The organism is Ruegeria sp. AM4 (assembly GCF_056540665.1).
Genome location: NZ_JBQFXD010000001.1, coordinates 167,048 through 278,543 on the forward strand (window position 1 = coordinate 167,048; position 111,496 = coordinate 278,543).

Genomic DNA, 111,496 nt, shown 5'->3' on the forward strand with positions numbered 1-111,496 from the left:
TTACCTGGGTGCGGCGCACCCGGATCGATGGCGACGACTGGAGCGGCCTGGACGTCCCGCTGGGCGAGGAAAGCGAAACTTACCTTGTTCGTGTTCGCGTAGGTGGCGACATTCAGCGTGAGGAGGTCACAGCGGTTCCAAACTGGACGTATTCTGCGGCCATGAAAACAGCGGATGGCGTTAGCGGGCCCTACACGATTGAGGTCGCTCAGGTCTCGGCAATCTATGGTCCCGGGGTGTTTGCCAACGTGGTCGTGGGCTAAACCGGGATGCGACCGGTTTTGCACGGCGATGTAAGTTCTGCGGCGCGCGCCTTACTGGCAGTGCCGCGGGCGGCAAGGCCATCCCTGTGCGCGCGGATGCTGGTCGAGGCCGAACTGGCGCATCAACATGTGTCCAGAACAGGCCTGCTGCACCCGGTGCACGGAAACGGCTCGTTGATGGCGACGGCGCGTAATCGCCCCTTGGTGAATGAGCCAAGTTTTGATGACATTCAATATTGCGAGTGTTTTGAAATGGTTCTGCATCAACTGACCCGATTTCAAGTCAGCCGGATGCGCAGCTAACGCATTTGGTGGCGGCCAGATCCAGCTTCAGTCGTCCCCGGGCGACCGGCTCGCCGCAATCTTCGCAATAGCCGTACTCGCCCTCGCTCATGCGGGCGAGCGCGGCACCAAGACGACGCGCTTCAAGATCCCGCCGTGCCTGCTGGGCCTTGGCCATCGCCTGATTTTGCAAAGCATCCATCCGGCTTAGCCGCCCAACGGATTGCTGGTCCAACTCGACCACCGATTGCGCCGCTTGCCCCGATGCCGAGGCGTCTTCGATAGCGGTCAGGCGTTCCCGGATCAAACGTTCAAAATATTGCAGATCAGCGTCGTTCATTTTTTGTTGCAATCTTCATCAAGGGTTTGCGTTTGGCCATTTTGGACTTAAGTGGCTATTCTAGGCGCAGCAAAGGATGAAAAGCCATGTTTGAAACGCGCAGCCAAGTGACACCTGTGGACCCGGTCTGGGATCGCATCACCTCTGAGGCCCACGCGGCCGTCGAGAAAGAGCCGCTGATGGGCGGGTTGGTGCATGCTTGTATCCTGCATCACCGCAGCCTTGAGAGGGCGCTGTCCTATCGTATCTCGGCCAAGCTGTGTTCGAACGAGATGTCGATGATGGTGCTGCGAGAGATCGTGGACGAGGCCTATGCCGACGACAAGGCGCTGCTCGAAGCCGCGCGCGCCGACCTGATGGCCGTCTATGAGCGCGATCCGGCGTGCCACCGTTTGTTACAGCCGATCCTGTATTTCAAGGGTTACCAAGCGATGCAGGCCTACCGTGTGGCCCATTGGCTTTGGAAGAAGGGACGGCATGATCTGGCCTATTTCTTCCAAATGCGGTCCTCCGAGATTTTCGGGATCGATATCCATCCCGCCGCCCGGATCGGCAAGGGTATCATGATCGACCATGCCCATTCCATCGTGATTGGTGAGACGGCTGTTGTGGGCGACAATGTCTCGATGCTGCATTCGGTAACGCTGGGCGGGACCGGCAAGGAAGAAGAGCAGCGCCATCCAACCATCGGAGATGGCGTTCTTATCGGTGCCGGTGCCAAGGTACTGGGCAATATCGAGGTTGGTCATTGCAGCCGCATCGCGGCGGGCTCGGTGGTTTTGCAGGAAGTGCCTGCTTGCACGACGGTTGCCGGTATTCCCGCCAAGATCGTTGGCGAAGCCGGGTGTGACCAACCATCAATCTCGATGGATCATATGCTGGGCAAAGACCAGTAAGTCGAATTGAATAAACAAAAAAGGCCGCCTTGTTCTTCAAGGCGGCCTTTTTTCGTGCAAGGTCAGAGTGGTTTAAGCCAACATGACCATTGGGTTCTCTAGATTGTCGACGATGGCTTGCAGAAGCTGCGCCCCAAGTGCCCCATCGATGACCCGGTGATCAACCGACATGGTGACAGACATCACTGTGGCGACCGTCAATTCTCCGTCGTCGCCGACAACTGGTTTTTTCAGACCCGTTCCAACGGCAAGAATACCGGCATGCGGTGGGTTCACAATGGCGTCGAAATTGTCGATGCCGAACATGCCGAGGTTTGAGACCGCAAAGGTGCCGCCCTGATATTCATGCGGAGCCAGCTTGCGGTCGCGGGCACGACCGGCGAGGTCTTTCATCTCGGTCGACAGTGCGGACAACGACTTGGTTTCTGCATCCTGCAGGACCGGCGTGAACAGGCCGCCTTCGATTGCGACCGCAACGGCCACGTCCGATGGTTTCAGTTGCAGCACCCGATCACCTGCCCAGACGGCATTGCATTCCGGAACCTGTTGCAGCGCATTGGCGACCGCCTTGATGATGAAGTCGTTGACGCTGAGCTTGACGCCACGGCCTTCCAACTGCTTGTTCAACTGGCTGCGGAACTTGAGCAGCGCGTCCAGTTTGATATCGCGGCGCAGATAGAAATGCGGGATGGTCTGCTTGGCTTCGCTGAGGCGTGCGGCAATGGTCTTGCGCATACCGTCGAGCTTGATCTCTTCGTAGGCGCGACCTTCGTACATTTTCGCCACGGCGTCCGCCGATGGACCGGCGGGCGCAGGTGCGGATGGTGCAGCGGCAGCGGCCGGAGCAGGCGCAGGTGCCGTTGCGGTTGCGCCTTCGACATCTGCCTTGACGATCCGACCGTGAGGGCCAGAGCCAGCGATCTGCGTCAGGTCCAGACCTTTTTGGGCTGCGATACGACGGGCCAGAGGCGAAGCAAAGATGCGACCGCCATCAGCCTTGGCCGGAGCTGCCGGGGCAGGGGCGGGCGCCTCGGGTGCCGCAGGCGCGGCAGCCTCGTTGCCCGCGGCGGCGGGCGCCGCCTCGGGAACTTTGGCTGGTGTTGCCGAGATGTCATCGGCGCTTTCGCCATCTTCCAGCAGAATCGCGATTGCGGTGTTGACCTTGACCCCTTCGGTGCCTTCCGGGATCAGAATTTTGCCAACGGTGCCTTCGTCGACGGCCTCGAATTCCATCGTGGCCTTGTCGGTTTCAATCTCAGCCAGCAGGTCGCCCGAGGCGACTGTGTCGCCCTCTTTGACCAGCCATTTTGCAAGTGTGCCTTCCTCCATCGTCGGGGACAGGGCGGGCATCAGGATTTCGGTGGGCATTTCAGCGCTCCTCAATCAGAGTAATTTGGTCAAAGGGCGCCTTGGGGCGCCCGGTGCCGCGTGCGAGTTTCGCAATCGCAGCCTCGATTTTCTCTTTGTTCTCAGCCAACCAAACATAGGCTGTCTGGTGAGAGGGCCGCGCGCCGATCAACCGCATATCCGCCGCCAGCCGCTCGGGCACAAGCGCCCGCACAGTACGATTATCGAGGTCAATCTCGACGCGGTAGCATTCGGTTGCTGGATCGCGGCCCCTGATCTCCATTACCGGTAGGTCACCTGTTTCACGGCCGCGATCACCTCATCGGTGGTGACAAGCGCCAGTTTTTCCAGGTTCGCGGCGTAGGGCATCGGAACATCCTTTCCGGTGCAGTTGATGACGGGCGCGTCGAGATAGTCGAACGCCTCCTGCATCACCACGGATGAGATGTAGCTGCCGACCGAGCCCTGCGGCCAGCCCTCTTCAACGGTCACCAGGCGGTTGGTTTTCATCACCGAGTTGATGATCGCGCCGGTGTCCATCGGGCGGATTGTGCGCAGGTCGATAACCTCGGCATTGATGCCGTCCTCGGCCAGCTTGTCGGCGGCTTCCAGCGCGAACTGCATGCCGATGCCAAAGCTGACAATTGTCACATCCGAGCCTTCGCGCCAGATGCGGGCTTTGCCCAGCGGGATGGTCAGATCATCCACCTGTGGCACGTCGAAGGAACGACCGTAGAGGATTTCGTTTTCCAGGAAGATCACCGGGTTGGGGTCGCGGATCGCCGATTTCAATAGGCCTTTGGCGTCGGCGGCCGAGTAGGGCATGACGACTTTCAGACCGGGGACCTGCATGTACCACGCGGCGTAATCCTGGCTGTGCTGCGCGGCCACGCGGGCGGCGGCACCGTTGGGGCCACGGAACACGATGGGACAGCCCATCTGACCGCCGGACATATAGAGCGTCTTGGCGGCCGAGTTGATGATCTGGTCAATCGCCTGCATGGCGAAGTTGAAGGTCATGAACTCGACAATCGGTCTCAGGCCGCCAAAAGCGGAACCAACCGCAATGCCGGCAAAGCCGTGTTCGGTGATAGGCGTATCGATCACGCGTTTGGCGCCGAATTCATCCAGCAAACCTTGCGAGATTTTATAGGCGCCCTGATACTCGGCGACTTCTTCGCCCATCAGATAGACGTCTTCATCACCGCGCATTTCTTCGGCCATGGCATCGCGCAGGGCTTCGCGGACGGTTTCGGATTTCATTTCCGCATCTGCGGGCCAATCGGGCGACAGGTCGACGACCGGAGCAGCCGGTGCAGCGGCAGAAGCGAGGGCCTCAACCGCCGCGGGGGCGGCCTCGGCCACCGCTGCGGCTGCGGGCGCAGCCGCGGGCAGGGCGGAGGCGTCTTCGCCTTCTTCGACCAGAATTGCGATGGGCGTGTTGACCTTAACCCCTTCGGTGCCTTCACCGATCAGGATCTTGCCGACGATGCCTTCGTCGACAGCTTCAAACTCCATCGTCGCCTTGTCGGTTTCGATTTCGGCCATGATGTCGCCGGAGCTTACGGTGTCGCCTTCCTTGACCAGCCATTTGGCCAGCGTGCCCTCTTCCATCGTGGGCGAAAGGGCGGGCATGAGAATTTCGGTTGCCATGTCTTAATCGTCCTCTCAGGCGTAAATGTCGGTCCAGAGCTCTTCGACGGAAGGCTCGGGGCTTTCTTTCGAGAATTCGGCGGCTTGGTTCACGATCTCTTTGATTTCCTTGTCGATCGCTTTCAGGTCATCTTCCGAGGCATGTTTGCCGCTGAGCAGCAGTTCGCGCACATGCTCGATCGGGTCGCTTTGTTCGCGAACCTTCTGAACCTCTTCGCGCGTACGGTATTTGGCCGGGTCAGACATCGAGTGACCGCGATACCGGTAGGTCTTGACCTCTAGGATGTAGGGACCCTTGCCCGCGCGGCAGTGGGCAACAGCCTTTTCTCCGGCTTCCTTGACCGCCAGCACATCCATGCCGTTGACGATCTCGCCTGGGATGCCGAAAGCTTCACCGCGATGGTAGATATCCTTGGTCGAGGTCGAGCGCGCCTGCGCGGTGCCCATGGCGTACTGGTTGTTTTCGATCACGAAGACCACCGGCAGGTTCCAGATAGCAGCCATATTGAAGGTCTCATAGACCTGACCCTGGTTGGCTGCGCCGTCACCAAAATAGGTAAATGTCACGCGGCCGTTTTCCTTGTACTTGTCGGCAAAGGCCAGCCCGGCACCCAGCGGCACCTGCGCGCCGACGATGCCGTGACCGCCGTAGAAGTGCTTTTCTTTCGAGAACATGTGCATCGAGCCGCCCTTACCTTTGGACAGCCCTCCGATCCGGCCCGTCAGTTCGGCCATCACACCGCCCGGGTCCATGCCGCAGGCCAGCATATGGCCGTGATCGCGATAGGAGGTTATCCGCTTGTCGCCGTCCTCGGCGGCTGCTTCGAGGCCCACAACAACAGCCTCCTGTCCGATATAGAGGTGGCAGAACCCGCCGATCAGACCCATGCCGTAAAGTTGGCCAGCCTTTTCTTCGAATCGGCGGATCAGCAGCATCTCGCGGTAATAGGTGGTAAGTTCTTCCGCAGAAACGTTTGGTTTCTTTGTGGTTTTTCGCGCAGCCATTGTGGCGACCTCCCCCTTTCGGCAAGATAGTTTAGCGTTAAACTATCTCTTAAAGCATTTCGCGCGATCTGGCGAGTGCTAATGTGACGCGGGGGCAGGGCACGCGGAAATTGATTGATTTGGGGATTGGTACCGCGAAACTGGGCGGTGTTTTGCGGATCGCAGATTTACTGAATGACGATCTCGTCCGCGCGGATCATACCCAGAACCGAGCGTGCCTGCTGATCCAGCAGGTCGAGATCCAGATAGGTATCGGAAAGGCGGCGCGTCAGGTTTTCCATTTTGGCGATTTCTGCGTCAAGCGCCGCCAGATCGCGTGACAGAGCATCCCGTTCCGCCGCGATCTCGACCCTGCGGAAAAGACCATAGTCGCCCTGCACGGCGGCAAAGGTGAAATAGACACCCAGCATGAACGCCACCATGAAGAAAGCAACTGAGCCCAGACCGGGCCGATGGGAACGGGACACTCTGTTTACCGCCGTATGAAACTTGCCTCAAAAACGTGCCCTTTTCGGGCATCTCACGGCACTATGTCACAGGTGATTCGGGATGTGAATCCCCTGATTCGCAAAATCGCCTTGGTGAGTCCGAAAAATTACAACGACTTACCGCAGGGGTTCTTACTGCTCTAACGCGGCAACGCCGGGCAGGGTTTTGCCTTCCATCCATTCAAGGAACGCACCTCCTGCGGTCGAGATATACGAGAAATCATGCGCCGCGCCCGAGGCATTCAACGCCGCAACCGTATCGCCACCGCCTGCGACAGAAATCAGTTGACCAGACCGCGTCAGAGCTGCCGCTTTCATCGCTGCAGCATTGGTTGCCGCGTCGAATGGTTCCAGTTCGAACGCGCCCAGCGGTCCGTTCCAGATCAAGGTCTGGCTTTTTGCAAAGACCTCCGAAATTGTGTCCACACTCTTGGGGCCGGCGTCCAGGATCATGGCGTTGTCGGGGCATTGATCCGAAGGCAGAACCTGGCTCGGTGCGCGCGCTTCAAACTTTTCGGCGACGACAATGTCGGTTGGCAGTACGATTTTGCAACCGGTGCCATCTGCCTTTGCAAGAATGTCCGAGGCGGTGTCCTTCATTTCACGTTCGGCCAGTGACTTGCCCACACCGATCCCTTTGGCCACCAGAAACGTGTTGGCCATTCCGCCGCCGATCACAAGGTAGTCGACTTTTTCGATCAGATTGCCCAACAGCTCGAGCTTGGTCGAAACCTTTGCGCCCCCGACCACTGCGGTCACCGGACGTTTCGGCGCGCCCAATGCGCCTTCCAGCGCCTCTAGTTCCGCCTGCATCAAGCGACCCGCGCAAGAGGGCAGCAATCGCGCGATCGCCTCGGTCGAGCTGTGGGCGCGGTGCGCTGCCGAAAACGCGTCGTTGCAATAGACCTCGCCCAGTTTCGCCATGCCGACTGCAAGGTCCGCGTCGTTCATGGTTTCGCCTGCGTGGAACCGTGTATTCTCAAGCAACAGAACCTGACCGGGCTGTAGTGTCTCCGCCGCCAGTTCAGCCTCGCTGCCGACGCAATCCGCGGCAAACAGAACTTCGGCGTCAAAAGCGGCTTCCAGTGTGGGGACCAATTGTTTCAGCGAAAGGTTCTCGCGGCGTTCACCACCCGGGCGACCGAAATGCGCGAGCAGGATGGGCTTGCCGCCTGCATCCAGGATATCGCGCACCGTGGGCGCAATCCGCTGAATGCGGGTGGCGTCGGTGACGACACCATCGACGACGGGCACGTTGATGTCGACGCGCACCAATACACGTTTTCCGTTCAGGTCCATGTCGTTCAGCGTTTTCCAGCCCATCGTGCGATCCTCTTAGCGTAAACTCGGTTTAGGCGGTTCTTTTCCTGCATTTTGCCCTCAGGTCAATGCGTCACTTGGCATTCGCGCGCCCGCGTCTTAGGTATTTGCGCAAGTTAACACGACAGGAGGGCCTCATGGCCGAAATCAAAGACCCAGAAAACACCATCATCATCGAGTTGAAGGACGGCAATGTCGTCATCGAACTGCTGCCCGATGTGGCCCCTCAGCACTCGGCCCGGATGAAGGATCTGGCGCGCGGTGGTGAATATGACAACGTGGCCTTTCACCGTGTGATCGACGGCTTCATGGCGCAGACCGGGGACGTGCAGCACGGCGATATGGAAGACGGGTTCAACCTGCGTATGGCGGGCACTGGCGGTTCGTCGCTGCCGAACGTTCCGGCCGAGTTTTCGAAATTGCCGCATGATCGTGGCACGCTGGGCGCGGCGCGGTCGGCGAACCCGGATTCGGCCAATTCGCAGTTCTTCATCAACTTCAAGGACAACCACTTCCTGAACGGCCAGTACACCGTGTATGGCCGCGTCATCGACGGGATGGAGCATGTGGACGCCATTGTTCGCGGTGAGCCGCCAGAAACCCCCGATCGCATGATCAGCGTCAAGGTGGCTGCCGATGCATAAGCTGGCTGCTGCATTCGTTTTGCTGGCAAGCCCTGCGCTTGCAACGGGCTTGGAGATCGAGATCGAAGGTGAGGGGGCGAATGGCACCGTCACCGTTGACTTGTTCGAAGATGTCGCCCCCAAGCATGTCGAGCAGATCACCGCTCTGGCTGCCGAGGGCAAATATGACGGCGTCGTGTTTCATCGTGTGATCGATGGCTTCATGGCGCAGACCGGCGATGTGGAACATGGCCGTCTGGGTGGAAACCTCGGTCGCGCCGGAACCGGTGGTTCGGATCGCCCCGACCTGCCTGCCGAGTTCTCGGACGTCAATTTTGACCGTGGGGTTGTCGGTATGGCGCGGGCTCAGGATCCCAACAGCGCAAACTCGCAGTTCTTCATCATGTTCGAGCCGGGTCCATTTCTGAATGGTCAGTACACCGTTGTCGGCCAGGTGACCGGCGGCATGGACGTCGTTGACGCGATCAAGCGCGGCGAGGGCCAGAATGGGGCCGTGATCGGTCAACCGGATGCGATGAAAAAGGTCACTGTGACCGAATAGGTTTATACCCGGCGCCGGTTTCGGCGCCGGGATCGTCCGACGGATCAGTCGTCGGGGCTTAGAACTTTCCAGATAATCGCACCGATGGCGCCACCGATCAGGGGTGCGACCCAGAACAGCCAAAGCTGCGCCAGCGCCGGACCATCCGCAAACAACGCAACGCCGGTCGAACGCGCCGGGTTGACCGAGGTGTTTGTCACCGGGATCGAAATCAGGTGGATCAGGGTCAGCGCAAGTCCGATTGCGATGGGGGCAAATCCGGCAGGGGCTCCATCAGAGGTGGCTCCAAGTATGATCAGGATGAAGAACGCGGTCAGGACAATTTCGATAATCAAGGCCGACATCAGCGAATAACCTTCGGGCGACGCCTCGCCATAGCCGTTCGAGGCGAACCCGCCGACGCCTTCAAATCCCGGCGCACCGCTGACGATCAGGTATAGCACCAGCGCTGCGGCAATCGCGCCAACAACCTGAGCGGCCCAATAGGGCAGCAGGTCTTTGGCCTCGAAACGCCCGCCGATCATCAGGCCCAGACTTACCGCCGGATTAAAATGCCCGCCCGAGATATGGCCGACCGTATAGGCCATGGTCAAAACGGTGAGGCCAAAGGCGAATGAGACACCCAGCCAGCCGATGCCCACGTCCGCGACGCCCGCTGCAAGAACGGCGCTGCCACATCCGCCCAGTACCAGCCAGAATGTACCGAAGAATTCGGCCATGAGTTTTGATGACATGAAAAGTCCTCCACAAAACAATGGTTTTTAGGTTAATTCAAAAAGTGCGTTTTGTGAAACTGTGGGCACGGGGAATTTTTTCGTCAGTGTATCTGCGCCCGGTAATGCGGTCGCGGTATAGGTGCGAACCCTGAATGGGACACCGAAATAAAGGGCAGAGATTTTACATACAGTACTCGGACAGCGGAGGGCATCAATGCCGTTGCCCTGACGACGCGGATCGGTTTTTTCTGGGTTTGATTGTACAAGTCGCGTTACCCGTCGCGCCCTGGCTCGTTCGGGTCGCTTGAAAACAGAGCGATCTTGTTGCCCTGCGGGTCGCGCAGGTAGCCGACATAGAATTTCGGTCCATATGCGGCGCGAAAACCGGGCTGACCTTCGTCAGAACCGCCCGCCGCAAGTGCGGCTGCATGCAGGTCGCGCACCTGCTGTTGGTTACGCGCCTCAAAGGCAACCATCGAGCCATTCCCGGCAGATGCCGGGCGACCATCAAAGGTTGGCTTGACGTAGAAATCGGGCAAAGCCACAGACAGACCCGTTTCCATCGGCAGCGCATAGCTCAGACCCTCAGGGCCCTCTTCAAGCCCGTAACCAAGGGCGGGCAGGAAGGCCGCGTAAAACCGCTTTGACCGCGCGATGTCGTCCGCACCAACAGTGACGTAGGCAATCATCCTATCAGTTTCCTTTCTGGCGCGTGGGCTTCACAGGGTTTGCACCCATTACATCGGCCCGATCCACAAACCGACCAAAATTAACCTCCGGTAAATCGGTCGCCGGCGCAAGTGTGGTGACAGCGGGTCGGGTCAAGTCGACAGCGATGCGACGACATCATCTGTTTCCGGTCGACGCCGCGATTGTCGGGGCAATTGGATCACGAGGGACCGACCTGTCGGGCAGGATTGCGCATGTGCGGTCTTTAGCGCGCCCGAGGTCAACGCCTCTTCGAGCAGACACAAATGCCCCATCAACACGCCTGCACCGGCTTTGGCCTCTTCCACGGCCAGACTGTAAAGCGAAAACTGAGGGCCATTCTTGTCGTCGGGCAAACGCGTTTCAGTCGCTTTGGACCACAAGGTCCAATCATCATTCCACACCTGATCGTGCAACAGCGGAACCGTTTGAAAGCCGCTTGTGCGCCGTACTTGCTGCAAAAGCATGGGCGCACAAACCGGGATAATTTCGTCCGCGCAGACGGCAACCTGATCCGGGGACCCGTTCGGAACGGCAAAGAAGACCGACAGATCGAACAGTTCTCGCGACAGGCTGGGCGGGGTCTCCATCGCGGTGACCGAGAAATTGATGTTCGGAAACTGCGCCCTGATCCGTCGCAGCCGTTGCGGCAGCCAAAGCTGGGCGATGGCGGGCAGGGCGGCGATATGGAAATCGGCATTGGGCCTGAGGTTGCGCAAGGCCCGGGCTGCGTCGGCCAACTGGTCAAAGGCCAAAGTGAACCCTGCAACAAGCGACCGGCCTTCGGGCGTGAGGTCTACCCCTTGAGCGTTCCGGCGAAACAGCGGCGCACCGGCCCAGCCTTCCAGTGCCTTGATATGCTGCGAAATCGCGCCGGGCGTGACGCTCAATTCTTCTGCCGCGGCGACAAAGCTGACATGTCGCGCCGCAGCCTCAAAGGCGCGCATCGCGTTCAGGGGCGGACCCTTGGGGCGTTTCGGGGCGACGCTCATTCTCTTAGCCTTAGTTTTTCTACGCCAAGAAATAGCAATTCTGCTTTGCGATGTCACGCCGCAGCGGTCACACTCGGCTCAAACAGGAGAATGTCAGATGACACTAGCACAAAGAGACTGGGTGCCAGCCCTCAGTGAAACCTTGGTTCAAAAGACCGCGCATCAGACCGCATCGGCGTCTTCGGACGATCTTTTGGCGCGGATCGAGCGCCTGGCTGAAGAAAACCGTCAGATTCACGAGAAAGAGTGTTTCAACCTCAACCCGGCCACAAACGTGATGAACCCCAGGGCCGAGGCGCTGTTGTCCTCGGGTATCGGGTCCAGACCGTCGCTGGGCTATCCGGGTGACAAATACGAAATGGGATTGGAGGCGATCGAACAGATCGAAATCATCGCCGCCGAACTGTGCGCGCAAGTGTTTGACGCCCGCTTCGCCGAGGTGCGGGTGCCATCGGGCGCAATCGCCAACCTGTATGGCTTTATGGCAACCTGCAAAGCGGGCGATACGATCATTGCACCGCCTGCGTCGATTGGTGGGCATGTGACGCATCATCTGGCTGGTTGCGCCGGGCTTTTTGGCCTTCGCACGCTCGAAGCGCTGGTGAACGCGGATGGGTACACCGTTGATCTCGACCAACTACGCGACTTGGCCAGGGCCGAGAACCCCAAGCTGATCACGATTGGCGGCAGTTTGAACCTGTTCGAACACCCAGTGGCCGAGGTGCGATCCATCGCGGATGAGGTCGGCGCAAAGGTCATGTTCGATGCCGCCCACCAATGCGGCATCATCGCAGGTCGTGCATGGTCCAATCCCTTGCAAGAGGGCGCGCATTTCATGACCATGAGCACCTATAAGAGCCTCGGAGGCCCGGCTGGAGGTTTGATCGTTTCCAACGACGCCGATATTGCGCAGGCGCTGGATGCCATTGCCTTTCCGGGAATGACGGCCAATTTCGACGCCGCCAAAACCGCCGCGCTTGCGGTTACAATGCTGGATTGGAAGGATCATGGGGCGGACTATGCGTCTGAGATGATTGCCATGTCCCAAGCCTTGGCAAAGGCTTTGGATGGCGGTGGCGTTCCGGTCTTTGCCGGTACAGACGGCTTTACCAACTCGCATCAGTTTGCCGTTCTTGCAGCCCCCTTTGGCGGCGGGCAGGCGGCCTCGAAACTGCTGCGTCAAAGCGGTTTCCTTGCCTGCGGAATTGGTTTGCCCGTTGATCCGGTCAAAGGCGATATGAACGGTCTTAGGATCGGCACACCGGAATTGGTTCGTTGGGGCATGACCTCTGATCACGCCGCGCGGTTGGCCGACCTGATCACGCGCGGTCTGAGCGGTGAACAAATTCTACCCGAGGTCTCGGCCTGGCGTGGTGAATTCGACCGCCTGCATTTTGTGAACTAAGCTAAGTTCCGCTCTGACGCCCGACCTACAACGAACAACGCCGCAGGAAGACCTGCGGCGTTCAAAGATATCCGTGCTGGATCGGCAGTGGTTACTGCTTGACCTCTGCCGCCGGGTTGGCACCCGACTTAGCGCTGCGGCCGGGGTTCAGCGGGTCGTCCTGACGCTGGACCGAGCCCTCGAAATGCGCACCGCTTTCGATCGCGATGGTCTTATGGATGATGTCCCCTTCGACGCGCGCGGTCGAGGTCAGGCGCACCTTCAGGCCCCGCACACGGCCAACGATTCGGCCATTGATCACGACGTCATCGGCAGTGACTTCACCCTTGATGGTGGCGGTTTCACCGATGGTCAGCAGATGCGCACGGATGTCACCTTCGACGGTGCCTTCAACCTGAATATCGCCCGAGGTCTTGAGGTTGCCTGTGATGTGCAGATCCGACGACAGAACCGATGCCGGCGGCTTGGGCTTGGGTGCCGTGCTTGCCTTGGTTTCAGTCGGTGCCGGGGATGCCGGAGTTGCCGGTGCAGCCGGCTTTGTTGCCTCAGCCTCTTTGGATCCGGGCTCGTTGATTTTGCTCTTAGAAAACATTTCTCGCAGCCTTGATATAGGTCATAGGGTTCACGGGTTTACCATTCACGCGTACTTCGTAGTGCAGATGCGTTCCGGTGGACCGTCCGGTGCTACCCATATCAGCAATATGATCCCCGCGCGAGACCCTTTGACCGACCTTTACGCGGATCTTCGTGTTATGAGCGTAAAGTGTCTCAATCCCGAAGGCGTGCTTGATTTTCACCAGCCGACCAAAGCCCGATTGCCAGCCCGCATGGGTCACGACTCCGTCCGCTGTGGCAAAGATGTCGGTGCCGGGGGCGCCAGCGAAATCGGCACCGTTATGCATGCGACGACCACCGGTTTTGGGGTCGCGACGCGTACCATATCCACTGGTATAGCGAACGGCGGCATTTACAGGGCTGGCGAAGGGGGCCTTTTCGGCCGCAATGCGATACAGGTTCAGCTGGTCCATCTGTTCCAGCAGGACATTGGCGCGGATCTGGTCGGGGGTCAGTTCCTCACCGCGCGTGCTGAAGGATAAAGGGGTCAGCGGACCGCCCATACCGCTATATCCGCGCCGAACCTCGTCGAGGATACGATCTGTGGGCATGCCCGCCTTGCGGAACATCTTGTCCAGCGGCTCGACCGAGATCACCATCGCTTCTTCAAGCTGACGGAAAATCTCGTCGCTGCGTTCCTGCATCAGGCGGATTTCCAGCTCAAGCTCGTCGCGCTGGTCCAGCGCGCCCTGTGCATCGGCGGCGATCTGATCGCGCTGTTGCGCTGTGCGGGTCAACGCATCGGTCATGAACGCCATTTGCGCCGGGTTGGCGGATGCCATCATGTAAGGGGCATCGCCGTCCGTGGTTGCCTGCAACTCTGCCAATTCGGTCTTGGCCGCCTCGCGTTGCTTCATGGTCGCGCGCAAAGTCGTCTGAATGACCTCGATCCCGGTTTCCAGCTCGTGTCGGCGGTTCTCGGATTTCAGCAGTTCCGATTGCATCGCCGAAACCTGTTCAAGCGCCGCATTGAACCGCTCATGGGCGGCCATCGCCTCTGCAGCGCGCGCGTCGCGTTCGGCGGACAGGATGTTCAGCCGTTCCTGATAGGTCGCCTGATCCCGTTTTGCCTGTTCGCGGAAGTTGCCTGACCCGATGCTGTCCATCAGCAGGATCGCCGTGGCAACGGCTGTCCAGCCGACCATGACGGCGACGCCAGCAACCGCTGCGACCTGAGTTTCGGAACTCAGTCGGATGTACCGTGTATCGGTGTCGGATTTCAAAAAGAGTCGGCGTTCCGGAAAGTGCCGCTCGAGTAGTGAGTGTAGTTTGATTGCCAGACGTGTTCGCACGCGCCGTACCTCAATTGTCCCCATAAGCGAGGCAGGTTGTGAGTGAGTAGCCGCCTCTTGGGGCGATTGCGTAAAGGAACATGACCTTTTGGGCAACATTCTTGACAATTGGCGTCACGTAACTGGGGAATTCCCGCAAGATATCGGCGGGAAGTTGCCGATGTGCACTGTGGTAGTCATCCTGCCGAGGTGCCCGGCGCAGGCAGATCTTCGGTCAGTGGCCAGTAGAAATCTGGTGGCAATCCGGCCTCAGCGCGCTTTTCCTCGTTGAAAGGGGGTTTGAGCACGCCGTGGAAATAGCGTCGCACGAGCGCATGAAACACATCCTTGGGGTCGGCGTTCTCGCGACCGCATAGGAAATGGAACCATTTCGAGCCATAGGCCACATGCCCGACTTCTTCGGCATAGATGACTTCCAGCGCAGCAATCGCCTGTTCGTCCTTCGCCTTGCGGAAAATGTCTATCATACCGGGGGTTACGTCCAATCCGCGCGCTTCAAGCACCATGGGGACGACCGCCAGACGGCCCATCAGGTCCTCAGCAGTGTCTTCGGCAGCGCGCCACATGCCAGCGTGGGCGGGCAAGGCGCCATAGTGGCTGCCCATCTGCTCCAGACAGTCGCACACCATTTCGAAATGGCGCGATTCCTCTTCGGCGCATTTGACCCAATCGTCATAGAACCCGATCGGCATCGGCACATGACCAAAGCGGGCGATGATGTCCCAGTGCAGATCAACCGCGTTCAGTTCGATATGTGCCACTGCATGTAGCAGAGCGATACGCCCGGCCTCGGTTCCAGGGCGGCGCTTTGGCACATCTCGCGGAGACAGCAACTCGGGCTTGTCCGGTCGCGCCGGGGAAAGCGGAGGTGTTGCGGTGCCGACCGGTATCTCGGGCGCGTCGCCCTTTCGTGCCGCAAACCAGTCGGCGGCATAGCGTTTGGACAGGGCGGTCTTGGCCCGCCCGTCCGCAGTTGTCAGAACCTCGGTTGCCATCTGGGTCAATGTCTTGGGCACGGGGGGACGCTCCGCCGGTATCAGGGTTTCGGCGGGGCATAGACCAGATGGCGGTGCAGGTCTACAGCGCGCGCACGGCCTCAAGCACCTCATCCACATGACCGGGGACTTTGACCTTGCGCCAGACGCGGGCGATCTTGCCTTCGGCATCGATCAGAAATGTTGACCGTTCGATCCCCATGGATTTGCGCCCGTACATGTTCTTTTCAACCCAGACGCCGTAATCCTCGCAAACACTCTGCTCTTCGTCCGACAACAGCGGCGTCGTCAACTGGTGCTTGGCGACAAACTTGTCATGTTTCGCCACGCTGTCGCGCGAGATACCAAAAACGTGAGCGCCCGCATCCGCGAAGTCCTTGAGTTGTTCCGAGAATCCGATGGATTCCTTGGTGCAGCCCGGCGTATCATCGCGGGGATAGAAGAACAGAACGACGGCCTGGCCACGCTGATCCGAAAGGCTCACCTCGCCACCTCCGTCGCGAGGCAGAGTGAAATCGGGGGCGATGTCTGAAACGTCGGGCATATGCAAACTCCGGCTTGGAAATTTCGGTTGCCCGTATCATAGGGCGCGCCGGGCAGGTTGAAAGACGTGGAACGCAAATTGGTGCAGCCAGAACAACAGGGTGATCAGCAGGCGGACAAGAAACCCCGTCGCCGGTCGCGCCGACGCACTGCCGGGTTGTGGGCCATGCGCGGTGTCGTGGTTCTGGTGCTGCTTGCCGTCATCACGGCGTTCATGGTGATCGGTCAGCGCATGCACGCGCCGGTCTGGCTGCGCGACCGGGTCGAGGCGCGCTTGGATCAGGCGCTGGGTGGCGTTCAGATCAGGTTCGGCGATGTCAGTTTCATCATTCACGAGGGGTGGCGCCCGCGTTTGCGCCTGACCGATGTGCAGATCAGCGATGCCGCAGGCCAACAGATCGCCGAAGTGTCGGATATGCGCGCCAGCCTCGCCATGCGCCCGTTGTTGCGTGGTCACGTGCGCCCCAAGCGTATCGTCCTGAATGGGGCGCAAATCGCGCTGACCCGAGGCAAGGACGGGGCGCTGACCTTGACCGTCGGCTCAGGCAGCGCGCCCGTTGGCGCGGCGCCAAACCTGGCTCAGTTGATCGAAACATCGGACGATGTCTTTAAATCGCCGATCTTGTCGGCGCTGACATCGGTCGAGCTGGACGCGATTACGCTGGACTACAGCGATCTGCGCCAGGGGCGGTCCTGGGTGCTGGACGGGGGCCGCATCCAGATGACCCGCAGCGCACGCGAGGTCCGGCTGGCGACCAGCTTTTCGATCCTTGCCGGTCGGGATTATGTCAGCGAGATCGAGGCGAACTATACCAGCACGCTGGACAGTGCGGCAGCACAGTTCGGCGTTTCAATTACCGACTTCCCGGCCGAGGATATCGGCGGGCATTCCCCGGCCTTGGCCTGGATGCAGGTGCTGACGAGTCCCATTTCGGGGGCGTTGCGCGGCAGCGTCAATGCGGACGGTGCGCTGGGTCCGCTTTTTGCCACGCTGAATCTGGGGGCGGGCGCAGTCCAGCCGACGCCAGAAACTCTGCCAGTCAAATTCGAGGCCGCGCGCACTTATTTCACATATGACCCTGCGCGGCAGGTGCTGGATTTCAACGAGGTGTCGATCGACTCGGCCTGGGGAACGGTTCGGGGCGATGGCAAAGCCTATTTGCAGGGTGGTCCCGCGGGCGGGCTGGAAAGCATGGATGTACAATTCCGACTCAGCGGAATCGAAATCAACCCCGCCGATCTGTTCCTTGATCCGCTGACCCTGACGCATGCAGATATCGACTTTCAGATGAAGCTGGCCCCGTTTCGGCTGAAGCTGGGGCAGATGCGGGTCGAAGATGGCGATCACCGGTTGCGCCTCAGCGGCGATCTGGCTGGTCTGGATGATGGCTGGAAGGCCAGCATCGACGGGCAGATCGACAGGATGAAGGTCGGTCAGGTGTTGGGCTATTGGCCACCCCGCTTGGCCGCCAAACCGCGCATTTGGGTCGATGAGAACATTTTTGAGGGCCAATTGTCGGACCTGGAATTTGCCCTTCGCCTCAAACCCGACACGCAGCCTGATGTTTTTGCGAGTTTCGAATTCGACGACGCAAAGGTCCAGTTTGCCAAGACGCTGCCTCCGGTCGAGCAGGCGCAGGGTCAAGTCAGCATGCTGAACGGCAGGTTTACCGTGACGGCGCAGAAGGGTGTCGTCAAAGCCGAACAGGGTGGCTTGGTCGATGCCTCGGGGACCTCGTTCATCATTCCCGATATCGGCATTCGCAAAAAGGCACCTGCGATTGCGCGTATCAAGGCGAACGGCAGCGTGACGGCGGCGTTGTCGCTTTTGGACCAACCACCGTTGCAGGTGATGACCAAGGCCAATCTGCCGGTAGATCTGGCGCAGGGTCAGGTCGCGTTGCAGGGCACATTGGCTTTGCCACTGGTCAAGGGATTGAAGCTTGAAGACACCGAGTTTCACTATACCGCCGCGCTTTCGGATATCGACAGCGACAAGCTTGTCCCCGATACCAACGTTCGCGCCGCTGGTCTGCGTCTGACTGGCGATCAGACTCAGGTATCGATAGACGGCGACGGGTACTTCGGAGATGTGCCCGTTAGCGCCGCGTGGACCCAGCCCATCGGGGGCAGCACGCCTCAGCGCAGCACGTTGACCGGGCGGATCGAGTTGTCTGATCTTTTGATGAAGCAGATCGGTGCGGGGCTGCCGTCCGGTATGGTGACGGGACAGGGTCTCGCCGATTTCACCTTGGATATCGGCGCAGGCGATCCGCCGTCGCTGACGGCGCAATCCGATCTGGTCGGGGTCGGGCTGGCCATCCCGGAACTGGGTTGGCGCAAAGCTGCGCGCACCGCGGGTACGCTGTCGCTTGAGGCGACGCTGGGCGCGCAACCCGCTGTTCAGTCTTTGCGCCTGAATGCCGCCGGGCTGCGCAGCCTTGCCTCGATTTCCTTTCGCAATGGTGACTTGGACCGGATGAGGTTCAGCAGTTTCGAACTGGGCGACTGGCTGGCGGTGCCCGCCGAGTTAGTCGGACGTGGCAGTGCAGTGCCGGACATTCGGGTGTTGGGTGGCGTGATGAATCTGGGCAATTCGACCTTCGGTAAAAGCGAGGGGTCGGGTTCGGGCGCGGGACCAAAACTGGATGTGGCGCTGGATCGCTTGCAGGTGACCGAATCCGTTGCGCTGACAGGTCTCAAAGGCGTGTTTCAGACGACCGGCGGCCTGTCCGGTGCGTTCACGGCTCTGGTCAATGGCGGGGCGGCGATCCGCGGTCAGGTTGCACCACAAGGTGGGCGAACTGCGGTCAGTCTGACATCGGATGATGCCGGGGCCGTGCTGCGCTCGGCTGGGGTGATCACACAGGCGCGTGGCGGATCTTTTGCCCTTCAGTTGGACCCGATCGCTGCCGAGGGCAACTATGATGTCGGTCTCAAGATCGGCAATACGCGAATCAAGGACGCGCCCGCAATGGCGGCCCTGCTGAACGCCATCAGCCTTGTTGGCCTGTTGGACGAAATGGCCGGGCAGGGCATATATTTCTCGTCAATCGAAAGCCAGATGCGCGTCACGCCGACCCAGATAAAGGTCCTCAGCGGCAGCGCGGTCGGACCGTCGATGGGCCTGTCCTTCGATGGCACCATTAACACGGTGGCCGGGATGTTGGACCTGCGGGGCGCAATCTCTCCGATCTATCTGCTGAACGCGGTCGGCAGCGTTCTGACGCGCAAGGGCGAGGGCGTTTTTGCCTTCAACTACACCCTCAAAGGGCCATTGACCGACCCGAAGGTTTCGGTGAACCCGCTGTCAGGACTTGCACCGCTGTTTTTGCGTAACCTGTTGCGGGCACCAGCGCCGACGGTCTCGGACGGCCCCAATGCCACGAGCAACAGACCGATCAAGAATCATCCGGCGGCGCAGACACGGGGCGAGGATCGCTGAGCGCAGCGGTGGCCGAATCTGTTTCGGCGATGTATGGCGCGGCCATGAAACTGAGCGACTTTGATTTTGACCTGCCCGAAGACCGGATCGCGACGCGACCTGCGCATCCGCGCTCGTCCGCGCGCATGCTGGTGGCGCAGGGTGACGTGTTGCATGATCAGCAGGTTTTCGATCTGCCGGATTGGCTGCGCCCCGGCGACCGTCTGGTTCTGAACGACACGAAGGTGATCCCCGCACGTCTCAACGGAAGGCGGCACCGCAATTCTGCGCAAGGCCCGGTCTCTGCCGCGATCGAGGCCACATTGCTGGACCCGCAGGCCGATGGCGGATGGTCGGCGCTGATAAAGCCGTTGAAAAAGGTTAAGCCAGGCGAAGAGATTGTGTTTTCCGATACACTGTCCGCCCGGTTTGAGCGGGTCGAAGGTGGCCACGCCTATCTGCGGTTCAACCTCAAGGGCGAAGATTTCGACCGCGCGCTCGATCAGGCGGGGTCAATGCCGCTTCCGCCTTATATCGCCGCCAAACGTCCGGCTGACGCGCAGGACAAGACCGACTATCAGACCGTTTGGGCCCGGAACTCGGGCGCTGTCGCGGCCCCCACCGCTTCGCTGCATTTTGATCAGCAATTGTTGCAGGCGCTGGCTGCAAAGGGTGTCGAAACCACCCATGTGACGCTACATGTCGGTGCTGGAACCTTTTTGCCGGTCAAGGTCGAGGACGTGACAACGCACAGAATGCATGCTGAGTGGGGGCAGGTCAGCGAACAGGCCGCCGCCGAGATCAGGGCCGCCAAAGCCGCCGGAGGGCGGGTCATACCAGTGGGAACGACCGCGCTTAGACTGATCGAAAGCGCTGCGCGCAGTGGTGAGATTCAGGATTGGGAAGGCGAGACCGATATCTTCATCTATCCGGGTTTCGAATTTCATGTAACCGATGCGCTGATGACCAATTTCCACCTGCCGAAATCCACGCTGCTGATGCTGGTGTCAGCCCTGATGGGGCAGGATCGGGTCAAGGCGGTGTATGACCATGCGATTGCGCAGAAATACCGGTTTTTCTCATACGGAGACGCGTCGCTATTGATCCCGTGATCGGTAGAAATTTCGGATCAATTCGACACAATGTCGTAGACAGGCGCGACCGGGGCGATATTTGATCGCACCAAGCGGCAAAACACTCGGGTGACTGCAAAGGGGGCCTTGGATGCTTCAGGTGATTTCAAGCGCATGGGCGCTTTTGCTTGGGATGGGCCTGTTGATGGTGGGCAACGGGTTGCAGGGCACGCTGCTGGGCGTCAGGGGTGAGATCGAGTCGTTTTCGACCTTGCAGATGTCCTTTGTCATGTCCGCTTACTTTCTGGGATTCCTGGGTGGTTCGAGACTGGCGCCGGAAATGATCCGGCGGGTCGGCCATGTGCGGGTCTTCGCCGCGCTGGCGTCTTTCATTTCGGCCGTCATGATCATGTACCCCCTGCTGACCGATCCAATCGCCTGGGCCCTTGGGCGTGTGCTGATCGGGTTCTGCTTTTCGGGTGTGTATGTGACGGCGGAAAGCTGGCTGAACAACGCCGCCAGCAATGAAAACCGCGGTCAGGCGCTGTCGCTCTATATGATTGTGCAGATGACCGGAGTCGTCAGCGCGCAGGCGTTGATGCTGGTCGGCGATCCGGCCGGGTACGAGACCTTTGTGATCGCCTCGATCCTCGTTTCCATCTCATTCGCGCCGATCCTGTTGTCGATTTCCCCAACACCGGCCTTCGACACAACCAAGCCAATGTCGTTGCGGCAACTATACAATACCTCGCCGCTGGGATGCGTGGGTATGTTCCTGCTGGGCGGCGTCTTTTCCGCGCAATTCGCAATGGCGGCCGTTTATGGCGCGCATGCGGGTCTGTCGCTGGTCGAAATCTCGACTTTTGTCGCAGCCTTTTATGTCGGTGCCTTGGTTCTGCAGTACCCTCTGGGTTGGTTATCTGACCGGATGGACCGCCGGTTGCTGATCCTTGTGGTTGCAGCGATCGGCGGGAGCGCCGCAATCGTGGGTATGATTTTCGGAGTAACCTTTCCGGTTCTTCTGACCTCGGCCTTCTGCATTGGGGGGATGTCGAACCCGCTTTATTCTCTGCTGATCGCCTATACCAACGACTACCTTGAATATGACGACATGGCTGCCGCCTCGGGCGGGCTGGTATTCATCAACGGACTTGGAGCGATCGCGGGCCCGCTGATAACCGGCTGGCTAATGGGCGAGGGTGTGTTCGGGCCGCAGGGCTTTTTCCTGTTCATCGCGGCCCTGCTGTTCGTGACAGTGGCTTATGCCGCATTCCGGATGACACAGCGCGCTTATGTCCCGGTTGACGAGACCGGTTCCATTGCGCCGATCTATCCAACCGCCTCGCCCGTTGCGCTTGAAGTGGCGCAGGAGGTCGTCATCGAGGCCGCGCAGGACGAATCGGACGGGCAAGAACCCGCTTAAGCTCAGGAAATGTGACGTCTGTGTTGCAATATGTTACTGTAACACTTCTGTAAAACGTCCTTATATGACCTTACGTCCCTGGGGAGGGCACAAACGGAGTTCAGGGCATGGTTGGTCCCGAAGAAGTATTGAGTTTTTGGTTGGATGAGATTGGCCCCGACGGTTGGTACGATCAGGATGAAACGCTTGATGCCACCATCCGTGACAGGTTTCTGGAAACATGGGCTGCTGCATGCGACGGGCGGTTTTCGCTGTGGCTGACTTATCCCAGTGGTTCGCTGGCCTACATCATCCTGATGGATCAGTTTCCCCGCAACATGTTCCGAGGCAGCAAGCGCGCCTTCTCAACGGATCGCGCCGCGTTGTCCGCAGCGAAATGTGCTATCGACAAAAGCTGGGACATGAAGATTGATGAGCCCGCCCGGCAATTCTTTTACCTGCCGTTGATGCATTCGGAAAACCTGTGCGATCAGGAACGCTGTGTGCGTTTGATGTGCGAGCGGATGCCGGAAAACCGTGACAGTAACCTTCTGCACGCACGGGCGCATCGCGAGGTGATCCGCCAGTTCGGCCGCTTCCCCTATCGGAACGAAGCGCTGGAACGGCCAATGACGCCTCATGAAGCGGCCTATGTCAGTGCTGGTGGTTACGGTTCGACTGTTCGGGCCTTGCAGGCCGCCGGTTAGGACGACGGCGCACATCCCCGGATAATCAAGACCTGATCGGTAATAGCTTCGGCTGATGTCGTGACTGCGTGGTTGATCAGGTCTTCGGGGTTCTCGGCCAGTCCAGCAAGCCGGGTCTGTGCATTTTCCAGCTTGGTCTCAATGTCGTTCAGCCGATTTAGCGTCCCGTTCAGTTTGGCGCGGGCGGCGGAATCAATCGCACCCCCCTGATCCCGGATCGCGGCCAGATCGCTGCGCAGCCCTGCCAATTCACCACGAATGCCCTGCGCTTCTTCACGCAGCGGTGCAACCACTTGCAGGCTCTCGGCGAATCCTTCGCGTACGGTTTGCGCTGATTGGAACAGCTTCCAGCCCAGAAACAAGCACAAGGCCAGCAGGATCAGCGTTGCGTTTAAGAGAGCGAACAATAGGTCCTTGAGCGTTTTAGCCATGATAAAACCTTCGACATTCAATCTGATTGGTAATTTAGAGGGCAGGGTTTCTCTTTATCTAGCGTCAGCTTTCATGCCGGTATAGGCTGAAACCGGCGCGATAGCGCTGAAATTACCCTGCGTCACATTTGTCGCGGACGCGACGATTGATGCCCTGTAAAAAATAGTTTAATGGTAAACTAGTTTTCAACTGACCCGCGCCGAGAGGTACACATGGCTGCACAATCCTTTGATCTGATCGTTATCGGGGCAGGCCCCGGAGGCTATGTCGCCGCCATCCGCGCCGCGCAACTGGGTCTCAAGACCGCCGTGGTCGAGCGCGAGCACCTGGGCGGTATCTGCCTGAACTGGGGCTGCATCCCGACCAAGGCACTGCTGCGCTCGTCCGAAGTGTTCCACTTGATGGAGCGCGCCAAGGATTTCGGACTGAAAGCCGACAAGGTTGGGTATGATCTGGATGCGGTCGTCAAACGCTCGCGTGGGGTTGCTGCGCAGCTATCCGGCGGTATCGGCCATCTGCTGAAAAAAAACAAAGTGACTGTTTTCATGGGCGCGGCGACGCTTCCAGCCAAGGGCAAGGTCAGCGTGAAAACGGACAAAGGCACCGAGGAGCTGACGGCCAAGAATATCGTTCTTGCCACCGGCGCCCGTGCCCGCGAACTGCCGGGTCTCGAAGCTGACGGCGATCTGGTCTGGACCTACAAGCACGCGCTGCAACCGCCGCAGATGCCCAAGAAACTGCTGGTCATCGGCTCGGGCGCGATCGGCATCGAATTCGCCAGCTTTTACAACACGCTTGGGGCCGATACGACCGTGGTCGAGGTGATGGATCGTGTACTGCCGGTCGAAGACGCCGAGATCAGCGCCTTTGCCAAGAAAGCCTTTACCAAACAAGGCATGACCATCATGGAAAAAGCGATGGTCAAGCAGCTTGATCGCGCCAAAGGCAAGGTCACCGCGCATATCGAAGTTAAGGGCAAAGTCGAAAAGCATGATTTCGACACCGTGATTTCGGCGGTCGGGATTGTCGGCAATGTCGAAAACCTCGGGCTCGAGGCATTGGGCGTCAAAATCGACCGCACCCATGTTGTCACCGACGAATTCTGCCGCACCGGGGTCGATGGGCTCTATGCCATCGGCGATATAGCAGGCGCGCCCTGGCTGGCGCATAAGGCCAGCCACGAAGGCGTTATGGTCGCCGAACTGATCGCTGGAAAGCACGCACACCCGGTGAAACCCGAGAGCATTGCCGGTTGTACCTATTGCCAGCCGCAGGTGGCTTCAGTTGGGTATTCCGAAGCCAAGGCGAAAGAGCTTGGCTATGACATCAAGGTCGGTCGCTTTCCATTCATCGGGAACGGCAAGGCCATCGCATTGGGTGAGCCCGAGGGTCTGATCAAGACGGTCTTTGACGCCAAGACGGGCGAATTGCTGGGCGCACACATGATTGGTGCCGAAGTGACGGAATTGATCCAAGGCTATGTCGTTGGACGCCAGTTGGAGACCACCGAAGAAGATCTGATGAACACCGTCTTCCCGCATCCGACTCTGTCCGAGATGATGCATGAAAGCGTCTTGGACGCCTATGGGCGCGTAATTCATATGTAAGTGAATGGGGCGTTGCCCCCGCCGCGGCAAACCGCAACTCACCTGAGATATTCGGCCAGATGAAGTAGGGAACCCTTACTTCATCTAGCTGAATATCCCGGCGCGCGAGGCAGCGCCTTGTAAAAGGTCCTATTTGGCCAAAGCGTCCAAAATGCGCGCCCAGGACCGGATGCCTTTGTGGAAGCTTTTCACATCATATTTTTCGTTGGGCGAATGGATCGCGTCATCGTCATTGGCGTAACCGACCAGCATCGAATCCAGTCCCAGGACGCTGTCGAAATAGCCAACCACCGGAATTGATCCGCCCATTCCGGTAAAGACGGCCTCGCGGTTCCATTCATCAGACAAGGCGCCGCGCGCAGCTTCGAACTCGGGGCGGTCGAGGTTCATGACGGATGCGGGTGACCCTTCAAGGTCATTGTCCCAGACAACTTTTGCATCCGTTGGCAAACGATCTTCAACGTGTTTGCGGATTTTGTCGCGCAGCGCGTCTGGATCCATGTCGCCGACCAGTCGGCAGGTGATCTTGCAATGCGCCTCGGATGGGATCACTGTTTTCGATCCGGCACCGTTATAGCCCCCCCAAAGGCCGTTGACCTCCAACGTTGGGCGCGCCCATTGCTGCTCTAGCGTGGAGTAACCCTTTTCCCCGTGCGGTTGCGTGTATCCGACCGAGTTCAGGTATTCAGCCTCGTCAAAGCCGCAGTTCTCCCATTGGCGCAGTTGTTCCGCAGGAACCTCTTGTACGCCTTCGTAAAATCCGTCGACGGCGATGCGACCGGACTCGTCATCATAGAAAGAGGCGACAATTTTCGACAATTCACGCAGCGGGTTCAGGCCAGGACCACCGTAATGGCCGGAATGGAGGTCGATGCGGGGGCCGATGATGGTGAACTCATCTTTGAGCATCCCTCGCAGTTGCGAGGCAATCGACGGCACACCGCGTGAGACCATCGACGTGTCACACACCAGCGCCAGATCAGCCTTCAACTCGTCTTTGTTGGCTTCGAGGAAAGGCACCAGCGACGGCGAGCCTGATTCCTCTTCGCCTTCGAAGAAGAAAGTGATGCGGCAGGGCAGGGTACCGTGAATGGATTTCCATGCCCGGCAGGCCTCGACAAAGGTCATCAGTTGGCCCTTGTCGTCCGAAGATCCGCGACCGCGAATGACCTGTCCGTTCTCGGTCTCTTCCAGCGCCGGATCGAACGGGTCGCGGGTCCACAATTCCAACGGGTCGACGGGCTGCACATCATAGTGGCCGTAGAACAGGACATGAGGGCCGTCGCTGTCTTCGCCGACGTGACCGACGACCATAGGGTGCCCGGTGGTTTCGCGTTTTTCGGCTGCGATACCGATGCTTTGCAGGTCCGCAACCAGCCAATCTGCCGCCTGATTGACCTGTTCCTGAAAGGCCGGGTCGGTCGAGATCGAGGGAATACGCAGAAACTCCATCAACCGGTCGATGGAGGTGGACAGGTCGGTGTCGATCCTGCTGAGAACGGCGTCAAGCGACATGGGATTCTCCTGGATGGTCTTGAAATCGGGGCGAGCCTAGCAGCGCGCGCCGCGCCGTCCAGTGCATATCCGCGTGAAAATCGGGTATACTCACGGAAACTGGCTTTGCGATTGCATCTGCCTGCGTCGTTTCCTCGCGTCTTAGGGGCGTAACTTTACTTGTCGGGAGGACGGATCGGGGATAATTGATGCAAATCAATGCTGCGACTCTGAAATCGCCATTAGTCATGGTATCAAAGGGACGCAAAACCTCGGGGGATGTCATCCGGGGAAGAACGGGTCCGGTGGCGGAAACGCAAAGCCGGGCGCAAAAGGAGAATTCGGTGGACTATACTGCTCAGCTCGATACTGCGATTGCCAGGCTGCACGACGAAGGACGGTACCGGACCTTCATTGATATCGAACGCCGCAACGGTCATTTCCCGCATGCGGTGCGCACCTGCCCAGACGGGTCGCAGCAGAATATCACTGTCTGGTGTGGCAATGACTATCTGGGCATGGGCCAGCACCCGGTCGTTCTGAACGCGATGCATGAGGCGGTTGATGCCGCCGGCGCCGGTTCCGGCGGTACGCGCAACATCTCGGGCACCACGGTTTACCACAAGCGGCTCGAGGCTGAGCTGGCTGATCTGCACGGCAAGGAAGCTGCTCTGCTGTTCACCAGCGCCTATATCGCCAACGATGCGACGCTTTCGACGCTGCCGAAACTGTTCCCTGGCCTGATCATCTATTCCGATGCGCTGAACCATGCCTCGATGATCGAGGGCGTGCGCCGCAATGGCGGGGCCAAGCGCATCTTCCGCCACAATGACGTCGCGCATCTGCGCGAGCTGCTTGAGGCTGACGACCCCAAAGCCCCAAAGCTGATCGCCTTTGAATCAGTCTATTCGATGGACGGCGATTTCGGTCCGATTGAAGAGATCTGCGATCTGGCCGATGAATTCGGCGCGCTGACCTATATCGACGAAGTCCATGCCGTGGGCATGTATGGCCCACGTGGCGGCGGCGTGACCGAGCGGGATCGTCTGGCGCATCGCATCGACATCATCAATGGCACCCTGGCCAAGGCGTTTGGTGTCATGGGTGGCTATATCGCGGCCAGCGAGAAAATGTGTGACGCGGTGCGGTCCTATGCGCCGGGCTTCATCTTTACGACCTCTCTGCCCCCTGCGGTTGCGGCTGGTGCGGCGGCGTCGGTTGCGTATCTTAAAGGCGCGTCTGAACTGCGCGAGCAGCATCAGGCGCAAGCCAAGGTACTCAAGCTGCGGTTGAAAGGGATGGGCCTGCCGCTGATCGATCACGGCAGCCATATCGTGCCCGTGATCGTCGGCAATCCGGTACACACCAAAATCCTCAGCGACCGGTTGCTGGATGACTATGGAATCTATGTGCAACCGATCAACTTCCCGACCGTGCCGCGTGGTACGGAACGCCTGCGCTTTACCCCGTCGCCGGTACATGGGCCGGGCGAGATGAACCGCCTGATCCACGCAATGGACGAACTTTGGTCACATTGTGCGCTAAATCGCGCCGAACTTGCCGGATAACCTAACGCCAAAGTGTGCATTACGTTTGACGCGTGTTAAGCTTACGCTAACAAAAGAAGTGGACGAATCGTTGTGGGGATGATTCGCCGCTGGCGTGTAACACGCAAAAGGCAGAATGGGGCAGCAGGAATGATTGGGCGCAGATCACAGCGCGATTCCGAAGAGGACACTGACGTCAGACCAAAGGGGTTTGACGATTACGAAGTACGGCTTGGCGATGTCATGCGCGGCGAACGCGCCACAATGGGCAAATCGCTATTGGACGTACAGCGCGAATTGCGCATCAAGGCCAACTATATCGCTGCCATCGAAAATGCGGACCCAGATGCTTTTGACACGCCCGGCTTCATCGCCGGGTATGTGCGTTCCTATGCGCGCTATCTGGGCATGAACCCGGACGAGACGTTTACGACCTTCTGCCAGGAAAGCGGCTTCGAGGTTGCTCATGGTATGTCGGCTCAGGCATCCGTGGTGCGCAAGTCGCCGGGCGATCTGCCCGCGCGCGGTCCGATGGGCCGCGATCCGTTCATTTCACCGAACACGCCGTATATCCCGGGCAAGCAATCCTTCGTCAGCCAGATCGAGCCGCGCGCCATCGGGTCGTCGCTTGTGCTGCTGGCGGTGATCGGCGGTATTGGCTATGGCGGCTGGTCGGTTCTGAACCGCATCCAGCAAGTTCAGGTCAGTCCGGTCGAACAAGCCCCGGTCGTGCTGACCGATCTCGACCCGCTCGAAGCTGCGCGCTCGCAGGCGGATACGACCGAAATTGCCAGCGTCGACGCACCAAACGCCGAAGCGTTGGATCGCCTCTATCGTCCGCAAGCGCTGGATGTGCCGGTTCTGGTCGCGCGGGATGCGCCGATCTCGACCCTTGATCCGCGTTCGGTTGGTACGTTCCGCGCCCCGGAACCGCCGCAGATCGAAGTGGCCGAGGTGCATACGGTGGAACGCCCCGCCTTGCCGCAGGTGGTGGAACAGGTTGATACGACACTGAAGATCGTGGCTGTGGATCCCGCCTGGATGCGGGTGACATCGGCAGATGGCAGCGTCATATTCGAAGGCACTCTGGGGACGGTCGAACAGGGCAACGTGTTCGAAGTACCTCTGACGGAAGAGCCGCCGCAACTGCGTGCGGGTGCCTCAGGCTCGGTGTTCTTCTCGATGAACGGACAGCATTTTGGCCCGGCCGGAGCGCCTGGAACAGTTGCCAAGGGCGTCGTGCTGTCCAAGGATGCGGTTGCCGAACGGTATGAGGTCGCTGACCTTGAGGCCGAACAGAACAGCGCGCTCAAACAGCTAGTGGCCGAGCTTCGGACACAGGCAGCAGAAGAGCCTGCCGAGTGATCTGACCATTGCGAAGCGCTGGTCGTCGGACTATCTAAAGCGCAAAGCAGGCTATCCCGGACCCGCCCTCATGTCCCTCAATCACGTGCGCCCGTGGCGCGACATTTATCGCCGCAAGTCCCGTCAGATCATGGTGGGGAACGTGCCGGTGGGTGGCGATGCACCGATTGCCGTGCAGACCATGACCAACACATTGACGACCGATGTGGCCGCAACCGTGGCGCAGGTTCAGGCAGCCGCCGAGGCAGGGGCCGACATCGTGCGGGTCTCGGTCCCGGATGAGGCATCGTCGAAAGCGCTGAAAGAGATTGTGCGCGAAAGCCCGGTGCCGATCGTTGCGGACATCCATTTTCACTACAAACGCGGGATTGAAGCCGCCGAAGCCGGGGCTGCTTGTCTGAGGATCAATCCCGGCAATATCGGCGATGAAAAGCGGGTGAAAGAGGTCATCAAGGCTGCGCGCGACCACAATTGCTCGATCCGTATCGGGGTGAACGCGGGCTCTCTGGAAAAGCACCTGCTTGAGAAATATGGCGAACCATGCCCCGAGGCGATGGTCGAAAGCGGGCTGGAACATATCCGTATCCTGCAAGACAACGATTTCCACGAATTCAAGATCAGTGTGAAGGCCAGCGACGTCTTCCTGTCCGCCGCCGCTTATCAGGGCATTGCCGAGGCGACGGACGCTCCGATCCATCTGGGCATCACCGAGGCCGGAGGCTTGGTTTCGGGCACCATCAAATCTGCCATCGGGCTTGGCAATTTGCTGTGGATGGGCATCGGCGATACGATCCGTGTGAGCTTGTCCGCCGATCCGGTGGAAGAGGTCAAAGTGGGCTTTGAAATCCTCAAATCACTGGGCCTGCGCCACCGTGGTGTGAACATCATCTCTTGCCCGTCCTGCGCCCGACAGGGGTTTGACGTCATCAAGACGGTCGAGGCGCTGGAGCATCGGCTTGAGCACATCAAAACTCCGATGAGCCTTTCAATCATCGGTTGCGTCGTGAACGGTCCCGGCGAGGCGTTGATGACCGATGTCGGTTTTACCGGCGGCGGGGCCGGGTCGGGCATGGTCTATCTGGCAGGCAAGGCCAGCCATAAAATGTCCAACGACCAGATGATCGACCATATCGTGGAAGAGGTCGAGAAAAAGGCGGCCGAGCTGGATGCGGCCGCCGAGGCAGCAGTGTAGGTTTTCGAGCAGATAATCATATGCCTTTGCAAAGCGCCATGATGTAGCCCGATTTGCCGCTATTAGTGGCGGCAATGGAATGCGATTCTGGAGCAGTAAACATTGCAATTCAAAGCAATTTGTGCGGGCGTTCTGGCCTCGACTTTGGCCGCATGCGGCAACCCTTCTAGCAACTACGATGATCGGCCGAGCTTCATAAATGTCCCGGTTCCGCCAACTCAGGGGACGCAGCTTGGCTACCTATCCGTTAATGTTTCGGGTTTGAATGAAAACGGTACTACCAAGCGCGCAGATGTGAGGATCAGCCCGGGTGGTAAGGGAAAACCTCGGGGAAAACTTACGCCGGTTATGACCGTTGATCCGCAGCTGACATCTCGGGTTGCGCTGTCGCTGCGCGACGGTCGGGATTCAAGCGCAGCTTTTGCGTTTGCCCAACAGATCGCGCGCGCGACCTATTGCCCGTCAGGACCAATTACAAAGAATACCGGGATCCGTAAATACTCCCGTCCCCAAGATTTGCAGGCCATTCTGTCAGAAAGTCAGCGGCAGGGCCGTGACGTCATCCCTGCTGGTGTCAAAGGCGAAGCAGTCTCTGCCACCGATTTTCGTACAAACGGTACCCCGACCTGGGTGGTGTCGATGAAATGTGATGCGCCCTATCCATACGGCTAGACAGTATAGGGCGGCAAGGCCGCCCTTTGTTCTTCAAACCGGTCGCTCAACCCTGTTCTGCGCGGACGCCGTTTGCAATCTGCTGCATCTGGTCGGCAGGCAGGAAGCCGCGCAGCATTTCGGTGCCCAAGACAAAAGATGGCGTGCCCGAGATGTTCAGCGCGCGTGCCAATGCGCGGGTTCTGTTGATCTCTTCGGTGACCTCATCGGTCTCCATCGCGGCGATGATGGCATCGCTGTCCAGCCCCAAACCGTCCGAGATGCGGCGCAGGGTGACCTCGTTTGGCTCGCCGCTGAATTCCAGCAGCGCGTCGTGGACCTGTTTATAGGCGTCGTCGCCCGCGACCTGCTTGGTGGCCACCGCAAAGCGTGAGGATTGGACCGAAGCGTCGCCCAGTATCGGCAGTTCCTTGATCACCAGCCGGATGTTGCCGTCGGACTCTAACAGGCTAGCCACTTCGGGCACGGCGCGGCGACAATAGCCGCAACGGTAGTCCATGAACTCGACCAGAGTGATGTCGCCATCTGGATTACCGCCGACCCAGCTGTAGCCATCATTGATCAGCTCTTCCAGATTGTCGGCCACCAACTGCTTGTCGGCCTCGGCCTCGGCTGCTGCGTTGCGCTCTTCCAGAATGTTGATCGCCTCGATGATCACCTCGGGGTTTTCCAGCAGGTATTCGCGAACCTGCGCGCCGAACTCGGCCTTTTCCGCGTCGCTAAGTGCGTTCAGGTCCAGTGCCTGCGCCGGGCCGGTGATCAGGGAAAGCCCCAGAAGGGCGGGTGCAGCATGTCTGAGGATCATTTCCGTCTCCTTTTCTTTTTCTCTGCGCGCTCCGCAGCAATCAGCACATCCTGCGCCCTTTGCCAACCCGGAGACCCCTCGGGCAACTGCCCGATTGCGCGTTTTGCATGGATGCCCGCATCGGCCAACCGGCCCTGCAAAGCATATCGTTCTGCGGTCACGGCCGAGGCCATGCCGTTATTTCCGACCTGAGCATAAGCAACACCCAGATCGCGCATCAGTCTGAGGTTTCGGTAATCTCTGGCGCGGGCTTTCTCAAGGATTTCCAGCGCCTTTTTCGTTTGCCCATCCGCCAGCAGTGCGCGCCCATACCCGGCCAGGATCAGCGAGTCGTTCGGTGCCATCTCGTTCGCCGATCGATACGCTTTAACAGATTCTGATACCTGTCTGTTTTCCAGTAATATTTGGCCTTTTAACTCGTAATAGTACGGGTCGTCCGGGCGCATCTCAAGCGCGGCGTTGATGGCGGCACGGGCTTGCCCAAGACTGCGGTTTTGGTGATGCGCCGATGCCTCGCGCATCAGGCGGATATCGCGATGGTCTTCTTCGGCGGCCCGGCGCAAGGTCCAGCCGGGCGCGCGCAGAAAGGCGGACAGTTTGCCTTTGACACGGGCAAACCAGTAATCGGCATTTGGGTTTCGCTTCGCCTGATCGCCGAATTCATCCAGAAAGGCCTCAGCAGCGCGCAGACGTTCGCGGCTTGTCGGATGCGAGCGCATATAGGGGTCCTGATTAACCTCGCTCAGCAACTCCTGCCCGGCAAACTTGCGATGCAGCGTGACCATACCACTGGGTGAGATGTCGGCCCATCGCAGATAGCTGGCGGCGCTGCGGTCGGCTGCCGCTTCTTCCGCACGGGTATGGCCCAGGAAACTGCGCAGAGCGGATGAGGATGTTCCGGCGGCGATCCCTGCCGCGGCCTCTCCACCCCCCGCCAGACCGACGATCAGCGCCAGTGCGGTGCCAAATTGCGCGTTGCGCTGGGCGGCGCGCAGATTTTCAACCCGGCGCGCCAGGTGGCCATTGGCGATGTGGGCAGCCTCGTGCGCGATCACCGCCTGCAACATCTCGGGGCTGTCAACCGACAGGATCAGGCCATAATTCAGGTAGATTGCGTTATAGTCGATGACAAAGGCGTTGAAGGTGGCGTCGTTGACGACGAATATTCGCACCCGGTTTGTGTTCAACCCGGCGGCGCGCAGCACCGGAAAGGCCAGCTCGCGCAGGCCGCGTTCGATATCGGGGTCGCGGATCAAACCTTTTGCATTGGCCTGCAATGCGCCTGCGATCCATGTCATTGCCACCAACAACAGGGCCGGGATTGACGCCAGCCTGGATACGCGTTCAAAAGCCATGGCTGCAACATGGGAGAAGGCCATGAGAAACTCAACCCGGTCCGGGGTCGATCCCTTTATCGTGATGGACGTGATGGAAGCCGCGCGCAAAGCAGAAGAGGCCGGACGCCACATCATCCACATGGAGGTCGGCCAGCCCGGAACAGGCGCCCCGAAAGCCGCGACCGAGGCACTGGCCAAGGCGGTGGAGCAGGGACCCTTGGGCTATACCGTCGCGCTTGGTCTGCCTGCGCTGCGCCGACGGATCGCGCAGCTTTACGGCGACTGGTACGACGTCGACCTGAACCCCGAGCGTGTGGTGATCACACCCGGTTCGTCGGGCGGTTTCCTGTTGGCCTTCACGGCGCTTTTTGACAGCGGTGACCGTGTTGGCATCGGCGCGCCCGGGTATCCATCTTACCGCCAGATTCTAAAGGCGCTGGGGCTGGTGCCGGTGAACCTTCCCACCGCGCCAGAGAACCGGTTGCAGCCAGTGGCACAGGATATCGCCGGGATGGATTTGCAGGGCCTGATGGTGGCATCTCCGGCGAATCCGACCGGGACAATGCTGGATCACTCTGCCATGAGCGCTTTGATTGAGGCGGCGCGGGGGCAGGGCGCATCGTTCATCAGCGACGAGATTTATCACGGGCTGGAATACGAGGCCAAAGCCGTTACAGCGCTGGAACTGACAGATGAGTGCTATGTGATCAATTCGTTTTCCAAGTATTTCTCGATGACCGGCTGGCGCGTTGGCTGGATGGTCGTACCCAAGGAACAAGTGCGCGTCGTTGAACGTATCGCGCAGAACATGTTCATTTGCGCCCCTCACGCCAGTCAGGTCGCAGCGCTGGCGGCGATGGAATGTGAGGACGAGTTGCAGGCCAATCTGGACGTCTACCGGGCGAACCGGACACTGATGCTGCAAGGGCTTCCGCAAGCAGGTTTTACGAACATCGCACCACCAGATGGTGCCTTTTACGTTTATGCCGACGTGTCGGATTTGACCGATGACAGCCGCGCCTTTGCTGCCGAGATTCTGGACAAGGCCGGTGTTGCGGTCACCCCGGGGCTGGATTTTGACCCCGAACGCGGTCACACAACGCTGCGGTTCTCCTACGCGCGCTCAACGGCTGACATCCAAGAGGGGCTCAACCGGTTGCGGGACTTCATGGCCGCGCGGGGTGCGGTCACAACCGTGGCTTAAGGCGTTCACAAAATCCGGCGGGTGCGCTAGGGTCTTGCGCAACAATCTCGGTAAAAAACTTGAGGCCATGAGCAGGATTATCTTCGCATTCGCGCTGATCTGGGCGCTGGGCAGTGCTGCGTTCGCGCAAAACTTCAGCGCGCTGGCACGCATATTGCCTGAACAGTCCCGCATCACCGATCAGGGGCGCGCGGGCGTACGGGTTGACCTTGCACTCAGCCAAGGGGTTCCGTACCGCATTTTCACCCTGCAAGACCCCTACCGAATGGTGCTGGATTTTCAAGAGGTTGACTGGGCCGGACTGGATCGGGAAGGGTTCCTGCAAAGCCGCCGCATCAGCGATGTGCAATACGGTGCCTATGTGCCCGGCTGGTCGCGGATGGTTCTTGAACTGGGCGCGCCGCTTGCCGTTGACACAGCTGATCTGCGCGTCGAGCCAGACAGCGGTAGCGCGCAACTGACGCTGAACCTCAAAGGCACGGATTTCAGCACCTTCGCCGCCAGCGCAGGCGCACCGCGTCAGCCGGGTTGGGATCTTCCCGCGCCGTCAATCGAACCAGCCAAACCCAGACAGAACGCAGCCCGGGCAGTGCGCGTTATGCTTGATCCCGGCCACGGTGGTATTGACCCCGGGGCCGAAGCGGCGGGAACCAACGAAAAGACGCTGATGCTGACCTTCGCGCGCGAGTTGCGCGAGGTGCTGCTGCGGTCGGGCGGTTTCGAAGTGGTGATGACCCGCGTTGACGATCATTTCGTCTCGCTGGAGCGGCGCATTGCATTGGCGCATCGGGCCGGAGCAGATGTCTTCATTTCGCTGCATGCGGATTCGCTGTCTGAAGGGCGCGCGCATGGGGCGGTTGTCTATACGCTGTCTGACGAAGCATCGGACGTTGCCAGCCAGAAACTGGCCGAACGCCACGACCGTGGCGATCTGATCGCGGGTGTCGATCTGAGCGGCTCGGATGATCAGGTGGCGGACATTCTGCTGGACATGGCGCGCCGCGAAACGCGCCCGCGTACCGATGCCCTGGCGCGGGCGTTGGCAGATGGGATGGGTCAGCAGGGCGGGCCGATGAACAGCAAACCGCTGCGAAGCGCGTCGTTCTCAGTGCTCAAGGCCGCCGACATCCCCTCGGTTCTGATCGAGCTTGGGTTCATGTCCAGCCCGCGCGATCTGAAAAACCTACAGAATCCGGAATGGCGGGCTGGAATGGCGCAAGGGATCGTTAACGGGTTAGAGCGTTGGCGGCAGGATGATCTGGTCAAGCGATCCCTGATTGGTCAGTGACCCTACGGCGTAAACCGGCTATTATTGGCCATCGTGTTTTGACCCCGCGCGGGGGCGACACTATATAGGCGGCACCGCGAGCAAAAGGCAGTAACGTGATCCGTTTCATTCTTTCGATTTTCGGGGCGATTTTCAGCCTCGTGACCCTGGGTATCTTTATGGCTGCGCTGGTGATCGGCGCGGTGTTCTGGATGTATGGCCGCGACCTGCCCAGCCATGAATCGCTGGCGCAGTACAAACCGCCGACGATCAGCCGTATCTATTCGGGCGAAGGCCAACTGATCGATGAATTCGCGCAGGAACGCCGCCTGTTCACACCATCCGAGGAAATTCCCGATCTGGTGAAACAGGCATTTATCTCGGCCGAAGACAAGAATTTCTACACCCATCAGGGATACGATCCGCGCGGTATCATCGCTGCGGGGGTCGAGGCGGTGCGCACCAAGGGTGAAACCGTCCGGGGGGCCTCGACCATAACCCAGCAGGTGATGAAGAACTTTCTGCTGTCCGGCGACCGCCGGGCCGAGCGCAAGATCAAAGAGATCATCCTCGCCACAAGGCTTGAAGATACGCTGGACAAGGAACAGATCCTCGAACTTTACATGAACGAGATCTTTCTGGGTCAGAACTCCTATGGTGTGACCGCTGCTGCGCAGACCTATTTCAACAAGACGCTGCAAGAGCTCGAACCGCATGAGGCCGCAATGCTGGCCGCGATGCCCAAAGCGCCGTCGGATTATCACCCAGTCCGCCAGAAAGAACGCCTGTTGAACCGTCGTAACTATGTGCTGCGTGAGATGCGGCAGAACGGGTATATCGACCAGGCGACGTATGATGCCGAGGTCGAGATGCCTCTGCGCTCGGTTCAGAACGGCGATTTTGAAAGCTTCCGCACCGCCTTGCCGCCGCGTGATTATTTTACCGACGAAATCCGCCGCCAGCTGAGCGAGGATTTCGGCGAGGGTGAGTTCTTTACCGGCGGTTTCACCGTGCGCGCGTCCGTGGACGAAGAAATGCAGGTCGAAGCCGCGCGGGCCTTGCGTGAGGCATTGCAGAAATACGACCTGTCCCGTGGCAAGTGGCGGGGTACTGGCGAGGTGATCGCCGAAGAAAAGTTGGCAGACGAAACCCAGTGGCGCGAGGCGTTGTCGATCATCGAAATCCCGCGCGACGTCGTGCTGCCGACCCAATGGTACCCGGCCGTTGTATTGAACGTGGCCGAGCAGTCCCTGACGGTTGGCATCGAAGATGGCCCCGCAGATGGCGTCATCCCGCGCTCGGATATCAAATGGATGCAGGGCGATTTTGCCGCCAATTTCAAACGCGGCGACGTCATTCTGGTGATGGCAGGGGAAGAGGGGCAATGGTCCGCCCGTCAGGTGCCCGAAGTGCAGGGCGGCTTTGTCGCGATGGATGTGAACTCGGGCCGTGTTCTGGCGATGCAGGGCGGGTTCTCGTATCAGGACACCGTCTTCAACCGCGCAACGCAAGCGCAGCGCCAGCCGGGATCCAGCTTTAAGCCCTTCGTCTACGCCGCCGCGCTGGATAGTGGCTATAGCCCCGCGACCATTGTCGTTGACGCGCCAATTGAGGTGAACACACCGCAGGGTCTGTGGCGTCCCAAGAACTCGTCGAACAAATTCTACGGACCAACGCCGCTGCGCACGGGAATTGAACAGTCGCGGAACCTGATGACGATCCGTCTGGCGCAGGAAATCACCATGCCTGTGGTTGCCGGTTATGCCGAGCGGTTCGGGGTTTATGACCGGATGGGCGCGTTCCTCGCCAACTCGCTGGGGTCCGAGGAAACCACGCTGTACAAGATGGTTGCCGCCTATGCGATGTTCGCCAATGGCGGCGAGCGGGTCGAGCCCACGCTGGTCGACCGAATTCAGGACCGGTTTGGCAAGACCATCTATCGCCATGACGACCGGCAATGCACGGATTGTAATTCAAGCTGGCTCGAACCGGATGAATCGCCCACGATCATCACGGATCGCAGTCAGGTCATGGATGCGATCACGGCCTATCAGCTGACCTCGATGATGAAGGGAGTGGTCGATCGCGGAACCGCGTCGCGCTATGTCAACCTGCCCGTGCCGACTGCGGGCAAGACCGGCACCACCAATGACTCCAAAGACGCATGGTTCATCGGCTTTACGTCCAACATCGTGGCCGGCTGCTATATCGGTTACGACCGTCCGCGCGCGATGGGGCGGGGCGCTTATGGCGGCACCATGTGCGGCCCGGTGTTCCAGAGCTTTATGGAGAAGGCGGTCGAGAAGTATGGCGGCGGACCGTTCGACGTTCCTCCGGGTGGTCATTTCATCAAAATCGATCGGTTCAGCGGCGCGCGTCTGCCGGACAATGCCAGTGGCGAATACGTGGTTGCCGAATATTTCCGTGATGGTGTCGACGGCTTTATCGACCGCGTGTTCGATGGTGGATTTGCAATGGGATCCGATCTGCCTCTGTTTGAAGAGGTGCGCGGAGGAGGACGGCAGGTCACAACCTCGACCGGGGATCAGATCCTCGTCGGGCCAAACGCGAGTCAGGGTGAGTTGCAGGGCGGCGGGCTTTACTGATCCACCGCGCGCAACAACAAGGCAAGCAAATCCGCTTCGCTGTCCTGTTCAACCACACCACCTGAGCGCCAGAAAATCGACAATGCGCATTTGGCTGCCGCCCACCGGGCAAGCCGGTTGCGCGAGACACCCATCGCCTGTGCAAAGAGGCGCAGGCAATGCTCAATCTGACGGTGGTCCCGCACCAACGTCGGCATACCTTTAGGATGGCGCAACGCATTTGCCAGCTCAAAGGCCGGGTCTCCGCAATACCCTTTTGCGTCAAAAACCCGCGCTCCATTCGGCGTCATGATCACGTTGTCAGGGTGTAGATCACCGTGCAAGGCGACGATCTGGTCCTGGCTGACCAAGAGATCACGACCGATGGCAATTGTGCGCTTCATATCGCGCTTCATCACCGCCGCGCAGGTATCAGAAAACCGGCACTCAAAGATGGGTGCGAACACATGTTCAAGCGGTTTCAGCCCAGCTGTTTCAACAAGCGGCGCCCGGTGAAGATGGTTCGCGACCTCTGCCAACGTTTGCACGGCTTCCACCGGTTGACCCGCGCGCGCGATGTCCCCGAGCGATGGCCCGTCGAGCCATACCGAAAGCACCGCGTTTGGCGCTTCTTCCAGAATGCCGACAGCCCCACGATCCTGCCAGCGCTTCATCAGCCGCGGACCGGATTCTTCGTTGCCACGGTCCTTGCGCTGATACACCTTAAGGGCGGCTGCTCGGCCTTCAGCCGTTTCAACCTTCCAAACGCGCGCCTGGCCAGTGTCCGCCACCGGATGTAGCAGCCGCAACTGCCATGCATTCAGAAACTTATCCGGCGCATCCCTCATTCGCGTCCCGCCTGCCTTGTGGTGCCTTCAAGCTCTTGCTATCACGCAAGCCTGATTGAGCAAGTTGGGACAAGACCATGCGCGCCGAAACCCAGAACACCGTGGCGGAGATCGAAAAGTCGCTGGAGCTGCTGGCGCAGCGTATGGACTATGAAACCGCCCCGCATCGTCTTGAGGAATTCAACGCGCGGGTCGAAGATCCCAACCTTTGGGACAGCCCCGAGAACGCCCAGAAACTGATGCGCGAGCGTCAGATGCTGGTCGATGCCATCGAAACTTATGAATCGATCAAGACCGACCTGAACGACAATATCGAGCTTATCGAACTGGGCGAGATGGAAGAGGACGAAGAGGTCGTCGCCGACGCGGAAACCGCGATCAGCCAATTGCAGAAAAAGGCCGCGAAAAAAGAGCTTGAAGCGCTGCTGGACGGCGAGGCCGATGGCAATGACACGTTCCTCGAGATCAACTCGGGCGCGGGCGGCACCGAAAGCTGCGATTGGGCCTCGATGCTGGCGCGGATGTATGTGCGCTGGGCTGAGAAAAAAGGCTATACGGTCGAGCTGCAATCCGAGACTTCGGGTGAAGAGGCGGGGATCAAATCCGCCGCTTACAAGATTTCCGGCCACAACGCTTATGGCTGGTTGAAGTCCGAAAGCGGCGTGCATCGACTGGTGCGCATTTCGCCCTTCGACTCGGCGGCGAAACGGCACACGTCGTTCAGCTCGGTATGGGTTTACCCGGTTGTGGACGACAATATCGAGATCGAGGTGAACCCTTCGGATATTCGCATCGATACCTATCGGTCCTCGGGTGCGGGCGGTCAGCACGTGAACACCACGGACTCGGCAGTGCGGATCACGCACATCCCGACCGGAATCGTGGTGACAAGTTCCGAAAAGTCGCAACACCAGAACCGCGATATTGCGATGAAGGCGCTGAAATCGCGCCTGTATCAGCAGGAACTCGACCGCCGCAACGCCGACATCAATGCCGCGCACGAGGCCAAGGGCGATGCGGGCTGGGGCAACCAGATCCGCTCTTACGTGTTGCAGCCCTATCAAATGGTCAAGGATCTGCGCACCAACCACGAAACCTCGGACACCAAGGGCGTGCTGGACGGTGATCTGGACGGGTTCATGGCCGCGACGCTGGCGATGAACGTATCGGGCAAAAGCCGGTCCGAGGCGCAGGGCGAGGGCTGATCGGGCAGTGGTCAACCTGATCAAGGGCCACTGGCAGCTGATCGCGATAGTCGCGCTGGTCTTTGTCTTCTGGGGCACACCCTTCGTGCTGCCGTTGAAGATACTGGTTGTTTTTCTGCACGAGCTGTCACACGCCATCATGATCATCGTGACCGGGGGCTCGGTTGAAAGCTTCTCGGTATCCCCGCAACAGGGTGGGCTGGTTGTGGGGCGCGGAGGCAACCGTTTTCTCAGCCTGTCCGCTGGCTATCTGGGGTCGTTGCTGCTGGGCATGGGTTTGTTGCTCATCGCCCTGCGTACCAATTGGGACAAGGCGGTGCTCGGCGGGTTTGGCGGTGTCATGCTGCTGGTCGCCGTTCTTTACGTCCGCGAGCCGTTTGCAATTGCGTTCTGCGCAGGTGTTGGTGTCGCGATGATCGCCATGGCGTGGTTCCTTGGTCGGCCGATCTGTGATCTTGTGCTGCGGATTATCGGCCTGACCAGTATGATCTACGTCCCCTACGACATCTTTGACGACACCATCAGGCGCTCGGGCATTCGCTCGGATGCCTACATGCTGGCCGAAGAATTCGGAGGTACCACGATGATATGGGGTGGATTGTGGTTGCTGCTGAGTCTGTTGGCGATTTTCTGGTGCCTCAGACACTGTCTTGGTCGAGACAGCAATTTGAGGTTTGACCTGAAAATTCGTTAAGTCACGTCGCTCTTGCCAGAAAAGATGTATTCAAACTGTGGGTTTAAATGAGGGTGGACCCTCGCTAGGCTAGGCCCGAATAGCTGCGAAAGCCCCGAGACCCTGATGGATATCACCCGATCATCTGCCGTTGACTTGCAGGCCGAACTGTCCTCTGGACGTCTGTCGTCGGAGGAATTGATGAAGGCAACGCTTGACCGCGTCAAAGCTGTGAATGGCACGGTGAATGCGATCGTTGCACTGCGCGACGCCGACGCATTACTGGCTGAGGCTCGTGCCAAGGATGGGGGCACAGCCAGCGGACCGCTGCACGGAATGCCCATAGCCGTAAAAGATTTGGTCGAAGTGGCCGGTATCGTTTCGACCCATGGTTCGACGATGTTTCGCGATCATGTGCCCGCGAAAGACGACCTGCTTGCCGCCAGGTTGCGGGCCGCGGGGGCGATCCTGATCGGCAAGACCAACGCGCCCGAGTTCGGATTGGGATCACACACGTTCAACCCGGTCTATGGGGCGACGCTGAACCCTTACGACCCAACGCTGTCCTGTGGAGGGTCATCGGGCGGTGCGGCGGTGGCTCTTGCAACAGGCATGGTCGCTCTGGCGGACGGATCGGACATGATGGGCAGTTTGCGAAACCCGGCGGCATGGAACAATGTCTATGGGTTCCGACCCAGTTGGGGGCGCATCCCGTCCGAGCCGATCGGCGATGGTTTTCTGCACCAGCTTTCCACCGCAGGTCCAATGGCGCGCAGCCCCGAGGATTTGGCCTTGTTGCTGGATGTGCTGTCCGGGCCGGACCCGAAGCAACCGCACAGCCGCCCCGTTGCACCGGTTACGCCACTGGAAAAGGTAGAACTCGCTGGGCTTCGGATTGGCTGGCTGGGCGATTGGGGTGGTGCCTTTCCCTGCGAAGAGGGGGTGCTGGAGACCTGCCAGAACACGCTGAGCGTCTTAGCGGATCTTGGCGCCGAGATACACGAGGTTGCACCACCCTTTGATGCGGATCGAATCTGGGACAGCTGGATCACACTGCGATCCTGGAGTGTCGCTGCTGGGTTGCTGCCGCTCACCGACCGCCGGGCACAGCTGAAGGACAGCGCGCAATGGGAGTTGTCGCGGGGGCTAGCCCTCAGCGCGATGGAGGTCCATCATGCTAGCGTGATCCGTTCGGAGTGGTTCAGGCAGGCCGTCGAGGTCTTTGAGGATTTCGATGTGCTGATCCTGCCGGCCGCCCAGATTTGGCCGTTTCCCGTCGAGTTGTCCTATCCGACCGAGATCGAAGGAACGGCGATGGACACCTACCATCGCTGGATGCAGGTCGTCACACCGGTCAGCCTGCTGGGTTTGCCCTGCCTGTCCGCTCCTGCAGGGTTTGGTGCGCAGGGTCTGCCCATGGGGGTACAGATGTTTGGCCCGCGCGGATCGGATGCTCGCCTTTTGTCGATCGGGGCGACCTATCACGCCGCGACGCAGTGGCCGCAGAACAAGCCAGCCATGTGACACCGGCAGGCAGGAGGAGAAACTGGGAATGGAAAGACCGTTTGGCGTGCCACCGCTAAAGCCTGTCGATACGGCAATGTTGCGGCAGGCCCTTGCGATGGCGTGGCAGGATTTCCGTCGTGCACCGGTGTTTGGGCTGCTGTTTGCCGGGTTCTACGTTCTTGCCGGTTGGTTGATGGCCTGGGTGACGCTGAAAACCGGCACGTCATTCTGGCTGGTGCTGGCCGCCATTGGCTTCCCGCTGATCGGCCCCTTTGCCGCCGTTGGTCTATACGAGGTTTCACGCCGTTTAGAACAAAGCGAGCCCTTGGATTTCGCAGGCGTGTTTGGCGTCGTTGTTCAGCAAGGCCGCCGTCAGTTGCCATCCATTTGTGCCATCATCGTGGTGATGTTTCTGTTCTGGTTCTTTCTTGGACACATGATTTTCGCCCTGTTTCTGGGGCTTTCGACGATGACCAATGTCTCGTCCTCGTTCGAGGTATTGCTGACCGCGAACGGTTTAACCATGCTCGCTTTCGGATCAGCTGTCGGGGCGGTATTTGCGCTGGTGCTGTATATGATCACAGTGCTGTCAATTCCGATGCTGCTGGACCGCGAGTTGGATTTCGTCACCGCCATGATCTCAAGCTATTCCTATGTCAGCACAAATTTTCGGGTGATGGTAATGTGGGGCGCATTCATCGCAATCGTGACCTTTGTTGCGATGGTACCCTGGTTTCTGGGACTGTTGGTTGTGCTGCCGGTGCTGGGACATGCCAGTTGGCACCTGTATCGGTTGATATCGGACGACGGCCGCTCGGTCACGCAAGACGGCTGATCCGGTGGCTACAATATGAGAGCGCTTACGAAAGTGCGGTGGTGAGGTCTGTTCTCGAGGGTGCTTCGGGTGCCGCGCGGCCTAGGTTGAGCGCGACTGGAAGGCTGTCGCCCAAATGGACCAGCGCAGTCGCCCGCGTGACCGGTTGTTTGCCGGACGCGCCTGCCAGATAGGTTACGTGCCCGGTCCAGATTGGCGCGCCATCGCTGAGGCTTTCAGATACAGACATCACCCGGTGATCTCTGCCACCGCGGCGCGACATCAGCACGAATACCCGCGACCCCGAGCGGCATACAATCCCTTGAACCTCGCGTGCGGCGGGTGGCTTTTCGGGCATCAGCGCGCGTGGTTCATATCCGCGCAACAACGTCGTCTGTCCGGTCTTGCGGACGTAGAACAGCCGGTTTTGAACGTAGTCGACATCATCGGGATCGGTTTCTGCCGAATGGAAGAATCCGACAGGTAGATTAGGTTGCCGGTGCGCCGTAAGAAACTGATCCAGAAATTCAACCGAAGGATGGCGCGGCTGGGTTTCAAATTCGCCCAATGGTTTTAGTAGAATACGGGCGTCCACATTGAAGAACCCGCAAATCCGATCCAAAACATCAGGCCGCGGAAAGCTCTCGCCCGAAAGATAGCGGTTGAACTGGGTCCGGTTGATGCCAAGCTGCCGGCACAGCTCTGAAACCGAAGGGTAGTTCTGGGCCAGAAGCCGCAGGTTTGCTCCGAACATGGTGCGCAGTTCTTCAGGGCTGCGAGAGCGATTGGTCATGTCCATCCCAGTATCTGCCGGTATTTCAGCAAAAAACACGACCCCGTCGGTCCGCGAGACCGATCTGCAGCCAAAATCACCAAAAAGACCCCATCGGACGGCGAACACCGTCACGTTGCGGCCCTTAAGCTAGCGGGGGATGTGGCAAACGCAACAGGCTTTTTCGCATTTTGCATGCTCTTTTGCTCGGTATTTCCCGATTAAGAACAATACACGCTACTAGGTTCTATTGGTTCCGATGGCGGATCGGAACGCGCGGGCTGCAAGGCTGACCGCAGGTGGGTCAGCCCGTCGGGCTGGGAATTGGTGCTCAGTCGCCGCGCAGCAGGGCCGCGACTCCGGTCCGGGCGACCTCGACCAGGCCCAGCGGGCGCATCAGGTCTGCGAAGGCATCGATCTTGTCGGGCACGCCTGTGATCTCGAAAATGAATGAGTTCAGCGTGCTGTCCACCACGTTGGCGCGGAAAATATCCGCCAGACGCAGCGCCTCGACCCGCTTTTCACCTTCGCCAACAACCTTGATGATCGCCAGTTCCCGCTCGACCGAAGGACCCTCGACCGTCAGGTCATGCACGTCATGCACAGGCACAATCCGGCCCAGTTGCGCCTTGATCTGCTCAATCACTTGCGGGGTGCCTGTAGTGACGATGGTGATGCGGCTGAGATGGCCGGTATGGTCGACCTCGGCCACTGTCAGGCTTTCGATGTTATATCCACGCCCCGAGAACAGTCCGATCACACGGGCCAGCACGCCGGGTTCGTTTTCGACCAGCAGCGCAATCGTATGGCGCTCCTGCTCGTCCGAGAAGGTGGGCCGCAGGTTATAGGCCGAGTGGCGGGTAGAGCCTTTGACGATGTTTAGCGGGGTCATGGTGTTTCCTATGAAGCGTAAGGAGCAGGAAGGGGAGAGCGAAGCCGACGAACAATGGCGGACACGCATACGATAACAGCGGCCAGCGCGACCGGAGCAAATGCGAACCGCATGCCCATGTTCGGCAGGTCGGTAAAGAACATGATCAAAAAGGCAGGTGTGATACCCAACCACATCAGACCGGCGAGTATAAGCCCGGCTGTGTTGCCACCCAGAACACCAGCGCGCAGCAGAAACAGTGCTGCAGGTGCAAGCAGGGCGGATTCGTAGAACCACAGATAGGGCGTCGAGGTAACAATGCCCAGCAATAGCGTTGCGGCCTTCAGGTCGAACCCGATCTTCGGGCTGCGCCAGGCAACGAAGACGATAACGGCTGCCAGCCCGGTCATGACCCACTGCAGCATCAGCGCCACCTGATCCGAAATTCCAAGACCGGAAAACGCCGAGAACGCACTGATCATAAGCGAGTTTTCGTTGCTGGCTCCGCGGACGTTGTCGAAATGATATTGCATCATTGCGACCATTTCTGGCCAATATTCAACGCCAACGATGAGCGTCGAAACCACGGTGATCACAATCGTCGTGACCGCTGCCGATACAAAGGTCGTCCAGGCCGCTGCGGCGATCAGCGCGATAGGGATAAGCAGCCCAAGTTGCGGTTTGAGCGTCAGCAATCCGATGACAATGCCCGCCAGAATAGGACGTTCGGCGCGCATCAGCGCCAATGCACCAACAATGCCTGCGGTCCACAGAACGCTGGTTTGCCCCATGGTCAGGTTGGGCATCATCGCCGGGGCCAGTGCAAATCCCAGCCACACGGGCGTGATGCCACCCGAGAACGGACGGAACGCAACCAGCGAGGCACCGATTGAGGCTAGGGTAAAGACCAGCCACGCGGCTGAGAACGACAAAAGGCCCAGTGGCATCAAGGCGACAAGAAATCCAGCCGGATAAGCCCAGGGCATCCACTCATCGTCGAAAACGCCATGAACGGTAGACAACTGATCGATGTTCAGCGCATCCAACGGAGCGCCGGAGGCGGCCAGAGTTGCAGCCGCCCAGAACACTCGGAAATCCACATTCAGCGACGCTTTGCCGTCCTCGAGCAGTTCAATCCAGCTCAACGAAATCCAGATCGCGCAAAACGCCAACAAAAGCGCGGGCATCAGGGTTCCGGCCTGCCAGCCCCTGCGCCCTTTGAAAATCGCCAACCGCGCTTCGGCGCGCTGGGTTTCCTGATCGCGATTTAGGTCCATCTGTTTCATTGAGCTGTTTGTTGTTTATTGCCTGAGTCTTGCACCAAGAAGTTAAACTAGAACCGACCCTTTCGAGTCGATCACGCCCTGTGTTTCAGCCTCACCCAGCAGCATCTCGTTATGGGCTTTGCCCGACGGGATCATGGGGAAGCAATTCTCGTGCTTTTCGACCAGACAATCAAAGATCACCGGACCGTCATAATTGATCATCTCGATGATCGCGTCGTCCAGGTCGGCCGGATCGCTGATCATGATGCCCTTGGCTCCGAATGCCTCGGCCAGCTTGACGAAATCGGGCAGGGCTTCGGACCAGGAATGCGAATACCGCTCGCCATGCAGCAGTTCCTGCCATTGGCGAACCATGCCAAGACGTTCGTTGTTGAGGATGAATTGCTTGACCGGCAGGCGATACTGTACCGCGGTGCCCATCTCTTGCATGTTCATCAGCCAGGATGCCTCACCCGCCACGTTGATCACCAGCGCGTCCGGGTGCGCCATCTGAACGCCGATCGAAGCAGGGAAGCCGTACCCCATGGTGCCCAGTCCGCCCGACGTCATCCAGCGGTTGGGGTCCTCGAACCCAAGATACTGGGCGGCCCACATCTGGTGCTGACCGACTTCGGTCGTGATATAGCGGTCGTGCTTTTTCGTCAGTTCTTCAAGACGTTGCATCGCGTATTGCGGTTTGATCGACTTTTCGCTGTTGGTGAAAGCAAGGCAGTTGACCTTGCGCCATTCGGCGATCTGCGCCTGCCACTGCTTCACATTTGCAGCATCGGTCTTGCGCCCGCGCGCTTTCCAGACCTTCAGAATGTCCTCAAGCACATGGGCAACGTCGCCGACAATCGGAATATCCACGCGGATGACCTTGTTGATCGAGGACGGATCGATGTCGATATGCGCCTTCTTCGAATTGGGCGAGAAGGCGTCGATGCGACCGGTGATCCGGTCGTCGAACCGGGCGCCGATATTGATCATCAGATCGCAGTCATGCATCGCCAGGTTGGCCTCATAGAGACCATGCATGCCCAGCATGCCCAACCAGTTCTCGCCCGAGGCAGGATAGGCACCCAATCCCATCAGGGTCGAGGTGATCGGAAAGCCCGTTGCGTCCACCAGCTCACGCAGAAGCTGGCTGGCGGCAGGGCCCGAATTGATGACGCCGCCACCGGTGTAGAAAACCGGTTTCTTGGCGGTTTCCATCGCTGCGACCAGTTCTGTGATCTCTTCCAGATCGCCTTTCAGCGTGGGCTGGTAATGCGAGGTCGACGGTTTGGGTGCCTTGTATTCACCATTCGCAAACTGCACGTCTTTGGGAATGTCGACCAAAACCGGACCCGGGCGGCCCGAAGTTGCGACATGGAACGCCTCATGCATGGTTTCAGACAGCGAATCCGTGTCCTTCACCAGCCAGTTGTGCTTGGTGCAGGGGCGGGTGATGCCAACGGTATCGGCCTCCTGAAAGGCGTCCGAACCGATCATGAAGGTTGGAACCTGGCCAGTCAGAACCACAATCGGGATCGAGTCGAGCAATGCGTCGGTCAGGCCGGTCACAGCGTTTGTCGCGCCGGGGCCAGAGGTCACAAGCGCAACACCGGGTTTGCCGGTCGACCGGGCATACCCTTCGGCAGCGTGAACTGCGCCCTGTTCGTGCCGCACCAGAATGTGGCGAATGTCGTTTTGCAGAAAGATCTCATCATAGATCGGTAGGACGGCGCCGCCGGGATATCCGAATACCGTGTCCACACCCTGATCCTTGAGGGCCTGAACCACCATCTTTGCGCCGGTCATCTCACGTGTCATCTGCTTTGCTCCGTTCGCGACATGTGTCTTGCGTTCCGCATAAAAAAAGCCCCCGACTTTTCGGAGGCGCATGGGTTCGAGTATGGTTTTCCGTTACCGGCCCATGCGCGTTGTTCCCACGATTACGACTAGCGCTTTCATCGCCAGAGGCTCCTTTTTTGCGTTGCAGCGACATTATGAGCGGGGGAAAGGGGCGTCAACAGGCAATTGAACCAATTTCGTAACCGAGAAGACGTTTTTTTCGAAATTTTATTGCGCGAAATGCCGCATGGCGGGAATTTTCAGGAAATCTCTTCAAGGATGGCCGGGAAAGACGCGAATTTTCAGGTCAAAAAGCGTCAGGCCGATGTCTGAAACGGGCATGATCGGTGCCTTTGGCTGCGACAGGGTGGAGCTGATAGCGGTAAAAGGGAGGGTCGGATCATGTTGCACGATCTGATTGACGTTGGACGGTATCCGATTGATCGCCCGGATTCATGGGCCTACGCGCAACTGATCAGGGATCTTCAGCGCGACCTGAACGAAGAGGGCTGCGCGGTTCTGACCGGTTTTGTCCATGACAAGGGGATCGAGAAAATACTGGCCGAGGCTGACGCGGTCGCAGGCAACGCACATCGGTCGTTCAATCGCACCAACGCCTATTTCACAAAGGACGATCCGCGTTTCGGGATCGGTCACCCGATCCGCAGGTTCTATGACCGCTCGAACGCATTTGTTCCTGCCGACAATTTCAAAAGATCGGGACCGCTGCGCCGGATTTACGAAGACCCGTCATTCATGCCCTTCATTCGCGCAGCGCTGGGTGAACCGGCCGAGCGGTTCTTTCGCTACGATGACCCATTGGCGGACGTCATCATCAATGTCGTTGAGGAAGGGCAGGGGTTTCCCTGGCATTTCGATACCAACAATTACACCGTAACTCTGGCCATTCAGAACGGCGAGGACGGAGGAGCTTTTCAGTATGTTCCCAACCTGCGCACGCCTGAAGAGGAGAACTTTGGCGCGGTCGCCTCGATTTTGGACGGTGACATGAGCGATGTTCGGCAATTGGATTTGCAGCCGGGCGATCTGCAGATCTTCAAAGGGCGCTATGCCTTGCATCGGGTCGCCCCGGTAGAAGGCGCGCGCAAGCGCTATGTTGGCATATTCTCGTTCGTCGAGGCCGAAGGCATGTGCGGAGGGGTCGAGCGCACCCGCCAGCTGTATGGCCGGGTGCTGCCCCATCATTATGAGCGCGAAGGGAACCGGAAAGACCAACTGTTGGACTGAGGCAGGACGCGGTATGTTGGACCTCATTGAATTCAGGAGGTTCAGATGGCCAAAATATTGCAGCTCACACCTTTTGTTTTGTGCTCGTCCCTGCGGAATCAGATCGCGTTCTACTGTGACCGGTTGGGATTTACCTGCGGGTTCACGCAGGACAACTATGCCTATCTGTCCAACGGGCCGATTGCGATACGTCTGCTGGAATGCCCACCGCGCCCGGACGGGCGACCATTGGGTGACGATCAGTCGTTCTACGTCGATGTTCAGGACATTGATGACCTATTTGCGGCGTTGGCACCGCGCTTGTCGGATCTGCCCGAAGGGCGGGTGCGTCCGCCCTTTGATCAGCCCTACCAACAGCGTGAGTTCCACGTGATCGACGAGGATGGAACGCTGGTGTTTTTCGGCCAGGACATCAGCCCGCGCGCCAATGGGTGAGCACTCCCGCCCGTTGTCGACACGCCTTGCGGCGCATCTCCGCCGGTTGGGCCGGGCAGCGCGTGCCGCGCTGCGGTCAGGATTGGGTTTGTCGACTACGCGCTTTTGGAGACCGTGAATTCGATCAGGTCCCAGCGATTTCCAAACGGATCTCGCCATACCGCGACGGTTCCGTAGGGTTCGTGTCGGGGTGGTTCCTCGAATTCCACACCGGCAGACAGCATCGCCGCGTGGTCGCGATTGAAGTCGTCGGTCTCGAGAAAGAAGCCGACGCGTCCGCCGGTCTGGTTGCCGATCGCAGTGGATTGTTGCTCGCCGACCGCTTGTGCCAAGAGAAGCGAGCCGCCAGTGGACCCCGGCGGTGCAACGCGCACCCAGCGCTTGCCCGCGCCCAGATCGATGTCCTGAAGCAAATCAAAGCTTAGAACCTGAGTATAGAAAGAAATGGCCGCGTCATAGTCGGGAACGACCAGCGTCACCGCGTGAAGGGATTGCCGCATACCTTAGCCCTTGGTCGGGTGACGGTCAGGCAGTTGAATATTGGCGACCTGTTCGGCAATAGGCGGCGAAGACAGCGGGTGATGCCCGGCGTCACCAAACTTGCTTGGGTCTTTGACGGCTTGCCACGATCCCCCCAAATAGACTTGAAATCCCGAAAACTTGGCCTTGTAACCCATCTTGGGGCTGCCGGGGACCCAATAGCCCAGATAGACATAGGGCAGGCCAGCCTCACGCGCGATCTCGATATGATCAAGGATCATGTAGGTCCCCAGCGAGTCCTGCTGTTTGAGTGGGTCGTAGAACGAGTAGACCATGCTGAGTCCGTCATCCAGAACGTCTGTCAGGCTGACGGCAATCAGCGTGTCGGTTTCGGGATCGGCATATTCCACGACGCGGCTGCGGATCGGGGTTTCCTCGATCATCGCGGCGAATTCGAACACGTCCATGTCGGCCATGCCGCCATCCGCGTGGCGCGCGTCCAGATATTTGCGGAACAGATCGAACTGTTCGTCCGTGGCCCAGGGCGATGTGGCCCGGCGTTTGAGATAGCTGTTACGCCGCAACACGCGTTTCTGGCTTTTGCCCGGTCGAAACGCGGCGACGTCGATACGTGCCGACAGGCAGGCGGCGCAATCGGTGCAAGAGGGGCGATAAAGAACGTTTTGCGAGCGACGGAACCCCTGCTGGGACAGGCTGTTGTTTAGCTGATCTGCGCCTTCACCCTGCAAGGCGGTGAACAGCTTACGCTCCATCCTGCCCTCAAGATAAGGGCAGGGCTGGGGTGCCGTCACATAGAATTGTGGCGCGATAGGCAGCGTGTGTCGCATGAAGGTCCTGTGTTTCCCGTGGCGTGATGATAGCAACGGTTTCAGGACCCGCCAAGTGTTTCACGCGATCTTGGTGTCAGGCACGTCTGTTCATCATGACCGTGCCCAGAAAGGCGTCGGTCAGGCCCTGACACCGGGCGCTGGTCAGCATCATGACGACCGAGATGATCTGGAGAACCGGAAAGGCCATGCTGACAAAGTAACCGGCTGTGTGCGCCACGGCTTTGCCCATGTCCATGCGTTCGCCGAACGAATCCCGCAGCTCGATACCCATGAAGCGCATGCCCAGTGTCGCCGAGCCATTTGCGATGGTCACCACGCGATAAACAAAGCTGACGACGGCGTAGATCAGCGCGAGGATGAAGAAGCCCATGCCAAAGGTCAACAGAATGGCGACGGTGCAGAGCAGCGAGATGAAGGCGATGTCAAACAGCCACGCGACGAACCTTTTGGTTGCGACGGATTGATAGAATTCTGGCTGACTGTCTGGGTCGGGCAGGTGGGTCATTTTCAGGTTTTCCGGGTGGTAATCTTGGGAAGAACCCTGTCCCGAAATGCGGGACAGGGCAAGTCTGGATCAGGCGCGTTCGCCGTTTTCCGCATCGTCGTGGTTATCGCGGGCGCGTTCGTCCATGAACTGGTCGAACTCGGCCTTGTCCTTTGCATCACGCAGGCGGCGCAGGAAGGCTTCGAAGTCCTTCTGCTCACGCTCGAGCCGGGCCAGTGTATCGGCCTTGTAGGCGTCAAAGGCGCTGTTGCCCGACGGTTTCATTGCGCTCATGTGGCTGTTCCAGGATTTGCGGCGGCCGCAGGATTTGCTGAACATACATTTGCTCCAGATCATGTAGGCAAGAAAGGCCAGGCCGATGGGCCAGAAAAAGATAAAGCCAAGGACCATGGCAGCGATCCAGGCCCCTTTGCCCTTGCTGTCCAGCCAGGCTTCGGCGCGGTAAAGCCATCCCGGATTTTCGGGGACGGCGGGTTCGGATAATGCGGTCATGTTGTGGTCTCCGGGTTGATGTAAAAACTGTTTACATTCCCTAGATGGGGCGGGGAGAATGGGGTTGCAAGGGGTCAATGTGAAAAAGATTTACATTTTGTAGAAAGACCTGTCCGGTTGACGTTGCCAGGGTAACAGAGCAATTTGCCAAAATGTCTGTCACGGAACGAAAAACCGCCCCCTCACTTGCTGAAATCCTTGCGTTGGAAAAGAGGGTCTGGGCCGCTTTGGTCGATCGCGACGCGCAGGCGGATCGCGCATTGCTGAGCGCGGATTTTCTGGGTGTCTATCCCAGCGGGTTTGCCAATCGCGACGATCATGTGGGCCAGTTTGCCGATGCGCCGACCATGGCGCGGTTTGAACTGAGCGAAACCCAACTGCGTGTGCTGACGCCAGATATCGTGCTGCTGTCCTACCGGGCCGACTATCAGCGACCGAGCTCTGAGATGACAGAGACGATGTTGATTTCGTCGCTATGGGAGCGGCGACACGATGTCTGGGTGAACAGTTTCAGCCAGGATACTCCGTTGGATCGCCAATGACCGCGCCTCTGTCGATTCAGCGTTTGCCGCGCGCTTATGACACGGCGCTGGGCGAGGAAACCCGCGGACTGGTCGGTGATGTGACGCCCGAGCAGGCCGATCTGATTGCGGGCACGGCGGGGTCCAGCCCCTATCTGAAGGGGTTGATCGAGCGCGAGTCGGATTGGCTGCCAACGGCGCTGCACAACCCGGATCAGGCCCTTTTCGACATGATGGCCGCCGCGCGCGACCTGCCGCCGGATCAGTTGAAGCCGGGGCTTCGGGTGGCAAAGCGGCGCGTGGCGTTGTTGACTGCGCTCGCGGATCTGGCAGGCGCCTGGCCCCTGGAAAAGGTTACTGCGGCGTTGACCGATTTTGGCGCTTTGGCTGCGGATGTTGCGGCAAAGTCCGAAATTGCGGCCCTGATCCGGCGCGGCAAGTTGCCGGGAATGACGCCCGATGACGTCGAAACCGCCGCCGGTATGGTCATTCTGGCAATGGGTAAGATGGGCGCGCATGAGCTGAACTATAGCTCGGATATTGATCTGATCGTGCTGTTCGACGAAACCCGGTTCGATCCGGATGACTTCTATGATGCGCGGCATGGGATGGTACGGGCAACGCGGAACTTCTGCGCCACGCTCAGCGACAAGACGGCAGATGGTTATGTGTTTCGCACCGATCTGCGCCTGCGGCCTGATCCGGCGGTGACCCCGGTGTGCATGGCAATGGAAGCCGCCGAGCGATATTATGAAAGCCTTGGACGAACCTGGGAACGCGCGGCTTATATCAAGGCGCGCCCCTGCGCCGGCGATATGGCTGCGGGTGACAGGTTTCTGGAAACCCTGCGCCCGTTTGTCTGGCGTCGCCATCTGGATTTTGCCGCCATTCAGGATGCCCACGACATGCGTCTGCGCATTCGCGAAAACAAAGGTACCGGTGGCGCGCTGGTGATCCCCGGGCACGACATGAAGCTGGGGCAGGGTGGCATCCGAGAGATCGAGTTCTTCACCCAGACCCGGCAATTGATCGCGGGCGGTCGCGATCCTGATCTGCGCGTACGCGGAACTGTCCCGGGTCTTGCAGCGCTGGCCGCAAAAGGCTGGGTGCCGCAGGATGTGGCCGAAAAGCTGACCGATCATTACCGTGCGCACCGCGATGTCGAGCACCGCATCCAGATGGTGCACGATGCGCAGACCCACAAGGTTCCGAACTCCGACGACGGAATCGAGCGCGTCGCATGTCTGATGGGGATCAGCCGAGAAGAGCTGACCGCCGACCTGACCCATCGGCTGACCGAAGTCCATGAACTGACCGAGGGTTTCTTTGCGCCGGGTCAAAGCGCGCCGACACCTGCAACAGACGAGGTCGAATTTGACCAAAGCGTGCTGGCCCGCTGGCCCACCTATCCCGCGCTGCGCTCGCAGCGCGCCCGTCGCATTTTTGAACGCCTGCGACCAGAATTGCTGACCCGGCTGGCCAAGACAGCGCAACCCGCCGAGGCGCTTCTGGCCCTCGACGGTTTTCTGGCCGGGCTGCCTGCCGGTGTTCAGGTGTTTTCGCTGTTCGAGGCCAATCGCCAATTGATCGACCTGCTGATCGACATTGTCGGGACCTCGCACGCGCTGGCCTCGCATCTGTCGCGCAACGCTTCGGTGTTTGACGCGGTGATCGGTGGCAGTTTCTTTCTCGACTGGCCCGGCCAAGGGGCGTTGCAAGAAGAACTGACCGGGTTGCTGGCGGCTGAAAGAGACTATGAATCACAACTCGATCTGGCGCGGCGGTGGTGCAAGGAATGGCACTTTCGCGTTGGTGTTCACCACCTGCGCGGGCTGATCGACGGTGCGCAGGCAGGTCAGCAATACGCCGATCTGGCACGCGCGGTCATCGCCGCCATTCTGCCCATCGTCGCCGCGCAATTCGCCAACAAGCACGGGCCTGCACCCGGGCGCGGGGCGACTGTCCTTGGCATGGGCTCGCTTGGGGCCGCGCGGATAAACTCGCAATCCGATCTCGACATGATCGTGATCTATGACCCATTGGATCAGGACATGTCGGACGGGCCGCGCCCGCTGGCCACACGGACATATTATGCCCGCTTCACGCAGGCGCTGATCACGGCGTTGTCCGCGCCGATGTCGCAAGGGCGGCTGTACGAGGTCGACATGCGTCTGCGCCCATCCGGAAATCAGGGGCCCGTCGCCACAAGCTGGGCCAGCTTCGTCAATTATCAGCAGAACGAAGCATGGGTCTGGGAGCATCTGGCCCTTACCCGCGCGCATGTGGTTGCCGGTGATCCCGGGCTGGCCACGGATATTGAGAGCTTCCGTGCCGAGTTCCTGTCGCGCCCACGCGATCACCGCAAGGTCCTGCAAGAAGTGGCTGAAATGCGCGACAGGCTCGCCGCCGCCAAATCCCCTGCGGGCATCTGGGACGCCAAGAACGGACCGGGGCGGATGATGGATATCGAACTGATCGCCGAAACCGGTGCATTGCTGTCGGGAACAGCGCAGCGCGACGTCCATTCCGGTCTCGACGGTGCTGTCGCTGCTGGTCTGCTGGATGTCGCGCAAGGGCAGACTCTGAAAGAATGCTACGATCTATGCTGGTCGGTACAATGCGCGACGCGGCTGTTGTCCGGCAACGCGATCGAGTCGGACCGGATCGGCGAGGGGGGCGCGGCATTCTTGTGTCGCGCGACCGGGTTCGATCAGGTTCACGACCTTCAGGCCGCTTTGGCGGACACATACACAACCGCCGCCGCGCTGATCCAGGCGGTAGTCGAAGAGGGCAAAGATGGCGCGCAGTGATGATCCAAACGATCCCAAAGGGCTGATCCGCGAGGCCTATCGCATCGAGGGTATCGCCTTGCCCGAATGCCGCAGCATCTTTCTGGACTGGGCGCTTGGGTTTCCACCCGACCGCGATCAGCAAAAGGCACTTGCGGTATTGCACGCGTTATATGCGACCGAACATGCCGATCACCCGATGACGCAGGTGCTGCGCGAAGGGTTGGAAACTGCGCAGGCTCCGAAACGACGCGGCGGCTGGCGCGGCCGGGCGCGGTAGGGGGCTTTCCCCGGCGCGCGTTCGCGACTATGAGGGCGCAATGACCCAGACCGCCGACCGCCCCCGCATCCGCCTGAAACCCAAAGCCAATGCGCGCGGCCTGCGTCATGGTTTCCCGTGGGTCTACGCCAATGACATCGTCACCGACCGCCGCACGCGCAAGATTGAACCGGGCGCTCTGGCGGTGCTTGAGGATGACAAGCGCAGCCCGATAGCTTTGGTTGCGGTCAATCCGAATTCAAAAATCATGTGCCGGGTGCTGGACCGTGATCTGAACGCCGACTTGAACCCAGAATGGTTCGAAACACGTCTGCGCCGCGCGCTCGATATGCGCGCGCAACTGTTCGACGCGCCGTATTACCGCCTGATCCACGCCGAGGCCGACGGATTTCCCGGCGTCATCATTGATCGCTTTGGCGCGGTTTGCGTGATCCAGCCCAACGCGGCGTGGGCCGAACAACATCTTGAGACTCTGACCGATGCTCTGATCAAGGTGACCGGCGTGACGACAGTGTTGAAAAATGCCTCAGGCCGCACGCGCGGGCTGGAGGGGTTGGATGATGTCAGCCTGACTTTGCGCGGCACGACACCCGATGCACCGGTGCCGGTCCCCATGAATGGCGCAACTTACATGGCCGATCTGACCGGCGGTCAAAAGACCGGTCTGTTCTACGACCAACGTCCGAACCACGCCTTTGCCGCACGCTTGGTGCAACCGGGCGCGCAGGTTTTGGATGTGTTCAGTCATGTTGGCGGTTTCGGCCTGGCGATGCTGGCTGGTGGCGCAGGGCAAGCCCTTGCTGTGGATGGCTCTGCTGCCGCTCTGGATCTGGCGGCGCAAGGGGCGGTGGCGTCGGGGTCCGATGACCGCTTTCAAACCCGGCACGGCGATGCTTTCGAGGTGCTGACCCAACTGAACGACGAGGGCGCGCAGTTTGACGTGGTCATCTGCGATCCGCCTGCCTTTGCCCCATCGAAACAAGCACTCGATGCTGGTCTGCGCGCCTACGAACGTATTGCCCGTCTGGCCGCGCCTATGGTCAAACCAGGCGGCTATCTGGGTCTCTGCTCATGCTCGCACGCCGCTGATCTCGGCCGTTTTCGCGATGCATCTGCGCGCGGGATCGGACGGGCCGGGCGTCGCGCACAGATGATCCACACCGGAATCGCCGGGCCAGATCACCCACAACTGCCGCAATTGGCCGAAAGCGGTTACCTCAAAGCTGTGTTCTACCGGCTGTGAAGGCGGTTCTGGATACCTGCGTCATCTATCCCACCGTAATGCGGGAAATGCTGCTTGGCGCGGCGAAACTCGGCCATTTCACGCCCTTCTGGTCCCCACGCATCCTCGAGGAATGGGCGCGCGCCGCCCGCAAGCTTGGCCCCGCGGGCGAGGCGCAGGCGCGCGCCGAAATCGCCCTGACACAAGCTCAGTGGCCCGGTGCCGAGCGTCCAGCGCCGCCGGGGTTGGAACACCGCCTCTGGCTGCCCGATGCCGCGGATATCCACGTGCTCGCAACTGCCGTGGCGTGCTCGGCGGATGTGATCGTCACGGTCAACGCAAAAGACTTTCCAAGGAACATTCTGGCGGAAGAAGGGCTGGAACGACGCGATCCCGATACCTTGCTGCACGGGTTCTTTGTCGATGATTCAGACGGAATGACTCAACTAGCCGAAGGTGTTCTGTCTGAGGCCAACCGCCTGTCCGGCGACCAGTGGACCCTGCGCAGCCTGATGAAAAAAGCCCGTCTGCCACGCCTAGGCAAAGCCCTGAGCGTCTGACGGGTTCCATTTCGTCTGGCTATAATTTTCCGGAGAGCGTGCGAGGCTGACCTACGCTCACCCCTGCTTCCAACGCTGCTCGAGCGTTTCCAGCGCCGCAATACGCTCATCCGTCTTCGGGTGGCTCATCAACCAGGCGGGAACAACACCCGCGCGCTGTTGCGTCAGATCTTCCAGCTTGTGAAACAGGGATTTCTGCGGCCCGATGCCGATTCCGGCCTTGGTCAACAATGCAGCGGCGTATTCATCCGCCTCGTACTCATCGCCGCGTGACAGGCGCGAGGCCAGCAGGTGTGTCAGCATATTGGCGATCCAGGCGCCGATAAACGGAATGAACCGGTTCAGCAGCATCATCAGCGCCGCCCGCAGGGCATTCTGCCCCGAAAAATCGATCATTCGACGCCGCGCATGTCCAAGGGCCACATGCCCCAGCTCATGCGCAATGACACTGGCCATTTCCTCGGCCGAGACCTCTCCATTTGCAAACTTCCGGTAGAACCCGCGCGTAATGAAAATCCGCCCGTCTGGTGCGGCCAACCCGTTCACCGGGTCGATCTCGTAGATGTAGACCGGCACGCGGTCGATTTCCAGCGCTGCCGCCAGCCGGTCGGTCATGCGTTTTAGCGCCGGATCGGCCAGTTCGGTCGATTTGGCATCCAACTCGCGATGGGTGCGCCAGACCGAAATCCGGTACATCGCAATGGCATAGAGGACGGCCAGCAGGATCGGGGTGATGCGAAGCATATGTTAGATATGGTCGATTCCGCACAAATCGCAAGTCGGGTGGCAGCCGTTATTGCCACCCTCAATGTGCAGAGGACCGAATTGCTGGCGTCTGTTCATTCTGACCCGGTTGAGACCGGGATATTTCAGTCGGTCGAACAGATGCCCCGGTCGTTGGTTTGCGTGGTGCCCTTAACCATCATGTTGTATTTGAGGCTTTCGTAATTCATCACAAAAGTCACAACGGTCTGATCCTTGATCAGCACATATGTCATCGAGTCCCCGGCCGGATAGATATCCGCTTCGCCGTCGACGGTGGAGGTCGCAATGGTTCCTTTGTCCGCGCCGCCTGTCCGGGTCAGCGTTACCTCGCTGCCATCAATGTCCGAAACGCAATTGACGACGAAATCGTCCTGTCCCAGCGGTGTATTGGCAAGCGCTGCCTGCGGAGCAAATGTCAAAAGGGCAAGAGGAATGAGGCGGTGCAGCAGCATGGAACCTTCCGAAGTGTTTTATGTTGGGGATGTGGTCTGTCCGGTGCGCGAACAGGGTTGGTTATTCGTTCTTCGGATGGCGCGTATCGGGCAATTACGACCAGATTGGGGCCGGGATTGGGTCACTGCATGGCGGCAAGCCCGCGCACGTCAATCCCGGAATTGACGGGGAAACTTCCTCAATTCCTGTCATATATGCGGATTGGCTCATATGATCCGAGACCGGGGGTTGACAACGATAGTGTCTGAATGAAACCTCGGAAACGTTGGGAGACATTGGAAAAATCAAGTAACTGCACCTTCTGCAAGGCAAACCGTCGGGGGAAACCGGCGTATGGCCGGGGTTATGTGCAGATGACGTGAATCCATCTCCCCCAAAATAAAACTTGGGAGTTCTTAGATGAAAAACAGCAGCAAGCTCAGCCTCGGCGCATTTGTGACCGCGGCCATGATGGCGCCGGCAGCCTATGCCGAAGAGTTCATCACCATTGGCACCGGCGGTGTCACCGGCGTGTATTACCCGACCGGCGGTGCAATCTGCCGTCTGGTGAACAAGGGGCGCAAGGAACATGGCGTGCGCTGCTCGGTCGAATCGACCGGCGGATCTGTCTACAACATCAACACCATCCGCGAAGGCGAGCTGGAGTTCGGTGTGGCCCAGTCCGACTGGCAGTACCACGCCTATAACGGCAGCTCGAAATTCGAAGAGGCTGGTCCGTTCGAAAATCTGCGCGCCGTCTTCTCGGTTCACCCCGAACCGTTCACCGTTGTGGCTCGTGCCGATTCTGGCATCGCCAACTTCGAGGACCTGAAGGGCAAACGCGTAAACATCGGCAACCCCGGTTCCGGTCAGCGCGGCACCATGGAAGTTCTTCTGGGCGAAATGGGCTGGACCACCGATGATTTCGAACTGGCGACCGAGCTGAAAGCGGCAGAACAGTCCGCAGCTCTGTGCGACAACCAGATCGATGCGATGGTCTACACCGTTGGTCACCCTTCGGGCTCGATCCAGGAGGCCACAACCGCCTGTGACTCGGTTCTGGTGAATGTCAGCGGCGACGCGGTCAGCAAACTGGTCGACGACAACTCGTTCTACCGCACCGCGACCATTCCCGGCGGCATGTACCGTGGTTCGGATGGCGACACTGCAACCTTTGGTGTGGGCGCGACATTCGTGACCTCGTCGGACGTGTCGGAAGACGCGGTTTATGCGGTTGTCAGCTCGGTCTTCGAGAACTTCGACGACTTTAAAAAGCTGCACCCGGCCTTCGCCAACCTCAAGCCCGAGGAAATGATCGCCGACGGTCTGTCGGCCCCGCTGCATCCGGGTGCCGAGAAGTACTACAAAGAAAAAGGCTGGATTCAGTAAGCCAGACTTAAAGCAGGGTGCCCATTGGGCGCCCTGCCACCCAAACCCGAACAAATCGGGTGATCTAGAAGGCCAAAAAGGCCGCGACGGGGAGACTTTTCATGAGTTCCGAAACGCAATCCAATCGTCCGCTATCCGAAGAAGAGCTACAGGATCTGGTCGCCTCATCCGATGCGGGCGGGCGCAATCCGGTCGGCAATGTCGGAATTTTTCTGGCCGTCGTAGCGGCGATCTGGTCGATTTTCCAAGTGGTTCTGGCCTCGCCGCTGGCCAACTATGTGTTGCCGGGCAGCGTGGTGAACAACGCACGGCAATTCCATCTGGCCTTTGCCATGTTTCTGGCCTTTGCCGCCTATCCGGCGCTTAAATCCAGCCCGCGGGACTATATCCCGATCCAGGACTGGATCATGGGTCTGCTGGGCACCTTCGTCGCGCTTTATGGATACTTCTTCTACAACAAGATCGTCGACGCAGGCGGTTTGGCCGATGACACAGATAAGTGGGTCGCTCTGGTCGGATTGCTTCTGCTGTTTGAGGCCGCGCGTCGTGCGCTTGGCCCGGCGATGGCGATCATCGCGACAATCTTTCTGGCCTACGTGTTCTTCGGCTCGTCGGAATGGGTCCCCGAGGTTATCCGCTGGAAGGGCGCAAGTCTGAAAAAGGCCATGAGCCATATGTGGATCACGTCCGAGGGCGTGTTCGGCATCGCCTTGGGTGTTTCCACCAAATTCGTCTTCCTGTTCGTTCTGTTCGGGGCCTTGTTGGATAAGGCCGGGGCAGGGAACTACTTTATCAAAATGGCGTTCGGCGCGCTTGGCCATCTGCGTGGTGGCCCGGCCAAAGCGGCCGTTGTGGGTTCTGCGGCAACCGGCCTGATCTCGGGTTCCTCCATCGCCAATGTTGTGACGACCGGGACATTCACCATTCCGCTGATGAAACGCGTGGGCTTTTCCAGCGAACAGGCGGGCTCGGTCGAGGTTGCCTCATCCGTGAACGGTCAAATCATGCCACCCGTGATGGGGGCTGCGGCCTTCCTGATGGTGGAATATGTGGGCATCTCTTACGTCGAGGTGATCACCCACGCCTTCCTGCCTGCAGCGATTTCCTACATCGCGCTGGTCTATATCGTGCATCTTGAGGCGGTGAAGCGGAATATGCCGACGCTGGGCGACCGCGACGTGCATCTGGCGCGCACCGTTGTCGGGATGCTGTCTTTCTTCCTGGTTTTTGCCGGTCTGTGCTACGGCTCGCAATTCCCGGTCGATGCAGTGACCGCATGGGTGCCGTCTGCAGCGGGTCTGGTCCTTAGCCTGATCGTCTGCGCGGTTTACGTTGCTCTGCTCTATTTGGCCGCACAGGTGCCGGATCTGGAACCTGACGATCCAAACGCCAAAGAGGTGCAACTGCCGGTCATCGCCGATATCTACAAGGCAGGCCTGCATTACCTGCTGCCGATCATCGTGCTGGTCTACTTCCTGATGATCGAACAGAAGTCACCGGGCCTTTCGGCCTTCTGGGCCACGGCGCTGCTGTTTGTGATCCTGCTGACGCAGAAACCGCTCAAGGCGATGTTCCGGGGGCAGAGCAATCTGTACAACACCTTCATCGACGGCGTTGCTGATCTGTGGCAAGGCCTGATCGACGGCGCGCGCAACATGATCGGGATCGCTCTGGCCACGGCGACGGCGGGTGTGATCGTTGGCACCGTGACCCTGACCGGTGTTGGACAAGTGATGGCGGATCTTGTTGAGTTCCTGTCGGGCGGCAACCTGATCCTGATGCTGATAATGGTTGGCCTGCTCAGCCTGATCCTTGGCATGGGCCTTCCGACCACTGCGAACTACATCGTCGTCAGCTCGCTGATGGCTGGTGTGGTCGTGGAACTGGGCGCGCAAAGCGGGTTGATCGTGCCGCTGATCGCGGTGCACCTGTTCGTCTTCTATTTCGGCATCATGGCGGATGTGACACCTCCCGTGGGTCTGGCGAGTTTCGCCGCTGCGGCCGTGTCGGGCGGGGACGCAATCAAGACAGGGTTCACCGCGTTCTTCTACTCGTTGCGGACCGTTGCGCTGCCGTTTGTGTTCATCTTCAACACCGACCTTCTGCTCATCGACGTGACATGGGTCGAGGGGATAATCGTGGCCATATTCGCGACGATCGCCATCCTGGTCTTCACGGCGGGAACCATGGGCTATTTCCTGACCCACAGCCGCGTCTACGAAAGCATTGCGCTGATTCTGGTGGCCTTTGCCCTGTTCAGGCCCGATTACCTGATGGACCGCGTTTCTCCGCCGTTCACGTCGGTCGAGCCTGCGGCCTTTGTCGAAACGATTGGCGAGACGCCACCGGGAACCGAAGTGCGCATGGTCATCAGCGGGCCGGATTTCGACACGCTTGAAATGACGGACACCACGGTCGTCGTGCCGGTCGGCAGCGAGGAAGGCGGTGCCGCGCGTGTCGAGGCTATGGGTCTTCTGTTGCTCGAAGAAGATGGCCTGATCAAGCTGGAAGAACCGATGTTCGGTTCGCCGGTCGCGGATGATCTGGACATCTTTGACTATTATGGCGACGACGCCGTGCGCCTGACCTCGGTCAGCCTGCCGTCCAGCCAGCCGCCCAAACAGCTGATGTACATCCCGGCACTGATCCTTCTGGGTCTGATCGCCTTCCTGCAACGCGGCCGTGCCGCCAGACAAGAGGTGCCAGCATGACCAATTCCGTACTTTGTGCTGTCGATATCAGCAATGGTGATCTTGACGTCGGCGTACTTAAGCGCGCTGCGGCGCTGGCCGATCTGGACGGTGCGCGGCTGGATGTGGTGACGGTCACGCCCGACTTCGGAGAAGGATTTGTCAGCAGCTTCTTTGAACCGCATCACCACGAACAGGTGATGCAGGAGGCCCACGACAAGCTGGTTGCTTTGTGCGAGGCCACCTTGGGCGCGGACCGCAACGCCAGCGTCCGCCACGTTGTCGCCACCGGTACCGCTTATCAGGAGATCCTGAAAACGGCCGAGGGTGCAAGCAGCGATTTGATTGTCATCGGGGCGCATAAGCCGGACTTCAAGGACTACTTGCTGGGTCCGAATGCCGCCCGGGTGGTGCGGCATTCGACCGTGTCCGTCTATGTCGTGCGCTAGGTGCAGTTAGTAGCCGGTCATCTCAAGATAACCCTGTCCGGTGTGGCTGCCTGAGACGCGCACCGGACCCTCCCAATAGGCAAACCGGGTGCCCATCCAAGCACCGGGGTTCATGGCCGCGACCTCGATCTCGACGTCCCTGTCCGGCAGGGTTACGCGCCAGTGTGTCGGTATTTCGCGGCCCGCAACGCTATTTGTTGCCAGCGGCGTAAACTGAACCGAACCGTCCGGCAGCGCAACGCTCTGCCCGTCAGACTCGATCCATGTGGACGAGGTGAAATCGCCCCGCGCACCCCGTAGACGGAAGGCCATCAGTTTCTGCCCGCCCTCAAAGCTCAGCGAAAACCAATCCCAACCGGTCTGATCATCGGACAAGGGTTGCGATGACCATTCGCGATCCAGCCACCCCTGACCGGTGACCGGCACATCGCCGGTCGGCAGGTGCAGCACACCTTGGACTGTGTAGAACGGCTGTGAATAGTAGTGACTTGCCTGTCCATCCGCCGACTTGACCGAATAGCCCCGGTCGCCGTGAAAGACCAAAGGGCCGGTGGCGGTCAGGGACAGGTCGTAACTGAAGTCTGCACCGCTCGCGGCCAGGTCCAACCTGTCCATCCCTGTCCCCTGCATGTGCCAATCGTCGATCCATGCGGCAAACGGCTCTGCTCGGACGCCAGCCTGCCCAATCCCTCCCCGCGAGAGCCGCTCGGCAAAGTGGTGGCTGTCGGGCGTGGTCACGGCGGCATGGCCCATCCAGATTTGCGGGCTTTGCCAGCCTTCGGTTTCAAAGGGCTTGAGAGCGGATCGGAACAGGGTCCACTGGATGCCGTAATCCACGCCGTCGGCGTCTTGCAGGTTTGCGGTCAGATACCACCACTCGATCCGGAAGTCGGGATGCGGGCCATGGTCCTTCGGGAATTCAAGCGCATATCCGGGCTTTGGAACATTGAACCCTTCGGCGCTGGTCCCAAGCCCGGCATAGCCCTGTGCGAAAGCACCGACTGGCAATAGCAATACTATCAAGAGGGCCCTAACGTTCATTTGCAAACACCCTTAGCAGGTCGGCAGGTGGCAGACGCATCAGTCGCAGCGCAGGCAAGGCGGCGGCGATGGCCGCCGCCACAAGCGTCAGCGCGAACAGACGCAGCCAATCGGCTGGAAACAGGTACATTGGCAGTCGCCAACCGAAAGCCTGCACGTTGATCACGGCCAACAGGACCCACGCCAAAACAAGCCCCAGCGGCAGTGCAAGGCAAGCAGTAAGCGCCGCCAGCAAGACGCTGCGCAGCAGCTCCAGCCGGGCTAGCCTTGCACGGGTCAGCCCCAATGCCCAAACCGGTGCGACCTGAGGCAAACGCTGGGTCCAGAGAGTCAGAAGGCTGGTCAGGATGGCGAACCCGGCCACGCCCAGTGTCAGAATGTTCAGCGCCGAAGTCACGACGAAGGTCTTGTCGAATATCGCCATCGACTGCGCCTTCATGGCACCTTGCTGAACAACGGCCGAAGCGGGCAGGTCGAACTGTTTTCGCAACGCCTGCGCCAAATCCGTTGCGCCCGCTGGGTCTGTCCGGATGCCAAAACGACGGGTCGGTGTTTCCGGAACAATCTGGTCCAGCACAGGCATCGCAACGATGGCTTGCCCGGTCGGATTGCCATAGTCGGAATAGACACCGGCGATCGTCAGTATGTGATCTGTTCCAAGGGTCAGTTCATCGCCCGGCCAGAGATCCGCGCGCCGGGCCAATTGTTCATTGATCAGAATGGCGCTGTCCGTGTGCACTTTTGCCCAGGCTTCGGGCGCGCGGGCGATCAGCGGCCAGTGTTCACGATAAGTCGGGTCGTCGACGACTCCGTACAGGAACAATGGCCCGGTCTCATGCGACAGTTCAACGCTGCGGATCGGCAGAACCGCATCAACTTTCGGTGCCAACCAGGCGGCGATCTGGCTACCTTGCGCGTCGTCCTTTGCGGTGACGTACAGCTCGGAGGTCAGGCGTTGGTCCAGCCAGCCGGTAAAGGTCAGCCTGAAACTGGACACCATTGTGCCGACACCGATATTTGCCGCCAGTGCCAGCATCAGAGCCATCAGCGCCAGCGAGAGCCCGGGCAATTGAGACCACATGTCCGCCCACACCCATTGCGCAACCGGGCTTTTGGCACGGCGCGACAGCACCGTCAGCACTCCTGATAGCATCAGCGGCAACAGCAGCGCTGCACCGGTCAGCACTCCGGCGAGCAATACAAATCCGGCAAACAAGTCCCCAATCAGCAAAAACAACGCCACGCCACCACCGATCAGCGCAAATCCGGCGATTGCGATCATCCGCCCTGATGCGCCGCTGTGGCGCCATGCCTGCATTCCGGGACCGGCCAGCAAGGGCATTTTCGAGAGCCGCCAAAGCGCGTGAAGGCTGGCGGCCAGCGTACCGCCCACGGCCATGACAAGCCCGGTCAGAACCCAGGTAAGACGCAGGGCCAAGTGCCCCTCTACCGGCGCTCCATAAAGTCCGCGCAGAGAGGCTGCGACGTCCGGCAGAAGGGCTCCGGCAATGAAAAAGCCAAGAACCAGCCCAAGCGTGCCCCCGGCCAGTGCCAGCAGAACAAGCTCGGCCAGGATGATGCGAACAAGGCTGGGCATGGTAACCCCAAGCGCCCGAAGGGTGCGGATCATCCCGCGGCGTTGGGAAAAAGCCAGACCGACCGTGCCGTGAACGATGAACAGCCCAACAGCAAAGGACAGCAAACCAAAGGCCGACAGATTGAGGTGAAAGCTGTCTGTTAGTTGTGTCGTGTCCATCTGCGCGGCCGGGCTGGTGCGGGTCAGATCAGGGGCGATATCGTGCAACCGAGGCAGGCCCTTTGGCTGGTCAGGCAGAACCAGAAGTCTGGAAATCTGACCGGGCTTTTCCAGCAGTGCCTCGGCCACGCCGATATCGGTCAAGACAAAGCCCGGCGGCAATGCGGTGCTGACCAGGGCGGGTGGGTAACCATCCTGCCCGTCAAACACTGACGCCAGGTCCGGTGATATCAGCAGGAGCCCGGGCGCGGTCAGAATGTCCGCAGGCTCGGGCGGGGTCTCGCTTTGCTCAATTTGGGTGACAGCGGGCAGGGCGGGGGCTGCGACCATGTCTATGCCCATGACCCGAACCGAGCGTCCGCCGACCCTGATCGAACCATCCAGCACCGCAGCAACCTGCCAGCCCGCGCTTCGCAGGTCGACGTAACGGGACAATGGCATCGGGCCCGACGGGTCCCGAATTTCGTCAAACTGTCCAAGGGCCAACTGGTTGCTTGCGCGGGTATAGCTGGCGCGGGCCTCGGCGTTGATCGCCTGCACCGCCGACCAGAGCCCCGTTGCCAGTGCGATGCCGGTCAGCAAGGTCAGCAGTTGCATCCGGTGCGTGCGCCAGTGGGACAGCAGGACCAGAACAACTGTGCGGGTCATGTGATCCGACCACCCGTCAGATGCGCGCGGCGGTCCAGCCGGGCAGCGATGTCTGGCGAGTGTGTCACCAACAACAGCGCGGTGCCCGTGTCTGCAACCAGCGCCAGCATAAGATCCAGTACCACCGCGCTGGCGGTTTCGTCCAGATTTCCGGTCGGTTCGTCCGCCAACAGCAGCATCGGCCTGGAGGCCATGGCGCGACCGATGGCCACCCGTTGCTGCTGCCCGCCGGACAGATGCTCGGGGTATCGGTCCAGAACGTCGCGCAGCCCAAGCCGATCGGCCAAATGCGCAACCCAGTCCGGATCATGTCGGTCGGCAAGACGCGCGTGCAAAGACAGGTTTTGCGCCACGGTCAGCGAAGGAATCAGATTGAACTGCTGAAAGACCACCGAAAGACTGGTGCGCCGCAACTCAGCCAGTCCGGCATCGTCCAGCGCCGATAGGCGCGTGTTGTTCAGCGTGATCTCACCCCCATCGAACCCGTCCAGCGCCGCCGCCAAGTGCAGCAGAGTGCTTTTCCCGCTGCCGCTTTCGCCGGTCAGCGCCAAAGTCTGCCCGGCATCCAACGCCAGCGACACGTCGTTCAGAACCGGTCGCCCGCCGGGATAGGATTTCCGTACATGGTCAAGTGTCAGCAGCATTGTTGGCCTCATCCGGTGCCTGTCACAATGTGCAACCCGCGCTGCATCTGTCCAGAGCCCGCATAGGTGCCTTTCGCCGCAGGGTGCCGCCCGTTGCAGGGTTGTCCTGCGCTGCGTCAAAGCGCATTCTGACCCGGCGGCCCGGGCAAACAAAGGATTGATCTCATGTCATTATCGCAGCAGATTTTCTGGGGCAGCCTGTATCTGGGGATCTGCTTTCTGATCGAAATCCTGCTGCTGACCTGGAGCGTGGTGATCATCCGCAGGCTGCTGGAGAAATGGGAAAACCGCAGCGCCGTTCTGACCACTGCCGGTCCGATCTGTATCGCGCTGATGTTCATCGTGCTGACCCACACGGTACAGGTGTGGATCTGGGCCATCGTCTGGGTCACGCGCGATGTTCTGCCGGATTGGAACGAGGCGCTGTATTTCTCGCTGGTGACGTTCACGACGCTTGGCTATGGCGACATCGTTCTGGGCGACGGGCTGCGCATTTTCGGGGCATTTGCAGCGGTGACCGGGCTGCTGGCATTCGGTCTGTCGACGGCGTTTCTGGTGGCCCTCATGACCCGCGTGTTTCAGGAAAAGTTCATATCCTAGAGAATAGGTGCGACGAGCCGCGCGAGTGGCGCGCCATACCGGACATAGACAGGCTGTTGCGGCAGACGACGCGTAAGCTCGTAGCTGTTTTCAAAATCGGTTTTCAGCATGTCAGCGACCGCCTTCGCCGCGCGATCATCAAAGAACAGGGCCATCGCTTCGAAATTCAATCGGAATGAGCGATTGTCCAGGTTGGTCGTGCCCACGGCGGCCAGCGTATCGTCAACCACAAACACCTTCTGGTGCAGGAACCCGTCGGTATAGCGCAGGACCTTAACGCCGCATTCTCGGATCTCATCAAAATAGGCAAAAGCGGCCAGCCAGGGCAGCCGGTGGTCGATGACTTCGGGCACCAGAATGCGAACATCGACACCGCGCAGGGCCGCGTGTTTCAGGGCGGACATAATGTCGATATCGGGCACGAAATAGGGCGAGGCAATCCAGACGCGCTTTTTGGCCCCGGCAATCGCGGAAAAGAACATCATCGAGCCGGTTTCGGTTTCGTCGCCCGGTCCTGTTGCGACCAATAGCGCATTCATGTCCTGATCGGACTCGCTGCCGGCCCAGTCCAGCTTGTCGATCAGATCCTCGTTGCGCGCCCAGTGCCAGTCTTCGGTGAAGATCAGTTGCAACTGACGCACGATATGGCCGGTCATCCGGGTATGGGTGTCGCGCCAGCGCCCGAAATGAGGGTTTTGTCCCAGATATTCGACGCCAATATTGTGACCGCCGATGAACCCGACCTCGCCATCGATAATCACTGTCTTGCGATGATTGCGATAGTTCAGCTGAAACCGGAAATTCGGCCCCCGCTGTTCGCGGGGCGAGGCGACGTCAATGCCTCCGGTGCGCATGTCCTCGATATAGCTTTCGGGCAGGCCATAGCTGCCGACACGGTCGGTCATGAACCGGACGTGAACACCCCTTTGCGCGGCAGCAATCAGCTTTTGTTGCATCTGCTGACCCAGCGCGTCATCTCTTACGATATAGAACTGAATCAGTATGTATTTCTCGGCGGCATCTATAGCTTCAAAGATCGAGGCAAAGGTCGCCTCGCCATCAATCAACAGCTCGGCCCCGTTCCCGCGTGACACAGGCAGATGGGCCAGCGCCTCGAACGGGCGTGGATTGATGCGCATCTTGTCCGGGTCCGGGCGCGAGAAATCTGCAAAGGACTTGATGCCTTCGACGACCCGCTCGCTTTCGCGCCGGGCAATGCGATATCCGCGAAACCTGTGATGGCCCAGAAACAGATAGGCCGGAACCCCGATCATCGGGGCGGACAACAGGAAGACGACCCATCCCACGGCCCCTTGCGGGGTACGCGCTGTCTGGGCGGCACGTACGGAAAAGAACAGGGCCGTGCAGTACAGGCCAAAGAGAAAAAGCGAAACAAGCAGGGCCCACATCAGGTCGACATCATCCGGGCAATTCAGTTCGCCCCAGTGTAGACGCGAGACCAGTCGTTCGCCATATCCACAATGACCCACCCCATGTCAGGACCCTTGTCGAGACCATCAACCAGCTTGCCAATCGGGCTTTCGCGGTCATAGGCCCATTCGCGTTCACCGTCGGTATGATGCACCAGAATACCCAAGCGCGGCCCGTCGCCTGCGGTTGTCCATTCGATCATCGCAAAATCGCCGTCAGAATTGCCCCCGGCCAGAATTGGGCGGCGCCCGATGGTGCGCTCGATATTGATTGGTTTGCCTTCCTTGTCATCGACAAAGGCAATGCCAGAGGCTTTGGCGATCACCGGCCTATCTCCGTCCGAGTCATAGGTCGTCTCGCCATAAGTGCCCAGTACCTGCTCGGGCGGGATGCCATAGGCCTCTTCGGCGAATACCCGCATGAAATGCAGCCCGCCGCCCGAGACGATATAGGTTTTGAAGCCTTCATCGCGCAGATAGCGCAAAAGCTCGACCATCGGCTGATAGGTCATCTGGTCATAGGGCAGCCCGGTATCCGCATGCCGGGCGGTGTCCAGCCAATCTGCGACCGATGCCTGAAACGCGTCGACGCTGACCCCGGAATGCGAAGCGTTCACCACCTCGATCAGTGCGTCATGCCCGCCTTGCAGCACGGTCGCCAGATCGCCCTCAGCGGCGGCTTGTAAAGTCGGAGTGCTCAGGATCGAAGAATCTTGTTCGGCCAGTTCCGCCAGGCGGTCCATCGCGAAGATGAATTGGAAATAGACCGGCTGTTCGGCCCAAAGCGTGCCGTCATTGTCGAAAACAGCGATCCGTTCAGCAGGGGTCACATAGTCCGGACCTTCGGCATCGGTGACGGCGGCGACAAAATCAATGATCCGCCCTTTTGCCTCTGATGTGGTCCAACTGGGCAGGGGGTCGGCCAAAGCGGACAGCGGGGCGCAGGCTAGAAGGGCGCTTAGAAGAATATGTCGCATGAAAAACTCTCGGATAGCTGGAAAGAGGGCCACCATGTCCATGGCGGCCCCCAGTTTGTTTTCAACCCAACCTAGTTGTTTGTCGGGGTTTGCAGCTTTTCCATCACCTGATCCAGGTTGAAGCTGGCGGCTTTCTGGCGTGGTGGGAACTCCTGGAATGTTTCCAAGAAGTTACCGACATATTGCTGCGCCGGAACCAGGAAATACGCGCGGTCCAGCAACCAGTCATAATAGGTGTTGGAGGTACGATAGGCGCGTTCGTACGGGTCGCGGCGCAGGTTGACGATCAGCGGAATGCGCAGCTCGGTCCAGGGTTCGATCCATGCGCGCAGCGTTGCCCATGCTTTCTGCTCAAGGAAGATCAGCTTCCAGTCATCATAGCGCAGGGCTGTCAGGTCACCGTCATCCGAGAAATAGAAGATCTCGGCGCGGGGGCTTTCAGTGGCCTCACCTGTCAACAGGGGCAAGATGTTATAGCCATCCAGATGCACCTTGTAGTCGCGGCCCATTCCCGACGAGCTATAGCCCGCCTTCAGCTTCTCCTTGATGTCCGGGTCACCCGCAACCGCAAGATATGTGGGCAGCCAGTCCATGTGATGCACGATTTCGTTGGTGACCGATCCGGCCTCGATCTGACCGGGCCAGCGCACCATCGACGGAACGCGCCATCCACCTTCCCAGTTGGTGTTCTTTTCACCCCAGAACGGCGTTGCGGCGGCATCCGGCCATGTGTTCATGTGCGGGCCGTTATCGGTCGAATAGTGCACGATGGTGTTGTCGGCGATGCCAAGCTCATCCAGCAGGTCCAGCAGCTGGCCCACATGCATGTCGTGTTCGATCATGCCTGCGGTATATTCATCCGCCACGCGTCCAGCGATCTCGTTCGCCTGCGCGCGCATCTCGTCCTTGACGTGGGTTCGGAAATGCATGCGCGTACCGTTCCACCAGACATAGAAGGGCTGGCCTTGTTCATGCGCGCGTTTGATAAAGTCGATCGCGGCTGCGACGGTTTCATCATCAACCGTTTCCATGCGCTTACGCGTCAGCGGGCCGGTGTCCTCGATGGTGCCGTCCGCCTTTGATTTGATCACACCGCGTGGGCCATAGGCCTCGCGGAAAGTGCGGCCATCGGCCAGAACCGCATCGCCGGGATAGTCCTCGTTTTCCGGCTCTTCCTCGGCGTTCAGGTGGTAGAGATTCCCGAAAAACTCATCAAATCCGTGGTTTGTCGGAAGATGCTCATCCTTGTCACCAAGGTGGTTCTTGCCAAACTGACCCGTGACATAGCCATGGTCTTTCAACAGGCCAGCGATCGTCGGATCCTCGACCTGCATCCCCAGATCGGCACCGGGAAGGCCGACCTTGGACAGACCCGTGCGAAACACCGATTGTCCCATAATGTACGAGGATCGACCCGCGGTGCAGGACTGCTCGCCATAGTAATCGGTAAAGATCATCCCTTCGTCAGCGACGCGGTCGATATTCGGGGTCTGATACCCCATCAACCCCATCGTATAGGCCGAGATGTTGGATTGACCGATGTCATCCCCCCAGATCACCAAAATATTGGGCTTTTGATCCTGTGCCCAGGCGGGCAGGGCCAGCATGACAGAGACCGAGGCCACGGCGAAGCGGCGCAGATTGCTGCGCCAAGTATCTGCAATCGAACGGGGTGGTGACATGATGTGCTCCTGAATTGAACGGGTCTTAATGACCCCTTGATTGAAAACTCATTGAAGGCGGCCCAGTTATTTGATCAGGCTGCCGACAAGTCGCTGATTCCCGTTAAGAAAAATTTGGATTTGACCGGGAATCGTACGGCTTTAGCTTAGGATATGATAATACCCAGAAACCTATCATATGATGAGATTGAAGAATACTAATGTTTGATAATGCGGGTGAAAAACAACGGTTACTAGACTCGGGCTGGTTGGCGGCGCGCGGTGCCCAGTTTCAAAAGGACCTGCTGGATTGCGGTGTCAAAAAATCGTTCAAGACTGGCGAGGCGCTCTATCACTATGGGGACCCTGCAAACGGGGTTTACGGGGTATTGGCCGGCGCAGTGCAGGTCACGGCGCCTGCGGATGACGGGCAGGAATTCGTCGTCCACCGTCAGGGTGGTGGATTCTGGGTCGGCGATCTTGCGCTGTTTGCCGATGCCCAGCGATTGGTCAGCGTGGTTGCAACGCAAGAAACACGAACATTGTTCCTGTCCGGCTCGCGCATTGACAGGTTGATCCAGGCTAACCCCGAATATGTCCGTGATTTCTATGCGTTATCGCATGAAAACATGCAGACCGCGTTGCGGATCATGGCCAACCTGGCGGTCACGGGAACCGAAAAGCGGCTGGTTCTACGCTTGCTGCATTTGGATGAGGGGTCGTCAAAATCTGACGGCTGGATCGTTGTGTCTCAGGACGAACTGGCCGAAATGGTCGCGGTGTCGCAGCCCACGTTGCATCGAACTCTGCATCGACTGGCCGATCTTGATCTGATCGAATTGGGCTATGGCCGGGTCCGTCTGAAAGATCGCCGCAAGCTGATCGCCAATTGTCAAAGCTGACGTGAGGGATTCAGCGGCGGAAGACTTTCCGCCTTGCGATGCGGGGTTTGCCTAAAGGACCCAAGGGCTGACAGCGCCGCCGACCAATCCTCGGCACGATCTATGCCCTGCGCCGCATACCGCGCCGTGCCGATCTGTGCCAGATGCTGTTCCAGATCCGCCGCAGCGGCGGGGGCATCCGTGCGCGACTTCCACAGGTCCAGGGCGCCATACGCCGCAGACAGGTCGCGGGCCTTAAGGGCGTCTGTCAGTTGCTTCAACGCAAATTCGGGAGAGGACCGATAACGCAATTGCCGGGCCTCTCGCCATGCGCTTACACGCGGCCTTAACCAACGCAGCGCTGCCCAGACAGCCAGACCCAAAAGCACCGCCCGGATCGCCAGTGACGCGATGGTTCGCGCGTCCGGCGGCTGCCAGGCAGGGGGTGCGAGTGTCAGGTCTATGGGGGCAATATCGATGGTTTCCACCTGATTGCTGCTCAGATTGTACCAGCGAACCGAAATGGGCGGCAGTTGCGTTTCTCCGCCATCTTGCGCGAGGTAGACCACCTCATCTACGCGTTGCCCTGACAAAACGCCCCGGTCTTCGGTCTCGGTAAAGCGTGGTTCTTTGGGGTAGGCGCGCAGCAATGGGTCTTGTTGGTCGGGGATCAGTTCGGGCACAAGCAGGGGCGTTGTGCCGGTGATCTTCGCGGTCAACCGGCGGGTGATGGCACCGCCGGATTGCATGTCGGTATTCCCTTCGATCTGTTGGTCCAACTCGAACCCGGTGGCGATGATCAACGGATCCAGATCGCGCGCCGCGTCGGGAACATTGGCGCTCAGAACGATCTTGGGCAGGGCGACGCTGACCTTGACCGGCGCGTTGCTGTCGGGATCGGCAAAGGTCACATCGATTTGTTGTGCCCCCAGATCCACCTCTCCGACCCGCAACGGATACAGGCGATAGCTACGCTGAACGCCAGACCAGGGTTCGCCATCGATGGTTTCGCTTATCGGGCCCGAGGCGCGCTCGGGCAGCCGGACGATCAGGTTTTCCTGCTCCAGTGACGGGAAGACCGGGGGCGCGGGCATGAAGGTTGGAACCAGCACCTTGATCCGAACGATGGCCGGTTGCCCAACCGTGATCGGATCGGTTGGCGCTTCGACCGCGACCTGTGGTTGCACTGGCGTCTGCGCGCGCAGTCCTGCGGGTAACAAAAGCATGAGCAAGAGAAGGTATCTCATTGCTTTTGCTCCTGATTTTCAAGAAGGAAGCGATTGCGCAGGAAATCCTGCATATCGGTGTCGATCGTACTGATCCATTGATCCGCCGACAGGGCCTGCGCCCCGTCAGCCGGGGCTTGAACAGTCGTGTCCTTGCCACGGCCAGAGTCGTTGTCGAACACCGTGTCGTCCGCTCCGATCCCGGCTTCTTCGCCGGTATCCGACTGCTCGCGGGCGGTTTCGACATAGTCCAGAACCGCCTTGGCAACTTCGAGGTTATGCTGCGCCTCGGGCCAGTCCGGTTGCCTTTCCAACGCGGTTTCAAAGGCGGTTATCGCGGGCCGGTATTCCCGGTTGCGGATACGGGCCATGCCTTCGGCAAAAGCGGCGTCGGGCGTATCCATGTCTGCAAAGATTGCAGCAGCTTCCGGGTATTGCCCGGCTTTCAGATGCGCATAGCCCTTTTGGTAGGGGTCCTGAAACAACTCTGCCGCGTCGGCAAAGCGCTTCTGGTTCATCGCGATCTGGCCTTGCTGATCAGCGGTCAGGAACCAATCCCGCCAGCCGTCAGCAAAAGCCGGGCCTGAAGGCGGCAGCAGAAACAGCGCCAAGAACGCCCAGCGGATAACCCAGCCCTTTCGGAACCATAGCAGTGACAACAGCGCCGCTGGCCAGGCCAGCAACCAGCCACGATCCTGCCAGTCCAGCCGATCATCATCGTCCAGCGCGTCGGAATAGGCCGAGTGAATCAGGCGTTGCAACCGAGCGATGTCCCGGTCGTCATCCGCGAAGGGGACAACAGTTGCCCCCTTCAGCCCGTCCAGTTGCGGCAAGCGGTCGCCGCCGGGCCGCATGGCCAGAAAAAGCACCGGAGATGTGGCAGCCTCAACCGCCGACAGTTGCGACGGATCGATATCGTCCAGCACGAACAGCACCGCGCCGGGGGTGTCGCTGTCGCTCAGAATCGTCTGGGCCAGCGTCAGAGCGTCGCCTGCGGCATCCCCCGGCTTTGGCATCACCGCGGGCGTGAGGCCCTCCAGCAAGGGCCGCAGGATGTTGGCGTCTTCGGTCAGAGGGGCGACGCGATGCGGCGTTCCAGCATAGGCGATCAACGCGGTGCGCGCGCCTGCGCGTGCGTTTATCATATCGGTTACCTTGAATTTGGCGCGTTCCAGTCGCGACGGGGCAAGATCAGCCTCTTCCATGCTGTCCGTGACTTTCAGGGCGATGACCAAGGGCGCCGTGTCCGCGACCAGCGGGTTGGGCGCCCGCGACCATGTTGGCCCTGCCGCCGCCAGCGCGATCAGGGTCGCTGCGATCATTGCAACATCGATCGGGTAAATCCGCCGCCTGTCAGACGCGCCAAGTTGAAGCGCCGCCGCCAGATGTGGTGCGATCCCAGTTTGTAGCTGCGAATGAACCGTTGGCTTGGGTCGGATCACCCACCACAGCACGCCGATGGGAATGAGAAACAGCAGCCAAGCCACTCGGGTAAAATGAAAATCCGACAGGACGTCTATCATGCAGCACCTCTGCGCCGTTGCGCCACATGCAGTCCGGTTGAAGCGATTAGTATGACCAGCAAGGCCAGAGCCAAGGGATAATGCGCCAGGCTTTCACGAGGACGGTAGCTTTGGGTTTCCACGATCCGGGGGTTCAACTCATCAATGCGCTGATAGGTCTGTGCCAGGACCTCCTGATCGTCTGCAAAGAAATATGCGCCGCCGGTGCGGTCGGCGATGTCTTGCAGCGCCGCCAGATCAACCCGATCCTCGCCCGAGGCATCGGGATCGCCGACACCGATGGTGTAGATGACAACACCTTTGTCGGCGGCAATGGCCGAAGCGTTAACGGGGGTCATGCGGCTGGAGGTATCCGCGCCGTCGCTGAGTACGATCATCAGACGTTGATCAACGTCGCTCGACTCGAATGTGCGAATGCCGAGACCAATCGCGTCGCCCAAAGCGGTGTTCGGACCCGCCATTCCAACCTGAGTTTGATCGAGGAAGCCATTCAAACTATTGAGGTCTTCGGTAAAGGGGGCCTGCACAAAGGCGCGGGTGCCGAAAATGATCAGCGCCATACGATCACCTTGCCGTTGGGCGATGAAGTCGCGCAGAACATCCTTGACGGCGGCCAGTCTCTGTTTCGGTGCCCCGTCTGCCGAGGTGAAATCGCGCTGGTCCATCGAGCCTGAGATATCAAGCGCCAGCACCACGTCCCGCGCCGATTTCTCGATCACCACAGGTTCACCCAACCGTTCTGGGCGGGCCAGTGCAATCACCAGCAGACTCCAGATCAGAGCGACCGTAGCGGTGGCAATTCTTGACCGCCTTGGGATCGTGGACCCTGATTGCGGCTCGACCCCGGCGGCTTGGGCGACATGGCGGAAGAATGGGATGCGGATGGCGCTGCTTTCCTCGCGATGGGGCGGCGCGAACAGGTGGACGAGCACCGGAAGCGGCAGCAATACGAACGCCCACGCTGCAGCGAACGAGATCATCGTGGCCGCCTTTCTGGTTTGTGGGTTTTGACCCAGTGTTTGGCCAGTGCGATCAGATCGGGGCTCGGGGCGGTTTCTCTATACGGAGCTTCGATCAGCTGATGGAATGCATCCTTGGAAAACGAATTGGAATCTGAGGTTTGCTGTATGAACGCCGTCCAATCTTCGCCGTATAGTCCGGCGACCTGCCTACGCGGATAGGCGACAAGGGCGGCGCGGCGCAGGGTTTCGGCGGCTTTCGCTGCACTCAGGTCCGGAGTTGACAGCTCGGCCAGCGCCGCGCGCCGATAGGCGTTCAAATGGCGATGCCTCAGAAGCGCGAAAACAACGGCGCCAAGGCAGCCTGCCAGAACAATCGCCAGCACCACCCATCCCCAGGTTTGAGGCACCATCGACACAGGCGTTGGCACCGGAGCGGGTTCCAGCATGTCCAGCAGATCGACCAGTGATTTGCCCTCGGTCTGTATCGCCATCAGCGGCCTCCTCGGTGGCCGAAGAGCCTGAGCATCTGATCCAATGCACCTTCTGCGGTGGTCAACGGTACAATTGGGAACCCATAACGGCGTGACCAGTGCTGTAGCTGCGCCAGGCGATCGTCGAGCGTGGACCGGATGCGCTGCGACAGGCCGGGTTCGGAGCTGTCGAGTTCGATCTGTTGGACGCCATCGGACACAGTGAGTTGCAGACCGGGTGAAAGTTCTTGTGCGCTGGGGTCGAATACTTGAAACAATATCAAGTCGTTCGCATGTGCTAGCCGTCGCAACAGGTTTTCGGATTCGTCATCGATCCCATCAAAATCGGAGAACACGCAGACCAGAGAATTGGTGTGCGCAATCGCGGCAGCCTGTTTCAGAACGTCGTTCAGGAACACTGTTGCATCGCCGCGCATCGCCGCATGAAGTCCGGAATTCAGCGCACCGACCGACGACAAAAACCGGCTGAGCGCGGCGGCGCGGCGTTGCGGGCGATGCTCGGCCAGATCGGCGTCTCCGAACACGATGCCACCGACCCGATCGCCTTGTTTCAGAACACTATGGGCCGCGATGGCCGCGGCCTCGGCCGCGATGACCGACTTCATGAACACCTGAGTTCCGAAGAACATCGAGACACGCTGATCCACCAGCAACAGGGCCGGGCGGTCGCGTTCTTCAGTATAGACCCTGACATGCGGTTTGCCGGTGCGCGCAGTGACTTTCCAGTCGATCGTGCGGATGTCGTCGCCGGGCAGATAGGTCCGCAATTCCTCAAAATTCAGACCACGACCGCGCAGACGCGATGCATGACGCCCGTTCAGGATCGAGCGGGCCGGTTGGCGCGGCAGAAGGCTCAGCGCGCGTGCGCGTGCACCGAGACGCAACAGGTGGCCCGCGTCCACATGGATGCGTGGATCGTTGGGATATGTTGCTGTTTGGCTCACGGTAACGCCACTAGGCGCAATATCTCGGCGATCACGTCATCGGCTGACTTCGCGGCCCCTTGCGCCTCGAAGCTGAGCGAAAGGCGGTGGCGGAAGACATCATGGGCAATTGCACGGATATCGGCCGGATCGACATAGTCGCGCTGGTTCATCCAAGCATGGGCGCGACCGCATTTGTCCAGCGCAAGTGAGGCGCGCGGGCTGGCACCGATCTCGATCCAACTGGCCAATTCGTCGCTCAGCGCGGCAGGCGTCCGAGTGGCTTGTACCAGATCAGCCATATAGCGATCCATCGCGTCTGACACATGGATTTGGCCAATCTCAGCCCGCGCGGCAAAAACCGCGTACTGCGGGATCGTTGGTGGGGCCTCAGCAGAGCCGCCTTTGGTTGCTGCGATCTCTTCACCGCGCACAAGGCGGATCACCTCGACCTCGTCCTCGACCGGGGGGTAAGTGATCTGCACATGCATCAGGAACCGGTCCATCTGAGCTTCGGGCAGGGGATATGTGCCTTCCTGTTCGATGGGGTTCTGGGTGGCCATCACGATGAACAGGGGCTCCATCTTGTGGGTTGTGCCGGATACCGTGACTTGCCGTTCCTCCATCGCTTCCAGCAGGGCGGCCTGCACCTTGGCCGGGGCGCGGTTGATCTCGTCCGCCAGAACGATGTTGGCAAAGATCGGGCCGGGCTCGAACCGGAAGGTGCCGCCGTCATCGGTCTGTTGAAACACCTCGGTGCCGGTCACGTCCGAGGGCAACAGGTCGGGGGTGAATTGGATCCGGCTGAAACTTGCATCCAGATTGCGCGCCATGGCTTTGACCGCGCGGGTCTTGGCCAGGCCGGGCAGGCCTTCGATCAGCAGGTTTCCGTTCGCCAACATCCCGATCAGCAGGCGGTCGATTACCTCAGTTTGCCCGATGATGGATTGCCCCATGCGGGTCTTAAGATCATTTATCTGATTAAGTGCATTCATTTTTCGATCCAATCGACGTCATTTGTACTGAAGCGACGTGGCTGTGTGTCAGGATAGGTGGTCAGGAAAAATGTACCGTAATGACCGAAAGTTAGCAGGGATTGCTATCCCGATCTACCGTGAAATCCGTGAGGCGAGGCGACGCAGGTCTGCCTTCAAATGCGCGCGAACGGGTCCCGTGTTCGGCGCGTCGCGTAGTGTGTTCAACAAGTGCTCTGGCGTCTGTTGCCCAGCGGCCCGGTTCCAGCTGAGGCTTCGCAAGATGGTCTGGGTTTGGGGGTCCAGCCAGTCGGGAATTTCAAATCCGTTCAACGTGGCCCAAACCCCGCTCCAGAGTCGCCCGACGGACCAGGGGTTATACCCGCCGCCGCCCAGAATCAGAAACCGGCGCGACAGCGGCCCAAGGGTGGCGACAGCGCGCCAATGGCAGTTGTTGGACAACGACAGGCGCGACAGGGGGTCTTCGGCGACGGCGTCAGCACCGCACTGCAAGACGATGGCTTGCGGTTTGAACGTCTCGGTTGCAGGCAGGATCAACTGGTCAAGGATGGCGGCGAATTCGTCGTCATTCAGGTTTCTTTGCACCGGCAGGTTCAGCGCCGCTCCGCCTGCATCATCCTGAAGCGCACCGGTAAAGGGCCACCGCCGGGTCTCGTGAACCGAGATCATCCGGACCTTGTCCGAGCCATGAAAGGCGGCCTCGACCCCGTCACAGTGGTGGGCGTCGATATCGACATAGACGATACGGTCCAGACCCATGGATAAAAGGGTCAATATCGCCAGCACTGGATCGTTAAGATAACAGAACCCGTTTGCCCGGTCCGGCAAGCCGTGATGGGTGCCGCCCGCCGGGTTGAAAACGACACCGCCATCGCGGATCAGTTCGGCCCCCAACATCGAGCCACCAGCTGCGGTTGCGGGGCGGCGATACATCTCGGGAAAAACTGGGTTGGAAAGGGTTCCAAGGCCGTACCGCGCGCGGGTGCTTTCGGATACGTACTGGGTCTCTTCTGCCTGCCGTAAGGCTGCTATGTAGTCCGGTGTGTGGAAGGCGGCCAAAGCGCTGGGTTTGGCGCGAGGGCTGACGCGGTAGTTTTCAGCGGTCAGCCACCCCAATGCGCGGCACAGGTCGATGACGGTAGATACCCGGGGAATGGCCAGAGGGTGTTTTGAGCCATAGGTCGAGTTCCGATAGATCTCGGACCCTATGAACAGCGGTGCTTGCATCCGTTAACGCGCGGTCTTTGGTCTGTTGTCGTCGCCCAGTCGCCCATCCAGTGACATCAGAATCGCAACCGGCTTAAGTGCCGGGATGTGGCTGAAAATGATCAGGATGCAGACTGTCAGCGGGACGCTGAGGAATGCGCCGATCAGGCCCCAGACCGTAGTCCAGAAGGTCAGGGCCAGGATCACCAGAAAGGTCGACATGTTCAGCGACCTGCCCAGCATCGCGGGGTCCAGAAAATTGCCGATCAGGAATTGTACCGTCCCGCAGCCCAAAACGATGATCAGGAAAGGACCAATGGTTTCGAACTGCACAAGGGCGATCATGGCGGGGAACAGCACCGCGATGATCGACCCGATCGAGGGGATGAAGTTCAGCGCAAAGGTCAGAACCGCCCAGGTCTCGGCATATTCCAGTCCCAGAACACGAAACACGGTATAGCTGATGCAGGCAGTGACCAGGCTGATGAAGGTCTTAACGCCAACATACCTTTGCAGACTGTAAGAGATCGCGTCCAGCACCGATGCCAGTTCGGTCCCAAGCTGCGGGTTGCCTGCGGCCAGTTGTATCTTTTTGCGAAAGGCCAGACGCTCGGCCATCAGAAAGGCGACGTAAAGGCTGATCAGAAAGAACTGATTGAGCAGCGACGTGGCGCTGCCCAGCAGCACGCGTGCAACATAGGACATGTCGATGCTGACAAGATTGTCCCGGATAAAGGTGGTAACATCATTGCCCACCAGCCCGGTGATGCGATTTACCGCTCCGTCAAACTGGTTTTCATAGGTGTTGATCGAGCGTGCGAACTGCGTCGCCTGACTGCCAAGGATGTACATGATCATGAACAACCCGGCCAAAACCACAGTGACCCCGGCCAGATTGGCCAGCCAGACCGGCATGCGGGTCAATGACATCACCCGATCACTAAGCGCGATGATCAGAACATTGACCAGCAGTGCCATGGTTAACGGGATCAGGAATTGCGACCCGGCATATAACCCAAGCACCGCGAGCGTGGCGACAATGGTAATATCGCGAAGAACCGACAGTTTCAGGCGCGGTTTGACCTGAGTGTCTTGTGGGTCGGTCGGCATGGGCAGCCTCTGGCAAATTTCACCGGGTCGGACCTGTCCGGCGTTCCTGGTCGCGATCCTGCACGGGTTGACCGGATTGTGCAATCCGCTCAGCCGGTTACCAAGGGAAATTGATGACTTGATCAGGATTGGCAGTTCTGTCCGATGCAAAGGCCGGATAGGGTCAGGGCATGAGACACGGCGCGATTCTGATCAACAATCGATATCTCAGCGGCTTGTGGTTGGCCCTGCGCAGGTTCAACGGTAAGAACGGCTTTGTCATGAGCAGCCATGTCGCCATGTCGCTGATGATGGCGCTGTTTCCCTTTGTGCTGTTTACCGTCGCGCTGGCGGGTGCGCTGTCGCAGGGCTATGTAACGGATGAATTGATCGAGCTTATCTTTGGCGCGTGGCCCAAGGACGTCGCTGATCCGATCGTGCAGGAGCTTCGCGCCGTACTGGATGGCGCAGGGTCGGGGGTGATCACGCTGGGTGGTTTGCTGGCGATCTACTTTGCTTCGAACGGGGTTGCGGCAGTGCGCAAGGCGATGACTCAGGCCTATCATGACAAGGATACCTGGCCGTTCTGGAAAGCGCGCCTGTTGTGTTTCGGGCTGGTGATCGGTGGCGGTGCTGCCATTCTGGCGATTGCCGCGGTCGAGGTTGTGCTGCCCGTTTACACCCGCTTGGTGTCCGAGAAAACGGCCGTTGACGTTGGCGGTTGGCTGTCGGTGGACCGGTTGCGATGGACCTTCACGGTGGCGGTTCCGGCGGGAACCGTGATCATTGCCCATCTGGTTTTGCCCACGCGGCGGCACAGGTTGTCGCAAATTCTGCCAGGCGTCCTTCTGACGTTGGGCTTGTGGGCTGCGGGCGGCTGGGGGTTCTCGGTCTATATCGCGCAGTTCGCGACCTACAGCGCCACCTATGCCGGTCTAGCTGGGGCCATGGCTGCTTTGATTTTCCTGTACCTGTGTTCGGCGATGCTGATCCTTGGGGCCGAGTATAACGGCGCGCTGATCGATCTGTCGGACCAACCCATCCCGGACGCAGACGCATGATGCGGGGCTGGGCTGGCGCTTTGTTCCTTCTATCCCTTGCCTTTGGGCAGGTAGCTGGGGCCCAGCACTATGTCGGGTCGGATGCCTGCGTCGCCTGCCATCAGGAGGAGGCCGACGCATGGGCCACCTCGCATCATGCGCTGGCGTGGACCGAGGTTGCCGACGGGCATGTTCTGGCAGATTTCGATAACACACGGTTTGAACACGACGGAATGTCGGTGGATTTTCGCAAGCAGGGCGCATCCCTGCTGGCCGATGTGACCGAGAAAGACGGTGCCACAACCCAATACCCGGTGCATTCCGTCGTCGGGATTTCTCCGCTTCAGCAATACCTGTTTGAAACCGAACCGGGCAGGTTACAAAGCTTCGATGTGGTTTGGGACACCGAGGCCGACCGGTGGTACCACCTCTACCCCAATCAGGACCTGCCGCCGGATGACGGGCTGCACTGGACCGGGCCTTACAAGAACTGGAATGCCCGCTGCGCGGAATGCCACGCGACGGGGTTCGAGAAGAAATATGACCCGATTACGCGAAGCTACGGCTCGACCCAGTCCGAGATCGGTGTCGGCTGTGAGGCGTGCCATGGCCCGGGCTCGGCGCATATCGAATGGACCACCGGCAAGGCGCTGGACGATGGGCTAGGCGAGTTTGGCTTTTCAATGGAATGGGGCAGGGGCGAAACCGAGGCCGAGATTCAACAATGTGCCGGATGCCATTCCCGGCGCGAGGCGCTGGGCGATGGCAATCCGCTGCCGGGCACTCCGTTTCACGACGCCTACAATCTGGCGGTGCTGCGACCCGGTCTCTACCACCCGGATGGCCAGATCCTGGATGAGGTCTATGTTTACGGCTCGTTCCTGCAATCGCGGATGTACGAAAAGGGCGTGGGATGCATGAACTGCCATGACCCGCACCGGGCTGAATTGCGAGCCGAGGGGAATGGGATCTGCACGCAGTGCCATTCGCCAGCGGGCAATCCCGATTTTCCGACGCTAGCGCTCAAAGACTATGACAGCGCAGAGCATCATCATCATCCCGATGGTTCGGACGGGGCGCAGTGCAAAAGCTGCCATATGATCGAGCGGGTCTATATGGGCACCGACGGTCGCCGCGACCACAGTTTCCGCGTTCCGCGCCCCGATCTTGGGTTGGGCGCGGATGCCTGCACCGATTGCCATGCCGATCAGGATCAGGATTGGGCCGCGCGCGCGATCGAAGGGTGGTTTCCGGAACCCACCCACCGGGGTCCGCATTTCAGCGCGGCCTTTGCGGCGGTGTCGGAGGGGCGATTACAGGACCCGGGTGTTCTGATGGACGTTGCCAACAACACCGGGCTGGCGGGGATCGTTCGGGCCACCGCGCTCTATCTGTTGCAAAATTTCCAATCACCGGACGTGGCCGCTGCGATGGTTGATAGCCTTTCAGATCCCGATCCGCTGATCCGGGCCAATGCGATTGCCTTGCAGCGCGCCGCGCCAATCGCGGACCGCATTGCCCGGCTTGAGCCATTGCTCTCGGACCCGATGCGCAATGTCCGTCTGACTGCTGCGAAAGAGTTTCTGCTGATCCCGCCAGATGCGCTGACACAAGCGCAAAGGCCCGTGGTCCAGCAGGCGGTCAACGATTGGCAGCGCAGCACGTCGTTGCGGTTGGATTTCCCGGAAATGCACATGGTGCTAGGCGGTTTGGCCCTGTCGCTGCGCAACGCCCAAGCGGCCGAGCGCGCGTTTCGCGAGGTGGTCACACTTGACCGGCAGCGGGCCGAAGCCTGGCCGATGCTGGTTCAACTGGCACATATCAATCGCGGCCCGCAAGCCGCGATTGACGTGCTGAACGAGGGTCTGTCAGTCCTGCCGGACGACCCGAACCTTGGACAATTGGCGCAACAATACGGCCGCTGAATCGGCATCGATCAGACCGATTTGCGCCACGTTCCGGGCGAATTTCACCGGTACGCTGTTGGCATCCATTGCCTCAACAGGTGCCACATGCCCGAACGCCTCGCAACTATGGTTCAAGCCTTGGTCGGTCCGCGCAAAGACCGCCTGGATCAACGCATTGCGGAACTGCGTGACAGAAAACCTGTTGATCTCAACCATGGGGATGGGCTGATGCTGCAAGGGATGGCGTCGTCGTCGCTGCGCGAACAGCGCATCACCGGGCAAAAACTCAGCCTAGACTAACCGCTACCCACGGAACCCGGTGGCGACGACGAATTTCTCGGAACTGTCCGACCGGGATGCAGGCGGTTTCACATTCGCGACCTTTTCGAACTTCTGCTTTAGCAGCTTTTGCAGATCGCCTTCAGCGCCCCCGGCCAGAACCTTGGCAACGAATGTGCCGCCTTCTTCCAGAACGTCAAAGGCAAAATAGGCGGCAGTTTCGCACAAGGCCATGATGCGCAGATGGTCGGTCTGTTTGTGCCCCGACGAAGCTGCGGCCATGTCAGACATCACCACGTCGGCCTTGCCACCCAGCCACTCTTTGACCTTCTGGTCGGCATCGTCTTCCATGAAGTCCAGCACGTGGGCCGTTGCGCCTGCGACCGGTTCGACCTCTTGCAAATCGACCCCCAGAACGGTGCCGATGCGTTTACCGCTTTTCTCACCCAGCGCGTTGACCCGCTTGACTGCAACCTGCAACCAGCCACCCGGTGCGCAGCCCAGATCAACAACACGTGCACCGGGGACAAGAAACCGAAATTTCTCGTCCAGTTCCAATATCTTGAACGCCGCGCGCCCGCGATAGCCTTCGGCCTGCGCGCGTTTGACATACGGGTCATTCAACTGCCGTTCCAGCCAGCGGGTCGAGCTGAGCTTACGCCCGCGCGCGGTCTTGACCTTGACCTTCAGGTCACGCTGCCCGCGACCCGAGGAGTTTTTTCCAGTTGGTGTCTTCGCCATCAGAACGGTCCGTCTTCCAATACGCCGTCCGCGCTCATCTGCGCATAAAGCAGGCCTTCGCGCAGCCCCCGATCCGCCACGGAAAGGCGGTCGGTGGGCCAGCATCTGAGCAGCGCCTGCAAAATGGCCGAGCCGGACATGATCAGGGCCTGCCGGTCGTCCCCGATCCGAGGATCACGACGGCGCCCGTGAGGGCCGAGTTCTAGATAACCTCGTATGACCTTGTCAATCTGATCGCTGGTCATACGCAACCCGTCCACTTTGGTCCGGTCATAGCGTTTGAGCCCGAGATGAGAGGCGGCAACCGTGGTGACGGTTCCGCTGGTGCCAACGATCTGGAACCCTTCGCGGGCCTGTTCGTCCTTGTAGGGCGCGAAATCGGCCAGGTTTTCCTCGAAAAACCAGCTCATAAGCGCAAAACGGGCCGAGTCGTCCTCGACGTCGTGGAACTGATCCCGCAGTGTGGCAACGCCCAGCGGAACGCTGATCCAGTCCACTACCTTGGCAGCGGGAAAGGGGCTGTCGGCGGTGTGGAAGCCGTTATGCAGGCGCATGATCGCGGCGGGACGGTCGCGGCGCGGCACCGACGAGATGTCGATCCAGACCAGCTCGGTCGAGCCGCCGCCAATATCGACGACCAACAATTGCTCGGTCTTGGTGGACACCAGAGGCGCGCATGAGATCACGGCCAGCCGTGCCTCTTCCTCGGGCTGGATGATCTCCAGCGTCAATCCGGTTTCGCGTTTGACCTGTCGGATGAAATCGCGGGAATTCTTGGCGCGCCTGCAGGCCTCGGTCGCGACCAGACGCATCCGTCTGACTCTGTTCCGCTTGAGCTTTTGCTGACAAATCCGCAGCGCCTGTACCGTACGCGCCATCGAGGCCCGCGACAGCCGTCCGGTCCGTTCCAGCCCGGCCCCTAGCTGCACGGACTTGGAAAAACTGTCTACCACATGGAACCCGCTGCCCTTGGGCTGGGCTATCAACATGCGGCAACTATTTGTCCCCAGATCCAGCGCCGCATACAACGCATCTGGATCGGGTCTTGCCGGCGCGGGGCTTTCGACCGCTTTCGGGAACGCGCCCGCACCTTTGGGACGCTTGGGCGCCATCTTCAACGCCCTCCGATTTTCGAGTTACCCCGACCATAGGTCGCGCAATTCGATCACGCAAGATACTCATTATCACCATGAGGATTTTGGTGTTCGGATTCGGGGAAGGGGGCGTTAAAAGCTGCGGTATCCCATCGTGGGCAAAAACGTCGCTGTGAATGCGCCGTGTGTCGAAAATCGACCGACTTGCCCCCACATTGACGTTTAGAACCGCCCCATCGGGTTAGGAGGAATCACAACAATGCCTGACGTCACCATCGTATACTGGCGCGATATTCCTGCGCAGGTCATCGTCGGCAAAGGCCGTCGTGGCGCCAAGCGGCAGTTGGAAGAACGGTTTGAACAAGCCATCGACCGCGCCGCGATGAAGGTGAACGCCAAGGACAGTGATGCCTATCTGGCCGAATGGCGCAAGGCCGACCCTTTTGCAGTTGACGGCGACCCGTCCGAGATTGCCGAGGCCGAAGCCGTGCGTCTGGAAACGGAATATGATCAGGACCGGATCAAGGCTCTGATCGCGAATGACGGTTGGGCATGAGCCCGCGACAGCTATGGGAGGCCGCAATGGCTTTGCTGAACTTCAAGAAACGTGATGCCGCCGAAAACGGACCGGTGAATCCGACCGTCGAAGCCTTTTTGCAGGGCTATTCGATCGAGGTGATGCCGCGCACCGCCGAAAAGGTCGAGGATTTCCGCGCGCTGCTGCCCGAAGGTACACGCGTCTACATCGCCCATATCGAAGGCACCCCGATCGAGGACATGGTCAAGACCGCCAGGCGGATCGCGGCCGAGGGCTATCCGGTCATGCCGCATTTCCCGGCACGGATCATCAAGGACGCGGCCACGCTGGAAAACTGGATCTCGATGTATCAGGGCGAAGCAGGCGTCGAACAGGCGCTGCTGCTGGCCGGTGGTGTGACCAACCCGCATGGCGATTTTGACAGCTCGATGCAGCTGCTGGAAAGCGGACTGTTCGACAAGGCAGGCTTCAAGCGTCTGCACGTGGCTGGCCACCCCGAGGGCAACAAAGACATTGACCCTGATGGTTCGACCAAGAACGTGGACGAAGCACTGCGCTGGAAGCAGAAGTTCAGCGAAACCACCGATGCCGAAATGGCGCTGGCGACTCAGTTCGCGTTTGACGCCAAGCCGATCATCGCATGGGCGGACAGTCTGAAAGAGGCGGGGATCGACATCCCGGTCCACATCGGTATCGCTGGTCCGGCGAAACTGCAGACGCTGATCAAATTCGCCATCGCCTGCGGTGTCGGTCCTTCGCTGAAGGTTCTGCAAAAGCGCGCAATGGATGTGTCAAAGCTGCTGCTGCCATACGAGCCGACCGACGTGATCACCGAACTGGCCAACCACAAGGCGGCCAACCCGGATTTCAATATCACAAACGTGCACTTCTTCCCGCTTGGCGGCATCAAGACCAACGCCAATTGGGCAATCAACAATGGCGGCGCTTCGGCAAAGCCAGCAAATGCTTAAGGAACGGACATGACCCGTACAGTCGTAGAATCAAAAACAAAAACCGCCGTTCTGGGCTTTGACGAACCGTTCTGCGTCATCGGTGAGCGGATCAACCCGACCGGCCGCAAGAAGCTGGCCGCTGAACTGGAAGCTGGCGATTTCTCGACCGTCGAGAAAGACGCGCTGGCACAGGTCGCGGCAGGTGCGACCGTTCTGGATATCAACGCGGGCGTTGTCTACAACTCGAACCCCAACCCGAACGAGACCGAGCCGCCGCTGATGCGCAAGATCGTCGAGCTGGTGCAGGGTTTGGTCGACGTACCGCTTTGCGTCGACTCGTCGGTTCCGGGTGCTTTGGAAGCAGGTCTTGAGGCGGCTGAGGGCCGCCCGTTGCTAAACTCGGTTACCGGTGAAGAAGAGCGTCTGGAGCTGGTTCTACCGCTGGTCAAGAAATACAACGTTCCGGTTGTTGCCATTTCCAACGATGATACCGGAATTTCCGAAGACCCCGATGTCCGTTTTGCTGTCGCAAAGACCATTGTAGAACGCGCCGCCGATTACGGCATTCCAGCGCATGACATCGTGGTCGACCCGCTGGTGATGCCCATCGGCGCGATGGCAACCGCGGGCCAGCAGGTGTTTGCTCTGGTCCGTCGCCTGCGCGAAGAGCTTGGCGTGAACACCACCTGCGGTGCGTCCAACATCTCGTTTGGTCTGCCCAACCGTCATGGCATCAACAACGCCTTCCTGCCGATGGCTATGGGGGCTGGCATGACCTCGGCGATCATGAACCCGGTTGCCCTGCCGGTAACGCAGAAGAAGATTGCCGAGAAGAAAGCGCAGGTCACTGCCGCTGGCATCATTCTGCCCGAAGGCATGGACGATGAGGCATTTGTTCAGATGTTCGGTCTGGGCTCGACCAAGCCGCGCGCCGGCAAGGAGATGGAGGCCATCCGCGCCGCCAACCTGCTGACCAACAACGACGCCCATGGTGGCGAGTGGATCAGATTTAACAAATCCCCGGACGAGGCAGGTGCCGCCGGTGCGGCCGGTGGCCGCCGTGGCGGTGGTCGCCGCCGCCGCGCCTGATTTTCTGGCCACAGGAATAGTGAAAGGTCGGGCGATCGCCCGGCCTTTTTTTGTCAAAACGGGCGGGGGCGATCTAGCTGCGCAGATCGATGGCCCGATTGACCAGAAGCCCGGCATTGACGGCGCGATAAGTCGGGAATGGCCTGCGGTCGGACAGTTCGATATCGCGTTGAATCCACTGCTGATCCTCAAGTCGGTGTAGCGAGGCTGACAACGCCCTGTCTGTGATCGACCCAAGGGACGATTTCACGCCTGAAAAGCGCTGCGGCGTCCCGGTCAAAGCCAAAACCGGTACGGACCAGCTTTTTCTGAGCACAGCAAACTCGCATTCGTTGGGGATTGCTTCAACAATCCACCGTGCGGTCATTGCGTATTGCGCCCCGGTCCGGGTCAGCCTGAATTCGGGCCGCAACGGGTGTCCATGCCCGGGATTGCGCTCGAGCAGGTTTAATTGAAACAGGTGTTCAAGGCTTGCGGCAAAGGACGTGCGGCTTGCGCTGGTGGCTGCAAGTAACGGAGCCTGGCGACCGGGCGTTCCCGTGGCCATCAGGGCCAGTATGTTCAGGCACCAGGCCCGGGACGTCAGGTTGACAAGAGATTTTATGTCCATAAAGTATATTTACTATATTTTAGGTAAAAAGGGAAGTTCAATGGCTCTTGTTTCTCTGGAGAACACCATAACGCTCGCGATTTCGGTCCGGGATCGTCACGCCAGCGCCGACTGGTATCGTGACAAGCTGGGATTTGAATTGATCCACCATATCGACGAAGCGGGTTGGAGCGAGTTGAACACCAAAACGCAGGGGGTCACATTGGGGCTGGGTGAGCAGGTCGAACCAACACCCGGCAACACCGTGCCCGTGTTCGGCGTGGCCGATATCGTGCCCGCAAGAAAAGCGTTAGAAGACGCAGGTGTGCAGTTCGACGGCGCAACCGAAACCATCGAGGGCATGGTGAGCACGGCCACGTTCTATGACCCGGACGGCAATGCCATGATGTTGGCTCAGGACCTGACGGTGAACGGCTGACGCGCGGCGCTGGTTCAATGCCTCTTGCAGCAGGTTTATTGAACCGGAATATCCTGCTTCAGCTTCCCGGTCGTTTTGTCGAAGATCAGGATGCGATTGTCATTCGTCACGACTGCGTACCAGTTGTTGCCAATGGTCAGCGCCTGTGCCTTCGCACCGTCCGGCAGCTCGATCTGGTCGGGCAGTTTCGGCGTGCGATCCGATAAGCGGATGACAATCAGCGCGAAGGTTACTAGAACCCCGCCAATCATCACCGCGGTCAACAGCATGACCATGCGCCGCAGCAGTCGCAGTTGCGGCGTTTCCTGCGGTTCCTGAGGATCGGAAGGGACAGTCATGGGCACCCGCCTGATAGAGTTTCACATCGCGGCCGCGCCGCCACCTCGCCTTGATAAGGCGCTTTCGCGTGATGTGCCAGATGCGGAAAGCCTGTCGCGCACGCGACTGGCACGGCTGATTCAGGAGGGCGCGGTTGCCGTCGATGGCCACGTCCAGACGGACCCGAAGGCCAAGGTTGCCGAAGGGGCGCAAATCTCGATCACCGTTGCCGAGGCTGAAGACAGCCATATCGGCCCCGAGAATATCCCGCTGGAAATCGTCCATGAAGATGACGACCTGATCGTTGTCAACAAACCGGCGGGCATGGTGGTGCATCCGGCGCCGGGCTCGCCCAGCGGAACATTGGTGAACGCGTTGCTGCACCATTGCGGCGATGCCCTTTCGGGTGTTGGCGGGGTCAAACGGCCCGGTATCGTGCATCGCATCGACAAAGAAACCAGCGGCTTATTGGTGGTAGCGAAATCCGACGCAGCCCACCAGGGTCTGGCTGCGCAGTTCGAGGCACATACCGTCGAGCGTTACTACCGCGCTATCTGCTACGGAGTGCCGGACGCCAACGACCCGCGCCTGCGCGGCGTCAAGGGGGTCAGTTTCGAGCCTGGCAATATCATGCGCTTGACGACCCAGCTGGCCCGTCACAAGACCGATCGCCAAAAGCAAGCAGTTCTGTTCCACGGCGGCAAACACGCGGTCACCCGGGCGCGGGTTGTAGAAACTTTCGGCGACCCTGCGGCACTGGCCTTGGTCGAGTGCTGGCTGGAAACGGGCCGGACACACCAGATCAGGGTGCATATGGCGCATGCCGGTCACGGGCTTGTGGGCGACCCGGTCTATGGCGGCAAGCGCAAACTGGCCGCACGCGCCTTTGATGCGGTTGCCGCAGACGCTGTGCGCGACTTTCCGCGTCAGGCTCTGCATGCGACAGTTTTGGGCTTTGAGCATCCGCTGAGCGGTGAGTTTTTGCGCTTTGAGGCTGCCTTGCCCGAGGATATGAAGGTTCTTCTGGACGGGCTGCGCGGGCGGATGTCATAATTCGCAAAGACGCGTGATTATGGACTTATCAGCTTTTCTTTATCAACGGTTAATACCAGACTGTTAACGGTCCCTCTTGAATAATACTGGTTGCGTTACCATATCCCATGTTAAGGGCTTAAACATTTGTCCAAGGGGCAGAAATAAATGGCAAATTACTCAAATCTTCCCGCACCGACACCTGAGGGTGGTCTGAACCGCTATATGCAGGAAATCCGCAAGTTTCCTTTGCTGGAGCCGGAAGAAGAATACATGCTGGCAAAGCGCTGGGTCGAGGAACAGGATACCGAGGCCGCGCATAAAATGGTCACGTCGCACCTGCGTCTGGCGGCCAAGATTGCCATGGGCTACCGCGGCTATGGCTTGCCGCAGGCCGAAGTGATCTCTGAGGCCAATGTGGGCCTGATGCAGGCGGTCAAAAAGTTTGACCCGGAAAAGGGATTCCGGTTGGCAACCTATGCCATGTGGTGGATTCGCGCCTCGATCCAGGAATATGTCCTGCGGTCGTGGTCGATGGTCAAGCTGGGCACGACGTCCGCGCAGAAAAAGCTGTTTTTCAATCTGCGCAAAGCCAAGGCACGCATCGGTGCGTTGGAAGAGGGCGATCTGCGACCCGAAAACGTCAAGCAAATTGCCGAAGACCTCGGCGTGACCGAAGAGGAAGTGATCAGCATGAACCGCCGTATGTCCGGCGGCGATGCCTCGCTGAACGCGACGGTCGGGTCCGAAGGTGAAGGCAGCATGCAGTGGCAGGACTGGCTGGAGGACGAAGATGCCGACCAGGCCGGCGACTATGAGGCGCGGGACGAGCTTGAGGCCCGTCGCGAATTGCTGACCGCCGCTTTGGAAGTGTTGAATGATCGCGAAAAGGACATTCTGACCCAGCGGCGTCTGATGGATCAGCCTGTGACTCTGGAAGAGCTGAGTACGCAGTACAATGTCAGCCGCGAACGCATTCGCCAGATCGAGGTGCGCGCGTTCGAGAAATTGCAGAAAAAGATGCGTGAACTGGCACGCGAAAAAGGAATGCTGAAATCGAACTGATTTCGGACAAGGTCAGCCCGCTGAGAAAGCGGGCTGACGTTTTTCTTCAGACGAAAACAAAATCCGACTCGGACAGGTGGCTGGCCCAGACGCCCGACAGATAGATGCTGTCGCCGTCATCGAGCTCGATCTCGGTGCCGAAGAAACCACCATCGATATCGTCTTCGATGTCCTCAAAGCTTGTGATGCCGTCGTATCCGGACAGATCGATCTTGTCCTTGCCAACGCGGAAATCGACGATCCAGTCATCTCCATCGCCGTTTTCAAAGACGAACGTGTCCTTGCCGCGACCGCCAATTAGCTTGTCGTTATCCGCGCCGCCGTCGATGATATCTTGCCCGCGGCCGCCAAAGATCTTGTCATGACCTTCGTCGCCACGAAGAATATCCTTGCCGCGACCGCCGAAGATGATGTCATTTCCGGCGCCACCTAGCGCGACATCCTTGCCGGACCCGGTATTGATCACGTCATTGCCGTCGTCGCCAAAGACGAAGTCCTGCCCTCGGCCTGTGAAGATGAACTCGTCACTGCTGTCGCCCAGGATAAAGTCGGTGTTCTTCTTGCCAAGAATGCCGGAAACGGAAACCGGCAGCAAAACGCCGTCCAGGATGTGAATTATTCCGTTCGATGCGTCCACATCAAACCCGATCAGCCCGGGATCGTCGATTGCGGGATCCGCATCGCCCAGGCTGGGGGGATCACTTTCAAGGTTCAGCGTGACCGAAGACCCCAGAAGCGTTTCGATCTCAGCACCGTTGCCAAGGCCAACGACTGCGGTGCTGTCAAACTCACCATCGACAACATGATACTGCAGGATGTTGGTGAGCAGGGGGATCGGGTCGCCTCCACCAAGCAAGGTCAACGCCTTGACGATGTGACCCAGCGCGCCAGCCTCGTCAGACCCTTCGAAACCCAGCGTTTGCGCCAGCGTGATGAACGCAGCGTCGTTCGGGGCGAATACGGTCAGATCGACATTCGGGTCGTTTAGCACGCCCGCCAGACCGGCCGCGATGACGGCCTCTCGGAGAATGTCAAAGTCCTGATTGTCGCTGTCAAAGGTTCCGGGGGCACCGCTTTTCAGTACCGTTTCCGTTATCGTATGTGTTGCTGGCATTTCAGAAAGCCTCCCACCCTGTATGCCTTGAAGACGGATCACCCGCTCGGACAGAGCTTGCCTCCGTGAATGTATTTGCTACGGGTGTGGCCACCGAGTGGATCACGAAAACTACCAGCAAGATCGGTCAGTACCTTGTCCGCGTCCCTCCGGATGCGCGATTTATTCTTGCTTCAAAAGTGTTTGCGCGTGTTCGCTCGGCTGTGGAAAAAATCCGAAAGAATAACCCAATTCAGCCCGGCTGGTACGGGCTTTGACGTGTCAGTTCCCGGACGTTGGCCGGTTGAAACGGGATAGGATTTCGAGTTTTGTCTGGTATGAGCCACTAAGTTAGACGAGGGAAACGATGCAGCAGCCGGTCCAGTGGGGCGTTCTTGGGGCCTCGAAATTCGCAAGACAACATATGGCTCCTGCCATACATTCTGCCCATGGTGCGCGACTGGCCGGGTTGGCGACTTCGGACCCCGCCAAGGCCGAGCCGTTTCAGCAATTTTGCCCGGACCTGTCAGTTTACGGCAGCTACGATGCGCTGTTGGCCGACCCGGCGATTGATGCGGTCTACATCCCGTTGCCCAACCATTTGCACGTCGAATGGAGCCTGAAGGCAATGGATGCAGGCAAGCATGTGCTGTGCGAGAAACCAATGACCATGCAGGCCGGCGAATTCGACCAGCTTATCGCAAAGCGGGACGAGACCGGAGTTTTGGCGGCCGAGGCCTATATGATCGTACACCACCCGCAGTGGAAGCTGGCCCGCCAGCTTGTTTCAGACGGCGCGATTGGCAAGCTGGTGCATGTTTCGGGTGTTTTCACCTACGACAATCGCGCCGACACCGAAAATATCCGCAACCGACCCGAAACCGGCGGCGGCGGGTTGCGCGACATCGGTGTCTATACGATCGGGAGCGCCCGCTTTGTGACTGGGCAGGAACCAGTTGATGTCAGAGCGTCGATCAGGTGGGAAAACGATGTGGATGTGTTCACCGAAATCAACGCGCGTTTTCAGGACTTTACCTATTCGACCTATGTCTCGACCCGTATGCATCCCAATCAGGCGATGGAGTTTCACGGCGAAGGCGGTGTCATCCGGCTAACCGCGCCATTCAATGCGCGCGTCTTTGGCGAAGCGCGTGTTGAACTGCATCGGCCTGGCCTTGAGGTACAGGTCACCCGCTTTCCGGCGGATGACCACTATAAGCTGCAGGTTGAAGCCTTCTGCCGATCGGTGCGAGAGGGCGATAACTATCCTTGTCCGCTGGAATTTTCACGCGGGACACAGGCTATGATCGATCGGGTATTCGATGCGGCTGACACTTTGTGATGTGCCTCTTGCCAGATCTGCACCTGCACATCTAATCTGTTTGTCACCACTTGAGGAGGCAGATCATGGCAGGTGGCTGGGCGCGCGACGGCGCGGTAAGCGAACAGATCGAAGCGTCAATATCGGATGAGCTGGCTCGGATGCAGGCGCAAAAACGGCCCGTGGGCGAAAGCTTGACCCATTGCGCCGAATGTGAAGAACCGATCCCGGAAAAACGCCGCCTGGCATTGCCCGGCGTCAAGCTGTGTCTTGAGTGTCAACAAGAGCGTGACGGTGCATCCAAGGCACGCGGCGGTATAAATCGGCGCGGATCCAAAGACAGCCAATTGAAATGATCCGCTAGGCCATGACGGACGCCCCCCAAAGGACGCCTTCGTGGCTGCAAAGTGGTTTGGTTCTGGGGTTTCTGGCAGCCTTTTTGTGGGGAACGCACAGTGTCATTGTCCGGTACCTGACCTCCGATCTGGGCGGGTTGCAGATTGCCGTGATGCGTTTATTTATCGCTGCGCTGGCGATTTACCTGATTTTGAAGGCGTTGCGCGCTTCTGTCTCGATCCGGTATTCGGATTGGAATTTTCGACTTGCCGTCTTGTCCACTGTCGTGAACTACATCCTGTTTCACATCGGTCTCGAGCACACCGGCGCCGCCAACGCGATGGTTCTTGAAAACACAGCGCCATTCTTCGTTTTGATTTTCCTGTACTTTTTTGCTGACACAAGGATCGGTCGGATCGAATTTCTGGCGACCGTATTGGCGATATTCGGCGTGTTCCTCACCGTCTTTCAAGATTTTCAAGGTGGTGGAGAGCCATTGACCGGAGATATCATGGAAATCGGCGCAGGGTTAAGCTGGGCGGTGTTCCTGATCTCCAGCAGTCGCGCGATGCAATCATCCCAGAGAACGCCAGAGCGTCTGAACTTTCTCTTCGGGATATTCCTCTGCTCGGCGGTATTGCTGACACCATTGGCCGCATTCTCAATCCAAGTGCCGAGCGCCAAGGATGTGTTCTTTCTGGTATTACTCGGCGTGTTGCCAACGGCGTTGGCCTACTACCTGTGGTATGAGGCCGCCGCGCGTCTTTCAACATTGACTGCCACGCTGTTATTCGCGGCTTCGGTGGTCTTCACGTTCATCAACGCGGCAGTATTTCTGGGCGCGTCGATCACTGTCCCCGCAGTTCTGGGTGCTGCATTAATTGTGTTTTCTATCTTTTTGACAATGCTCAAGAAAACGAGCGAGTGATTTTGGGCTGCCCTAGGGGGCAACCCTTCAGAGTTCAGCTTTCCATCGCTTCCAGCTCATCGATGAAGCCCGAAATCATCGACAGGCCTTTGTCCCAGAACTTCGGGTCGCTGGCGTCCAGTCCAAACGGGGCCAGAAGCTCTTTATGGTGTTTGGACCCACCCGCGCGCAGCATTTCGAAATACTTTTCCTCGAACCCGTCGGCGCCGCTTGCATAAACGGAATAAAGCGCGTTCACCAGACCGTCGCCAAATGCGTAGGCGTAGACATAGAAGGGCGAATGCACAAAGTGCGGGATGTAGGCCCAGAAGGTCTTATACCCCTCCATGAACTCGAATGCCGGGCCAAGGCTTTCGGCCTGAACGCTCATCCACAGAGCATTGATGTCGTCGGGGGTCAGTTCGCCCTCGCGACGTGCCGCGTGCAGTTTGCATTCAAAGTCGTAGAAGGCGATCTGGCGGACCACCGTGTTGATCATATCCTCGACCTTACCCGCCAGCAGCACCTTGCGCTGTTCCGGTGTTTCGGCCTGATCCAGCATTTTGCGGAAGGTCAGCATCTCACCAAAGACGCTTGCGGTTTCGGCCAGCGTCAGCGGCGTCGAGGACAGCATCTCACCCTGATCGGCGGCCAGCACTTGATGGACGCCGTGGCCCAGTTCATGCGCCAAGGTCATCACGTCACGCGGTTTGCCGAGATAGTTCAGCATCACATAGGGATGAACGTCGGTGACCGTCGGATGCGCGAAGGCTCCGGGTGCTTTGCCTGGCTTCACCGCCGCATCGATCCAGCCTTTGGAAAAGAAGGGCGACGCAATTTCGCCCATGCGCGGGTCGAACGCGTTGTAGGCGTCCATCACTGTTTTCTCGGCCTCTTCCCAGCCAACAATGCGCGTGTCTTCCATCGGCAGCGGGGCGTTGCGGTCCCAGACCTGCATGACGTCCAGGCCCAGCCATTTGCGTTTCAACTCGTAATAGCGATGGCTGAGCTTGGGGTAGGCGGCCACAACGGCCTCACGCAGAGCTTCGACCACCTCGGGCTCAACGTCGTTCGACAGATGGCGTCCGGTCTGCGCGGTCGGCATGTTGCGCCAGCGGTCAACGATTTCCTTTTCCTTGGCCTGCGTGTTGTGAACGCGGGCGAAGGTCTTGATGTTGTCCTGAAACACACTTGCCAACTCGCGCGAGGCGGCTTCGCGTTTGGCACGATCCTGTTCAGTCAACAGGTTCAAGGTGCCTTCGATATTCAGCTCTTCGCCGTCGACGGTGAAGGTCAGCCCGGCAATGGTTTCGTCGAACAGACGCTCCCAAGCGTCACCGACTACGCCCAGATCGTGCAGGAATTTTTCCAGTTCGTCAGACAGTTGATAGGGCTTCATCGCGCGGATCCGGCGGAAGACAGGTTCGTACCGCGCAAGGTCGGCATTGGCCGCGAACCGTGCCGCCAGCGCGTCATCGTCTATGCGGTTGATTTCCAGCGTGAAAAACACTAACGGCGTGGTGAAGATGGTTATCTTTTCCTGCATATCCGACAGGAACTTGGCGCGGTCTGCATCGGTGGTCAGTTGATAATACCGGAGCCCGGCAAAAGACATGATGCGCCCGGCAATCCCGTTGATCCTTTCATTGCGCTGAACGCAGGTCAGCAGAGCCTCAGCATCCAGATCGGCCAGTTTGCCTTCATAGTCGGCAGCGAAGGACGCGCATTCGCCCTCCAACCAGTCCAGATCGCGGGACAGTTCCTGTGCATCTTCGGAAGAGTACAGATCGGTCAGGTCCCATTCCGGCAGTTTACCCAGATTGTCGGCACCTCCGATTGCATTTGCATCTCGGACGGGAAAGGGAAGGTCGCGCATGGAACACCTCGAACAGCTTTGTTTTGCCAACATTTAGGCGCAGGCACCCGGGATCACAAGCGGCCTGATCGTCAAGGGATCACTGCGACAAGGCCGGTTGGCGCAGGGCGTCAGGGCAGGCGGCCATGAAATGCGCCGCGAGCCGGTCCAGAACCGGGGCGCGCACCTCGGGTGCTTCCATCAGCACCTCATGTTCGCCATCGGGGATTTCGATCAGTGTCCCACTGGGCCAGTTTGCCATTCGGGCGCGTATCGCTTTGCGGTCCACAATCTGTTCGTGGCTACCTAGATAGGTCAGGCACGGAGTGTTTGGCGCGGTCTGTTCCATCAGCCAGGCGCATTCATCCAGCGCTTCGCGCAGCCAGATGGTGGATGGCGCGCCAAGCGCCAGTTCGGGATGCGCTGCCAGTTGGTCCTGCATCATCTTGTACATCGCCGGATCGCGCGTCAGCACGTTGCCGTCAAACGGCTGCGAGACCACGTAGCTTTCCAATGAGGTGGTTGGGGGTGTTTTCTCGCCAAGACCGACACGAGGTCCCCAATAGGCGGTCAGACGGCTGAGCGGTTTCATAATCGGCGTAAAGAAAATGCCCCACATCGGCCCGGTAAAGGCGCAGGCGGCGAAATCGTGACCTTCCAACACGGCGCGCAGCCCGATCGCACCACCCATCGAATGCCCGATCACATACCAGGGTTTGGGCAGGCCCAATTCAGCCGCAAGATCCAGCGTGGATTGCACATCCGTTTGATAATCGGGGAAATGGTCCACATGTCCGACCCTGGGGTCATCAAGCAATCGGTCAGCCAGGCCCTGGCCGCGCCAATCAACGGCAAGACAGGCAAAGCCCCGGTCAACGAACTCGGCCGCCGTGCTGCCATATTTCTCGATATATTCGGTGCGACCGGGAAACAGCATAACGGTGCCGTTCGGTGCGCTTTTCGGGGACCAATGACCAACGCGAATGCGTTTTCCATCAGATGTCACGACCCAGTGGGCCTGACCACCGGCGGGACCGCCGGCCACGTCTTCAAAAAGGGGGGCCGGCGAAAATTCCATCAGGCCAGCACCGAGGCGAGTTTCATGGCAATACCCATGTCTCCGTCAACGCTCAGCTTGCCGGACATGAACGCACCGGTGGGGTTCAGGTCGCCGCTGAGGATCTGTTCGAAAGTGTCCGCGTCCGCACTCAGGGTTACATCCGCATCTTCATCGCTAACCCGCGCACCGTTCTCATCCAGAATGATAGCGCCCAGATCGGCAATGGCAAACTTGGCCGAGGCGTCAAACGCGCCATCTGCAAGTTTCTCATTCAGCGCGGCTGCGGCTTTTTCCAAAGTGTCGCTCATGGTGTTCCTCATTTTGATTGTGCGCCGTGAATGGACATCCCCGGTCGCAACGCTACACTGAACATTGTTATGAGCATTGCAATCACCAATCTCAAAGGTACCGTCGCGGCACTTTTCGCGATAGTCACGTTTTCCACCATGTCTTCCGCCCAACAGGCGGATTTACGCGACGAATCCGCTCTGCTGGAGCAGTTGTCGCAGGCAACCCCGGAGCAGGCCGTCGGCCTGGACCGGCAATTGCAGGCGCTTTGGTCGCAATCCGGCTCGGCCTCGGCGGATCTGCTACTGGAACGGGGGCGCGAGGCGCTGGATGACGGCGATATCTCAGCCGCTCTCGAACATCTGACGGCGCTGACCGACCACGCGCCGGATTTTGCCGAAGGCTGGCATGTTCGGGCGTCTGCGTTTTTTGGTATTGAACGCTTTGGGATGGCGGCCGCCGATCTGGAACATGCGTTGACGCTGAACCCAAATAACTATGACGCCATATATGGCTTGGGCCTGATCTTCGAAGTTCTGGAACAGCCCCAAAGGGCCTATGACGCCTATACGCGCGCGCTGGCTATACATCCCCATCACGAAGAAGTAACCAATGCCGTGAATCGGCTGAAGCCTCAGATTGAAGGCAAGGCACTGTAGAACTCGGGGCGCAGGGGACAAAGGTGAGCGGGTCATCCCGAATCGTGGCCGTACTGGGCCCGACAAACACAGGAAAAACCCATTACGCGATTGAACGTATGCTGGGGCACCGCACCGGTGTGATCGGCCTGCCGTTGCGCCTGCTGGCGCGCGAGGTCTATGACAAGATCGTCGCCATTCGCGGCCCGTCGGTCGTGGCGCTGGTTACGGGCGAAGAGCGGATCGTACCGCCGCGCACCCAATACTGGGTCTGCACAGTCGAGGCGATGCCCGAGGGGATGGGCGCAGACTTTGTCGCCATCGACGAAATTCAACTCTGCGCCGATCCTGAGCGCGGCCATGTATTCACAGACCGCCTGCTGCGCGCGCGGGGGACGCATGAAACGCTGTTCCTTGGATCAGACACGATGCGTGGCCCTATCGCGGCACTGGTGCCCGAGGCCCAATTTGTCCGGCGCGAGCGGATGTCTCAACTGGTCTATTCCGGATCAAAAAAGATCAGCCGGATGCCGGCCCGCAGCGCCATTGTCGGGTTTTCGGTCGAAAACGTCTATGCCATCGCCGAGCTGCTGCGCCGTCAAAAGGGCGGGGCGGCTGTGGTCATGGGTGCGCTCAGCCCGCGTACACGCAACGCGCAGGTGGACCTATATCAGAATGGCGAGGTCGATTATCTGGTTGCCACTGACGCCATCGGTATGGGTCTGAATCTCGACGTGAACCATGTTGCGTTTTCTTCCCTGACCAAATTCGACGGTCGACGGATGCGCCCGCTTGCGCCAAACGAGTTGGCACAGATCGCTGGCCGGGCCGGGCGCGGCATGTCGGATGGCACGTTTGGCGTAACGGGTGAAGCCCCGCCACTGGACGATGGTGTGGCGCAGGCGATCATGTACAGCCGTTTCACGCCGATGAAAAAGCTGAACTGGCGGAATGCCGCCCTTAGGTTCGGCTCGGTCGATGCGCTGATCGACGCGCTTGAGGTTGGCACCGACAGCGAACATCTGACCAAAGCGCGGCCCGCGGATGACCTGAATGCGCTGAAATCTCTGTCGCAGGTGCCCGAAGTTGCGGCTCGTGCCAGCGACGGTCAGTCGGTCCGATTGCTGTGGGATGTGTGTAGAATCCCCGATTTTCGCGGCATCAGCCATGCTGAACATGCCAGTTTGCTCGAAGTGATCTATGGGCACCTGCACGAACGTGGTGCGATTCCGGACGATTTCATGGCGCGGCAAATTCGCCGCATCGACCGCACGGACGGAGATATTGATGCGCTGTCCAAAAGGTTGGCATATATTCGCACTTGGACATATGTTGCGCAACGAAACGGTTGGGTGCGTGACGAATCCCATTGGCGTGAGGAAACGCGCACTGTAGAAGACAGGCTGTCGGACGCTCTGCATGACCGACTGACTCAGCGATTTGTGGACCGGCGCACATCCGTTTTGCTGCGCCGGCTCAAACAGAAGGAGGCCCTTTTGGCCGAAGTAAATGACAAGGGTGAAGTGACTGTCGAAGGCGAATTCGTCGGTCGTCTGGAAGGGTTCCGGTTTTCGCCGGACAAAAGCGCGCAAGGAACCGAGGCGAAGGCCCTGAAATCGGCGTCCCTGCAAGCTCTCGCGCCGCAATTCCATCTGCGCGCCGACCGCTTCTACAATGCGCCCGATACCGAGATTGATTTTACCGATCAGGGCGGCCTGATGTGGGGCGAATATGCTGTTGGCAAGCTGGTTGCCGGGGCCGAGCCGCTCAAGCCCGTGGTCGAGGTGTTTGTTGACGAAGCCGCTGGCCCGGATGTCGAGCAGAAAGTGCAACGCCGGTTGCAGCACTTCATCGACCGCAAGGTCGCGGCGCTATTCGAGCCGCTGCTGAATCTGTCGCGGGACGAGGAACTGTCGGGTCTGGCCAAAGGGTTCGCCTTCCGCATGGTCGAGGCGCTGGGCGTTCTGCCCCGCGCTGGCGTTGCGCAAGAGGTCAAGGATCTGGATCAGGACGCCCGTGGTGCGCTGCGCAAGCACGGTATCCGGTTTGGCCAGTTCACCATCTTCATGCCGTTGCTGCTGAAACCCGCGCCAACGCGACTGCGTCTGGTTCTGTGGGCGCTCGCCGGCGGTCTTCAGGAATTCCCCGAGGCGCCGCCTCCCGGCCTGGTTACTGTGCCGGTCGCCAAGGATGCGCCACAGGGCTACGACACCATGTGCGGCTACCGCGATGCGGGCGAGCGGTCTATCCGCATCGACATGCTGGAACGTCTGGCCGACATGCTGCGGTCCGAGGACAGCAGGGGCGGGTTCGAGGCCAAGCCCGACATGCTGTCGATCACCGGTATGACGCTGGAGCAATTTGCCGATCTGATGCAGGGGCTGGGCTACAAGGCCGAGCGCGGTGAGCGGGAAAAGATCAAGGCAGCGCCAATTGAACAGCCTGCAGCGGAAGCGGTGGAGCAACCGGCCGCCGAAGAGATACCCGTGTCCGAAGCCGCAACGGATGAGGTCGCGACACCCGCCGAGGCGCCAGCCGAGGCCACCGACAGCACCGAGGTGGCAGCCGAGGCTCCGGCCACCGAAACCGCATCGGATGAGCCCGAAGTCGAGGTGTTCTATACCTTCACCTGGGGCCGTCAGCGCCTGCAGAACCGCGGCCCGCGCCGGGACCAGCGCCCGGGCCAAGGCAAAGGCAAACCGCGTGGCAAGCCTCAGGACGGCCGTGGCAAGCCGCAGGGCAAGAAGGGCGGCAAACCGCAAGGGGCCAAATCCTTCTCGTCGCGGCCTCCGAAAAAGGAAAAGGCCATTGACCCGGACAACCCGTTTGCCGCTGCGCTGATGGGCTTGAAGGACGGCAACTGATCCGCGATGGATCAGGCCAAACTGCGGATCGACAAATGGCTGTGGCAGGCGCGGTTCTTCAAGACCCGCAGCCTGGCCGCCAAGCAGGTCAGCGGTGGCCATGTCCGGCTGAATGGAGACCGGGTCCTGAAACCGGCGCAAGCCGTTGGACCCGGAGACGTTCTGACCTTTGCGCAGGGCCGGATCGTGCGGGTTGTCCGGGTGGAAAAGCTCGGTGAACGCCGTGGCCCGGCCCCCGAGGCGCAGACATTGTACTTCGATATGACGGAAAAGCAGGACAAACCGCCCGCAAACCCGGGATTCGAGGGAAAAGGTCGTCCAACCAAGAAAGATCGCCGCGCTCTTGATCTTTCTCGCAGGCAAGATGGCTGATCCCATCTTGAAGAGCAGGCCAGACTGAATTAGCTAGACGCCCAAACCGCAAACGGGAATTCCAGCCATGACCTATGTCGTCACTGAAAACTGCATCGCCTGCAAATACACCGACTGTGTCGAGGTTTGCCCGGTGGACTGTTTCTACGAAGGTGAGAACACGCTGGTCATTCACCCTGACGAATGCATCGACTGCGGTGTGTGCGAACCGGAATGCCCTGCCGATGCCATCCGGCCCGACACCGAGCCGGGTATGGAGCAATGGGTGGAATTTAACCGCAAATTCTCGGAACAATGGCCGGTGATCGTGACCAAGAAAGACCCACTGCCGGATGCCGAAGAACGCGACGGTGAAGAGGGCAAGATGGAGAAGTATTTCTCGGAAGCGCCTGGCGAAGGTGGCTGAGCGATTCGCGCAGTGAACCGTATGGTTCAAAACTTCGAAATCCGTGCAAGCGGCTGATATTCAAGGGGCTTCACGGCCCATCTGCAGCGCGGACTTTCAGGTGTCGCATTTTTGTGATATACTCTGTAGCTGAATGATGAATGAGATGGGGATGTACTCCGTAAGTATGTGTGCTTTGGAGTTCTGAATTTTTGACAAACTGACTGCCTGACCGGGCCAGAATGGCGCGGATCGGTGTGTTTTGTTGTCTGTTCTCCGCTCTGTAACCAAGGATGAACCTGAATGTCTAAGTCGAAAAAGCTTGAGTTCCGCCCGAACGATTATGTTGTCTACCCCGCGCATGGCGTGGGCCAGATCATTTCGATCGAAGAGCAGGACGTCGCCGGTTTCACGCTCGAGCTGTTTGTCATTTCCTTCGAGAAAGACAAGATGACGCTGCGCGTCCCAACCAACAAGGTGACCGAGTCGGGCCTGCGCTCGCTTAGCTCGCCGGATGTGATCAGCCAGGCGATGAAGACGCTGAAGGGCAAAGCCAAGGTGAAACGCGCCATGTGGTCGCGCCGGGCGCAGGAATATGAACAAAAGATCAATTCGGGCGATCTGATTTCGATTGCCGAGGTCGTGCGCGACCTGCATCGTACCGATGATCAGCGCGAACAAAGCTATTCGGAGCGTCAGCTTTACGAAGCCGCGTTGGAGCGTCTGACCCGCGAAGTCGCCGCCGTATCCGGTGCCGATGAGATTTCAGCCGCCAAGCAGGTGGATGAGGTTCTGACTTCGCGCGCGGCCTGATCGCGGTCTGCACCCATTAAAGGGCCGTCCCGGCGTCGGGGCGGCCTTTTTGAGTCTGCGCGCTTGGTCCAGACGCCGGTGTCGGCTATTTTGCAGTCAATGCAAGATGATACGGGGTCATGATGAAGCAGGCTGTGAAGTTTCTCTACATCAGCCACGAGCCGGTTTCGGTCTGGTTTCGCTATGGACTGATCCTGTTCGACATCTGCTCGATCATATTTTTTGTTGCCACTGCGAATGTTCCCCATGGGCCGGGGTTGACCACCGCAAGTCTGGCGGTGGGGCTAATCATCCTGCTGGATTTCTCGGCCCGCATGTGGATTGCCAAAGACCGGTGGAAATTGCTGCGCCATATCTACACATTGGCGGATATTGTGGTGATCGTATCGCTGCTGCTGGATCCGTTTCTGACTGGAAATCTCGCATTCGTTCGGATCTTGCGCGCCCTGCGGCTTATCCACTCTTATCACTTGCTGAGGGATCTGCGCCGGGACAGCCCGTTCTTTCGCACACATGAGGACGCAGTTATCGCGGCGATTAATCTTTTGGTCTTTGTCTTTGCCACATCGACCGCCGTTCTGGTCTTTTTTGTTCCCGAGAACTCTCAGACCCCCTATATCGACGCGCTGTATTTCACGATGGCGACGCTGACCACGACCGGGTTTGGCGACATCACCTTGTCGACGCCCGCAGGAAAGTTGTTCTCGGTGTTCATTATGGTCGTTGGCGTGGCGCTTTTTGTTCGTCTGGCGCAGGCGATATTCATGCCGCAGAAAGTGCGCCATAAATGTCCAAGCTGCGGTCTCTATCGTCATGACCCGGATGCAGTGCATTGCAAACACTGTGGGGGAACCCTGCGGATCAAAACGGGCGGGTCGACCTAGATCAACGCGGTGAGCGCCAGAAGAAAGGCAATCTCGGACAGGGCTTGCGTGGCCCCCAGAATGTCGCCGGTCTGTCCGCCGATGCGCGCCTTGGCAAGTGCGGCAACTGCAAATGCGACAACCAGTGCGCAGACCATGGGGATCAGGGCTTGTGTGCCTGAAACCAAAAGCGACAGGCCAATTGCCAGCGTAAGCCCCAGCAAGACTGCCGCGACCGAGGGCCTGCCGACCGATTGGCTGAGCCCCGATTTGCGGGCGTTCGGCAGCGATCGCATCAATACCGGCATCAACGCGCGTGAAAATACGCTTGCGGCCGCCAACCCGGCCAGTCCTCCGACAGGAATCAACGCCGCAATCGCCAGAACCCGCAGCAATTGCGAGATGGCCAGCCCCAGAACCCCATAGGTGCCGATATGGCTGTCCTTCATGATCTCCAGCCGGCGTTCAGCGGTGAAACCGCCCCAAAGGCCGTCACAGGTGTCGGCTAGCCCGTCTTCGTGCATGGCTCCGGTTGCTGTGATCAAGACGGCCAGCCCTAAAACGGCGCTGATCATCGGCGGCATGCCCGTTTGCGAGGCCGCCCAGATCACCGCACAAGCCAGCCCACCGACAACAGCGCCAACGATTGGGAAGGCCCAAACCGCCTGCGCCTGCCGCGCAAAGACACGGTCGGGCAGGGTAGGCACCGGCAATCGCGTCAGCAGCACCAGAGCAAGTGGAATATCCAAGGCAGAAACCACTTTGGTGTCGTTTTTGTTCACTCTCGGGCCTTTCCCGGTCTTGTTGCTGTGCCAGCTTTGGTTAAACACACAGGACCACTCTGATGCAACGAGGCTTTCCATGCTGCCCGAACTCTCCGATCTGAACAGTTTCCGCAAGGCATTGACCGAGGCTCCGGGCCCGGATGCCGACGCCAGTCAGGCCGCGCAGGACCGTAACGGTCAACTGACCAAGCCGCCCGGCGCGTTGGGGCGGCTTGAGGATATTGCGATCTGGTATGCGGCTTGGCGCGGGGATGCGCGACCGCAGATCAAGCAACCGCAGGTCATCGTGTTTGCCGGCAACCACGGCGTGACGGCGCAGGGCGTTTCGGCTTTTCCGCCCGAAGTGACTGTGCAGATGGTCATGAACTTTGAACATGGCGGCGCAGCGATCAATCAGTTGGCAAAGGCCGCTGGCGCAAAGATGAATGTACACGCGCTTGACCTGGACCGCCCCACCGCAGATTTCACCCAAGGCCCGGCGATGAGCGAAGAGGATTTGCTGACCGCATTGCGGACCGGATGGCAGGCTGTTGACCCGCAGGCTGATCTGCTGGTTGTGGGCGAAATGGGGATCGGCAACACCACCCCGGCAGCTGCCATCGCCTGTGCCCTGTTCGGGGGCGAGGCCGCCGACTGGACTGGGCGCGGCACGGGCGTTGACGACGCGGGCCTTGCCAACAAAACCCGCGTTGTGGCCGAAGGCGTCGCCGTTCATGGCCAGTCGAAAGATGGGCTTGAGATTCTGCGCCGTCTGGGCGGTCGCGAGATCGCAGCGATGGCCGGGGCGATTGCCGCAGCGCGCGTTTTGCGCATTCCCGTCCTTCTCGACGGGTTCATCTGCACGTCCGCGGCGGCCTGTCTGGCGCAGGCGTCGGCCTCGGCACTGGACCACGCGGTTGCTGGACACCAAAGCGCCGAAGGGGCGCATGGCAAGATGCTGGCGGAACTGGGCAAAGCGCCGCTTCTGAGCCTTGGCCTGCGATTGGGCGAGGGGTCGGGCGGAGCATTGGCGATCAACATCCTGAAAAGCGCCGTCGCCTGCCATTCCGGCATGGCGACGTTTGCCGAGGCAGGCGTTTCCGACGGCTGATGCCGATGCCTGACCGTCGTTAGACGCAGGTCAGGCCGATTCCTTGGCGTGTTCTTCGGCCAATTCAAGCAGAGCGGTCTCCAGATCCTTTTCCAGCTTCTGGGCCCGCTCGATGTATTTTTTGTTATCGGCGGTTGGCATGCCGGGTATCCACAGCTCGGCCAATTCGCGCACGGACGTGCGGTCATGATGGTAAAAGGTCTGCTCGGCCTGCGCCGCTTCGTATTCCGAAAGACCAATATTCTCCAACACATAGCGACCCGCGCGCAACGATCCGTCGAACATCTCGCGAACGATGTCGTTGGCACCGGCCTGATACAGCTCGTAAACATGGGTGCGGTCGCGGGCGCGGGCTATGATGTGCAGATCGGGCCGTTGACGGCGCGCGTATCCAACAAGACGCGTGACCTGTTTGCGATCATCCATCGCCGCGACCAGAACCGAGGCTTTCTCGATACCCGCAGCCCTCAGCAGCTCGGGGCGGGTAGGATCGCCCAGAAACCCTTTGACGCCGAACCGGCGCATCAACTGGATGGTCTCGATATCGTGGTCCAGAACCACGGTTTTGAAACCGCTGGCCTGCACCAGACGGTTCACGATCTGACCAAAGCGACCAATGCCCGCGATGATGACAGGACCTTTTTCGTCAATCTCGTCCGGTTCGACCGCTGGACCCGCATCGCCGATATACCGGGTGATCTGGTCATAGGTGATGAACAAAAGCGGCGTGATCAGCATCGTCAATGCGATGATCATCAGCAGTTTCTGCGACAGATCGGGTGGGATGACATTCTGTTGCGTTGAAAAAGCCAACAGAACAAAGCCGAATTCCCCCGCCTGAGCCAGACCCAGCGTGAACAACCAATGGTCGCGCCCGCGCAGCTTGAAGGCCCGCCCGACGATGAACAGGATGATCCCCTTTGCGAGAATGACAAGCAGCGCCAGACCGATCAGATCCAGCGGGTCGTCGAAGAAATACGCCAGATCGATGCCGGCGCCGACAGTGATGAAGAACAGACCCAGAAACAGCCCTTTGAAGGGCTCGAGATCGCTCTCCATCTCGTGCCGGAATTCAGAGCTGGCCAGAACCACGCCTGCAAGAAAGGCGCCTAACGCGGGCGAAAGGCCAACCAGCGTCATCAGGAACGAGATGCCGACCACGATCATCAGGGCCAACGCCGTATACATCTCGCGCAAGCGGGTGGTGTGGATAAAGCGGAACAGCGGGCGCGCCAGATACACGCCTGCCAGAACGACAAAGGCGATCGCGCCGAGTGTAACAAGCGTTACCGCCCAGCCCGGCAGCCCCTCGACCAGCGAAAGCGTATGATGGGCGTGCGCATCGTTATGAGCGATGCCGCGGTCAATCGAACCGTCCTGTTCGATATGAACCATGGCCGGAAGCGCCAGTAGGGGCAGGAATGCAAGGATCGGGATGACGGCGATGTCTTGCGTCAGAAGCACGGAAAAGGTCGCGCGCCCGCCATTCGTTTGCATCAGGCCCTTTTCCGACAAGGTCTGCAACACGATTGCAGTCGAGGATAGCGACAGTGTCAGCCCGACCGCCAAAGACACCGACCACGGGTGATTTGCGTAAAACGCGACCGCAGCAATAGCCAGCGTAGACAAGCCCACTTGCAGACCGCCCAGACCCAGCAGCTTGTCCCGCATGTCCCACAACGCGCGCGGCTCAAGTTCAAGCCCGATCAGGAACAGCATCATCACGACGCCGAATTCCGCCACATGCTGAAGGTTCTCGGTCTCGGCCCCGACCAAGCCGAGAATAGGACCGATTGCAATGCCCGCCGCCAGATAGCCCAGCACTGATCCCAACCCCAGCCGCGCAGACAGCGGCACGGCAATCACTGCCGCCGCCAGATAGATCGAAGCTTGGTAAAGGAATTCGTTCATCGTTGTCCTTCCTGCAAGGTCATGTCGGCAACGGAGCGTCGCGTTTCAGTTGGTCCATCACGATCTGGCTTTGCACACGGGCAACCGCAGGATGCGGCAGGATCACCTCGTGAAGCAAGCTGTTGAGGGCGGAAAGGTCGTCGCAATACACGTGAAGCAGGTAATCTGCCTCACCCGTCATCGTCCAGGCGCTGCTGATCTCGGGGCGGGTGTTGACCATGCGGGCAAAGCTGGCGGATTGTTCCGGCCCATGCGTCCCCAGATGGACCTGAATGAAACCCTGAACCTGCAACCCCAGTTTCACAGGATCCAGCCGGGCGGTGTATCCGGTAATGTAACCTTCGGCTTCAAGCCGCTGTCGGCGACGACCCGCCTGAGAGGCCGACAGATTCAGCGCGTCGCCCAATTGCTGCGCCGTCAGATGCGCGTCGCGCTGTAACGCAGCTAGCATTCCAATGTCGATCCGATCCAGCACGTGCGGCATTTCCTCAAAATTCGATCAATCAATGCGGGGTTCGCGCGTATATAGCGAGTTTACACGAAAACAATGCGCAGAAACAGCATCGATTAAGGCGTATTTTTGAATCAGCAAAGAATTTCCTGTCTGTAAGGAGGCACACCATGGGTCCTTTCCCGCATAACGCTCCGAAATCTGTCATCAGCGAAGAGAACCCGGCAGGGACCGACGGGTTCGAATTTGTCGAATTCGCCCATCCCGAACCGCAAGAACTGCGCGAGCTGTTCGCGCGGATGGGGTACGATTATGTCGGTCATCATCGCAAGTCGCCCAAGGTCGAGCTGTGGCAGCAGGGCGATGTGACATATATCCTGAACGCGGACCCTGACAGCTTTGCTGCCAAATTCGTCACCGATCACGGCCCCTGTGCCCCGTCAATGGGTTGGCGCGTGGTCGATGCGCAAAAGGCGTATGAGCATGCTGTCGCAAAGGGGGCCGAACCTTATGACGCCGATGACAAGACCATGAATGTCCCGGCGATCAAGGGCATTGGCGGATCGCTGATCTATTTCATCGACCAGTATCACGACACGTCGCCTTACAACGAGGAATTCGAGTGGGTGAAACAATCCAAGCCGCGCGGTGACGGGTTCTTTTACCTCGATCACCTGACCCACAACGTGTTCAAGGGCAACATGGACAAGTGGTTCAAGTTCTACGGCGATCTGTTCAACTTCCGCGAAATCCGATTCTTTGACATTCAGGGCAAGCATACGGGTCTTTTCAGCCGTGCATTGACCTCGCCCTGCGGCCGCATCCGTATTCCGATCAACGAAGACCGGGGCGAGACCGGGCAGATCGTATCCTACCTCAAAAAGTACAAGGGAGAAGGCATTCAGCACATCGCGGTCGGCAGTGATGACATCTACAGTTCGACCGACGCGATCGCCGAAAAAGGGCTGAAGTTCATGCCCGGCCCGAATGAGACGTATTACGATATGTCCTATGACCGGGTTAGCGGTCATGATGAGCCGAAGCACCGGATGATGAAACACGGCATCCTGATCGACGGCGAGGGCGTTCTGGATGGCGGCGAGACCAAGATCCTGTTGCAGATCTTCTCGAAGACCGTGATTGGACCGATCTTTTTCGAGTTCATACAGCGCAAAGGCGATGATGGGTTTGGCGAGGGGAACTTCAAAGCCCTGTTCGAATCCATCGAACGTGAGCAGATCGAATCCGGTGAAATTTCGGCGGCTTGATCGTAAAAAACTGATGAGTGAGAGAGCGCCGCGCAGTCCGGCGCTCTTTTTTTTGTCGAACTTACCCGCGCGGCATTTTCAACGTCACGTTCTTGCCGCGCTTTTGGTAACGCAACTCGCTGTCACCAATTGCAACAACCTTGCCGCCGTCGATCCGGTCTCCGACCTTCAGTTTTTTGTACCGGCCACTGGGCAGCCGGACGAGGGCGCGGCGGTTTGCGGGGGTGCCGTAGACCCCGATCAGGTTCAATCGACGCAGATTGATGGCGTTGTCGATCGTCGCCTGCCGCGCCACCGAGGCAGTGGTCGGTATCTTGGGTGACACGGTTTTGGGCGCAAACGAACCGGGCTCGGTTGTCGTCGAAGCCACATTTGCGGTCGATCCCAGGTTGGCCGTGCCTGCGCTTGCGGTGCGCGGGGCCAGATTGGCCGGGCGAGGTTTTGGTCGGGGCACACGAACAACCGCCAAAGCCGTTGGGGTGTAGTCGATCTCGGGTTCAACCTTCAGCGATTCCGGGCGCAGCTTGGGCCGCACGACGGCCAATTCTGCCAGCGACCGACCGCCCAACTGCGAGCGTTCGAACTGATCCACCAGATTGTCGGGCCGCACCCGCGGTCGGAAACCGGCCAACCGTTCGTCGGGTTCCGTTGGTTCGGGCTCTGCTTCGAACCGGACCGGAGGTTCGGGCGGGACCGAGGACGGGCGCCCAAGATAGACCACGACACCATCGGGGTTCAGCGTGCCCTCGGGCGTCGCGGTGACAAGACCGCGATCGTCCAAATCAAACTGCTGATCCTGTCCGCCGGGCAGAGTGGGCAGGTCCGGCGGCAGGTCGGTCAGAAGACTTTCAACCTGCGGCAAGGCCAATGCATCCAGCGACAGGTCCGACTTGTCGACCGAGACCAGATACATCTCGTCCGTCTGATCCGGCTGCGGGGCCGACAAGGGCGGCGGCGCCGTCGGCGCGGTGCCGGTGAAATCCTTGAGCACAGTCTGAGGGTC

109 protein-coding genes (2 of these 109 cut by a window edge) are annotated in these 111,496 nt (G+C 59.4%); 54 read left to right on the forward strand and 55 right to left on the reverse strand.

What is annotated here, in order from left to right:
- Both ACR0JA_RS00840 and ACR0JA_RS00845 read left to right on the forward strand, forming a co-directional pair.
- Positions 1-263 carry the 3' end of a baseplate multidomain protein megatron gene (locus ACR0JA_RS00840; RefSeq protein ID WP_480568612.1) on the forward strand. Its footprint begins 3,703 nt before the window's first position, so the window shows 263 of its 3,966 coding nt (coding positions 3,704-3,966); its start codon lies beyond the left edge, outside the window; it ends in the stop codon at positions 261-263.
- A 6-nt stretch (positions 264-269) separates the two neighbouring features.
- Entirely contained in the window at positions 270-566 is a 297-nt protein-coding gene (locus tag ACR0JA_RS00845) for a DUF7742 family protein (RefSeq protein ID WP_480568615.1), read from the forward strand.
- Here the strand turns inward: ACR0JA_RS00845 and ACR0JA_RS00850 are convergent.
- Positions 547-885, reverse strand: coding sequence for a TraR/DksA family transcriptional regulator (locus tag ACR0JA_RS00850; RefSeq protein ID WP_480568618.1), 339 nt, complete (start codon positions 883-885; stop codon positions 547-549). The genes ACR0JA_RS00845 and ACR0JA_RS00850 overlap by 20 nt on opposite strands.
- A gap of 86 nt (positions 886-971) precedes the next feature.
- Here ACR0JA_RS00850 and cysE point away from each other — a divergent pair, with 86 nt between their 5' ends.
- Positions 972-1,781, forward strand: a complete 810-nt coding sequence (gene cysE, locus ACR0JA_RS00855) for a serine O-acetyltransferase (protein WP_480568620.1) — start codon at positions 972-974, stop codon at positions 1,779-1,781.
- 72 nt (positions 1,782-1,853) lie between these two features.
- Here cysE and ACR0JA_RS00860 read toward each other — a convergent pair whose 3' ends face one another.
- From ACR0JA_RS00860 to ACR0JA_RS00885, 6 genes are all read right to left on the reverse strand, one after another.
- A complete protein-coding gene (locus tag ACR0JA_RS00860; protein ID WP_480568622.1) occupies positions 1,854-3,149 on the reverse strand; it encodes a pyruvate dehydrogenase complex dihydrolipoamide acetyltransferase in 1,296 nt (431 codons plus the stop codon).
- A 1-nt stretch (position 3,150) separates the two neighbouring features.
- A complete protein-coding gene (locus ACR0JA_RS00865; RefSeq protein ID WP_480568624.1) occupies positions 3,151-3,411 on the reverse strand; it encodes a hypothetical protein in 261 nt (86 codons plus the stop codon).
- Positions 3,411-4,781: a pyruvate dehydrogenase complex E1 component subunit beta gene (locus ACR0JA_RS00870; protein WP_480568626.1), complete on the reverse strand. Its 1,371-nt coding sequence runs from the start codon at positions 4,779-4,781 to the stop codon at positions 3,411-3,413. Before ACR0JA_RS00870 ends, ACR0JA_RS00865 begins: the two co-directional genes overlap by 1 nt.
- 15 nt (positions 4,782-4,796) lie before the next feature.
- Positions 4,797-5,786, reverse strand: coding sequence for a pyruvate dehydrogenase (acetyl-transferring) E1 component subunit alpha (pdhA, locus tag ACR0JA_RS00875; protein WP_480568629.1), 990 nt, complete (start codon positions 5,784-5,786; stop codon positions 4,797-4,799).
- Positions 5,787-5,953: 167 nt separating this feature from the next.
- Positions 5,954-6,253, reverse strand: a complete 300-nt coding sequence (locus ACR0JA_RS00880) for an FtsB family cell division protein (RefSeq protein ID WP_480568631.1) — start codon at positions 6,251-6,253, stop codon at positions 5,954-5,956.
- A gap of 153 nt (positions 6,254-6,406) precedes the next feature.
- On the reverse strand, positions 6,407-7,597 hold the full coding sequence (locus tag ACR0JA_RS00885; protein ID WP_480568633.1) for a phosphoglycerate kinase: 1,191 nt from the start codon (positions 7,595-7,597) through the stop codon (positions 6,407-6,409).
- 134 nt (positions 7,598-7,731) lie between these two features.
- Here ACR0JA_RS00885 and ACR0JA_RS00890 point away from each other — a divergent pair, with 134 nt between their 5' ends.
- Together ACR0JA_RS00890 and ACR0JA_RS00895 are read left to right on the forward strand one after the other, a co-directional pair.
- A complete protein-coding gene (locus ACR0JA_RS00890) occupies positions 7,732-8,238 on the forward strand; it encodes a peptidylprolyl isomerase (protein ID WP_480568636.1) in 507 nt (168 codons plus the stop codon).
- The gene (locus ACR0JA_RS00895) at positions 8,231-8,779 is read left to right on the forward strand and encodes a peptidylprolyl isomerase (protein ID WP_480568639.1); all 549 of its coding nucleotides are present in this window, start codon (positions 8,231-8,233) and stop codon (positions 8,777-8,779) included. Before ACR0JA_RS00890 ends, ACR0JA_RS00895 begins: the two co-directional genes overlap by 8 nt.
- Positions 8,780-8,823: 44 nt before the next feature.
- Here the strand turns inward: ACR0JA_RS00895 and aqpZ are convergent, their stop codons facing one another.
- The 3 genes from aqpZ to ACR0JA_RS00910 all read right to left on the reverse strand — a co-directional run bounded on the left by aqpZ (position 8,824) and on the right by ACR0JA_RS00910 (position 11,195).
- A complete protein-coding gene (gene aqpZ, locus ACR0JA_RS00900; RefSeq protein ID WP_480568642.1) occupies positions 8,824-9,513 on the reverse strand; it encodes an aquaporin Z in 690 nt (229 codons plus the stop codon).
- Positions 9,514-9,767: 254 nt separating this feature from the next.
- Entirely contained in the window at positions 9,768-10,184 is a 417-nt protein-coding gene (locus tag ACR0JA_RS00905) for a VOC family protein (protein WP_480568645.1), read from the reverse strand.
- Positions 10,185-10,316: 132 nt separating this feature from the next.
- Entirely contained in the window at positions 10,317-11,195 is an 879-nt protein-coding gene (locus tag ACR0JA_RS00910; protein WP_480568648.1) for a LysR family transcriptional regulator, read from the reverse strand.
- A gap of 97 nt (positions 11,196-11,292) precedes the next feature.
- Between ACR0JA_RS00910 and ACR0JA_RS00915 the strand changes: the two genes are divergently transcribed.
- Positions 11,293-12,600 (forward strand): aminotransferase class I/II-fold pyridoxal phosphate-dependent enzyme, encoded by a 1,308-nt coding sequence (locus tag ACR0JA_RS00915; RefSeq protein ID WP_480568651.1) that lies wholly within the window; start codon positions 11,293-11,295, stop codon positions 12,598-12,600.
- Positions 12,601-12,691: 91 nt separating this feature from the next.
- Here ACR0JA_RS00915 and ACR0JA_RS00920 read toward each other — a convergent pair whose 3' ends face one another.
- The 4 genes from ACR0JA_RS00920 to ACR0JA_RS00935 form a co-directional block, all read right to left on the reverse strand.
- Positions 12,692-13,192 carry a bactofilin family protein gene (locus ACR0JA_RS00920; protein ID WP_480568654.1) on the reverse strand — a complete coding sequence of 167 codons (501 nt, stop codon included), beginning with the start codon at positions 13,190-13,192 and terminating at the stop codon, positions 12,692-12,694.
- Positions 13,182-14,507, reverse strand: coding sequence for a DUF5930 domain-containing protein (locus ACR0JA_RS00925; RefSeq protein WP_480568656.1), 1,326 nt, complete (start codon positions 14,505-14,507; stop codon positions 13,182-13,184). The genes ACR0JA_RS00920 and ACR0JA_RS00925 overlap by 11 nt, the downstream gene beginning before the upstream one ends.
- 176 nt (positions 14,508-14,683) lie before the next feature.
- Positions 14,684-15,502 carry a ferritin-like domain-containing protein gene (locus tag ACR0JA_RS00930; RefSeq protein WP_480571096.1) on the reverse strand — a complete coding sequence of 273 codons (819 nt, stop codon included), beginning with the start codon at positions 15,500-15,502 and terminating at the stop codon, positions 14,684-14,686.
- Positions 15,503-15,584: 82 nt separating this feature from the next.
- Complete coding sequence (locus tag ACR0JA_RS00935) at positions 15,585-16,046, reverse strand: peroxiredoxin (protein ID WP_480568658.1); 462 nt, start codon at positions 16,044-16,046, stop codon at positions 15,585-15,587.
- 66 nt (positions 16,047-16,112) lie between these two features.
- Between ACR0JA_RS00935 and ACR0JA_RS00940 the strand changes: the two genes are divergently transcribed.
- The 4 genes from ACR0JA_RS00940 (at position 16,113) to ACR0JA_RS00955 (ending at position 22,651) form a co-directional block, all read left to right on the forward strand.
- On the forward strand, positions 16,113-19,490 hold the full coding sequence (locus ACR0JA_RS00940) for a YhdP family protein (protein ID WP_480568661.1): 3,378 nt from the start codon (positions 16,113-16,115) through the stop codon (positions 19,488-19,490).
- A 44-nt stretch (positions 19,491-19,534) separates the two neighbouring features.
- Positions 19,535-20,581, forward strand: coding sequence for a tRNA preQ1(34) S-adenosylmethionine ribosyltransferase-isomerase QueA (queA, locus tag ACR0JA_RS00945; protein WP_480571099.1), 1,047 nt, complete (start codon positions 19,535-19,537; stop codon positions 20,579-20,581).
- 112 nt (positions 20,582-20,693) lie between these two features.
- Positions 20,694-21,965 (forward strand): MFS transporter, encoded by a 1,272-nt coding sequence (locus ACR0JA_RS00950; RefSeq protein WP_480568664.1) that lies wholly within the window; start codon positions 20,694-20,696, stop codon positions 21,963-21,965.
- A gap of 107 nt (positions 21,966-22,072) precedes the next feature.
- Entirely contained in the window at positions 22,073-22,651 is a 579-nt protein-coding gene (locus ACR0JA_RS00955) for a DUF924 family protein (RefSeq protein ID WP_480568667.1), read from the forward strand.
- On the opposite strand, the gene ACR0JA_RS00960 is transcribed toward ACR0JA_RS00955, so the two are convergent.
- Positions 22,648-23,082, reverse strand: coding sequence for a hypothetical protein (locus ACR0JA_RS00960; RefSeq protein ID WP_480568670.1), 435 nt, complete (start codon positions 23,080-23,082; stop codon positions 22,648-22,650). The genes ACR0JA_RS00955 and ACR0JA_RS00960 overlap by 4 nt on opposite strands.
- Positions 23,083-23,295: 213 nt before the next feature.
- Between ACR0JA_RS00960 and lpdA the strand changes: the two genes are divergently transcribed.
- Positions 23,296-24,690: a dihydrolipoyl dehydrogenase gene (gene lpdA / locus ACR0JA_RS00965; RefSeq protein ID WP_480568673.1), complete on the forward strand. Its 1,395-nt coding sequence runs from the start codon at positions 23,296-23,298 to the stop codon at positions 24,688-24,690.
- Between the two features lie 129 nt (positions 24,691-24,819).
- Here lpdA and ACR0JA_RS00970 read toward each other — a convergent pair whose 3' ends face one another.
- A complete protein-coding gene (locus ACR0JA_RS00970; RefSeq protein WP_480568676.1) occupies positions 24,820-26,205 on the reverse strand; it encodes a dipeptidase in 1,386 nt (461 codons plus the stop codon).
- 323 nt (positions 26,206-26,528) lie between these two features.
- On the opposite strand from ACR0JA_RS00970, the gene hemA reads away from it, so the two are divergent.
- The 4 genes from hemA to ACR0JA_RS00990 all read left to right on the forward strand — a co-directional run bounded on the left by hemA (position 26,529) and on the right by ACR0JA_RS00990 (position 30,960).
- Entirely contained in the window at positions 26,529-27,752 is a 1,224-nt protein-coding gene (hemA, locus tag ACR0JA_RS00975) for a 5-aminolevulinate synthase (protein ID WP_480568678.1), read from the forward strand.
- Between the two features lie 129 nt (positions 27,753-27,881).
- On the forward strand, positions 27,882-29,096 hold the full coding sequence (locus ACR0JA_RS00980; RefSeq protein WP_480568681.1) for a helix-turn-helix domain-containing protein: 1,215 nt from the start codon (positions 27,882-27,884) through the stop codon (positions 29,094-29,096).
- Positions 29,097-29,166: 70 nt separating this feature from the next.
- Positions 29,167-30,288: a flavodoxin-dependent (E)-4-hydroxy-3-methylbut-2-enyl-diphosphate synthase gene (gene ispG / locus ACR0JA_RS00985; RefSeq protein WP_480568684.1), complete on the forward strand. Its 1,122-nt coding sequence runs from the start codon at positions 29,167-29,169 to the stop codon at positions 30,286-30,288.
- A 348-nt stretch (positions 30,289-30,636) separates the two neighbouring features.
- Positions 30,637-30,960 (forward strand): hypothetical protein, encoded by a 324-nt coding sequence (locus tag ACR0JA_RS00990; protein WP_480568687.1) that lies wholly within the window; start codon positions 30,637-30,639, stop codon positions 30,958-30,960.
- 46 nt (positions 30,961-31,006) lie between these two features.
- Here ACR0JA_RS00990 and ACR0JA_RS00995 read toward each other — a convergent pair whose 3' ends face one another.
- Both ACR0JA_RS00995 and ACR0JA_RS01000 read right to left on the reverse strand, forming a co-directional pair.
- On the reverse strand, positions 31,007-31,765 hold the full coding sequence (locus tag ACR0JA_RS00995) for a DsbA family protein (RefSeq protein ID WP_480568690.1): 759 nt from the start codon (positions 31,763-31,765) through the stop codon (positions 31,007-31,009).
- Positions 31,762-33,144: a M48 family metalloprotease gene (locus ACR0JA_RS01000; RefSeq protein ID WP_480568693.1), complete on the reverse strand. Its 1,383-nt coding sequence runs from the start codon at positions 33,142-33,144 to the stop codon at positions 31,762-31,764. The genes ACR0JA_RS00995 and ACR0JA_RS01000 overlap by 4 nt, the downstream gene beginning before the upstream one ends.
- Between ACR0JA_RS01000 and ACR0JA_RS01005 the strand changes: the two genes are divergently transcribed.
- The 3 genes from ACR0JA_RS01005 (at position 33,143) to ACR0JA_RS01015 (ending at position 38,179) form a co-directional block, all read left to right on the forward strand.
- Positions 33,143-34,306 (forward strand): pyridoxal phosphate-dependent aminotransferase, encoded by a 1,164-nt coding sequence (locus tag ACR0JA_RS01005; RefSeq protein ID WP_480568695.1) that lies wholly within the window; start codon positions 33,143-33,145, stop codon positions 34,304-34,306. The genes ACR0JA_RS01000 and ACR0JA_RS01005 overlap by 2 nt on opposite strands.
- A gap of 67 nt (positions 34,307-34,373) precedes the next feature.
- Complete coding sequence (locus ACR0JA_RS01010; RefSeq protein WP_480568698.1) at positions 34,374-35,594, forward strand: N-acetylmuramoyl-L-alanine amidase; 1,221 nt, start codon at positions 34,374-34,376, stop codon at positions 35,592-35,594.
- Between the two features lie 95 nt (positions 35,595-35,689).
- Entirely contained in the window at positions 35,690-38,179 is a 2,490-nt protein-coding gene (locus ACR0JA_RS01015) for a penicillin-binding protein 1A (protein ID WP_480568701.1), read from the forward strand.
- Here ACR0JA_RS01015 and ACR0JA_RS01020 read toward each other — a convergent pair.
- On the reverse strand, positions 38,173-39,006 hold the full coding sequence (locus ACR0JA_RS01020; protein ID WP_480568704.1) for an aminoglycoside phosphotransferase family protein: 834 nt from the start codon (positions 39,004-39,006) through the stop codon (positions 38,173-38,175). The two genes, ACR0JA_RS01015 and ACR0JA_RS01020, sit on opposite strands and share 7 nt — an antisense overlap.
- 77 nt (positions 39,007-39,083) lie before the next feature.
- Between ACR0JA_RS01020 and prfB the strand changes: the two genes are divergently transcribed.
- The 4 genes from prfB (at position 39,084) to ACR0JA_RS01040 (ending at position 43,225) form a co-directional block, all read left to right on the forward strand.
- Positions 39,084-40,211 carry a peptide chain release factor 2 gene (prfB, locus tag ACR0JA_RS01025; protein WP_480568707.1) on the forward strand — a complete coding sequence of 376 codons (1,128 nt, stop codon included), beginning with the start codon at positions 39,084-39,086 and terminating at the stop codon, positions 40,209-40,211.
- Between the two features lie 7 nt (positions 40,212-40,218).
- A complete protein-coding gene (locus tag ACR0JA_RS01030; RefSeq protein WP_480568710.1) occupies positions 40,219-40,905 on the forward strand; it encodes a M50 family metallopeptidase in 687 nt (228 codons plus the stop codon).
- A gap of 105 nt (positions 40,906-41,010) precedes the next feature.
- Positions 41,011-42,408 carry an amidase gene (locus tag ACR0JA_RS01035; protein WP_480568713.1) on the forward strand — a complete coding sequence of 466 codons (1,398 nt, stop codon included), beginning with the start codon at positions 41,011-41,013 and terminating at the stop codon, positions 42,406-42,408.
- 28 nt (positions 42,409-42,436) lie between these two features.
- Positions 42,437-43,225 carry a DUF2189 domain-containing protein gene (locus ACR0JA_RS01040; protein WP_480568716.1) on the forward strand — a complete coding sequence of 263 codons (789 nt, stop codon included), beginning with the start codon at positions 42,437-42,439 and terminating at the stop codon, positions 43,223-43,225.
- Between the two features lie 25 nt (positions 43,226-43,250).
- On the opposite strand, the gene ACR0JA_RS01045 is transcribed toward ACR0JA_RS01040, so the two are convergent.
- The 4 genes from ACR0JA_RS01045 to ACR0JA_RS01060 form a co-directional block, all read right to left on the reverse strand.
- Complete coding sequence (locus ACR0JA_RS01045) at positions 43,251-43,997, reverse strand: helix-turn-helix domain-containing protein (protein ID WP_480568719.1); 747 nt, start codon at positions 43,995-43,997, stop codon at positions 43,251-43,253.
- 310 nt (positions 43,998-44,307) lie between these two features.
- Positions 44,308-44,868, reverse strand: a complete 561-nt coding sequence (ilvN, locus tag ACR0JA_RS01050; protein ID WP_480568723.1) for an acetolactate synthase small subunit — start codon at positions 44,866-44,868, stop codon at positions 44,308-44,310.
- Between the two features lie 8 nt (positions 44,869-44,876).
- Positions 44,877-46,133 (reverse strand): glycosyltransferase family 87 protein, encoded by a 1,257-nt coding sequence (locus tag ACR0JA_RS01055; RefSeq protein WP_480568726.1) that lies wholly within the window; start codon positions 46,131-46,133, stop codon positions 44,877-44,879.
- 42 nt (positions 46,134-46,175) lie between these two features.
- A complete protein-coding gene (locus tag ACR0JA_RS01060; RefSeq protein ID WP_480568728.1) occupies positions 46,176-47,927 on the reverse strand; it encodes an acetolactate synthase 3 large subunit in 1,752 nt (583 codons plus the stop codon).
- 423 nt (positions 47,928-48,350) lie between these two features.
- Between ACR0JA_RS01060 and ACR0JA_RS01065 the strand changes: the two genes are divergently transcribed.
- Positions 48,351-49,196: a HalD/BesD family halogenase gene (locus ACR0JA_RS01065; protein ID WP_480568731.1), complete on the forward strand. Its 846-nt coding sequence runs from the start codon at positions 48,351-48,353 to the stop codon at positions 49,194-49,196.
- 45 nt (positions 49,197-49,241) lie between these two features.
- A complete protein-coding gene (locus ACR0JA_RS01070; protein ID WP_480568734.1) occupies positions 49,242-49,631 on the forward strand; it encodes a bleomycin resistance protein in 390 nt (129 codons plus the stop codon).
- Between the two features lie 95 nt (positions 49,632-49,726).
- Here the strand turns inward: ACR0JA_RS01070 and ACR0JA_RS01075 are convergent, their stop codons facing one another.
- The 4 genes from ACR0JA_RS01075 to ACR0JA_RS01090 all read right to left on the reverse strand — a co-directional run bounded on the left by ACR0JA_RS01075 (position 49,727) and on the right by ACR0JA_RS01090 (position 51,959).
- Complete coding sequence (locus ACR0JA_RS01075) at positions 49,727-50,131, reverse strand: VOC family protein (protein WP_480568737.1); 405 nt, start codon at positions 50,129-50,131, stop codon at positions 49,727-49,729.
- A gap of 3 nt (positions 50,132-50,134) precedes the next feature.
- The gene (locus ACR0JA_RS01080; RefSeq protein WP_480568739.1) at positions 50,135-50,959 is read right to left on the reverse strand and encodes an arginyltransferase; all 825 of its coding nucleotides are present in this window, start codon (positions 50,957-50,959) and stop codon (positions 50,135-50,137) included.
- Positions 50,960-51,035: 76 nt separating this feature from the next.
- Complete coding sequence (locus ACR0JA_RS01085) at positions 51,036-51,467, reverse strand: RDD family protein (protein ID WP_480568742.1); 432 nt, start codon at positions 51,465-51,467, stop codon at positions 51,036-51,038.
- Positions 51,468-51,536: 69 nt separating this feature from the next.
- Positions 51,537-51,959: a DUF2852 domain-containing protein gene (locus ACR0JA_RS01090; RefSeq protein ID WP_480568745.1), complete on the reverse strand. Its 423-nt coding sequence runs from the start codon at positions 51,957-51,959 to the stop codon at positions 51,537-51,539.
- Positions 51,960-52,111: 152 nt separating this feature from the next.
- On the opposite strand from ACR0JA_RS01090, the gene ACR0JA_RS01095 reads away from it, so the two are divergent.
- The 5 genes from ACR0JA_RS01095 to ACR0JA_RS01115 are packed head-to-tail and all read left to right on the forward strand — an operon-like array spanning position 52,112 to position 57,331.
- Complete coding sequence (locus tag ACR0JA_RS01095) at positions 52,112-52,501, forward strand: DUF4440 domain-containing protein (protein WP_480568748.1); 390 nt, start codon at positions 52,112-52,114, stop codon at positions 52,499-52,501.
- Positions 52,498-55,290: a [protein-PII] uridylyltransferase family protein gene (locus ACR0JA_RS01100; RefSeq protein WP_480568751.1), complete on the forward strand. Its 2,793-nt coding sequence runs from the start codon at positions 52,498-52,500 to the stop codon at positions 55,288-55,290. Before ACR0JA_RS01095 ends, ACR0JA_RS01100 begins: the two co-directional genes overlap by 4 nt.
- On the forward strand, positions 55,277-55,549 hold the full coding sequence (locus ACR0JA_RS01105; RefSeq protein WP_480568754.1) for a hypothetical protein: 273 nt from the start codon (positions 55,277-55,279) through the stop codon (positions 55,547-55,549). Before ACR0JA_RS01100 ends, ACR0JA_RS01105 begins: the two co-directional genes overlap by 14 nt.
- Positions 55,550-55,589: 40 nt before the next feature.
- Positions 55,590-56,792: an RSP_2647 family RNA methyltransferase gene (locus tag ACR0JA_RS01110; protein ID WP_480568757.1), complete on the forward strand. Its 1,203-nt coding sequence runs from the start codon at positions 55,590-55,592 to the stop codon at positions 56,790-56,792.
- Positions 56,789-57,331 carry an RSP_2648 family PIN domain-containing protein gene (locus tag ACR0JA_RS01115; RefSeq protein ID WP_480568760.1) on the forward strand — a complete coding sequence of 181 codons (543 nt, stop codon included), beginning with the start codon at positions 56,789-56,791 and terminating at the stop codon, positions 57,329-57,331. The genes ACR0JA_RS01110 and ACR0JA_RS01115 overlap by 4 nt, the downstream gene beginning before the upstream one ends.
- A 57-nt stretch (positions 57,332-57,388) precedes the next feature.
- Here the strand turns inward: ACR0JA_RS01115 and ACR0JA_RS01120 are convergent, their stop codons facing one another.
- Together ACR0JA_RS01120 and ACR0JA_RS01125 are read right to left on the reverse strand one after the other, a co-directional pair.
- Positions 57,389-58,075 carry a M48 family metallopeptidase gene (locus tag ACR0JA_RS01120; protein WP_480568762.1) on the reverse strand — a complete coding sequence of 229 codons (687 nt, stop codon included), beginning with the start codon at positions 58,073-58,075 and terminating at the stop codon, positions 57,389-57,391.
- A gap of 125 nt (positions 58,076-58,200) precedes the next feature.
- Positions 58,201-58,548 carry a hypothetical protein gene (locus ACR0JA_RS01125; protein WP_480568765.1) on the reverse strand — a complete coding sequence of 116 codons (348 nt, stop codon included), beginning with the start codon at positions 58,546-58,548 and terminating at the stop codon, positions 58,201-58,203.
- A 400-nt stretch (positions 58,549-58,948) separates the two neighbouring features.
- On the opposite strand from ACR0JA_RS01125, the gene ACR0JA_RS01130 reads away from it, so the two are divergent.
- The 3 genes from ACR0JA_RS01130 (at position 58,949) to ACR0JA_RS01140 (ending at position 63,056) form a co-directional block, all read left to right on the forward strand.
- Positions 58,949-59,917 (forward strand): TAXI family TRAP transporter solute-binding subunit, encoded by a 969-nt coding sequence (locus ACR0JA_RS01130; RefSeq protein WP_480568767.1) that lies wholly within the window; start codon positions 58,949-58,951, stop codon positions 59,915-59,917.
- A gap of 101 nt (positions 59,918-60,018) precedes the next feature.
- Entirely contained in the window at positions 60,019-62,628 is a 2,610-nt protein-coding gene (locus ACR0JA_RS01135; RefSeq protein ID WP_480568770.1) for a TRAP transporter permease, read from the forward strand.
- Positions 62,625-63,056, forward strand: coding sequence for a universal stress protein (locus ACR0JA_RS01140; RefSeq protein WP_480568773.1), 432 nt, complete (start codon positions 62,625-62,627; stop codon positions 63,054-63,056). The genes ACR0JA_RS01135 and ACR0JA_RS01140 overlap by 4 nt, the downstream gene beginning before the upstream one ends.
- A 6-nt stretch (positions 63,057-63,062) precedes the next feature.
- Here the strand turns inward: ACR0JA_RS01140 and ACR0JA_RS01145 are convergent, their stop codons facing one another.
- From ACR0JA_RS01145 to ACR0JA_RS01155, 3 genes are read right to left on the reverse strand one after another with little or no spacing between them, the layout of a single operon-like run.
- A complete protein-coding gene (locus ACR0JA_RS01145) occupies positions 63,063-64,097 on the reverse strand; it encodes a lipocalin-like domain-containing protein (RefSeq protein ID WP_480568776.1) in 1,035 nt (344 codons plus the stop codon).
- Positions 64,087-66,501 carry an ABC transporter permease gene (locus ACR0JA_RS01150; protein ID WP_480568779.1) on the reverse strand — a complete coding sequence of 805 codons (2,415 nt, stop codon included), beginning with the start codon at positions 66,499-66,501 and terminating at the stop codon, positions 64,087-64,089. Before ACR0JA_RS01150 ends, ACR0JA_RS01145 begins: the two co-directional genes overlap by 11 nt.
- The gene (locus tag ACR0JA_RS01155) at positions 66,498-67,145 is read right to left on the reverse strand and encodes an ABC transporter ATP-binding protein (protein ID WP_480568782.1); all 648 of its coding nucleotides are present in this window, start codon (positions 67,143-67,145) and stop codon (positions 66,498-66,500) included. The genes ACR0JA_RS01150 and ACR0JA_RS01155 overlap by 4 nt, the downstream gene beginning before the upstream one ends.
- A 165-nt stretch (positions 67,146-67,310) precedes the next feature.
- On the opposite strand from ACR0JA_RS01155, the gene ACR0JA_RS01160 reads away from it, so the two are divergent.
- Positions 67,311-67,745: a potassium channel family protein gene (locus tag ACR0JA_RS01160; protein WP_480568785.1), complete on the forward strand. Its 435-nt coding sequence runs from the start codon at positions 67,311-67,313 to the stop codon at positions 67,743-67,745.
- Here ACR0JA_RS01160 and cls read toward each other — a convergent pair.
- The 3 genes from cls to ACR0JA_RS01175 form a co-directional block, all read right to left on the reverse strand.
- Entirely contained in the window at positions 67,742-69,154 is a 1,413-nt protein-coding gene (gene cls / locus ACR0JA_RS01165; RefSeq protein ID WP_480568788.1) for a cardiolipin synthase, read from the reverse strand. The genes ACR0JA_RS01160 and cls overlap by 4 nt on opposite strands.
- Before the next feature lie 23 nt (positions 69,155-69,177).
- Complete coding sequence (locus tag ACR0JA_RS01170; RefSeq protein ID WP_480568791.1) at positions 69,178-70,152, reverse strand: HAD family hydrolase; 975 nt, start codon at positions 70,150-70,152, stop codon at positions 69,178-69,180.
- 71 nt (positions 70,153-70,223) lie between these two features.
- Positions 70,224-71,759 (reverse strand): arylsulfatase, encoded by a 1,536-nt coding sequence (locus tag ACR0JA_RS01175; RefSeq protein ID WP_480571102.1) that lies wholly within the window; start codon positions 71,757-71,759, stop codon positions 70,224-70,226.
- A 275-nt stretch (positions 71,760-72,034) separates the two neighbouring features.
- On the opposite strand from ACR0JA_RS01175, the gene ACR0JA_RS01180 reads away from it, so the two are divergent.
- Complete coding sequence (locus ACR0JA_RS01180) at positions 72,035-72,715, forward strand: Crp/Fnr family transcriptional regulator (protein ID WP_480568794.1); 681 nt, start codon at positions 72,035-72,037, stop codon at positions 72,713-72,715.
- On the opposite strand, the gene ACR0JA_RS01185 is transcribed toward ACR0JA_RS01180, so the two are convergent.
- From ACR0JA_RS01185 to ACR0JA_RS01220, 8 genes are all read right to left on the reverse strand, one after another.
- Positions 72,706-73,941, reverse strand: a complete 1,236-nt coding sequence (locus tag ACR0JA_RS01185; protein WP_480568797.1) for a hypothetical protein — start codon at positions 73,939-73,941, stop codon at positions 72,706-72,708. The genes ACR0JA_RS01180 and ACR0JA_RS01185 overlap by 10 nt on opposite strands.
- On the reverse strand, positions 73,938-75,443 hold the full coding sequence (locus ACR0JA_RS01190; protein WP_480568800.1) for a VWA domain-containing protein: 1,506 nt from the start codon (positions 75,441-75,443) through the stop codon (positions 73,938-73,940). The genes ACR0JA_RS01185 and ACR0JA_RS01190 overlap by 4 nt, the downstream gene beginning before the upstream one ends.
- Complete coding sequence (locus ACR0JA_RS01195) at positions 75,440-76,423, reverse strand: VWA domain-containing protein (protein WP_480568803.1); 984 nt, start codon at positions 76,421-76,423, stop codon at positions 75,440-75,442. Before ACR0JA_RS01195 ends, ACR0JA_RS01190 begins: the two co-directional genes overlap by 4 nt.
- Positions 76,420-76,896, reverse strand: coding sequence for a DUF4381 domain-containing protein (locus tag ACR0JA_RS01200; RefSeq protein WP_480568806.1), 477 nt, complete (start codon positions 76,894-76,896; stop codon positions 76,420-76,422). Before ACR0JA_RS01200 ends, ACR0JA_RS01195 begins: the two co-directional genes overlap by 4 nt.
- Positions 76,896-77,840 (reverse strand): DUF58 domain-containing protein, encoded by a 945-nt coding sequence (locus ACR0JA_RS01205; protein ID WP_480568809.1) that lies wholly within the window; start codon positions 77,838-77,840, stop codon positions 76,896-76,898. Before ACR0JA_RS01205 ends, ACR0JA_RS01200 begins: the two co-directional genes overlap by 1 nt.
- Entirely contained in the window at positions 77,837-78,814 is a 978-nt protein-coding gene (locus ACR0JA_RS01210) for an AAA family ATPase (RefSeq protein ID WP_480568812.1), read from the reverse strand. The genes ACR0JA_RS01205 and ACR0JA_RS01210 overlap by 4 nt, the downstream gene beginning before the upstream one ends.
- 114 nt (positions 78,815-78,928) lie before the next feature.
- The gene (locus ACR0JA_RS01215) at positions 78,929-80,041 is read right to left on the reverse strand and encodes an acetoin utilization protein AcuC (RefSeq protein ID WP_480568815.1); all 1,113 of its coding nucleotides are present in this window, start codon (positions 80,039-80,041) and stop codon (positions 78,929-78,931) included.
- A gap of 3 nt (positions 80,042-80,044) precedes the next feature.
- Positions 80,045-81,130 (reverse strand): AI-2E family transporter, encoded by a 1,086-nt coding sequence (locus ACR0JA_RS01220; protein WP_480568818.1) that lies wholly within the window; start codon positions 81,128-81,130, stop codon positions 80,045-80,047.
- A 170-nt stretch (positions 81,131-81,300) separates the two neighbouring features.
- Between ACR0JA_RS01220 and ACR0JA_RS01225 the strand changes: the two genes are divergently transcribed.
- The 3 genes from ACR0JA_RS01225 to ACR0JA_RS01235 all read left to right on the forward strand — a co-directional run bounded on the left by ACR0JA_RS01225 (position 81,301) and on the right by ACR0JA_RS01235 (position 84,356).
- Positions 81,301-82,170, forward strand: coding sequence for a YihY/virulence factor BrkB family protein (locus ACR0JA_RS01225; protein ID WP_480568821.1), 870 nt, complete (start codon positions 81,301-81,303; stop codon positions 82,168-82,170).
- A complete protein-coding gene (locus ACR0JA_RS01230) occupies positions 82,167-84,074 on the forward strand; it encodes a cytochrome c3 family protein (protein WP_480568824.1) in 1,908 nt (635 codons plus the stop codon). The genes ACR0JA_RS01225 and ACR0JA_RS01230 overlap by 4 nt, the downstream gene beginning before the upstream one ends.
- Before the next feature lie 87 nt (positions 84,075-84,161).
- Positions 84,162-84,356, forward strand: a complete 195-nt coding sequence (locus tag ACR0JA_RS01235; RefSeq protein ID WP_480568827.1) for a hypothetical protein — start codon at positions 84,162-84,164, stop codon at positions 84,354-84,356.
- 3 nt (positions 84,357-84,359) lie between these two features.
- On the opposite strand, the gene ACR0JA_RS01240 is transcribed toward ACR0JA_RS01235, so the two are convergent.
- Both ACR0JA_RS01240 and ACR0JA_RS01245 read right to left on the reverse strand, forming a co-directional pair.
- Complete coding sequence (locus tag ACR0JA_RS01240; protein WP_480568830.1) at positions 84,360-85,076, reverse strand: RlmE family RNA methyltransferase; 717 nt, start codon at positions 85,074-85,076, stop codon at positions 84,360-84,362.
- On the reverse strand, positions 85,076-86,188 hold the full coding sequence (locus ACR0JA_RS01245) for a Ppx/GppA phosphatase family protein (protein WP_480568833.1): 1,113 nt from the start codon (positions 86,186-86,188) through the stop codon (positions 85,076-85,078). The genes ACR0JA_RS01240 and ACR0JA_RS01245 overlap by 1 nt, the downstream gene beginning before the upstream one ends.
- 241 nt (positions 86,189-86,429) lie before the next feature.
- Here ACR0JA_RS01245 and ACR0JA_RS01250 point away from each other — a divergent pair, with 241 nt between their 5' ends.
- The 3 genes from ACR0JA_RS01250 to ACR0JA_RS01260 are packed head-to-tail and all read left to right on the forward strand — an operon-like array spanning position 86,430 to position 88,750.
- Positions 86,430-86,726 carry a virulence factor gene (locus tag ACR0JA_RS01250; protein WP_480568836.1) on the forward strand — a complete coding sequence of 99 codons (297 nt, stop codon included), beginning with the start codon at positions 86,430-86,432 and terminating at the stop codon, positions 86,724-86,726.
- 26 nt (positions 86,727-86,752) lie between these two features.
- The gene (locus tag ACR0JA_RS01255; protein WP_480568839.1) at positions 86,753-87,679 is read left to right on the forward strand and encodes a methylenetetrahydrofolate reductase; all 927 of its coding nucleotides are present in this window, start codon (positions 86,753-86,755) and stop codon (positions 87,677-87,679) included.
- A gap of 9 nt (positions 87,680-87,688) precedes the next feature.
- Positions 87,689-88,750, forward strand: coding sequence for a methyltetrahydrofolate cobalamin methyltransferase (locus ACR0JA_RS01260; RefSeq protein WP_480568842.1), 1,062 nt, complete (start codon positions 87,689-87,691; stop codon positions 88,748-88,750).
- A 73-nt stretch (positions 88,751-88,823) separates the two neighbouring features.
- Here the strand turns inward: ACR0JA_RS01260 and ACR0JA_RS01265 are convergent, their stop codons facing one another.
- Positions 88,824-89,360 carry a winged helix-turn-helix transcriptional regulator gene (locus ACR0JA_RS01265; RefSeq protein ID WP_480568845.1) on the reverse strand — a complete coding sequence of 179 codons (537 nt, stop codon included), beginning with the start codon at positions 89,358-89,360 and terminating at the stop codon, positions 88,824-88,826.
- A gap of 40 nt (positions 89,361-89,400) precedes the next feature.
- On the opposite strand from ACR0JA_RS01265, the gene ACR0JA_RS01270 reads away from it, so the two are divergent.
- Positions 89,401-89,778 (forward strand): VOC family protein, encoded by a 378-nt coding sequence (locus ACR0JA_RS01270; RefSeq protein ID WP_480568848.1) that lies wholly within the window; start codon positions 89,401-89,403, stop codon positions 89,776-89,778.
- Positions 89,779-89,813: 35 nt separating this feature from the next.
- Here ACR0JA_RS01270 and ACR0JA_RS01275 read toward each other — a convergent pair whose 3' ends face one another.
- Positions 89,814-90,116: a DUF6476 family protein gene (locus ACR0JA_RS01275; protein WP_480568851.1), complete on the reverse strand. Its 303-nt coding sequence runs from the start codon at positions 90,114-90,116 to the stop codon at positions 89,814-89,816.
- On the opposite strand from ACR0JA_RS01275, the gene ACR0JA_RS01280 reads away from it, so the two are divergent.
- On the forward strand, positions 90,115-91,149 hold the full coding sequence (locus tag ACR0JA_RS01280) for an RluA family pseudouridine synthase (RefSeq protein ID WP_480568854.1): 1,035 nt from the start codon (positions 90,115-90,117) through the stop codon (positions 91,147-91,149). The genes ACR0JA_RS01275 and ACR0JA_RS01280 overlap by 2 nt on opposite strands.
- Positions 91,150-91,296: 147 nt before the next feature.
- Positions 91,297-92,193, forward strand: a complete 897-nt coding sequence (gene rpoH, locus ACR0JA_RS01285; protein ID WP_480568857.1) for an RNA polymerase sigma factor RpoH — start codon at positions 91,297-91,299, stop codon at positions 92,191-92,193.
- A 46-nt stretch (positions 92,194-92,239) separates the two neighbouring features.
- Here the strand turns inward: rpoH and ACR0JA_RS01290 are convergent, their stop codons facing one another.
- Positions 92,240-93,307 carry a fasciclin domain-containing protein gene (locus ACR0JA_RS01290; protein WP_480568860.1) on the reverse strand — a complete coding sequence of 356 codons (1,068 nt, stop codon included), beginning with the start codon at positions 93,305-93,307 and terminating at the stop codon, positions 92,240-92,242.
- Positions 93,308-93,653: 346 nt separating this feature from the next.
- On the opposite strand from ACR0JA_RS01290, the gene ACR0JA_RS01295 reads away from it, so the two are divergent.
- The 3 genes from ACR0JA_RS01295 (at position 93,654) to ACR0JA_RS01305 (ending at position 95,871) form a co-directional block, all read left to right on the forward strand.
- Positions 93,654-94,628, forward strand: a complete 975-nt coding sequence (locus tag ACR0JA_RS01295) for a Gfo/Idh/MocA family protein (RefSeq protein WP_480568862.1) — start codon at positions 93,654-93,656, stop codon at positions 94,626-94,628.
- A 65-nt stretch (positions 94,629-94,693) separates the two neighbouring features.
- On the forward strand, positions 94,694-94,963 hold the full coding sequence (locus ACR0JA_RS01300; protein ID WP_480568865.1) for a DksA/TraR family C4-type zinc finger protein: 270 nt from the start codon (positions 94,694-94,696) through the stop codon (positions 94,961-94,963).
- A gap of 11 nt (positions 94,964-94,974) precedes the next feature.
- Positions 94,975-95,871: a DMT family transporter gene (locus ACR0JA_RS01305; RefSeq protein ID WP_480568868.1), complete on the forward strand. Its 897-nt coding sequence runs from the start codon at positions 94,975-94,977 to the stop codon at positions 95,869-95,871.
- A 34-nt stretch (positions 95,872-95,905) separates the two neighbouring features.
- On the opposite strand, the gene ACR0JA_RS01310 is transcribed toward ACR0JA_RS01305, so the two are convergent.
- The 3 genes from ACR0JA_RS01310 to ACR0JA_RS01320 form a co-directional block, all read right to left on the reverse strand.
- Entirely contained in the window at positions 95,906-97,726 is a 1,821-nt protein-coding gene (locus ACR0JA_RS01310; RefSeq protein ID WP_480568871.1) for a M3 family oligoendopeptidase, read from the reverse strand.
- A 79-nt stretch (positions 97,727-97,805) separates the two neighbouring features.
- Positions 97,806-98,783: an alpha/beta fold hydrolase gene (locus ACR0JA_RS01315; protein WP_480568874.1), complete on the reverse strand. Its 978-nt coding sequence runs from the start codon at positions 98,781-98,783 to the stop codon at positions 97,806-97,808.
- On the reverse strand, positions 98,783-99,073 hold the full coding sequence (locus ACR0JA_RS01320) for an SCP2 sterol-binding domain-containing protein (protein ID WP_039530163.1): 291 nt from the start codon (positions 99,071-99,073) through the stop codon (positions 98,783-98,785). The genes ACR0JA_RS01315 and ACR0JA_RS01320 overlap by 1 nt, the downstream gene beginning before the upstream one ends.
- 69 nt (positions 99,074-99,142) lie before the next feature.
- On the opposite strand from ACR0JA_RS01320, the gene ACR0JA_RS01325 reads away from it, so the two are divergent.
- The 6 genes from ACR0JA_RS01325 to ACR0JA_RS01350 all read left to right on the forward strand — a co-directional run bounded on the left by ACR0JA_RS01325 (position 99,143) and on the right by ACR0JA_RS01350 (position 105,009).
- On the forward strand, positions 99,143-99,712 hold the full coding sequence (locus ACR0JA_RS01325) for a tetratricopeptide repeat protein (RefSeq protein WP_480568877.1): 570 nt from the start codon (positions 99,143-99,145) through the stop codon (positions 99,710-99,712).
- Between the two features lie 23 nt (positions 99,713-99,735).
- A complete protein-coding gene (locus ACR0JA_RS01330) occupies positions 99,736-102,555 on the forward strand; it encodes a helicase-related protein (protein ID WP_480568880.1) in 2,820 nt (939 codons plus the stop codon).
- Positions 102,556-102,561: 6 nt separating this feature from the next.
- The gene (locus ACR0JA_RS01335) at positions 102,562-102,927 is read left to right on the forward strand and encodes an RNA-binding S4 domain-containing protein (RefSeq protein ID WP_480568883.1); all 366 of its coding nucleotides are present in this window, start codon (positions 102,562-102,564) and stop codon (positions 102,925-102,927) included.
- A gap of 67 nt (positions 102,928-102,994) precedes the next feature.
- Positions 102,995-103,333: a ferredoxin FdxA gene (gene fdxA, locus ACR0JA_RS01340; RefSeq protein WP_074735041.1), complete on the forward strand. Its 339-nt coding sequence runs from the start codon at positions 102,995-102,997 to the stop codon at positions 103,331-103,333.
- 282 nt (positions 103,334-103,615) lie between these two features.
- A complete protein-coding gene (locus tag ACR0JA_RS01345) occupies positions 103,616-104,125 on the forward strand; it encodes a CarD family transcriptional regulator (protein WP_480568886.1) in 510 nt (169 codons plus the stop codon).
- Positions 104,126-104,247: 122 nt separating this feature from the next.
- Positions 104,248-105,009, forward strand: coding sequence for an ion channel (locus ACR0JA_RS01350; protein ID WP_480571105.1), 762 nt, complete (start codon positions 104,248-104,250; stop codon positions 105,007-105,009).
- Here ACR0JA_RS01350 and cobS read toward each other — a convergent pair.
- On the reverse strand, positions 105,006-105,770 hold the full coding sequence (gene cobS / locus ACR0JA_RS01355) for an adenosylcobinamide-GDP ribazoletransferase (RefSeq protein ID WP_480568889.1): 765 nt from the start codon (positions 105,768-105,770) through the stop codon (positions 105,006-105,008). The genes ACR0JA_RS01350 and cobS overlap by 4 nt on opposite strands.
- 79 nt (positions 105,771-105,849) lie before the next feature.
- Here cobS and cobT point away from each other — a divergent pair, with 79 nt between their 5' ends.
- Positions 105,850-106,863, forward strand: a complete 1,014-nt coding sequence (gene cobT, locus ACR0JA_RS01360; RefSeq protein ID WP_480568892.1) for a nicotinate-nucleotide--dimethylbenzimidazole phosphoribosyltransferase — start codon at positions 105,850-105,852, stop codon at positions 106,861-106,863.
- Positions 106,864-106,893: 30 nt separating this feature from the next.
- Here cobT and ACR0JA_RS01365 read toward each other — a convergent pair whose 3' ends face one another.
- Together ACR0JA_RS01365 and ACR0JA_RS01370 are read right to left on the reverse strand one after the other, a co-directional pair.
- Positions 106,894-108,774, reverse strand: coding sequence for a cation:proton antiporter domain-containing protein (locus ACR0JA_RS01365; protein WP_480568895.1), 1,881 nt, complete (start codon positions 108,772-108,774; stop codon positions 106,894-106,896).
- Between the two features lie 19 nt (positions 108,775-108,793).
- Positions 108,794-109,258, reverse strand: a complete 465-nt coding sequence (locus ACR0JA_RS01370; protein ID WP_480568898.1) for an Lrp/AsnC family transcriptional regulator — start codon at positions 109,256-109,258, stop codon at positions 108,794-108,796.
- Positions 109,259-109,395: 137 nt separating this feature from the next.
- Here ACR0JA_RS01370 and hppD point away from each other — a divergent pair, with 137 nt between their 5' ends.
- On the forward strand, positions 109,396-110,493 hold the full coding sequence (hppD, locus tag ACR0JA_RS01375) for a 4-hydroxyphenylpyruvate dioxygenase (RefSeq protein ID WP_480568901.1): 1,098 nt from the start codon (positions 109,396-109,398) through the stop codon (positions 110,491-110,493).
- 61 nt (positions 110,494-110,554) lie between these two features.
- On the opposite strand, the gene ACR0JA_RS01380 is transcribed toward hppD, so the two are convergent.
- Positions 110,555-111,496, reverse strand: partial view of a hypothetical protein gene (locus ACR0JA_RS01380; RefSeq protein WP_480568903.1) — the 3' portion only. It continues 1,710 nt past the right edge of the window; only the last 942 of its 2,652 coding nucleotides appear in the window; its start codon lies off the right edge, out of view — the gene reads right to left on this strand; its stop codon occupies positions 110,555-110,557.

What these genes read in the sequence shown, in the direction of transcription:
- ACR0JA_RS00845 (WP_480568615.1), top strand. Translation starts at nt 270, where the DNA reads ATGCGACCGGTTTTGCACGGCGATGTAAGTTCTGCGGCGCGCGCCTTA.
- ACR0JA_RS00850 (WP_480568618.1), bottom strand. Translation starts at nt 885, where the DNA reads ATGAACGACGCTGATCTGCAATATTTTGAACGTTTGATCCGGGAACGC.
- cysE (WP_480568620.1), top strand. Translation starts at nt 972, where the DNA reads ATGTTTGAAACGCGCAGCCAAGTGACACCTGTGGACCCGGTCTGGGAT.
- ACR0JA_RS00860 (WP_480568622.1), bottom strand. Translation starts at nt 3,149, where the DNA reads ATGCCCACCGAAATCCTGATGCCCGCCCTGTCCCCGACGATGGAGGAA.
- ACR0JA_RS00865 (WP_480568624.1), bottom strand. Translation starts at nt 3,411, where the DNA reads ATGGAGATCAGGGGCCGCGATCCAGCAACCGAATGCTACCGCGTCGAG.
- ACR0JA_RS00870 (WP_480568626.1), bottom strand. Translation starts at nt 4,781, where the DNA reads ATGGCAACCGAAATTCTCATGCCCGCCCTTTCGCCCACGATGGAAGAG.
- pdhA (WP_480568629.1), bottom strand. Translation starts at nt 5,786, where the DNA reads ATGGCTGCGCGAAAAACCACAAAGAAACCAAACGTTTCTGCGGAAGAA.
- ACR0JA_RS00885 (WP_480568633.1), bottom strand. Translation starts at nt 7,597, where the DNA reads ATGGGCTGGAAAACGCTGAACGACATGGACCTGAACGGAAAACGTGTA.
- ACR0JA_RS00890 (WP_480568636.1), top strand. Translation starts at nt 7,732, where the DNA reads ATGGCCGAAATCAAAGACCCAGAAAACACCATCATCATCGAGTTGAAG.
- ACR0JA_RS00895 (WP_480568639.1), top strand. Translation starts at nt 8,231, where the DNA reads ATGCATAAGCTGGCTGCTGCATTCGTTTTGCTGGCAAGCCCTGCGCTT.
- aqpZ (WP_480568642.1), bottom strand. Translation starts at nt 9,513, where the DNA reads ATGTCATCAAAACTCATGGCCGAATTCTTCGGTACATTCTGGCTGGTA.
- ACR0JA_RS00905 (WP_480568645.1), bottom strand. Translation starts at nt 10,184, where the DNA reads ATGATTGCCTACGTCACTGTTGGTGCGGACGACATCGCGCGGTCAAAG.
- ACR0JA_RS00910 (WP_480568648.1), bottom strand. Translation starts at nt 11,195, where the DNA reads ATGAGCGTCGCCCCGAAACGCCCCAAGGGTCCGCCCCTGAACGCGATG.
- ACR0JA_RS00915 (WP_480568651.1), top strand. Translation starts at nt 11,293, where the DNA reads ATGACACTAGCACAAAGAGACTGGGTGCCAGCCCTCAGTGAAACCTTG.
- ACR0JA_RS00920 (WP_480568654.1), bottom strand. Translation starts at nt 13,192, where the DNA reads ATGTTTTCTAAGAGCAAAATCAACGAGCCCGGATCCAAAGAGGCTGAG.
- ACR0JA_RS00930 (WP_480571096.1), bottom strand. Translation starts at nt 15,502, where the DNA reads ATGGCAACCGAGGTTCTGACAACTGCGGACGGGCGGGCCAAGACCGCC.
- ACR0JA_RS00935 (WP_480568658.1), bottom strand. Translation starts at nt 16,046, where the DNA reads ATGCCCGACGTTTCAGACATCGCCCCCGATTTCACTCTGCCTCGCGAC.
- queA (WP_480571099.1), top strand. Translation starts at nt 19,535, where the DNA reads ATGAAACTGAGCGACTTTGATTTTGACCTGCCCGAAGACCGGATCGCG.
- ACR0JA_RS00950 (WP_480568664.1), top strand. Translation starts at nt 20,694, where the DNA reads ATGCTTCAGGTGATTTCAAGCGCATGGGCGCTTTTGCTTGGGATGGGC.
- ACR0JA_RS00955 (WP_480568667.1), top strand. Translation starts at nt 22,073, where the DNA reads ATGGTTGGTCCCGAAGAAGTATTGAGTTTTTGGTTGGATGAGATTGGC.
- ACR0JA_RS00960 (WP_480568670.1), bottom strand. Translation starts at nt 23,082, where the DNA reads ATGGCTAAAACGCTCAAGGACCTATTGTTCGCTCTCTTAAACGCAACG.
- lpdA (WP_480568673.1), top strand. Translation starts at nt 23,296, where the DNA reads ATGGCTGCACAATCCTTTGATCTGATCGTTATCGGGGCAGGCCCCGGA.
- ACR0JA_RS00970 (WP_480568676.1), bottom strand. Translation starts at nt 26,205, where the DNA reads ATGTCGCTTGACGCCGTTCTCAGCAGGATCGACACCGACCTGTCCACC.
- ACR0JA_RS00980 (WP_480568681.1), top strand. Translation starts at nt 27,882, where the DNA reads ATGATTGGGCGCAGATCACAGCGCGATTCCGAAGAGGACACTGACGTC.
- ispG (WP_480568684.1), top strand. Translation starts at nt 29,167, where the DNA reads ATGTCCCTCAATCACGTGCGCCCGTGGCGCGACATTTATCGCCGCAAG.
- ACR0JA_RS00990 (WP_480568687.1), top strand. Translation starts at nt 30,637, where the DNA reads ATGACCGTTGATCCGCAGCTGACATCTCGGGTTGCGCTGTCGCTGCGC.
- ACR0JA_RS00995 (WP_480568690.1), bottom strand. Translation starts at nt 31,765, where the DNA reads ATGATCCTCAGACATGCTGCACCCGCCCTTCTGGGGCTTTCCCTGATC.
- ACR0JA_RS01005 (WP_480568695.1), top strand. Translation starts at nt 33,143, where the DNA reads ATGAGAAACTCAACCCGGTCCGGGGTCGATCCCTTTATCGTGATGGAC.
- ACR0JA_RS01000 (WP_480568693.1), bottom strand. Translation starts at nt 33,144, where the DNA reads ATGGCCTTCTCCCATGTTGCAGCCATGGCTTTTGAACGCGTATCCAGG.
- ACR0JA_RS01010 (WP_480568698.1), top strand. Translation starts at nt 34,374, where the DNA reads ATGAGCAGGATTATCTTCGCATTCGCGCTGATCTGGGCGCTGGGCAGT.
- ACR0JA_RS01020 (WP_480568704.1), bottom strand. Translation starts at nt 39,006, where the DNA reads ATGAGGGATGCGCCGGATAAGTTTCTGAATGCATGGCAGTTGCGGCTG.
- prfB (WP_480568707.1), top strand. Translation starts at nt 39,084, where the DNA reads ATGCGCGCCGAAACCCAGAACACCGTGGCGGAGATCGAAAAGTCGCTG.
- ACR0JA_RS01035 (WP_480568713.1), top strand. Translation starts at nt 41,011, where the DNA reads ATGGATATCACCCGATCATCTGCCGTTGACTTGCAGGCCGAACTGTCC.
- ACR0JA_RS01040 (WP_480568716.1), top strand. Translation starts at nt 42,437, where the DNA reads ATGGAAAGACCGTTTGGCGTGCCACCGCTAAAGCCTGTCGATACGGCA.
- ACR0JA_RS01045 (WP_480568719.1), bottom strand. Translation starts at nt 43,997, where the DNA reads ATGACCAATCGCTCTCGCAGCCCTGAAGAACTGCGCACCATGTTCGGA.
- ilvN (WP_480568723.1), bottom strand. Translation starts at nt 44,868, where the DNA reads ATGACCCCGCTAAACATCGTCAAAGGCTCTACCCGCCACTCGGCCTAT.
- ACR0JA_RS01055 (WP_480568726.1), bottom strand. Translation starts at nt 46,133, where the DNA reads ATGAAACAGATGGACCTAAATCGCGATCAGGAAACCCAGCGCGCCGAA.
- ACR0JA_RS01060 (WP_480568728.1), bottom strand. Translation starts at nt 47,927, where the DNA reads ATGACACGTGAGATGACCGGCGCAAAGATGGTGGTTCAGGCCCTCAAG.
- ACR0JA_RS01065 (WP_480568731.1), top strand. Translation starts at nt 48,351, where the DNA reads ATGTTGCACGATCTGATTGACGTTGGACGGTATCCGATTGATCGCCCG.
- ACR0JA_RS01070 (WP_480568734.1), top strand. Translation starts at nt 49,242, where the DNA reads ATGGCCAAAATATTGCAGCTCACACCTTTTGTTTTGTGCTCGTCCCTG.
- ACR0JA_RS01075 (WP_480568737.1), bottom strand. Translation starts at nt 50,131, where the DNA reads ATGCGGCAATCCCTTCACGCGGTGACGCTGGTCGTTCCCGACTATGAC.
- ACR0JA_RS01080 (WP_480568739.1), bottom strand. Translation starts at nt 50,959, where the DNA reads ATGCGACACACGCTGCCTATCGCGCCACAATTCTATGTGACGGCACCC.
- ACR0JA_RS01085 (WP_480568742.1), bottom strand. Translation starts at nt 51,467, where the DNA reads ATGACCCACCTGCCCGACCCAGACAGTCAGCCAGAATTCTATCAATCC.
- ACR0JA_RS01090 (WP_480568745.1), bottom strand. Translation starts at nt 51,959, where the DNA reads ATGACCGCATTATCCGAACCCGCCGTCCCCGAAAATCCGGGATGGCTT.
- ACR0JA_RS01095 (WP_480568748.1), top strand. Translation starts at nt 52,112, where the DNA reads ATGTCTGTCACGGAACGAAAAACCGCCCCCTCACTTGCTGAAATCCTT.
- ACR0JA_RS01100 (WP_480568751.1), top strand. Translation starts at nt 52,498, where the DNA reads ATGACCGCGCCTCTGTCGATTCAGCGTTTGCCGCGCGCTTATGACACG.
- ACR0JA_RS01105 (WP_480568754.1), top strand. Translation starts at nt 55,277, where the DNA reads ATGGCGCGCAGTGATGATCCAAACGATCCCAAAGGGCTGATCCGCGAG.
- ACR0JA_RS01110 (WP_480568757.1), top strand. Translation starts at nt 55,590, where the DNA reads ATGACCCAGACCGCCGACCGCCCCCGCATCCGCCTGAAACCCAAAGCC.
- ACR0JA_RS01120 (WP_480568762.1), bottom strand. Translation starts at nt 58,075, where the DNA reads ATGCTTCGCATCACCCCGATCCTGCTGGCCGTCCTCTATGCCATTGCG.
- ACR0JA_RS01125 (WP_480568765.1), bottom strand. Translation starts at nt 58,548, where the DNA reads ATGCTGCTGCACCGCCTCATTCCTCTTGCCCTTTTGACATTTGCTCCG.
- ACR0JA_RS01130 (WP_480568767.1), top strand. Translation starts at nt 58,949, where the DNA reads ATGAAAAACAGCAGCAAGCTCAGCCTCGGCGCATTTGTGACCGCGGCC.
- ACR0JA_RS01135 (WP_480568770.1), top strand. Translation starts at nt 60,019, where the DNA reads ATGAGTTCCGAAACGCAATCCAATCGTCCGCTATCCGAAGAAGAGCTA.
- ACR0JA_RS01140 (WP_480568773.1), top strand. Translation starts at nt 62,625, where the DNA reads ATGACCAATTCCGTACTTTGTGCTGTCGATATCAGCAATGGTGATCTT.
- ACR0JA_RS01145 (WP_480568776.1), bottom strand. Translation starts at nt 64,097, where the DNA reads ATGAACGTTAGGGCCCTCTTGATAGTATTGCTATTGCCAGTCGGTGCT.
- ACR0JA_RS01150 (WP_480568779.1), bottom strand. Translation starts at nt 66,501, where the DNA reads ATGACCCGCACAGTTGTTCTGGTCCTGCTGTCCCACTGGCGCACGCAC.
- ACR0JA_RS01155 (WP_480568782.1), bottom strand. Translation starts at nt 67,145, where the DNA reads ATGCTGCTGACACTTGACCATGTACGGAAATCCTATCCCGGCGGGCGA.
- ACR0JA_RS01160 (WP_480568785.1), top strand. Translation starts at nt 67,311, where the DNA reads ATGTCATTATCGCAGCAGATTTTCTGGGGCAGCCTGTATCTGGGGATC.
- cls (WP_480568788.1), bottom strand. Translation starts at nt 69,154, where the DNA reads ATGTGGGCCCTGCTTGTTTCGCTTTTTCTCTTTGGCCTGTACTGCACG.
- ACR0JA_RS01170 (WP_480568791.1), bottom strand. Translation starts at nt 70,152, where the DNA reads ATGCGACATATTCTTCTAAGCGCCCTTCTAGCCTGCGCCCCGCTGTCC.
- ACR0JA_RS01175 (WP_480571102.1), bottom strand. Translation starts at nt 71,759, where the DNA reads ATGCTGGCCCTGCCCGCCTGGGCACAGGATCAAAAGCCCAATATTTTG.
- ACR0JA_RS01180 (WP_480568794.1), top strand. Translation starts at nt 72,035, where the DNA reads ATGTTTGATAATGCGGGTGAAAAACAACGGTTACTAGACTCGGGCTGG.
- ACR0JA_RS01185 (WP_480568797.1), bottom strand. Translation starts at nt 73,941, where the DNA reads ATGAGATACCTTCTCTTGCTCATGCTTTTGTTACCCGCAGGACTGCGC.
- ACR0JA_RS01190 (WP_480568800.1), bottom strand. Translation starts at nt 75,443, where the DNA reads ATGATAGACGTCCTGTCGGATTTTCATTTTACCCGAGTGGCTTGGCTG.
- ACR0JA_RS01195 (WP_480568803.1), bottom strand. Translation starts at nt 76,423, where the DNA reads ATGATCTCGTTCGCTGCAGCGTGGGCGTTCGTATTGCTGCCGCTTCCG.
- ACR0JA_RS01200 (WP_480568806.1), bottom strand. Translation starts at nt 76,896, where the DNA reads ATGGCGATACAGACCGAGGGCAAATCACTGGTCGATCTGCTGGACATG.
- ACR0JA_RS01210 (WP_480568812.1), bottom strand. Translation starts at nt 78,814, where the DNA reads ATGAATGCACTTAATCAGATAAATGATCTTAAGACCCGCATGGGGCAA.
- ACR0JA_RS01215 (WP_480568815.1), bottom strand. Translation starts at nt 80,041, where the DNA reads ATGCAAGCACCGCTGTTCATAGGGTCCGAGATCTATCGGAACTCGACC.
- ACR0JA_RS01220 (WP_480568818.1), bottom strand. Translation starts at nt 81,130, where the DNA reads ATGCCGACCGACCCACAAGACACTCAGGTCAAACCGCGCCTGAAACTG.
- ACR0JA_RS01225 (WP_480568821.1), top strand. Translation starts at nt 81,301, where the DNA reads ATGAGACACGGCGCGATTCTGATCAACAATCGATATCTCAGCGGCTTG.
- ACR0JA_RS01230 (WP_480568824.1), top strand. Translation starts at nt 82,167, where the DNA reads ATGATGCGGGGCTGGGCTGGCGCTTTGTTCCTTCTATCCCTTGCCTTT.
- ACR0JA_RS01235 (WP_480568827.1), top strand. Translation starts at nt 84,162, where the DNA reads ATGCCCGAACGCCTCGCAACTATGGTTCAAGCCTTGGTCGGTCCGCGC.
- ACR0JA_RS01240 (WP_480568830.1), bottom strand. Translation starts at nt 85,076, where the DNA reads ATGGCGAAGACACCAACTGGAAAAAACTCCTCGGGTCGCGGGCAGCGT.
- ACR0JA_RS01245 (WP_480568833.1), bottom strand. Translation starts at nt 86,188, where the DNA reads ATGGCGCCCAAGCGTCCCAAAGGTGCGGGCGCGTTCCCGAAAGCGGTC.
- ACR0JA_RS01250 (WP_480568836.1), top strand. Translation starts at nt 86,430, where the DNA reads ATGCCTGACGTCACCATCGTATACTGGCGCGATATTCCTGCGCAGGTC.
- ACR0JA_RS01255 (WP_480568839.1), top strand. Translation starts at nt 86,753, where the DNA reads ATGGCTTTGCTGAACTTCAAGAAACGTGATGCCGCCGAAAACGGACCG.
- ACR0JA_RS01260 (WP_480568842.1), top strand. Translation starts at nt 87,689, where the DNA reads ATGACCCGTACAGTCGTAGAATCAAAAACAAAAACCGCCGTTCTGGGC.
- ACR0JA_RS01265 (WP_480568845.1), bottom strand. Translation starts at nt 89,360, where the DNA reads ATGGACATAAAATCTCTTGTCAACCTGACGTCCCGGGCCTGGTGCCTG.
- ACR0JA_RS01270 (WP_480568848.1), top strand. Translation starts at nt 89,401, where the DNA reads ATGGCTCTTGTTTCTCTGGAGAACACCATAACGCTCGCGATTTCGGTC.
- ACR0JA_RS01280 (WP_480568854.1), top strand. Translation starts at nt 90,115, where the DNA reads ATGGGCACCCGCCTGATAGAGTTTCACATCGCGGCCGCGCCGCCACCT.
- ACR0JA_RS01275 (WP_480568851.1), bottom strand. Translation starts at nt 90,116, where the DNA reads ATGACTGTCCCTTCCGATCCTCAGGAACCGCAGGAAACGCCGCAACTG.
- rpoH (WP_480568857.1), top strand. Translation starts at nt 91,297, where the DNA reads ATGGCAAATTACTCAAATCTTCCCGCACCGACACCTGAGGGTGGTCTG.
- ACR0JA_RS01290 (WP_480568860.1), bottom strand. Translation starts at nt 93,307, where the DNA reads ATGCCAGCAACACATACGATAACGGAAACGGTACTGAAAAGCGGTGCC.
- ACR0JA_RS01295 (WP_480568862.1), top strand. Translation starts at nt 93,654, where the DNA reads ATGCAGCAGCCGGTCCAGTGGGGCGTTCTTGGGGCCTCGAAATTCGCA.
- ACR0JA_RS01300 (WP_480568865.1), top strand. Translation starts at nt 94,694, where the DNA reads ATGGCAGGTGGCTGGGCGCGCGACGGCGCGGTAAGCGAACAGATCGAA.
- ACR0JA_RS01305 (WP_480568868.1), top strand. Translation starts at nt 94,975, where the DNA reads ATGACGGACGCCCCCCAAAGGACGCCTTCGTGGCTGCAAAGTGGTTTG.
- ACR0JA_RS01310 (WP_480568871.1), bottom strand. Translation starts at nt 97,726, where the DNA reads ATGCGCGACCTTCCCTTTCCCGTCCGAGATGCAAATGCAATCGGAGGT.
- ACR0JA_RS01315 (WP_480568874.1), bottom strand. Translation starts at nt 98,783, where the DNA reads ATGGAATTTTCGCCGGCCCCCCTTTTTGAAGACGTGGCCGGCGGTCCC.
- ACR0JA_RS01320 (WP_039530163.1), bottom strand. Translation starts at nt 99,073, where the DNA reads ATGAGCGACACTTTGGAAAAAGCCGCAGCCGCGCTGAATGAGAAACTT.
- ACR0JA_RS01325 (WP_480568877.1), top strand. Translation starts at nt 99,143, where the DNA reads ATGAGCATTGCAATCACCAATCTCAAAGGTACCGTCGCGGCACTTTTC.
- ACR0JA_RS01335 (WP_480568883.1), top strand. Translation starts at nt 102,562, where the DNA reads ATGGATCAGGCCAAACTGCGGATCGACAAATGGCTGTGGCAGGCGCGG.
- fdxA (WP_074735041.1), top strand. Translation starts at nt 102,995, where the DNA reads ATGACCTATGTCGTCACTGAAAACTGCATCGCCTGCAAATACACCGAC.
- ACR0JA_RS01345 (WP_480568886.1), top strand. Translation starts at nt 103,616, where the DNA reads ATGTCTAAGTCGAAAAAGCTTGAGTTCCGCCCGAACGATTATGTTGTC.
- ACR0JA_RS01350 (WP_480571105.1), top strand. Translation starts at nt 104,248, where the DNA reads ATGAAGCAGGCTGTGAAGTTTCTCTACATCAGCCACGAGCCGGTTTCG.
- cobT (WP_480568892.1), top strand. Translation starts at nt 105,850, where the DNA reads ATGCTGCCCGAACTCTCCGATCTGAACAGTTTCCGCAAGGCATTGACC.
- ACR0JA_RS01365 (WP_480568895.1), bottom strand. Translation starts at nt 108,774, where the DNA reads ATGAACGAATTCCTTTACCAAGCTTCGATCTATCTGGCGGCGGCAGTG.
- ACR0JA_RS01370 (WP_480568898.1), bottom strand. Translation starts at nt 109,258, where the DNA reads ATGCCGCACGTGCTGGATCGGATCGACATTGGAATGCTAGCTGCGTTA.
- hppD (WP_480568901.1), top strand. Translation starts at nt 109,396, where the DNA reads ATGGGTCCTTTCCCGCATAACGCTCCGAAATCTGTCATCAGCGAAGAG.